The 115343-nt window shown below is 40.4% G+C and carries 103 protein-coding genes and 11 tRNA genes (1 of these 114 only partly in view); 37 read left to right on the top strand and 77 right to left on the bottom strand.

Annotation, left to right across the window (positions count from 1 at the left end):
* Positions 1 to 27: 27 nt before the first annotated feature.
* The 34 genes from flhA to uvrY all read right to left on the bottom strand — a co-directional run bounded on the left by flhA (position 28) and on the right by uvrY (position 28651).
* Positions 28 to 2127, bottom strand: a complete 2100-nt coding sequence (gene flhA, locus HWV02_RS05300; protein WP_211689869.1) for a flagellar biosynthesis protein FlhA — start codon at positions 2125 to 2127, stop codon at positions 28 to 30.
* A gap of 89 nt (positions 2128 to 2216) precedes the next feature.
* A complete protein-coding gene (flhB, locus tag HWV02_RS05295; RefSeq protein ID WP_211678821.1) occupies positions 2217 to 3347 on the bottom strand; it encodes a flagellar biosynthesis protein FlhB in 1131 nt (376 codons plus the stop codon).
* Between the two features lie 35 nt (positions 3348 to 3382).
* Entirely contained in the window at positions 3383 to 4168 is a 786-nt protein-coding gene (gene fliR / locus HWV02_RS05290; protein WP_211678820.1) for a flagellar biosynthetic protein FliR, read from the bottom strand.
* Between the two features lie 3 nt (positions 4169 to 4171).
* A complete protein-coding gene (gene fliQ, locus HWV02_RS05285) occupies positions 4172 to 4441 on the bottom strand; it encodes a flagellar biosynthesis protein FliQ (protein WP_075471620.1) in 270 nt (89 codons plus the stop codon).
* A 78-nt stretch (positions 4442 to 4519) separates the two neighbouring features.
* Positions 4520 to 5266 (bottom strand): flagellar type III secretion system pore protein FliP, encoded by a 747-nt coding sequence (gene fliP, locus HWV02_RS05280; protein ID WP_211674415.1) that lies wholly within the window; start codon positions 5264 to 5266, stop codon positions 4520 to 4522.
* Positions 5256 to 5579 carry a flagellar biosynthetic protein FliO gene (gene fliO, locus HWV02_RS05275; protein WP_211678819.1) on the bottom strand — a complete coding sequence of 108 codons (324 nt, stop codon included), beginning with the start codon at positions 5577 to 5579 and terminating at the stop codon, positions 5256 to 5258. The genes fliP and fliO overlap by 11 nt, the downstream gene beginning before the upstream one ends.
* Before the next feature lies 1 nt (position 5580).
* On the bottom strand, positions 5581 to 5964 hold the full coding sequence (fliN, locus tag HWV02_RS05270; protein ID WP_211674413.1) for a flagellar motor switch protein FliN: 384 nt from the start codon (positions 5962 to 5964) through the stop codon (positions 5581 to 5583).
* A 9-nt stretch (positions 5965 to 5973) separates the two neighbouring features.
* Positions 5974 to 7020 carry a flagellar motor switch protein FliM gene (fliM, locus tag HWV02_RS05265; protein ID WP_211689868.1) on the bottom strand — a complete coding sequence of 349 codons (1047 nt, stop codon included), beginning with the start codon at positions 7018 to 7020 and terminating at the stop codon, positions 5974 to 5976.
* 7 nt (positions 7021 to 7027) lie between these two features.
* Positions 7028 to 7537, bottom strand: coding sequence for a flagellar basal body-associated protein FliL (gene fliL, locus HWV02_RS05260; RefSeq protein ID WP_211689867.1), 510 nt, complete (start codon positions 7535 to 7537; stop codon positions 7028 to 7030).
* A gap of 54 nt (positions 7538 to 7591) precedes the next feature.
* A complete protein-coding gene (locus tag HWV02_RS05255; RefSeq protein WP_211689866.1) occupies positions 7592 to 9208 on the bottom strand; it encodes a flagellar hook-length control protein FliK in 1617 nt (538 codons plus the stop codon).
* Positions 9209 to 9278: 70 nt separating this feature from the next.
* Complete coding sequence (gene fliJ / locus HWV02_RS05250; RefSeq protein WP_211678815.1) at positions 9279 to 9725, bottom strand: flagellar export protein FliJ; 447 nt, start codon at positions 9723 to 9725, stop codon at positions 9279 to 9281.
* A gap of 18 nt (positions 9726 to 9743) precedes the next feature.
* Positions 9744 to 11081: a flagellar protein export ATPase FliI gene (gene fliI / locus HWV02_RS05245; RefSeq protein WP_211678814.1), complete on the bottom strand. Its 1338-nt coding sequence runs from the start codon at positions 11079 to 11081 to the stop codon at positions 9744 to 9746.
* Positions 11081 to 11881, bottom strand: coding sequence for a flagellar assembly protein FliH (locus tag HWV02_RS05240; protein ID WP_211678813.1), 801 nt, complete (start codon positions 11879 to 11881; stop codon positions 11081 to 11083). The genes fliI and HWV02_RS05240 overlap by 1 nt, the downstream gene beginning before the upstream one ends.
* 27 nt (positions 11882 to 11908) lie before the next feature.
* Entirely contained in the window at positions 11909 to 12952 is a 1044-nt protein-coding gene (gene fliG / locus HWV02_RS05235; protein WP_211678812.1) for a flagellar motor switch protein FliG, read from the bottom strand.
* Complete coding sequence (gene fliF / locus HWV02_RS05230; RefSeq protein ID WP_211678811.1) at positions 12945 to 14654, bottom strand: flagellar basal-body MS-ring/collar protein FliF; 1710 nt, start codon at positions 14652 to 14654, stop codon at positions 12945 to 12947. The genes fliG and fliF overlap by 8 nt, the downstream gene beginning before the upstream one ends.
* A gap of 22 nt (positions 14655 to 14676) precedes the next feature.
* Positions 14677 to 15006, bottom strand: a complete 330-nt coding sequence (gene fliE, locus HWV02_RS05225) for a flagellar hook-basal body complex protein FliE (protein ID WP_211678810.1) — start codon at positions 15004 to 15006, stop codon at positions 14677 to 14679.
* A gap of 121 nt (positions 15007 to 15127) precedes the next feature.
* Positions 15128 to 16519, bottom strand: a complete 1392-nt coding sequence (locus HWV02_RS05220) for a sigma-54 dependent transcriptional regulator (RefSeq protein ID WP_211678809.1) — start codon at positions 16517 to 16519, stop codon at positions 15128 to 15130.
* A 4-nt stretch (positions 16520 to 16523) separates the two neighbouring features.
* Positions 16524 to 17579: a PAS domain-containing sensor histidine kinase gene (locus HWV02_RS05215; RefSeq protein WP_211678808.1), complete on the bottom strand. Its 1056-nt coding sequence runs from the start codon at positions 17577 to 17579 to the stop codon at positions 16524 to 16526.
* Positions 17580 to 17746: 167 nt separating this feature from the next.
* Positions 17747 to 19216, bottom strand: coding sequence for a sigma-54 dependent transcriptional regulator (locus HWV02_RS05210; protein ID WP_211689865.1), 1470 nt, complete (start codon positions 19214 to 19216; stop codon positions 17747 to 17749).
* A 271-nt stretch (positions 19217 to 19487) separates the two neighbouring features.
* A complete protein-coding gene (gene secF, locus HWV02_RS05205) occupies positions 19488 to 20426 on the bottom strand; it encodes a protein translocase subunit SecF (protein WP_211689864.1) in 939 nt (312 codons plus the stop codon).
* Positions 20426 to 22264, bottom strand: coding sequence for a protein translocase subunit SecD (secD, locus tag HWV02_RS05200; protein ID WP_211689863.1), 1839 nt, complete (start codon positions 22262 to 22264; stop codon positions 20426 to 20428). Before secD ends, secF begins: the two co-directional genes overlap by 1 nt.
* 273 nt (positions 22265 to 22537) lie before the next feature.
* On the bottom strand, positions 22538 to 22996 hold the full coding sequence (locus tag HWV02_RS05195; protein WP_211680018.1) for a hypothetical protein: 459 nt from the start codon (positions 22994 to 22996) through the stop codon (positions 22538 to 22540).
* Positions 22997 to 23135: 139 nt separating this feature from the next.
* Positions 23136 to 23221, bottom strand: a tRNA-Leu gene (locus HWV02_RS05190).
* 137 nt (positions 23222 to 23358) lie between these two features.
* The gene (locus HWV02_RS05185; protein WP_211689862.1) at positions 23359 to 23907 is read right to left on the bottom strand and encodes a prepilin-type N-terminal cleavage/methylation domain-containing protein; all 549 of its coding nucleotides are present in this window, start codon (positions 23905 to 23907) and stop codon (positions 23359 to 23361) included.
* 312 nt (positions 23908 to 24219) lie between these two features.
* A tRNA-Leu gene (locus HWV02_RS05180) sits at positions 24220 to 24305 on the bottom strand.
* An 87-nt stretch (positions 24306 to 24392) separates the two neighbouring features.
* Positions 24393 to 24466, bottom strand: a tRNA-Cys gene (locus HWV02_RS05175).
* An 87-nt stretch (positions 24467 to 24553) separates the two neighbouring features.
* Positions 24554 to 24639 (bottom strand) — tRNA-Leu (locus HWV02_RS05170).
* An 87-nt stretch (positions 24640 to 24726) separates the two neighbouring features.
* Positions 24727 to 24800, bottom strand: a tRNA-Cys gene (locus HWV02_RS05165).
* An 88-nt stretch (positions 24801 to 24888) separates the two neighbouring features.
* Positions 24889 to 24974, bottom strand: a tRNA-Leu gene (locus tag HWV02_RS05160).
* A gap of 67 nt (positions 24975 to 25041) precedes the next feature.
* Positions 25042 to 25115 (bottom strand) — tRNA-Cys (locus HWV02_RS05155).
* A gap of 38 nt (positions 25116 to 25153) precedes the next feature.
* Positions 25154 to 25239: transfer RNA gene (locus HWV02_RS05150), tRNA-Leu, on the bottom strand.
* Positions 25240 to 25465: 226 nt separating this feature from the next.
* On the bottom strand, positions 25466 to 26044 hold the full coding sequence (pgsA, locus tag HWV02_RS05145) for a CDP-diacylglycerol--glycerol-3-phosphate 3-phosphatidyltransferase (protein WP_211678803.1): 579 nt from the start codon (positions 26042 to 26044) through the stop codon (positions 25466 to 25468).
* Between the two features lie 49 nt (positions 26045 to 26093).
* Positions 26094 to 27971, bottom strand: a complete 1878-nt coding sequence (gene uvrC / locus HWV02_RS05140; RefSeq protein ID WP_211678802.1) for an excinuclease ABC subunit UvrC — start codon at positions 27969 to 27971, stop codon at positions 26094 to 26096.
* A 35-nt stretch (positions 27972 to 28006) separates the two neighbouring features.
* Positions 28007 to 28651: a UvrY/SirA/GacA family response regulator transcription factor gene (uvrY, locus tag HWV02_RS05135; protein WP_067040185.1), complete on the bottom strand. Its 645-nt coding sequence runs from the start codon at positions 28649 to 28651 to the stop codon at positions 28007 to 28009.
* 374 nt (positions 28652 to 29025) lie between these two features.
* Between uvrY and HWV02_RS05130 the strand changes: the two genes are divergently transcribed.
* Complete coding sequence (locus tag HWV02_RS05130) at positions 29026 to 29187, top strand: oxidoreductase-like domain-containing protein (protein ID WP_211689861.1); 162 nt, start codon at positions 29026 to 29028, stop codon at positions 29185 to 29187.
* A 75-nt stretch (positions 29188 to 29262) separates the two neighbouring features.
* On the opposite strand, the gene HWV02_RS05125 is transcribed toward HWV02_RS05130, so the two are convergent.
* From HWV02_RS05125 to HWV02_RS05115, 3 genes are all read right to left on the bottom strand, one after another.
* Positions 29263 to 29353 (bottom strand) — tRNA-Ser (locus HWV02_RS05125).
* 293 nt (positions 29354 to 29646) lie between these two features.
* Positions 29647 to 29737: transfer RNA gene (locus HWV02_RS05120), tRNA-Ser, on the bottom strand.
* Positions 29738 to 30048: 311 nt separating this feature from the next.
* Positions 30049 to 30139, bottom strand: a tRNA-Ser gene (locus HWV02_RS05115).
* Positions 30140 to 30331: 192 nt separating this feature from the next.
* On the opposite strand from HWV02_RS05115, the gene HWV02_RS05110 reads away from it, so the two are divergent.
* Positions 30332 to 30994 carry a Bax inhibitor-1 family protein gene (locus HWV02_RS05110; RefSeq protein ID WP_211678800.1) on the top strand — a complete coding sequence of 221 codons (663 nt, stop codon included), beginning with the start codon at positions 30332 to 30334 and terminating at the stop codon, positions 30992 to 30994.
* Between the two features lie 181 nt (positions 30995 to 31175).
* Positions 31176 to 31505 (top strand): TusE/DsrC/DsvC family sulfur relay protein, encoded by a 330-nt coding sequence (locus HWV02_RS05105; RefSeq protein WP_211680015.1) that lies wholly within the window; start codon positions 31176 to 31178, stop codon positions 31503 to 31505.
* A gap of 155 nt (positions 31506 to 31660) precedes the next feature.
* Here the strand turns inward: HWV02_RS05105 and serS are convergent, their stop codons facing one another.
* The 6 genes from serS to lrp form a co-directional block, all read right to left on the bottom strand.
* Entirely contained in the window at positions 31661 to 32947 is a 1287-nt protein-coding gene (gene serS / locus HWV02_RS05100) for a serine--tRNA ligase (RefSeq protein ID WP_211689860.1), read from the bottom strand.
* Positions 32948 to 33092: 145 nt separating this feature from the next.
* The gene (crcB, locus tag HWV02_RS05095) at positions 33093 to 33476 is read right to left on the bottom strand and encodes a fluoride efflux transporter CrcB (protein ID WP_211674390.1); all 384 of its coding nucleotides are present in this window, start codon (positions 33474 to 33476) and stop codon (positions 33093 to 33095) included.
* Positions 33477 to 33535: 59 nt separating this feature from the next.
* Positions 33536 to 34873: a replication-associated recombination protein A gene (locus HWV02_RS05090; RefSeq protein ID WP_211689859.1), complete on the bottom strand. Its 1338-nt coding sequence runs from the start codon at positions 34871 to 34873 to the stop codon at positions 33536 to 33538.
* Positions 34873 to 35493, bottom strand: coding sequence for an outer membrane lipoprotein chaperone LolA (lolA, locus tag HWV02_RS05085; protein ID WP_211689858.1), 621 nt, complete (start codon positions 35491 to 35493; stop codon positions 34873 to 34875). The genes HWV02_RS05090 and lolA overlap by 1 nt, the downstream gene beginning before the upstream one ends.
* A gap of 3 nt (positions 35494 to 35496) precedes the next feature.
* Entirely contained in the window at positions 35497 to 38133 is a 2637-nt protein-coding gene (locus HWV02_RS05080) for a DNA translocase FtsK (RefSeq protein ID WP_211689857.1), read from the bottom strand.
* Positions 38134 to 38360: 227 nt separating this feature from the next.
* A complete protein-coding gene (lrp, locus tag HWV02_RS05075; RefSeq protein ID WP_019440948.1) occupies positions 38361 to 38855 on the bottom strand; it encodes a leucine-responsive transcriptional regulator Lrp in 495 nt (164 codons plus the stop codon).
* Between the two features lie 447 nt (positions 38856 to 39302).
* Here lrp and trxB point away from each other — a divergent pair, with 447 nt between their 5' ends.
* From trxB to infA, 4 genes are all read left to right on the top strand, one after another.
* Positions 39303 to 40259, top strand: coding sequence for a thioredoxin-disulfide reductase (gene trxB, locus HWV02_RS05070; RefSeq protein ID WP_067040162.1), 957 nt, complete (start codon positions 39303 to 39305; stop codon positions 40257 to 40259).
* Positions 40260 to 40333: 74 nt separating this feature from the next.
* On the top strand, positions 40334 to 41062 hold the full coding sequence (aat, locus tag HWV02_RS05065; RefSeq protein ID WP_211689856.1) for a leucyl/phenylalanyl-tRNA--protein transferase: 729 nt from the start codon (positions 40334 to 40336) through the stop codon (positions 41060 to 41062).
* A gap of 12 nt (positions 41063 to 41074) precedes the next feature.
* A complete protein-coding gene (locus HWV02_RS05060; RefSeq protein ID WP_211689855.1) occupies positions 41075 to 41758 on the top strand; it encodes an arginyltransferase in 684 nt (227 codons plus the stop codon).
* A 137-nt stretch (positions 41759 to 41895) separates the two neighbouring features.
* Positions 41896 to 42114, top strand: a complete 219-nt coding sequence (gene infA, locus HWV02_RS05055; protein WP_006032603.1) for a translation initiation factor IF-1 — start codon at positions 41896 to 41898, stop codon at positions 42112 to 42114.
* A 171-nt stretch (positions 42115 to 42285) separates the two neighbouring features.
* Here infA and HWV02_RS05050 read toward each other — a convergent pair whose 3' ends face one another.
* Together HWV02_RS05050 and HWV02_RS05045 are read right to left on the bottom strand one after the other, a co-directional pair.
* Positions 42286 to 42576 carry a YeaC family protein gene (locus tag HWV02_RS05050; RefSeq protein WP_211678793.1) on the bottom strand — a complete coding sequence of 97 codons (291 nt, stop codon included), beginning with the start codon at positions 42574 to 42576 and terminating at the stop codon, positions 42286 to 42288.
* Between the two features lie 213 nt (positions 42577 to 42789).
* Positions 42790 to 44217: a glyceraldehyde-3-phosphate dehydrogenase gene (locus tag HWV02_RS05045; protein ID WP_211678792.1), complete on the bottom strand. Its 1428-nt coding sequence runs from the start codon at positions 44215 to 44217 to the stop codon at positions 42790 to 42792.
* A 363-nt stretch (positions 44218 to 44580) separates the two neighbouring features.
* On the opposite strand from HWV02_RS05045, the gene HWV02_RS05040 reads away from it, so the two are divergent.
* Positions 44581 to 45453 (top strand): DUF2989 domain-containing protein, encoded by an 873-nt coding sequence (locus tag HWV02_RS05040; RefSeq protein WP_211674379.1) that lies wholly within the window; start codon positions 44581 to 44583, stop codon positions 45451 to 45453.
* 4 nt (positions 45454 to 45457) lie between these two features.
* Here HWV02_RS05040 and HWV02_RS05035 read toward each other — a convergent pair whose 3' ends face one another.
* Positions 45458 to 46777 carry a hypothetical protein gene (locus tag HWV02_RS05035; protein WP_211689854.1) on the bottom strand — a complete coding sequence of 440 codons (1320 nt, stop codon included), beginning with the start codon at positions 46775 to 46777 and terminating at the stop codon, positions 45458 to 45460.
* A gap of 495 nt (positions 46778 to 47272) precedes the next feature.
* On the opposite strand from HWV02_RS05035, the gene gap reads away from it, so the two are divergent.
* A complete protein-coding gene (gap, locus tag HWV02_RS05030) occupies positions 47273 to 48286 on the top strand; it encodes a type I glyceraldehyde-3-phosphate dehydrogenase (RefSeq protein ID WP_211678789.1) in 1014 nt (337 codons plus the stop codon).
* 83 nt (positions 48287 to 48369) lie between these two features.
* The gene (locus HWV02_RS05025) at positions 48370 to 49257 is read left to right on the top strand and encodes a D-hexose-6-phosphate mutarotase (RefSeq protein WP_211689853.1); all 888 of its coding nucleotides are present in this window, start codon (positions 48370 to 48372) and stop codon (positions 49255 to 49257) included.
* A 73-nt stretch (positions 49258 to 49330) separates the two neighbouring features.
* On the opposite strand, the gene HWV02_RS05020 is transcribed toward HWV02_RS05025, so the two are convergent.
* Together HWV02_RS05020 and HWV02_RS05015 are read right to left on the bottom strand one after the other, a co-directional pair.
* Positions 49331 to 50500: a hypothetical protein gene (locus HWV02_RS05020; RefSeq protein WP_255550598.1), complete on the bottom strand. Its 1170-nt coding sequence runs from the start codon at positions 50498 to 50500 to the stop codon at positions 49331 to 49333.
* 190 nt (positions 50501 to 50690) lie between these two features.
* Positions 50691 to 53759, bottom strand: a complete 3069-nt coding sequence (locus HWV02_RS05015; protein WP_211690530.1) for an FAD-binding and (Fe-S)-binding domain-containing protein — start codon at positions 53757 to 53759, stop codon at positions 50691 to 50693.
* A 324-nt stretch (positions 53760 to 54083) separates the two neighbouring features.
* Between HWV02_RS05015 and HWV02_RS05010 the strand changes: the two genes are divergently transcribed.
* The 3 genes from HWV02_RS05010 (at position 54084) to HWV02_RS05000 (ending at position 59345) form a co-directional block, all read left to right on the top strand.
* A complete protein-coding gene (locus HWV02_RS05010) occupies positions 54084 to 55925 on the top strand; it encodes an SUMF1/EgtB/PvdO family nonheme iron enzyme (RefSeq protein WP_211689851.1) in 1842 nt (613 codons plus the stop codon).
* A gap of 451 nt (positions 55926 to 56376) precedes the next feature.
* Complete coding sequence (locus HWV02_RS05005) at positions 56377 to 58224, top strand: SUMF1/EgtB/PvdO family nonheme iron enzyme (RefSeq protein WP_211678785.1); 1848 nt, start codon at positions 56377 to 56379, stop codon at positions 58222 to 58224.
* Between the two features lie 272 nt (positions 58225 to 58496).
* Entirely contained in the window at positions 58497 to 59345 is an 849-nt protein-coding gene (locus HWV02_RS05000; protein WP_211678784.1) for a hypothetical protein, read from the top strand.
* Between the two features lie 88 nt (positions 59346 to 59433).
* Here HWV02_RS05000 and ppsA read toward each other — a convergent pair whose 3' ends face one another.
* The gene (gene ppsA, locus HWV02_RS04995; RefSeq protein ID WP_211689850.1) at positions 59434 to 61809 is read right to left on the bottom strand and encodes a phosphoenolpyruvate synthase; all 2376 of its coding nucleotides are present in this window, start codon (positions 61807 to 61809) and stop codon (positions 59434 to 59436) included.
* A 191-nt stretch (positions 61810 to 62000) separates the two neighbouring features.
* On the opposite strand from ppsA, the gene HWV02_RS04990 reads away from it, so the two are divergent.
* Positions 62001 to 62810, top strand: coding sequence for a pyruvate, water dikinase regulatory protein (locus tag HWV02_RS04990; RefSeq protein ID WP_211674361.1), 810 nt, complete (start codon positions 62001 to 62003; stop codon positions 62808 to 62810).
* 70 nt (positions 62811 to 62880) lie between these two features.
* On the opposite strand, the gene pabC is transcribed toward HWV02_RS04990, so the two are convergent.
* From pabC to HWV02_RS04970, 4 genes are read right to left on the bottom strand one after another with little or no spacing between them, the layout of a single operon-like run.
* The gene (pabC, locus tag HWV02_RS04985) at positions 62881 to 63720 is read right to left on the bottom strand and encodes an aminodeoxychorismate lyase (RefSeq protein ID WP_211678782.1); all 840 of its coding nucleotides are present in this window, start codon (positions 63718 to 63720) and stop codon (positions 62881 to 62883) included.
* 15 nt (positions 63721 to 63735) lie between these two features.
* Positions 63736 to 64449: a hypothetical protein gene (locus tag HWV02_RS04980; RefSeq protein ID WP_211678781.1), complete on the bottom strand. Its 714-nt coding sequence runs from the start codon at positions 64447 to 64449 to the stop codon at positions 63736 to 63738.
* Positions 64450 to 64506: 57 nt separating this feature from the next.
* On the bottom strand, positions 64507 to 65310 hold the full coding sequence (locus HWV02_RS04975) for a glycerophosphoryl diester phosphodiesterase (protein ID WP_211678780.1): 804 nt from the start codon (positions 65308 to 65310) through the stop codon (positions 64507 to 64509).
* 38 nt (positions 65311 to 65348) lie between these two features.
* On the bottom strand, positions 65349 to 65801 hold the full coding sequence (locus HWV02_RS04970) for a PaaI family thioesterase (protein WP_211674356.1): 453 nt from the start codon (positions 65799 to 65801) through the stop codon (positions 65349 to 65351).
* 239 nt (positions 65802 to 66040) lie between these two features.
* On the opposite strand from HWV02_RS04970, the gene HWV02_RS04965 reads away from it, so the two are divergent.
* Entirely contained in the window at positions 66041 to 67258 is a 1218-nt protein-coding gene (locus tag HWV02_RS04965) for a pyridoxal phosphate-dependent aminotransferase (protein WP_211689849.1), read from the top strand.
* A gap of 105 nt (positions 67259 to 67363) precedes the next feature.
* Here the strand turns inward: HWV02_RS04965 and HWV02_RS04960 are convergent, their stop codons facing one another.
* The 4 genes from HWV02_RS04960 to HWV02_RS04945 all read right to left on the bottom strand — a co-directional run bounded on the left by HWV02_RS04960 (position 67364) and on the right by HWV02_RS04945 (position 70852).
* The gene (locus HWV02_RS04960; protein ID WP_211674354.1) at positions 67364 to 67780 is read right to left on the bottom strand and encodes a GFA family protein; all 417 of its coding nucleotides are present in this window, start codon (positions 67778 to 67780) and stop codon (positions 67364 to 67366) included.
* Between the two features lie 236 nt (positions 67781 to 68016).
* A complete protein-coding gene (locus tag HWV02_RS04955) occupies positions 68017 to 68805 on the bottom strand; it encodes a metal ABC transporter permease (RefSeq protein ID WP_211689848.1) in 789 nt (262 codons plus the stop codon).
* Positions 68806 to 68808: 3 nt separating this feature from the next.
* The gene (locus tag HWV02_RS04950) at positions 68809 to 69714 is read right to left on the bottom strand and encodes a metal ABC transporter solute-binding protein, Zn/Mn family (protein ID WP_211678776.1); all 906 of its coding nucleotides are present in this window, start codon (positions 69712 to 69714) and stop codon (positions 68809 to 68811) included.
* Entirely contained in the window at positions 69704 to 70852 is a 1149-nt protein-coding gene (locus HWV02_RS04945) for a DUF4179 domain-containing protein (RefSeq protein WP_370629428.1), read from the bottom strand. Before HWV02_RS04945 ends, HWV02_RS04950 begins: the two co-directional genes overlap by 11 nt.
* Positions 70853 to 71040: 188 nt before the next feature.
* Between HWV02_RS04945 and yfbR the strand changes: the two genes are divergently transcribed.
* Positions 71041 to 71619 (top strand): 5'-deoxynucleotidase, encoded by a 579-nt coding sequence (gene yfbR / locus HWV02_RS04940; protein ID WP_211678774.1) that lies wholly within the window; start codon positions 71041 to 71043, stop codon positions 71617 to 71619.
* A 97-nt stretch (positions 71620 to 71716) separates the two neighbouring features.
* Here yfbR and HWV02_RS04935 read toward each other — a convergent pair whose 3' ends face one another.
* Both HWV02_RS04935 and HWV02_RS04930 read right to left on the bottom strand, forming a co-directional pair.
* The gene (locus HWV02_RS04935; RefSeq protein WP_211678773.1) at positions 71717 to 72355 is read right to left on the bottom strand and encodes a hypothetical protein; all 639 of its coding nucleotides are present in this window, start codon (positions 72353 to 72355) and stop codon (positions 71717 to 71719) included.
* Between the two features lie 57 nt (positions 72356 to 72412).
* Positions 72413 to 73759 (bottom strand): PLP-dependent aminotransferase family protein, encoded by a 1347-nt coding sequence (locus HWV02_RS04930; protein ID WP_211678772.1) that lies wholly within the window; start codon positions 73757 to 73759, stop codon positions 72413 to 72415.
* 215 nt (positions 73760 to 73974) lie between these two features.
* Here HWV02_RS04930 and HWV02_RS04925 point away from each other — a divergent pair, with 215 nt between their 5' ends.
* Positions 73975 to 74856, top strand: a complete 882-nt coding sequence (locus HWV02_RS04925) for an NAD(P)-dependent oxidoreductase (protein WP_211689847.1) — start codon at positions 73975 to 73977, stop codon at positions 74854 to 74856.
* A 26-nt stretch (positions 74857 to 74882) separates the two neighbouring features.
* Complete coding sequence (locus HWV02_RS04920) at positions 74883 to 75665, top strand: TSUP family transporter (protein ID WP_211689846.1); 783 nt, start codon at positions 74883 to 74885, stop codon at positions 75663 to 75665.
* Positions 75666 to 75748: 83 nt separating this feature from the next.
* Here HWV02_RS04920 and HWV02_RS04915 read toward each other — a convergent pair whose 3' ends face one another.
* The 4 genes from HWV02_RS04915 to HWV02_RS04900 form a co-directional block, all read right to left on the bottom strand.
* Complete coding sequence (locus HWV02_RS04915) at positions 75749 to 76906, bottom strand: multidrug effflux MFS transporter (RefSeq protein WP_211689845.1); 1158 nt, start codon at positions 76904 to 76906, stop codon at positions 75749 to 75751.
* 75 nt (positions 76907 to 76981) lie between these two features.
* Positions 76982 to 77737, bottom strand: a complete 756-nt coding sequence (locus HWV02_RS04910; protein WP_211689844.1) for an AraC family transcriptional regulator — start codon at positions 77735 to 77737, stop codon at positions 76982 to 76984.
* Positions 77738 to 77896: 159 nt separating this feature from the next.
* A complete protein-coding gene (locus tag HWV02_RS04905) occupies positions 77897 to 79624 on the bottom strand; it encodes an MOSC domain-containing protein (RefSeq protein WP_211678768.1) in 1728 nt (575 codons plus the stop codon).
* A 113-nt stretch (positions 79625 to 79737) separates the two neighbouring features.
* Positions 79738 to 80502 carry an AraC family transcriptional regulator gene (locus HWV02_RS04900; RefSeq protein WP_211678767.1) on the bottom strand — a complete coding sequence of 255 codons (765 nt, stop codon included), beginning with the start codon at positions 80500 to 80502 and terminating at the stop codon, positions 79738 to 79740.
* Between the two features lie 222 nt (positions 80503 to 80724).
* Here HWV02_RS04900 and HWV02_RS04895 point away from each other — a divergent pair, with 222 nt between their 5' ends.
* Positions 80725 to 81489 carry a 4'-phosphopantetheinyl transferase superfamily protein gene (locus tag HWV02_RS04895; protein WP_211678766.1) on the top strand — a complete coding sequence of 255 codons (765 nt, stop codon included), beginning with the start codon at positions 80725 to 80727 and terminating at the stop codon, positions 81487 to 81489.
* Here HWV02_RS04895 and HWV02_RS04890 read toward each other — a convergent pair.
* The 4 genes from HWV02_RS04890 to pssA form a co-directional block, all read right to left on the bottom strand.
* Complete coding sequence (locus HWV02_RS04890) at positions 81465 to 82106, bottom strand: M50 family metallopeptidase (RefSeq protein WP_211689843.1); 642 nt, start codon at positions 82104 to 82106, stop codon at positions 81465 to 81467. The genes HWV02_RS04895 and HWV02_RS04890 overlap by 25 nt on opposite strands.
* A 2-nt stretch (positions 82107 to 82108) precedes the next feature.
* Positions 82109 to 82750, bottom strand: a complete 642-nt coding sequence (msrA, locus tag HWV02_RS04885) for a peptide-methionine (S)-S-oxide reductase MsrA (protein WP_211689842.1) — start codon at positions 82748 to 82750, stop codon at positions 82109 to 82111.
* 35 nt (positions 82751 to 82785) lie between these two features.
* A complete protein-coding gene (locus HWV02_RS04880) occupies positions 82786 to 83118 on the bottom strand; it encodes an HlyU family transcriptional regulator (protein WP_211678763.1) in 333 nt (110 codons plus the stop codon).
* Between the two features lie 258 nt (positions 83119 to 83376).
* Positions 83377 to 84726 (bottom strand): CDP-diacylglycerol--serine O-phosphatidyltransferase, encoded by a 1350-nt coding sequence (gene pssA / locus HWV02_RS04875; RefSeq protein ID WP_211689841.1) that lies wholly within the window; start codon positions 84724 to 84726, stop codon positions 83377 to 83379.
* A 313-nt stretch (positions 84727 to 85039) separates the two neighbouring features.
* Here pssA and HWV02_RS04870 point away from each other — a divergent pair, with 313 nt between their 5' ends.
* Both HWV02_RS04870 and pdxH read left to right on the top strand, forming a co-directional pair.
* Positions 85040 to 85303, top strand: coding sequence for a GrxA family glutaredoxin (locus HWV02_RS04870; protein ID WP_211678761.1), 264 nt, complete (start codon positions 85040 to 85042; stop codon positions 85301 to 85303).
* Between the two features lie 9 nt (positions 85304 to 85312).
* Entirely contained in the window at positions 85313 to 85966 is a 654-nt protein-coding gene (gene pdxH, locus HWV02_RS04865) for a pyridoxamine 5'-phosphate oxidase (protein ID WP_211689840.1), read from the top strand.
* A 90-nt stretch (positions 85967 to 86056) separates the two neighbouring features.
* On the opposite strand, the gene HWV02_RS04860 is transcribed toward pdxH, so the two are convergent.
* The 3 genes from HWV02_RS04860 to tyrR all read right to left on the bottom strand — a co-directional run bounded on the left by HWV02_RS04860 (position 86057) and on the right by tyrR (position 89861).
* On the bottom strand, positions 86057 to 87460 hold the full coding sequence (locus tag HWV02_RS04860) for a cobyric acid synthase (RefSeq protein WP_211689839.1): 1404 nt from the start codon (positions 87458 to 87460) through the stop codon (positions 86057 to 86059).
* A 22-nt stretch (positions 87461 to 87482) separates the two neighbouring features.
* On the bottom strand, positions 87483 to 88193 hold the full coding sequence (locus HWV02_RS04855; RefSeq protein WP_255547075.1) for a DUF3108 domain-containing protein: 711 nt from the start codon (positions 88191 to 88193) through the stop codon (positions 87483 to 87485).
* A 105-nt stretch (positions 88194 to 88298) separates the two neighbouring features.
* Complete coding sequence (gene tyrR / locus HWV02_RS04850; protein WP_211678758.1) at positions 88299 to 89861, bottom strand: transcriptional regulator TyrR; 1563 nt, start codon at positions 89859 to 89861, stop codon at positions 88299 to 88301.
* Positions 89862 to 90154: 293 nt separating this feature from the next.
* Here tyrR and sapA point away from each other — a divergent pair, with 293 nt between their 5' ends.
* Genes sapA through HWV02_RS04825 form a run of 5 tightly spaced genes read left to right on the top strand, consistent with a single transcriptional unit; the run spans position 90155 to position 95436 of the window.
* Positions 90155 to 91768 carry an ABC transporter substrate-binding protein SapA gene (gene sapA, locus HWV02_RS04845; RefSeq protein WP_211678757.1) on the top strand — a complete coding sequence of 538 codons (1614 nt, stop codon included), beginning with the start codon at positions 90155 to 90157 and terminating at the stop codon, positions 91766 to 91768.
* A gap of 3 nt (positions 91769 to 91771) precedes the next feature.
* On the top strand, positions 91772 to 92737 hold the full coding sequence (locus HWV02_RS04840) for an ABC transporter permease subunit (protein ID WP_211678756.1): 966 nt from the start codon (positions 91772 to 91774) through the stop codon (positions 92735 to 92737).
* Entirely contained in the window at positions 92724 to 93614 is an 891-nt protein-coding gene (locus tag HWV02_RS04835; RefSeq protein WP_211678755.1) for an ABC transporter permease subunit, read from the top strand. The genes HWV02_RS04840 and HWV02_RS04835 overlap by 14 nt, the downstream gene beginning before the upstream one ends.
* Positions 93614 to 94627, top strand: a complete 1014-nt coding sequence (locus HWV02_RS04830) for an oligopeptide/dipeptide ABC transporter ATP-binding protein (RefSeq protein ID WP_211678754.1) — start codon at positions 93614 to 93616, stop codon at positions 94625 to 94627. The genes HWV02_RS04835 and HWV02_RS04830 overlap by 1 nt, the downstream gene beginning before the upstream one ends.
* Positions 94612 to 95436, top strand: coding sequence for an ATP-binding cassette domain-containing protein (locus tag HWV02_RS04825; RefSeq protein ID WP_211689838.1), 825 nt, complete (start codon positions 94612 to 94614; stop codon positions 95434 to 95436). The genes HWV02_RS04830 and HWV02_RS04825 overlap by 16 nt, the downstream gene beginning before the upstream one ends.
* Positions 95437 to 95441: 5 nt before the next feature.
* Here HWV02_RS04825 and HWV02_RS04820 read toward each other — a convergent pair whose 3' ends face one another.
* The 7 genes from HWV02_RS04820 to tig form a co-directional block, all read right to left on the bottom strand.
* The gene (locus HWV02_RS04820; RefSeq protein ID WP_211678752.1) at positions 95442 to 95822 is read right to left on the bottom strand and encodes a hypothetical protein; all 381 of its coding nucleotides are present in this window, start codon (positions 95820 to 95822) and stop codon (positions 95442 to 95444) included.
* A 127-nt stretch (positions 95823 to 95949) separates the two neighbouring features.
* Complete coding sequence (locus tag HWV02_RS04815; protein WP_211689837.1) at positions 95950 to 97854, bottom strand: SurA N-terminal domain-containing protein; 1905 nt, start codon at positions 97852 to 97854, stop codon at positions 95950 to 95952.
* Positions 97855 to 97941: 87 nt separating this feature from the next.
* Positions 97942 to 98217, bottom strand: coding sequence for an HU family DNA-binding protein (locus HWV02_RS04810; protein WP_211674314.1), 276 nt, complete (start codon positions 98215 to 98217; stop codon positions 97942 to 97944).
* A 128-nt stretch (positions 98218 to 98345) separates the two neighbouring features.
* Positions 98346 to 100697, bottom strand: a complete 2352-nt coding sequence (gene lon, locus HWV02_RS04805) for an endopeptidase La (protein ID WP_211689836.1) — start codon at positions 100695 to 100697, stop codon at positions 98346 to 98348.
* 154 nt (positions 100698 to 100851) lie between these two features.
* Positions 100852 to 102126 (bottom strand): ATP-dependent protease ATP-binding subunit ClpX, encoded by a 1275-nt coding sequence (gene clpX / locus HWV02_RS04800; protein WP_211678749.1) that lies wholly within the window; start codon positions 102124 to 102126, stop codon positions 100852 to 100854.
* A gap of 81 nt (positions 102127 to 102207) precedes the next feature.
* The gene (gene clpP / locus HWV02_RS04795; RefSeq protein ID WP_045111436.1) at positions 102208 to 102831 is read right to left on the bottom strand and encodes an ATP-dependent Clp endopeptidase proteolytic subunit ClpP; all 624 of its coding nucleotides are present in this window, start codon (positions 102829 to 102831) and stop codon (positions 102208 to 102210) included.
* A gap of 95 nt (positions 102832 to 102926) precedes the next feature.
* Positions 102927 to 104237 carry a trigger factor gene (tig, locus tag HWV02_RS04790; RefSeq protein WP_211674310.1) on the bottom strand — a complete coding sequence of 437 codons (1311 nt, stop codon included), beginning with the start codon at positions 104235 to 104237 and terminating at the stop codon, positions 102927 to 102929.
* 438 nt (positions 104238 to 104675) lie between these two features.
* Here tig and HWV02_RS04785 point away from each other — a divergent pair, with 438 nt between their 5' ends.
* The 11 genes from HWV02_RS04785 to cyoE form a co-directional block, all read left to right on the top strand.
* Positions 104676 to 104948 carry a hypothetical protein gene (locus HWV02_RS04785; RefSeq protein ID WP_211674309.1) on the top strand — a complete coding sequence of 91 codons (273 nt, stop codon included), beginning with the start codon at positions 104676 to 104678 and terminating at the stop codon, positions 104946 to 104948.
* A gap of 149 nt (positions 104949 to 105097) precedes the next feature.
* On the top strand, positions 105098 to 106270 hold the full coding sequence (gene coxB / locus HWV02_RS04780) for a cytochrome c oxidase subunit II (protein ID WP_211678748.1): 1173 nt from the start codon (positions 105098 to 105100) through the stop codon (positions 106268 to 106270).
* A 16-nt stretch (positions 106271 to 106286) separates the two neighbouring features.
* Positions 106287 to 107909 carry a cytochrome c oxidase subunit I gene (gene ctaD / locus HWV02_RS04775; RefSeq protein ID WP_255547074.1) on the top strand — a complete coding sequence of 541 codons (1623 nt, stop codon included), beginning with the start codon at positions 106287 to 106289 and terminating at the stop codon, positions 107907 to 107909.
* The gene (locus HWV02_RS04770; RefSeq protein ID WP_211678747.1) at positions 107909 to 108448 is read left to right on the top strand and encodes a cytochrome c oxidase assembly protein; all 540 of its coding nucleotides are present in this window, start codon (positions 107909 to 107911) and stop codon (positions 108446 to 108448) included. The genes ctaD and HWV02_RS04770 overlap by 1 nt, the downstream gene beginning before the upstream one ends.
* 10 nt (positions 108449 to 108458) lie before the next feature.
* Positions 108459 to 109355: a cytochrome c oxidase subunit 3 gene (locus HWV02_RS04765; protein ID WP_211678746.1), complete on the top strand. Its 897-nt coding sequence runs from the start codon at positions 108459 to 108461 to the stop codon at positions 109353 to 109355.
* 416 nt (positions 109356 to 109771) lie between these two features.
* Positions 109772 to 111022 carry a DUF819 domain-containing protein gene (locus HWV02_RS04760; RefSeq protein ID WP_211674305.1) on the top strand — a complete coding sequence of 417 codons (1251 nt, stop codon included), beginning with the start codon at positions 109772 to 109774 and terminating at the stop codon, positions 111020 to 111022.
* A 145-nt stretch (positions 111023 to 111167) separates the two neighbouring features.
* Complete coding sequence (pyrC, locus tag HWV02_RS04755) at positions 111168 to 112199, top strand: dihydroorotase (RefSeq protein WP_211678745.1); 1032 nt, start codon at positions 111168 to 111170, stop codon at positions 112197 to 112199.
* Between the two features lie 218 nt (positions 112200 to 112417).
* A complete protein-coding gene (locus HWV02_RS04750) occupies positions 112418 to 113158 on the top strand; it encodes an SURF1 family protein (protein WP_211689835.1) in 741 nt (246 codons plus the stop codon).
* 2 nt (positions 113159 to 113160) lie between these two features.
* Positions 113161 to 113691 (top strand): hypothetical protein, encoded by a 531-nt coding sequence (locus tag HWV02_RS04745; protein ID WP_211689834.1) that lies wholly within the window; start codon positions 113161 to 113163, stop codon positions 113689 to 113691.
* A gap of 25 nt (positions 113692 to 113716) precedes the next feature.
* Positions 113717 to 114745: a heme A synthase gene (locus HWV02_RS04740; RefSeq protein ID WP_211689833.1), complete on the top strand. Its 1029-nt coding sequence runs from the start codon at positions 113717 to 113719 to the stop codon at positions 114743 to 114745.
* Positions 114742 to 115343 carry the 5' portion of a heme o synthase gene (gene cyoE / locus HWV02_RS04735; RefSeq protein ID WP_211678741.1) on the top strand. It continues 295 nt past the right edge of the window, so only the first 602 of its 897 coding nucleotides appear in the window; the start codon lies at positions 114742 to 114744; its stop codon lies off the right edge, out of view. The genes HWV02_RS04740 and cyoE overlap by 4 nt, the downstream gene beginning before the upstream one ends.

Below are 115343 nucleotides of genomic sequence, written 5' to 3'. Positions count from 1 at the left end.
TTCGCTACTTAAATTTTTATTTACGTGTTATTGACCAACAACACTGACAATTCGAATCTGTTTATCATCAGGTACTTCTTGATATGATAATACGCGTAATGAGGGTATTGAGTATTTCACAAATTTCGCTAATGTTGACCTTAATACCCCAGAGGTAAGTAAGATCGCCGGTTGTCCCGCTAATTCTTGATTTTGTGCCACCTCTGTTAATGAGGTTTGCATCCGTTCAGCTAAACCAGGTTCAATACCCGCACCTTCACTACCAGCAGCCTGTAAAGACTGGTGTAATATTTGCTCTAATTCAGGGGCCAGTGTCACGACAGGTAATTCACTGTCGATACCATTTATATCCTGAACAATCATGCGGCGTAAGCTTACACGGCAAGCAGAAATCAACACTTCTGGATCTTGCGTTTTAGTACCATATTCAGCCATTGTTTCAACAATGGTGCGAATATCTCGAATTGGCACGTTATCATGTAATAGCCCTTTCAACACCTTCACAACAACCCCTAACGGTAAAATTTCAGGGACTAAACTTTCGACCAATTTAGGATGTGTTTTCGCTAATACATCTAATAAATTCTGCACTTCTTCATAACCGAGTAATTGCGCAGCATTGTTCAGTAGTAACTGACTCAAGTGTGTCGCAACAACTGTAGCTGAGTCAACAGCTGTATAACCCAAGGTTTGCGCTTGATCACGCTGTTGAGGATTGATCCATAAAGCAGGCAGGCCAAAAGCGGGGTCTATGGTTGAAATACCATCAATCTTGCCATATACCTGACCCGGATTAATGGCTAACTCTTTATCATGGAAAATTTCAATTTCGCCATTTGAAACTCCCATAATATTAATACTATAACAATTTGGTGGTAATTCGAGGTTGTCACGAATATGCACTGCGGGCACCAAAAAACCTAATTCTTGAGAAAGCTTCTTACGAACACCTTTAATACGGTTTAATAACTCACCACCTTGGCTCTTATCAACCATGGGAATAAGTCGGTAGCCAACTTCCAGACCGATCGTATCTACGGGTTTAACATCCTCCCAATCAAGATCTTTCTGATCATTCAAACTCGCTTTAATATCTGCATCTTCTGGCATATTGGTTTTCTCTTCTTCACGCTTGGCTGCTGACTTCATTAGCCACCAAGCCCAAGTGCCAGTAAGCACACCAAAACCGATGAAAGCAAGATGTGGCATACCCGGTACTAGCCCCATTACCGTCATAATGGCAGCAACAACAGCCAATGCCTTTGGATTGGCCACCATTTGGCCCGTGACTTGAGTGCCGAGTTTTTCGTCTTTATTTTGACGGGTAACAATAATAGCTGCAGAAATCGATAAGAGTAGTGACGGTATCTGCGCAACCAGACCATCACCAATAGTCAATAATGTGTAAATTTCACCAGCTTCCGCAAAACTTAAATCATGTTGTGAAATACCAATGATGAGGCCACCGATAATATTAATGAATAAAATCAATAAACCAGCAACCGCATCACCTTTAACAAATTTACTAGCACCGTCCATCGAACCATAAAAATCAGCTTCTTGAGTGACTTCTTCTCGGCGCAATTTAGCTTTATCTTGGTCAATAATACCTGCGTTCAAATCGGCATCAATCGCCATCTGTTTACCCGGCATAGCATCGAGCGTAAAACGCGCACTTACTTCCGAAATACGTCCCGCACCTTTGGTCACCACGGCAAAGTTAATAATCATTAAAATCATAAACACGATGAGACCTACCGCCAAATTCCCGCCTATTACAACAGAACCAAAGGCATCGATAACTTGTCCCGCAGCATCACCGCCATTATGCCCTTCTAACAACACCACTCGTGTTGAGGCCACATTCAAGGCTAAGCGTAGTAATGTTGCAATTAACAAAACAGTCGGAAATGCAGCAAAATCAAGTGGTTTATTGACGTATACCGAAACAAGCAGAATTAATAACGATAAAGCGATATTAAAAGAAAAGAATACATCTAATAGGAATGCAGGTATCGGTAACACAACCATGCCGAGTGTAGCTAACACAATTATCGGGGTGCCGATATTTTCTAGCGCAATCGCTCTTTTACCCCATATTTTTGACAGATTTGTTGCTACTTGCATTCCGAGACCTCAAAATTTAATGCTTGATAGTATAAAGCAATAATCATACCGAAGGCAAAATCATTCAGTGCTGAAGTCCACAAATGACACTAATATTTTAGGTCATCAGGAATATCTATGGTTTTTGGTAACGGTTTAGGCCGATTACCTTTACGTTGTTTAAATTGTTCGAGCTGATAAACATAGGCAAGTATCTGTGCTACCGCGATAAATAACCCTTCAGGTATTGGATCATCAATCTCAGTAGTATGATAAATAGCACGTGTTAAAGCCGCTGATTCTAAGATTGGTACTTTGTTTTCTTTCGCCATTTCACGAATACGGAATGCCACTTGATCAACACCTTTAGCCACAACTTTAGGTGCCGCGTTACCGGTTTTTTCATATTTTAATGCCACAGAATAATGTGTTGGATTGGTAATAATCACATCAGCGTCAGGAACATCACCCATCATACGACGTTGCGATACCTCCATCTGCATTTGTCGGATCTTGCCTTTTAACTGTGGATTACCATTCACATCTTTCATTTCATCTTTAACTTCTTGCTTGGTCATCCGTAATTCTTTGGCATGTTTCCAGTATTGGTAAGGCACATCAATCGCGACAATAATAATCAAAGACGCACACAACCAAATAAAAATATCAGTCAAAAGACTCAGCGATTGGATAATCGAAATATGCAATGGCTGGAGACTAAACTCCATAATCTGTAAAAATTGCACTTTTAGCACCAACAAGGCAATCGTCACGACAACCGTAACCTTGGCAATTGATTTAATCAATTCAACCATGGCTTGCGGCCCCATCATTCTTTTAAGACCCGCTTTAGGTGACATTTTTGACGCTTTCGGACGAATAGATTCTCCACTAAAAACCATGCCCCCCATCATAATATTACCAATAATACCGGCAAAAAACCCGGCAATCATAATACCGAACAGAGGCCAAAATAACGGTTTAACACTCGCGCTAACAATTTCGAGCAAGGCATAAGGATTGAATACATCTTCACGGTCAAGTTGAAATAAACGCGTCATGTTAGTCTCAAGCGCACGGGCGAGTGCATCACCAAAAGCAAGGAAAGCGGCACCACTTGCCGTTAGAACTAAGGTCGTCGCGAGTTCTTTCGAACGTACTACCTGACCTTTCTCTCTGGCTTGGGTGAGCTTTTTCTCGGTGGCGTCTTCGGTTTGTTCTTGTCCGTCTTTTTCAGCCATGAGGAAATACCTTTATCCTAATGTGGTGAGCGGCGTTAATACGCACAAGCATTATTGAGCAGCGAACAAATCAATTCACCCGCTCTCTGCCATTGGGCATTAAAATGAAACATAAAACTTTTTAATGATAAGTAAATAATAAATAAGCCTGCGACCATACCAACCGCGAAACCTAAGCTAAATACGTTTAGTTGCGGTGCAGCTTTGGTCATCACACCAAATGAAAAGTTAATCACGAGCATAGCAACAACCGCAGACAATGACATACTCAATGCAGCAGCAATCATTACCGACATCCAGCCCGCTATTTCATAGTACTGAACTGCCATTAGACCAGACGCGGACACGGGAAGTGTCTCAAAAGATTTAACGACTGTTTCGATCATAAACAAATGACCATTCACAGATAGATAAACCAGAGTGCCTAATAAAATATAGATTTGACCAATAACAGGTGAAGTTTGACCTGATGCAGGATCGGCCATCGCAGCGAAACCTAAACTGGTTTGCATCGCAATAATTTGCCCCGCAATAACAAATGTCTGAATCAGCATGACGGTGACAAAGCCAATCGCAATACCAATCAAACTCTGTTGCAGGATAATCATAAAACTGCCCAAAGAGAACAGTTCGACATTAGGCATAGGTGGTAATACAGGCGCGACCATCACGGTAAGCGCAAGACAGTAAAATAACCGGATCATGGGTGGCGTTGTTTTCGCACCACTGACTATCATGACCATAACCATGCCTGAGAGGCGTGCAAACGGCCAAATATAACTGGCCATAAACGTCATAATATCAGCCGATAGAATCTCCACTAATTAACCTACAACTTGTGGGACTTGGAGCATCATGTTGGTAAAAAATTCCATCAAACGAGCAAAGCCCCAATGCGCACCATAAATGAGTGCCAACAGGGTCGCGATTAAACGTGGTAAGAAACTTAATGTTTGTTCATTAATTGAGGTCGCGGCCTGAAAGACTGATACTACTAAACCGACTAATAACCCAGGAACAACAACCGCACATACCAGCAGTAATACTGTCCATAATGCTTGCCGAAATATATCTACAAAGACTTCAGGTGCCATGATGCTCCCTATTGCTTACTAACAGGCTGATAAGCCGATTGATGAACTTGTATAAGGTCTTGTATATAAAGAGCCTCGTCATAAACCAAAACTAGCCGCAAGCGTGCCCATAATTAAGCTCCAACCATCGACTAACACGAACAGCATAAGCTTAAAAGGTAATGAAATAATCATCGGAGATAACATCATCATACCCATCGCCATCAAAATACTCGCCACTACCAAGTCAATAATCAAAAATGGAATGAACACCATAAATCCAATTTGAAAGGCTGTTTTTAATTCGCTGGTAACAAATGCGGGGATCAATACGCGGAAAGGGACTTCTTCTGGAGAATTAGCTTCAACTTTCGCTATCCGCATGAAGGTATCAATATCGGTCACCCGGGTTTGTGCCAACATGAATTGTTGCATTGGTAGCTTAGCCTGTTCAAAAGCTTGCATCGAGGTCAGTTCTTCGCTCAAATAAGGCTGTAGCGCATTGTCATTAATACGCTCAAATACTGGCGTCATAATGAAAAAGGACAGGAATAAAGTGATACCGACTAATACCTGATTAGAGGGGCTTTGTTGTAACCCTAATGCTTGGCGTAAAATAGACAGTACAATGATGATGCGGGTAAAAGAGGTCATCATGATAAGCGCAGCTGGTATAAAACTCAGCGCCGTCATCATGGCTAAAATTTGTAATGACACCGAATATTCCTGTGAGCCATCACTGTTTGTGATCACTTTCACCGCCGACATCACGGAGTTATCAGCCCATGCTACAGACGTGAAGAAGAGCAGGAACAACGACAGTAATACCGTAAACTTATTTTTCATTATGCTGTTTCATCATCTGGGCTAATTTAGTAGCAAATGGGTTGAGTTCTGGTTGGCTATTTTCCAGTGGTTGTTCAAGTTCTTTAAGCAGATTGATTTGTTGCCCTGTCACGCCGAGTAGTACTTGTTCTGTACCCACTTGTACGACCATGATACGTTCTTTAGGCCCTAATGGTAATGTTGCGACAACGTTTAGCTGTTGATGATTACTGCCAAATACACGCGCCTTTTTAGCCAAGAAAGCGAGCATTACGATAACCGCAATAACCACAAACAATGATAATAGCCATTGCAGCATATCGATATCGTTCATATTATTTAAGCTTTTTAATTCGTTCGGTTTGACTGATAACGTCAGTTAAACGAATACCAAATTTATCATTGACGACAACGACTTCACCGTGGGCAATCAATGTACCGTTAACCATGACATCGAGCGGTTCACCCGCAATGCGATCGAGTTCAACAACAGAGCCTTGGTTTAACTGTAATAAATTACGAATACTAATTTTACTACGACCAACTTCCATTGAAATCACAACCGGAATATCAAGAATACTATCTAGCTTTTGTTGTTGTTCCGCCGAGAATGGAACCTCATCATTGTTAAAGTCTTCTAATTCAGCGGCCTCAACAGTACTTTGTTCAGCCATCGCTGCAGCCCAATCATTCGCCATCTGATCTTGATCTGTACTCATTTAAATACCTTATTTATCGTCATTTTTATCACCTAAATTCAATAACCCACCACGTAATGCAACGTGGTCAATCTCTGATTTAGTTAAATTACTTACTTTTAACTTTTTACTAATCTTAACCGCAACGTTATCTCTATTTCGGCCAAGTTTGGCTTTATAACTCGGTAAATCCTCAATAAAAACGGTAAGGTCCTCTGGCATATCAACCGGGATGACATCCCCCGCTTTCAATTCCATTATCTGCCTTAATGAAAGCTCAGTTTCAAGCAATCTTGTACTTAACTCTACCGGAACATCTAAAATTTCTTCTTGTAATGCCGAGCTCCAACGTTCATCAGTATCCTCTTTATCACTTTGCACACCTGCATCGAGCAACTCACGAATCGGTTCGAGCATAGAATACGGCATGGTAATATGGAAATCACCGCCACCGCCATCAAGCTCGATATGGAATGAACTCACCACCACCACTTCGGTTGGGCTTACAATATTTGCCATTGCCGGGTTGACTTCAGAATCAAGATATTCAAATTCCGCATCCATGACCGGTGCCCATGCCTCGTGATAATCTTCAAAAACAATCTTTAATAGCATTTGAATAATACGGCGTTCGGTTGGGGTAAATTCACGACCTTCAATTTTGGCATGATAACGACCATCACCACCAAAAAAGTTTTCAACCAAAATAAACACTAACCGTGCTTCCATGGTGACTAACGCCGTTCCTTTTAATGGACGAAAACGGACCATGTTTAAACTGGTTGGTACGAATAATGTGTGAACATACTCACCGAACTTCAGCATCTGTACGCCATTAATGGACACTTCGGCAGTACGACGCATCATATTAAATAGGCTGATCCGCATGTGCCGTGCGAAACGTTCATTAACCAACTCCAACGTAGGCATTCGTCCACGCACAATACGGTCTTGCGATGAAAAGTCAAAATCGACAATATTGCCACTCTCTTCTACGGTGTCAAATTCATCTTCTTCAACATCATCAACACCGTGTAATAGCGCGTCAATCTCGTCTTGGCTTAATAAATCACTCACACATAACCTACTGCATTACAAAACCAGAAAACAGGATCTTTTCAACAACCCCTTTCCCAGTATATTTAATCAAAATTTCATTCACACTCGCCAATGAATCTGAACGCAATAATTCTTTGCCTTCATATGTAGCGAGCTGCTGCTCTGTTGTTGCGCTAAAAACTTGCAACAAGGTACTTTCAATTAAAGGAACATTGGTTTTAGCTAATTCTTGATTGTCACTACCGCGTACCATTAATTGAACTTTAATCTGCACTAAGCGTTCGCGCTTTAATCCTATAATATTAAAAACAAAAGGACGTGGCATGGCAACATAATATGCCGTTTCAGTTACACTTCTATCAACACTTTCAGTCATAGATTCTACGTTATCGGAGGGGGCTCTATCATCACCACTTAAAAAGAAAAACGCCGCGCCAGCCCCTACAAGCATTAATATTAAAATCACCGCAATAATAATGATTTTTTTATTACCTTTACTTTTATCGTCTATTTTCAAATCGTTGTCGTCAGCCATTATCGTCCTTAAATCGAATTTTATATTACGCTAAATAAATGCTAATCAAACTGTTTAGGCGTAAAAGTCTACCCCTTTAGCCGAGTCTTGCCAATACTGAGTAGTAACAGGGACTTCAGTCTGTGAATCTATCGTATAATTCGCTTCGTTATTGCTATTTTTTTGTCCATGTTCTTGTCTTGACTGTTGAAATGCAGATTGCTGCTGCCCACTGTCTGCTTGCACTTGCGTCTCACCTAATGTCATGCCCTGTTGCTGTAACATTTCTCGTAATCGCGGCATTTGTTGTTCAAGTAAATCACGGCTTTGGTTATTCTGCGCTTGAATTGTCACATTTATTTGATCGTTTTGCACAACCAATTTAACATTCATACTGCCTAATTCTGCTGGGTCTAAGCGGATTGTCGCTGTTTGTAATTCTTTACCTGCCATAATAGCGATTTTTTCATTTAATTCCGAAGTCGCGAGATTGTTATTAAGATTAACCCGTTTCTCTAATACTTGTTGTTCAGCGTCCGTTAATATCGGCGTCTTTACCAAGGTACGTGTGGTTTGGTCTAACGGCTCTTGCTTACGTGCTGATTCCATAATTTGCGCAAAATCTAATTGCTCAATAGGTTCAGATGATGTCATATCCAGCTGTTCTAGTGCTGAACTATTACTCTCTGTTACTGCACTGCTGATCCCTGCGGCTATGCCACTAGCTTGACCAAAAGGTGTATTTTTCGCCAACTCTATTTCGCTAACACCCGTGGCTAAGTTTGCTTTTCCAGCGCCACCTAAGAGTTCACGGTCAAGTGTCCCATCACCATTAACTAAATCACCCGTAGCGAATAAATTGCCTTTCGTAAATCGAGGGTTATTGTCAGTAAGGCCTGCGACTGTCGACGTACCGACTAACGTTGACGCTGTGATAGTATCTGTTGAGATTATTGAATCTGTTGAACCTGTTGAACCTATTGAATCTGTTGAATCTGTTGAATCTGTTGGCTCTATAGATAGCTCGCTCGTTTGCAATACTGGTTTCAGTTCATTATTACTAACATCGAGCGTACCTGCCACGCGACTATCGGGCGTGGATAAGTCAGTTATACTCACGGGACCTGGTGAGGCAATATTCGCCTCCTTTGCCTGTAAAGGCAATATATTACCGTTAGGTTTACCTTGAACATATGTCCCAGCGTCACTCGCAGTATTACTTTGTAACAGCATAGATGATTGATCAAGACGCGCCAAAAAGTCATCACTACTTTCATTTTTCAGCAAGCTGTCATCTTGGCTTATTACATTTAAGTCATCGCCAACGATTGCTTCAGCTTCATCAGCGTTATCTATCAGCCCAGCGACAAGGCCATCATCAAGACTCGCAACAGTACCTGGTTCAGCATTCGGTACAGAACTATCTACCGCACTATCTACCGCACTATCTACCGCACTACCTGCCGTTATATTCTCAGCGCTATCAATGGCTGTTTGTCCAACGATAACATCGGTTTGATTATTGCTACTAAAGAGAGAAAATAGTTTAGAAAAGCTACTTTCAGGCGTATTCAACTCTCCATCACTCGCCATATCGTCAGCTGTATCGCCTTTGACATTAAGCGCTTGCGATTTATTATTCGTCGCCTGTATATCAGTCATCGCTGTTGATTTATGTAGAGAGAAAGTCATCGTTCAAGCCTAAATATCATCAATAGAAGTTATAGCGAAACAATGCAAAATTCACGCCAGATTAATCGTATTATCGGTTATTCTTACGCTTGAAGTATTGGAAGTTAGAAAATTCATCAAGATCTTTTTGCTCGCGTCGCTGTTCGACAAGCTGTGCAGCGGCTTTGCGTTTATCTAATAATAAACCCAGCGCATCACGCTTCTTACGAATTTCCATCCAATCCGAGTGCTTGCTCTTAACTGTCTGTTGGATATTATCGAGTGCTTGTTTCTGCTCAAATTCAGCTAATTCTAGTTTTTTCATAAAGTTATGATAATGCGCATAACTACTACCTGAGATACCTTCTTCCCCACGTTCAGTGAATTGCTGTAAATATTGTTTACGGTAATCACTTAATTGCTGCATTTGACTATGGTAACGCTCAGCATCTTGTTGGATCAGCGCATAAGCTCTCGCGGCGTGTTTTTCTTGCTCTTCAAGTTGCTGATAGACCCGTTGTAGCGCTGTATTAGACATTATATTGACACTGTTTCATTATAAGGTTGCCACGCCGAGATGCGGCGCGATAGCAGCAAGCATTTCTTCACATTGTGAGAAAGGAATAACTTCTTTCATACCTTGCTGTAAAAATTGGTCCATTGCTGGTTTTAAGCGAATAGCGCGATCAATTTTTGCATCCGCACCTTGGTTATAAGCGCCAATCGAAACCAAGTCTTTGTTCTGTTGATATAGCGAGTAAGCTTGCTTGAATCCGCGAGCGGCAGCTTGATGAAAATCAGTCGTCACCATCGGCATAACACGGCTAATAGATTTTTCAATATCAATCGCAGGATAGTGCCCCGCATCTGTTAACTCTCGAGACAATACGATATGCCCATCAAGAATGGCGCGTGACGCATCTGCAATAGGGTCTTGTAAATCATCACCTTCTGTTAATACGGTAAAAAATGCGGTAATCGAACCTTGCTCGTCACTACCGTTACCGGCACGCTCTACCAGCTGTGGCAATTTTGCAAATACTGACGGTGGATAACCTTTCGTTGCCGGTGGCTCACCGACCGCTAAAGCAATTTCACGCTGTGCTTGCGCAAAACGAGTCAATGAATCCATTAACAGTAATACGTTCAACCCTTGATCACGGAAGTATTCCGCTAACGCCAATGAAGTTTCACAACCTTTTAGACGCATCAACGGCGAGGCATCTGCTGGAGCAGCAACGACAACAGAGCGTGCAAGCCCTTCTTCACCGAGGATCTCTTCAATAAATTCTTTTACTTCTCGGCCACGCTCACCGATCAAGCCAACGATTACAACATCCGCAGTTGAACCGCGAGTCATCATACCTAACAGCACACTCTTACCCACACCGGAACCAGCGAAAAGCCCCATACGCTGACCTTGACCAACGGTAAGCATCGCATTGATGGCTTTAACACCCACATCAAGTGGTCGTGAGATTTTTTTACGCGCCAGCGGATTAATACGCTTGGCAGTAAAAGACGTAGTTTGTCCGGTAATGATCTCGCCTTTACCGTCAATCGGCTTACCAACACCATCTAATACACGCCCAAGTAGTTCCATACCAACTGGAATACCTTGCGTCTCATTTAGTGGTGTCACTTTTGCGCCAGGAATAATACCTATCACTTGCTCACTGGGCATTAAAAATAATTTATCGCCATCAAAGCCGACAACCTCAGCATCCATCAGGCCATTGTCAGTTTCAACAGAGCACAAACTGCCAATCGCAGCCCGGCAACCAATCGCTTCCAGTGTTAAACCAACCACGCGAGTAAGCTTACCTGCAACGGTTGGCTTATTCGCCAGAGAGTCAGTTTTCAATTGTTGTAATCGAGTCAGTAATTCCGTCATTATGCACCCGGTTTATTGGTAATAAGGAACTGACGCATCATCTGTTTTATACGTTGTTCCATTAACAATTCAACCGAAGATACGTCGTTATTAATAACCAAGTCACCTTGTTTCATCATCGGTTCTGAAATTAATACCCAATCACGCTTTACGCACTCTTCAACAGAATAGTATTCATTGATCACCGCTAAATCATCAGGATGTAATGTTATGGTAATTTTTTGTTCAAGCACAGGTAAAGCATCCAACGCGAGCTTTAATGTCTGCAGTAATATATCGTGATTAAACGTAACTTCGGTCTTAATTAATTCTTCTGCTAAACCTGTTGCTACGCGAATTAATTCGTTTTCAACTTCACTATTTACCGCGGCAAGAGGTGTATGCATTTGCGTTTGCAATTGTTCCCAAGCCAAAGCCTTATCAACAATTTGTTGCTGGCCATCAGCTAAGCCTTGCGCTAGACCTTGCGCCAAACCGTCGGTTTCACCTTTGCTAAGACCGTCAGCTGTACCGCTCGTGAGTCCATCTTGATAACCCAATTCTTTACCTTCATTGTAACCGTCGTCATATGCAGCTTGGCGTATTGCATCAAGTTCTTCTGCCGTCATAGGCTGAGGTTCAACGTCTTCAACCTGTTCACCTGTAACAAGCTTACCTTCATACCAATCAGATTTCATACCAAGCGCATTGGTATTTAATGCGGCAGCTTGAGTCTGTTCAAAATCCGGTAAATACCAATCCTCAATTTGATGGTCACTACTATCAAGTGGTGAAAACGTTGATTTTAAAGACTCTGTCATTCCACTTTACCATTAATAATCATGCAATTATAAGAAATCATCGCCACCACCTCCGCCTAACATAATTTCACCACTATCCGCTAAGCGACGCGCGATTGATAAGATCTCTTTCTGCGCAGACTCCACTTCGCTAACACGAATTGGTCCCATAGCTTCCAGATCATCTTCCAGAATTTCAACTTGGCGTTTCGACATATTCTTAAAGATCTTATCTTTAAGCTGATCGTCGGCACCTTTAAGTGCTTTTTGTAATTGTTCTTGTGCTACTTCACGCAGTAGTGCTTGAATACCACGATCATCAACATCAATCAGATTTTCAAACACAAACATAAGGTCTTGGATCTGCTGACTAATCTCTTCATCAGACTCACGAATAGCATCCATTAATTGGCCTTCGATATTGGTATCGAGGTAATTCATAATATTTGCGGCTGCTTTCAGACCACCCATCTTCGCGGCTTGAGCGCCAGATTGACCAGCAAACTGTTTCTCCATGATCTCGTTTAATTCATGCAGAGCTGCGGGCTGTACTTCTTCTAGATTAGCAATACGCATCATTAAATCAATACGCACCTTATCTTGGAATTGCGATAAAATTTCAGCTGACTGTTCAGGTTCTAAATAAGATAATACAATAGTTTGGATCTGCGGATGCTCATTATGAATGATACTAGCTACCTGACGTGCATCCATCCATTTCAATGAATCGAGACCTTTAGCGCCACTACCCATAATAATTTGATCAACCAGATTACCGGCTTTGTCAGCACCCAGCGCGGCTGTTAATGCATTTCGAACGAAGTCTTCGCTGCCCACACCAATATTAGTGAACTTTTGAATGTCATCAATAAACGCACGGTGCACACCCGCTACTTTCACCTGAGAAAAATCTTTCATGGATGCCATTGCCATACCCAAGCGCTGCACTTGTTTCGGCTCTAACTGGCGGAAAATAATGGCAGCATCTTGTTCATTTAAACTCAACATTAAGATCGCAGAACGCTCAATACCAGTTAAGGTTGTTGCATCGAACTTTGGCGTTGTCGCTACTTGTTTATTAGAATCAGGCATCTTCTATCATCCATTCTTTAATTACTAATGCAGTTAAGTCAGGTTCGTTAGCAACCAGTGCACGAACCGCTTCTAACAAATCTTCGTCTTTGTGTAAGTTCGGTAATTGTAAATGACCTCTGCGCATTGCAAAGTCCGTATCCACATCGGTATCGGCAGTAAGCAATTGCATATCTTCGTCATTTTCAATCGCACTGATACCTAAATCTAAATCTTCTACTTTTTCTTCCGGTTCGTTGTTAATTAAGCGTTTAATCATAGGACGAATAATCGCCATGATTAATATCACAATGACGATTAAGCTAGCAGCAATACGTACGGCACGCCAGAACCATTCTTCTTCCCAAATTGGAAGTTCAGCCATCGCAGCCAATTCAGGGCGATTAAATGGGATAGCAACCACCTCAAGAGCATCACCTCGGTTAACATTAAAGCCCACGCCACCTTGTAAAACACGACGGATATTGGCGAGTTCGGCTTGACTACGAGGTTCCCTCACCAGTGTTCCATCGGCTCCTGTACTATTGATGTAATCTATCGCAACAGACACACTTAAGCGCCGAATAACACCGGTTTGTGATTTAGTGTGACTGATTGTTGTATCAAGTTCATAATTTCGCGTTGATTCTTTTTGAGATTGACCAATAGGACGAGCTGCGGCATTCTCTCCAGCTGCCTCTTCAGGTATATCCGCGTCTAGTGGAGGTTGATTGGTTAATGCCCCCGGAATACCTTGACTATCATTACCAATCGATTGACGCTCTAATAACATTTCACTGCGTATTGCAGGTAAATCGGGATTAAAACGTTTTTGTGTTTGCTCTGTCACACTAAAGTCCATTGATACATCAACTTCAGCGGTATAATTACTGACACCTAAGATAGGGATAAGTATAGAATCTATTTTATCTCGGTACTCACGTTCATGATTTTGTACAATTTCAAATTCACGTCGACCTTTTGCAGCCATCATGTCTTGACTGCCCGAGTTCAGCAAGCGGCCATTTTGATCAGTCAAGGTTACGCGGGTGGGTTCTAAGCCTTGAACAGCAGAAGCAACCAATTGCACCATAGCATCAATATTTTCTTGCGAGATTGCGTTGCTGTTACGTACCGTTAATACAACTGTTGCACTGGGCTTCTTGTCGCGCTTAGCAAACACATTTTCTTTTGGGATGGCTAATAATACTTGTGCCTTTGATACATGTTTAAATTCTGTTAATGCCCGTGATATTTGACGTTCACGACCCAATTTTAAACGTTCTCGTTCGACACGCTGGCTGACACCAAAGCCCATATCTTTCATCAAAATATCGTCACCTTCTAATTCTGCAGTGACGAGTCCTGAGCGACGTAATCGTAATTTAATGTCTTGATACTGCTCAGCAGGAACAGAGATCGTATCACCATTAATTTTATATTCTATTTTCTGTTGGTCTAAAAATTCGAGGGTTTCAATGAGTTCAACCGTTTGATACGTACCTAAAGGACGCATTTCAGGCTCTTTGCCCCAGAGTAAAATAAATACCACTAAGGTTAGCGAGATCGCTAATGCTAAGATTAGGATGATTTGACGTAAGATATCGGCATTAGTGAAAAAACCAAATGCTGAGCTTTTTTGCTCATTTTCATCTAGTTGCGCTAAATCATTACCCATATCGTCATTACTTACGATACCTGTATTTGAAGCTATGTCAGCCACAGAGTTACTCCTTTACCCGAGATTAAACAGGCATACTCATTATTTCTTTATAAGATTCGATCAATTTGTTACGAACCTGTACCGTAGCATCGAATGCTATCCCCGATTTTTGCGATGCTATCATAACATCACTTAGGGACACACTGCGATCACCTTGATCGAAACGGGTGCGTAAATCACCAGTATTTTGCTGTAATCCGTTAACACTATCCATTGCTTGCTGCAACATATCACCAAAATTGGCAGATGTTGTGGTTGGCGCTTTTACCGCGGTAGGATCTGCTTCAAATTTAGTCGCCTGTAACGACATGCTTTGCATTTCGGAGTAGAGATTATTGGCTGCGATATTCATTGATTATCCTCGTTGTCATATTTTTGACCTACCTTGAGAGGAGCAATTAACATGCCAACAAAAAAAAGACCGTAACTTCAATTGATTACGGCCTTTTTATAACGATTGTTTTTATAAATAGTTATGCAGGGATTTCGATGCCTTGCTCTCGCATTTTCGCTAATTTATAGCGCAATGTACGTGGACTGATACCCAATTTTTCTGAAACGTTTTTACGCACGCCATTACAGCCAATCAAGGTTTCCAAAATAATTTGATACTCTTGTTGACGTAATTCGTTACCTAAAGGCTCGTTGGGTTGATTAATACTGCGCACAGGGATTTCCGATTTAATATGTAGCTGTGGCACTTGAGCAATCGGCGCTATGACTTGAAAATCTGCGGCAGTAAAATCTTCTAAAATAAGATCTGCATCTTTTATTTTCCCATCAACCGCTAAAATCATAGCGCGTTGGATCACGTTGTCCAATTCACGTACATTACCCGGCCAATGATAAATCTGTAACTTCGCCTTCGCGCAGTTAAGTAATTCTAACGTTGGAATATTATTTTGTTTGCAGTGTAATTTTAATAAATGTTCCGCAATCGGTAAAATATCACCTTTACGCTCAGTTAACGGTAGCCAAGCTAATGGGAATACATTTAAGCGATAATATAAATCTTCTCTGAAATCACCATTCGAGACAGCTTGTTTCATATTACGGTTACTGGTAGCAATGACTCGTATATTAAGTTTAATGGTTTTACGGCTACCTAAGCGCTCAACTTCACGCTCTTGCAATACCCGTAATAATTTAACTTGCAACGATAAGTCCATTTCCGAGATCTCATCCAGTAAAATGGTACCGTTTTGTGCTTGCTCAAATTTTCCTGGGCATGCTTGTATCGCGCCAGTAAATGCGCCTTTTTCATAACCAAACAGTGTTGCTTCTAACATATTATCTGGGATAGCCGCACAGTTAATAGCCACAAATGGACCGTCATAACGCAGTGAATTATCATGAATATAACGTGATAGCACTTCTTTACCCGTTCCACTTGGACCTGTCACCATGACCGTTGCATCTGATTTAGCCACTTTACGCGCCAAACTTAATAGTTGCTCTGTTTTCTCATCACCGTAACAAGGTGTGCGCTTAGCTATTTTTTGTGGTGGTACATAACGACCAACCTGATTAATCAATACTTCTGGAGAGAAAGGTTTACCAATGTAGTCAACTGCACCATTACGCATTGCCGTTACCGCATCATCTACTTTGGCATAAGCCGTCATTAACAATACCGGTAAATCGGGGTGTTTTTGTTTAATATTATGCAGTAAAGTTAATCCCGTCATGCCACCCATTTGAATATCACTCACGACCATATCATAGGTTTTTTTACCTAATGCAATCAGTGCACTTTCACCGCTATCAACTTCATCGCACTCATAACCAGCCATTAATAAGGTATCAACTAAGGCTTCACGAAGACCTAAATCATCTTCAACTACAAGAATTTGAGAATGGGACATACTATTATCCACCTATTACCATTGGTTGAGGTTCTGCTACGCGATGTAGCGGTACGATTATACTAAAACGACTTCCTTCACCGACAGTTGAGTTCAACTCTAAACTGCCATGGTGCGCTTTCACCACACTTTGTACAACAGCAAGGCCAAGACCCGTGCCCTGTGATTTGGTGGTAAAGAAAGGTTCTAAGATTTTTGCTTGCATGAGCGTCGAGATCCCGGGACCATCATCAGATACCACAATTGCGACTTTGTCATCACCGGAGCGGACTGCAGAAATAGCGAGGTTAGCCCCTTGACCACAAGCGTGTAATGCATTTTGTATCAAATTGCCAATCGCACTAGAAAGTGCATTACGATTAGCTAGAATTAATAAATCGGGTTCGGGTAGTGTCACTTGCATGTTGCTACCAGTCTGCAACATCATAGCTTCGCTGCCCGCTTGCACTTGAATTAATAAGTTCTGCAGTGAAATCTCTTCAACCACTAAATCTTTGCCGGTACGTGCAAATAGCAGCATGTCATTAACTTGGTTTTCCAAATCATTAAGCCGTTCAATAAGTTTACTTTGAAAACGTTTCTTTGATGCTGGCGGGAGATTCGGGTTGGCTAGATTAGATCCATATAATAATGCCGCTGATAATGGCGTGCGGATCTGGTGTGCTAATGACGCTACCATTCGCCCCAATGACGACAACTGTTTCATATGACTGACACGCTCTTGTAAATGACGTGTATACGTTAAGTCTGTCAACATTATTAACTGACCAGGCTGCGTGCCAAGTGTCGTGATCGAAAGTTGAACTTTACAGCCATTCTTTAATGAAATTTCATGTCCGTCATCTTCTTTAGGGGTAAACGCACGTTGAATGACATCCATCCAACGTGAATCGATCAATGGTTCACCAAGTAATTGCACAGCAACTTTATTGACTTCAATGACCATACCGTTGCCATCAAGAATAACCAACCCTGACGGCAATGCTTCTACTAACTTTTCACTACGATTTTTGTGTGCTCGTAGTTCTGCTAATTCGCCGGGATAAGATTCTTGTACCATGGTAGCACTCCGCTAAAAAATTGACTCGCACCTAACGATGCATTTAGTGTGCCAATAATTAAAGGGGCGTAAACCATTGTATATATAAAGAAAAAAGCCCAACATCACGTTGAGCTTTCTCGTTTGTTTTATCAAGGATAAGTAAATCTATACTTGGTTACATTTATTTAGGCTTCTTTCTGTAATCCATACTTACGCATTTTTTCAACCAATGTCGTTCTACGCATGCCAAGTTGATCTGCAGCTCGGGCGACAACGTGCGCTTGTTGATCAAGGGCTTGTTTAATCATGTCTATTTCGAATTCGGCCAGCATCTCTTTCAGATTAACGCCGCGTTCAGGCAAACTATTTGGCATCGAGAAGAAACCATCTTCTTGTGATTCTTCTTCTATATCGGCAAAAATATCATCATTAAACATTGCAGATATTGCATCACGCTCAGCTAATTCACTCGGTAACTCTGAACTAATGCTCTGACTTTCACCATCATCGTTATAACGGTATTTAGCAGGTAACTCACCAATATCCACAATATTACCAGCCGTCATGATCAGTAAACGTTCGATCAAATTCGATAATTCACGTACATTACCCGGCCATGAATGTTGCATTAACGATTCCATTGCCCGTTGCGTAAATAAGATTGTCGCATCATGCTCTGCTTCGTGTCGGCGTAATAACTCTTGGATCAGTAATGGTATATCATCAGGGCGCTCACGCAATGCAGGGCTTTCAATTGGGAATACATTCAGACGGTAATAAAGATCTTCACGAAATTCGCCATCAAGGATCATTTTCTCTAAATTACGGTGTGTTGCAGCAATAACCCTTACATCAGCTTTAATTGCTTTACTGCCACCCACGCGTTCAAAAACTCGCTCTTGTAAAACACGTAATAATTTCACTTGCATTGGCTGCGGCATATCACCGATTTCATCAAGGAATAAAGTACCACCACTTGCGAGTTCAAAGCGTCCTTTACGTGCTGAAAACGCGCCCGTAAACGCACCTTTTTCATGACCAAATAATTCACTTTCTAATAATTCAGCCGGGATCGCACCACAGTTAACAGGAACAAATGGGCCGTGATTACGTGATGATGCATCATGGATTGAACGGGCAATAACTTCTTTACCCGTACCTGATTCACCGAGAACTAAAACATTAGCACCCTTAGTCGCAACTTGAGTAATCAAATGGCGAACACTTTGAATCGCATCACCACGCCCTACTAACTGTTTAATTAATGCTTTTGAGGCCGAGGTTGATTGACCTAACTTACTCGTAACACATTGGCGATAAGATTGACAACGCCCGAGTAAAAGTGTCAGCTGGTGATAGGAAAAAGGATGTTCGATATGACCGATTAAATTACCTTGCTTTGATGCTGTTTCCTGTGTACCAAACGTCAAAAATGGATTCATTGGGTTAGCATCAAGTAACGCAAATAGTTCCTTTTCTGAATACCTATCTGAAGACACGATAACACTATTTGCAGCAAGATCGATCTTTGCACTAATGTCGATGTGAGAGTCATAACTCTGCCACCCTTCTCCAAGAAAGGACAATATCGTTTCTAAATTTTGTCTCCGTTCAATATTTTCATCAATTACAAAAACTGACTTAGTAGTATCCATATTACTGCCTACGCTAAACTTTACTCAAACTTAAATAAACCACAGTTAACCGACTGTTAAATAGTGTCAAAAACTAACCGACGCCAATTTATTGACATAGCTATAGTACACATTCCTAAATCAAGATGAAACAACGGTAGGGGTTAATTAGAAGTTAGAGTAAAAATAGTCTGTGCTATATCACATTATCTACATATTGATCTGTTTATCATAGATAAACGCGCAGGATTAACAAACCCACGCGCTCAAATTACCTACAATAATAAATGTATTAGTCTTCGTAAGCCCCCTTTTTCAACTCAACGACCTGATAATGTCGGGCATTTAACCCCCAGAATTCAGGTAACGTAGTCGAAACAGCAATCGATGACCATGTACCGACAATTAAACCAATGAACATCGCAACAGAGAATCCATTCAAAGGTTCGCCCCCAAGTAACCACAATGCCGAGACCGTCATTAAGGTTGTTCCAGATGTTACCATTGTGCGCGATAGAGTTGCCCCAATAGCATCATTATTCACATCAGCAATTGCTAAATTAGGCTTAAGAATAAGTAACTCGCGGATACGATCCCCAATAATAATAGAATCATTTAATGAATAACCGATAATCGCCAATATCGCCGCAAATACCGTCAAGTTAAACTCGAGTTGTAATGCAGCAAACACCCCAAGTACAAATAATACATCGTGCAGCAAGGCAAATAATGCACCCGACGCTAAACGCCATTCAAAGCGATAACTTAAATACGCCATGATACACAACATCGAGACTAAGATCGCTAGGCCACCTTGTTCCGCTAACTCTTGTCCAACTTGAGATCCGACAATACTGGTGTTTAGTACTTGAATATTTGTTGATAATGGCGCGAGTACCTCTGTGATATCCGGAATACCCATGCCAGTCGCAGGTTCCGCGTAGCGTAAGATCCATCGACCCATCTCCCCCCCTTCAATAACATTAACATTTTGGTTCAATGCCGATTGTAATAAAGGCGAGATCTCACTCATTGTAATCGTTGGATCCATCTGCACTTCAGTAATAACACCACCAGTGAAGTCAACTCCCCAATTCAGTCCATTAATACTAAGAAATGCTATCGCAACAAGCATAAAAACCACTGATACAGCACTGCTGATATAACGTAATTGACTGTAGTTATTACTATTGTTTTTGTTACTATTGTTTATATTGATAGTCATCATCATTATACCTTCAAGTCATGACGAGTATCACGACCCCATAATTTATTAATTAATGCACGTGATACCAAGATGCCTGTAAACATACTGGTTAAGATACCTAAGCCCAGCGTTAAAGCGAATCCTTGCACGGGTCCCCTGCCAACCGAATACAGTACAACCGCAATAATTAAGGTGGTTATATTGGCATCAAGAATCGTAGCAAATGCACTATCAAAACCACAGTCAATGGCTTGTGCAAAACTACGTCCTTCTCGTAATTTATCTCGAATACGCTCAAACACCAGTACATTTGTATCGACGGCCATACCAACAGTAAGCACTAACCCTGCAATACCCGGTAGCGTTAATACAGCACCAGGGATCAAAGCTAATAAACCAAATAAAATAATAATATTGGCAATGAGCGCGATATTTGCAACCCAGCCTAGACGACGATACCACAGCGCCATAAATACCAAGGTTAAACCCAGCCCGAGCGCTAATGCTGAGAAGCCATTTTGAATATTATCGGCCCCCAGTGAAGGACCTATCGTTCTTTCTTCAACAATAGTCACAGGTGCAGTTAACGACCCTGCACGTAGCAACAATGCAAGCTCTTGTGCATCAGCCATATTGCCAGCACCCGTGATTCTAAATTGACTGCCTAGCTGGGCTTGAATAGTAGCAACACTAATAATGTTGCTGGTCTTTTTAGTGGAACCATCCGCGTTACGACTGTACTCACTGTAAAGCGTTGCCATCGGCTTACCAATATTATGCTTGGTAAAACTCGACATTTTTTTACCACCCGCGTTATCTAACGTAATATTAACTTCTGCAGCCCCTATTTCACCAACACTGGCTCGAGCATCAATAATATGTTCACCACCCAAAATAGCATCACGCGCAATGCGGATTGGAATACCATCGTTATTGTTAACCAGCATGCTGCCACTGCGCACGGTTTCAAGTTCGTGGAATGCTAGGCTCGCGGTTGCACCTATCACATTTTTTGCCGTCGCAGGATCTTGCACACCGGGTAATTCAATACGGATACGATGCTCACCTTGGCGCTGAACCATCGCTTCAGTAATACCTAACTCTGCGATACGACTACGCATAGTTTGCAAGTTTTGCTGCACTGTCAGGTTAATGATGTCGGTCTTTTCAGTTTGCGCAATACCCACCTCTACCAATAACCCCGAACTCTGAGTTACTTTCCATTGCGGATAGTTGTTGTGCATTAATTTCAACAATGTGACTTTTGCTTCATCGGTGGGCAAGTTCAGTTGCAAACTATTATTATGATTAATGCTAATTCGAACACCTCGAAACCCTTCCTCACGAAAATCAGTGCGTAGGTTATCTACCAATTGCTGTGCTCTGATATTGAATACCGGTTCCATATCAACATCTAGCAAGAACTGCACACCACCACGTAGATCTAAACCTAATTTGATTGGCTTCAACCCCATACTCTGTAACCAAGACGGCGCAGCAGAAACGAGTGCTAAAGTAATATCATCATCTGCTGGCAATGTGGCTTCGAGTATCGCCTTAGCACGTGTTTGAGTGCTTAAGTCTGTTAACACTATCGTGGTTTTATCCATGTCTTGATCGATACGTTTTACCGCAATATTACTTCCTTCTAGTGTCTGCTTAAGTACGTGAAGAGCGGGTTGTTGGTCTTGTTTATGGTTAATTTGCAGTGCCGGATCTTCACCATATATAGTAGGGATCGCACTTAATAGCATAATTAAGACAGTACAGATTAAAACCACATACTTCCAACCTGCATAATGGTTAAGTCGTTTACGTTGAACTTTTGAATTTGTTATTTTTGTCATTTGATAGCAGTCCATCAATGCCAAGCTTTACATAAAGACCATTTATATACTGTTTTCTGTATATAAATAGTGCGTTATATAAGTACCGTTTATAAAAATAAAGCGGTGGCATATAGGTGATTAACTCGCTTATAACTCGCTGACAATAGGACCATTAAAAACGCTATTTACAGTACGTTTGCACTATTTGCAATACCATATACGGCGCTATTTATAGAACTCTTTAGGGAATATAAGCAGATAATAAAGGCAACAAAAAAGCAGTGTGATTAATACTTACATTTTTGTCTAAACAAATGTAATAACAGCAGGATACTGACGGTGGGAATATAAAAGATTACTGTCTTTCCAGCCCGATAGTCGAGACTTAGAACACGATATCTGAGTCAACCAATGTTGATAAAAATTAATATTAACCGCATAGCCAATCACAAAAGACGGCGATGGTGGAATAGATAATTCAATCTCTATCTGATAGTCCGGTTCAGGATTATTTAACAGTAATCGACCAGCACTGGTATAACGAGAGGTTTCCGTTAAAGCAAATTCATAAGCATGAATTGGTAATGATACAGAAGGTTGTTCTGATTCAGCGAGATCTTGGTAAGCAATACCCGCTTCATTTGCATTTACAAGTAAAGAGGCTGGTGCTAATAACGGTTTTGATGATATCGCTAATTCTGTGTATGTGTCAGCCTGAGAATTAAAGCCCATAACCATAACAAACAACAGAGTAAAATAGCGCATCAACCGAAGTAGCATAGAAGATAAATAACCATAAAGGATAATTAGATATCATAATCACTCGAGTTTAAAGATACAAGGATTATTTTAAATGCCAGAAAGCAAAAAAGGCTTACCGTTAAGGTAAGCCTTTTTCTAAATTTGGTGCCCGAGGCCGGAATTGAACCGGCACGCCTATTAAGCGAGGGATTTTAAATCCCTTGTGTCTACCGATTTCACCACTCGGGCTGAGTGATAAACTGTTAAGCTGCTGCCTAACCGGATATGCGCTTACTTTACCGTATTCTAAATATGAGTCAATGAAAACCTTTGCATAGATATCATATGGTTGAAAATAAATCCAATATGCTTATTATCACAACGATTTAACAATCGGCACTGTGCACTGTTATTATATTCTTACGTGTTTCAGCCGCGTTTTCATATTCGACATAACATTTAAAATTATGATTTGTTATCTCAGAACGTTCATTTTCCCAACTCCTAGGAATAATTTTCAACGTGGTTCCTTCAACAAAAACAAACTGACTATCACTTAAGCCCATTGCAGGTTTAAAATGAGTATCTTCTTCACCTTGATAAAATGGATAGCTATCGCGGATAAACAGCTTTGAGCCATCGGCCATGAAAATATAATAATATCCCTTAGTGACACTCCAATTATTATGCCCATCACAACCAAAAGTACACTCACCTGCGGCTGGAATATTATCAACCAGCGCCTTAAGATGCGCTATCTGACTTTGCTCTTCCAATTGCGCAGCAATACTAGATAATGTAACTATCTTCCCATCGCGGTGAACGCGCATGAAGCTAGGTAACGCTACCGCGGCTAAAGCAGCCAATATGATCACGGCAACGATCAATTCTATTAATGTAAAACCCGTACTACCTTTATATCTTTTGGCTTTCACTTTTACCACCCAAGTTGACTAAACGGCAACTTAAATAACCATAAAATATTTCATAGTTTCATATAAACGATAATAGACGGTAAATGAAGGTAAGCTTGAAATAAACCAGAGTTCAGGAACAATATCAATCATCTTTCTTTTAGCCACAGCTGTAAAATCGACTGTCAGAGATACTATTTACAATATAAGATGTTATCCGATAAAGTCGGCTTTGATGAATTCAGATAATCCGAAAAATAAATAGCCAGTTTTATACAAGGTAAATTTTAGACATAAAAAAACCAGCTATAAGCTGGTTTTTTTATAAAATGTTGGTGCCCGAGGCCAGAATTGAACTGGCACGCCTATTAAGCGAGGGATTTTAAATCCCTTGTGTCTACCGATTTCACCACTCGGGCACTGAATTCTGTTGTTTATTGCTAAACATTTATAGTTTATTCGTTCACAGTGCTGAACCAATAAACTTGCTCTTACGAGCTAAATCATGGAGGCGGGTCCCGAAGTCGAATCGAGGTCCACGGATTTGCAATCCGCTGCATAGCCACTCTGCCAACCCGCCATATACTGCGATGACAAATTAATTGTTAACACAGAGTGCTAATTTTACATCTTAGCGAGATATACTATTTCTAGTATTAGTATTAATTGGTGCCCGAGGCCAGAATTGAACTGGCACGCCTATTAAGCGAGGGATTTTAAATCCCTTGTGTCTACCGATTTCACCACTCGGGCACTGAATTCTGTTGTTTATTGCTAAACATTTATAGTTTATTCGTTCACAGTGCTGAACCAATAAACTTGCTCTTACGAGCTAAATCATGGAGGCGGGTCCCGAAGTCGAATCGAGGTCCACGGATTTGCAATCCGCTGCATAGCCACTCTGCCAACCCGCCATATCCTGCCATCACAACTTTCGTTGCTAATACAGGGTGCTAATTTTACATCTTAGCGAGATATACTATTTCTAGTATTAGTATTAATTGGTGCCCGAGGCCGGAATTGAACCGGCACGCCTATTAAGCGAGGGATTTTAAATCCCTTGTGTCTACCGATTTCACCACTCGGGCACTGAATTTTTATAGTTTATCCGTTCCAGTGCAGAACCAATAAACTTGCTATTTACAAGCTAAATCATGGAGGCGGGTCCCGAAGTCGAATCGAGGTCCACGGATTTGCAATCCGCTGCATAGCCACTCTGCCAACCCGCCAAATTATATGTTTAATGTTATACCTAACAAAAAGAAATTGGTGCCCGAGGCCAGAATTGAACTGGCACGCCTATTAAGCGAGGGATTTTAAATCCCTTGTGTCTACCGATTTCACCACTCGGGCAATTTCTTTAACATTTCATCTAAGCTGCTTTATATAAACCGCTGTAGACCCTATGTGCTGACGCATTCTACAGACCTAAAAGATAGAGTCAACACCCTTTTATCTTCCGCGATCAAAACGCTTACGTTTCAACCTAAACAGTCTGTTTTTTAACTAAAAGGGGTTAAATATCACCGGAATAACGGGATAACCAAAAAATAGTCTACCTGGCCCGTAGCAGTTACGTCTAATCTTCGCTTGTTAACTCACCCCATGCTGCAGAAAAGTACTGCACCATAGAAACAACCGTTAACACCATTGCGGCATAAAACACGATATAAGCAAGGTAAACCATCCAAGGGCCTTGTTGCCAAACAAAACCGCCTAGCGCCATCATTTGAAAGCTTGTTTTCCATTTACCTGCATTACCGACAGCAACATTAGCACGTTTGCCCAAGTCCGCCATCCATTCACGTAAGCCAGAAATAGCCAACTCTCGGCCAATCATGATAAGTGTTGGGATCATTATCCACAATGCACTGTGTTCGCCGACACTCGCCGCGATACGGTCGTGATCACCCGCAACCATCACCAATGCAGTGATAACCATTATTTTATCTGCGACAGGATCAAGGAAAGCACCCAGCTTACTTGATACATCCCAACGTCGAGCTAAATAACCATCAAGGTAGTCAGTTGCACCTGCAACAAAAAAGATCCATGCAGCAATATAAAACGAATTTTCAATTGGTAAATAAAACGCGAGAACAAAAAAAGGAATTAAAATCACGCGAAACAAAGTTAAAATATTTGGTATGTTTTTCATTATTCTCATGCTTTTGAAATTGAAACATCCCTATAGTCCTATATCTTGCTTATTGATGCAATGAATCATAAATTTTTTCTGCTAAATCAATACTTATACCTGGTACTTTTGCTATTTCCTCCCTACTCGCACTACGTAACTGCTGTAACCCCCCCATAAATTTAAGTAATACTTGGCGGCGCTTCGGTCCAACACCAGCAATATTTTCTAAAGAGCTGGTACGTTTAACTTTATTACGACGAGCGCGATGGCCAGTAATCGCAAAACGATGAGATTCATCACGAATATGTTGAACAAGATGCAAAGCTGCTGAATCACTGGGTAAGTAGAACTCTATATCAGGTACATTGTCCAACGCACCCGACAAGATTAGCGTCTCTAAACCTGCTTTACGCGTCACACCTTTAGCAATACCAATGATTTCGGGCCGTTTAACAGTAAAATTATCAGCGTATTGAGTTAGCACTTGCTCCGCCTGTGTCATTTGCCCTTTACCACCATCGATAAATAGAATATCAGGTATTTTGTCGATTTCTGTAACCTTCTTAAAGCGGCGATCCAATACTTGGGCCATCGCGGCATAATCATCCCCGCCCGTGATCCCAGTGATATTAAAGTGTCGATAATCTGCTTTATTGGGTCCATCTCGATTAAATACAACGCATGAAGCAACCGTCTGTTCGCCGCCAGTATGACTAATGTCAAAACATTCCATACGTTGGATTTTGCCATCAAAGTTTAATACTTTTTCTAATTCTTTAAAACGATTAAGTACCGTGCTTTTCGTTGCTAGCTTCGTTGTTAATGCCGTTTCAGCGTTAGTAAGCGCCAACCTTAAAAACTTAGACTTGTCCCCTCGTTTAGGGCTAGTTAGCTTTATTTTACGACCCGCAAGTTGACTTAAACTTGATTCAATCAAGTCATTATCTTCCGCAAATTCCGTTAACAATATTTCCTTAGGAATCGCCTGTTCAGTCTCTTTATTCAAGTAGTACTGTAATAAAAACGCCTGAATCACTTCACTCATTTCTGTATTTGCAGGCACTTTAGGGAAATAACTACGACTGCCAAACACCTTACCCGAGCGTACGAATAACAAATGTACACAGGCGATACCATTTTTAAAGGCAAATCCGATAACGTCCATCTCACCTAAATCAGATGTCACATACTGCTGCTCTTGAATCGTTCTTAATGCTTGTATTTGATCGCGATAGCGTGCAGCCTCTTCAAATGCTAACTCTTGGCTGGCTTTCTCCATCTTAATTACTAATTCATTAATTACGTCAGTATTTTTACCCTTCAAAAATAGCGCAGCAAGTTCAACCTGTTGTTGATATTCCTCAGGATTATCCATTTTGACACAAGGGCCTAAACACCGCTTAAGTTGGAACTGTAAGCACGGACGTGAACGATTTTGATAATAGCTATCTTCACACTGACGCACAGGAAATAGCTTTTGCATTAAATGCAAACTTTCTCGTACAGCGCTGCCACTTGGATAGGGACCAAAATATTGCCCTTTACGCTTATTTTTATTACGAATAGACGTTAATTGCGGATGCTTATGATCGGTTATCAAAATGTAAGGGTAAGACTTATCATCACGTAATGAAACATTATAACGTGGCTGATAGCGTTTAATATACGTATGCTCAAGCACTAACGCTTCGGTTTCAGAATGCGTCACTGTTACATCAATACTCGTAATATGGGTGACTAATACACGCGTTTTTTCACGATCGACGGTTTTTCGAAAGTAACTGCTTAGGCGTTTATGTAGATCTTTCGCTTTACCGACATAAATAACCACATCTTTATGGTCATACATACGGTAAACACCGGGTTGGTGTGAAACTGTTTTCAAGAAATCTTGATAATTGAATTGTTCTTTTGAAGGCATAAAATAAAAGACGCCCGAAGGCATCTTTCTCAATTGAAATTAAGTAAGGTCATGCTTAATTATAGTGTATCTGCATCTAAGATACCGTGTCTTATCGCAAGGTGAGTCAGTTCTACGTCACCATTAATATTAAGCTTACTGAATAGGCGATAGCGATAAGCATTAACCGTCTTAGAGTTAAGGTGTAATTGTTCGGCAATATCGACCACTCTCTGCCCTTTCGTGATCATCATCATGATTTGTAATTCACGCTCTGACAGACTTTGGAAAGGGTTCTCATCTGCAGACGAAAATTGACTTAATGCCATCTGTTGTGCAATTTCAGGCGCAATATAACGCTGCCCACTATGTACTTTACGGATTGCACTTAACACTTCGTCAGGTGCTGCACTTTTAGTTAAATAGCCTGCACCGCCTGCTTGCATTACTTTGCTTGGAAATGGTTCTTCCGTGTGTATCGTTAATACGATAATTTTAATATCAGCATTGTTCCGTAAAATTTTGCGAGTCGCTTCTAATCCGCCAATACCTGGCATGTTCATATCCATCAAGATCACATCTGGCTGATTTTCTCGACAAAACTGAACGGCATCCTCTCCGCATGAAACTTCACCCACGACTTTAATACCACGTACATCTTCAAGAATTCGGCGAATCCCAGTACGGACTAATTCGTGATCATCGACAAGGAATACATTAATCAAAAGAATATCTCCGCATACACATAATTTCTAAAGAACATAATACATTAGATGGCCAAAAATAGGTTGTTATTTTTACGCTTAAGTTAACCATAGAAGCTAATATATTTATGCCAAATAATAATATGCCATTATATATCAATAATTTAATAACTATATTACTTTAAAGCTAAAATGCGGTTCAGTTAGCAAAATAAATATAGTTACTAAAAAAATGTGAAATATCAAGCTATGTATAAGGCCTTTATATAGATATATAAAGGCCTTATACATATTTATTATTGATAATACAGCTTATTAATTAACCACCACTGATTTGATCAATGCCATTCAAAATATGTTACATTTTGCCTAACGCTAGCGAAAAGGATAAATCAATGGAAACACCGCAACCTGAGTTAATAGAAAAACCCTACCCACCCGCAGATGATGATTGTTGTGGTGGCGGCGCTTGCTGCCCTTGTGTTTGGGATTATTACTACGAACAACGAAAACGATGGAATGCACAACGTGCCGCATTACTTGAAGAAGCTGAATAAATTAGAGAGATTAAATAATACCAGATAGCAAAAAGCCGGTACTTAAATGAATAAGTACCGGCTTCTCTATATAGATGGCGGAGGAGGAGAGATTTGAACTCTCGAGGAGCTATTAACCCCTGCTGGTTTTCAAGACCAGTGCATTCGGCCACTCTGCCACCCCTCCGCAGCAATGGAGCGTATAATAGAGATACAGCGTCCAGTTGTAAAGTAAAAAGACCAAACCTTCAAACTTCGCACAAAATAAAACCAACTCGATCAACTTTCTAGCGACAGAATAACGCAAGTGTTTAAAAAACGTCAGATTCGATATATTTATCAACAAAATAACGGTGAGAATAAACTACGCTGAAGAATAATAGCTAAATGACAACGAAGCAGTGGCGTGATGAAAGAAAAATAAGGCTTAAGATGCAAAAAAGGCGCTACCTTTTCAGGTAGCGCCTTTCTCTATATAGATGGCGGAGGAGGAGAGATTTGAACTCTCGAGGAGCTATTAACCCCTGCTGGTTTTCAAGACCAGTGCATTCGGCCACTCTGCCACCCCTCCGCAGCAATGAGCGTATAATAGAGATATGATTGAGTATTGTAAATATCTATAAGCTAAAAAAACACGCTCAACGATCTAACCGTTTACTTTTCACTCGCTTCGCGCTGTAATCCAACAAAGAGGGTGTGTGGATTGATATGAGTAAATATAAGCAAATGTTATGTTAGCGAAACGGAGCAATATACGAGTAAAACAAGAAATTCGGCTAAACGAAGCTCGTGAGGATATTAACGGTCAAAATGAGATGGATGAGGGATGCTAAAATGCAAAAAAGGCGCTATCTTTTCAGATAGCGCCTTTCTCTATATAGATGGCGGAGGAGGAGAGATTTGAACTCTCGAGGAGCTATTAACCCCTGCTGGTTTTCAAGACCAGTGCATTCGGCCACTCTGCCACCCCTCCGCAGCAATGGAGCGTATAATACAGCGTTTGACCTAAAAATAAAGTGTTTTTAAAATTTAATCACATTTTTAAGCAGAAAGGCTTGTTTTTAGCTTATTTGGCTATAAATTAACTATATTGTCATATTATGTCGGAACTTTAGGGTATACTGACAATCTAAATAGCTGTGTTAATAATTAAGGAAAAGACACCATGCAACAACGTACGATTCAGACTCAGTCGCAGGCAAGCGTACTCGCGACGAATAAGGTGCTTAAAAACACCTATATGCTATTAGCGATGACACTAGCGTTTTCAGCGTTAGTTGCTAGCGCAGTGGTTACATTAAACTTACCTTCTCCAGGTATCATCATTACCCTAATTGGTGTGTACGGATTGATGTACCTAACAGAGAAAAACCGTAACAATTCAATGGGTATTTTATTTGTATTTTTATTCACAGGTTTCTTAGGTTATACCGTTGGCCCATTAATTAACATGTACTTAGGCGCGGGTATGGGTGATGTTGTCGTATTAGCACTTGCTGGTACTGCATTTACTTTCTTTGCTCTGTCTGCATATGTGCTAACAACCAAAAAGGATATGTCTTTTCTTAGTGGCATGATGATGGCAGGTTTTGTCGTACTTATCGTGGCTATGATTGGTAACATATTTTTACAAATTCCAGCACTTAGTTTAGCAATCAGTGCTATGTTTATTCTGTTTTCATCTGGCGCTATCTTGATGCAAACAAGTTCTATCATTCACGGTGGTGAAACAAGCTATATCTCAGCGACTGTCACTATCTTTGTGTCACTATATAATATCTTTGTTAGCTTATTACAAATCTTAGGTATTATGAGTAGCGACGACTAATCTCGTTGTTAGTGTTAATAAAGTAGATCTAACGCCTTATTAGTTAAGTCCCGTTAATTCAAACTCTACTCATAGAGAATTGATTTAAGTTATACTATACATAAGAAGTTATATTTATAAATAGTGAAAAGCCTCGTTTGACGAGGCTTTTTTGTTTTCCCTCTAAGATTAGTTTATGCCTATGTTAATTATCAATGAACAAGAAATCGCAACCGACAAACTGGGTTATTTACTTAACTCTAACGATTGGAGTGAAGCACTTGCGCCAATTATTGCAGAGCAAGAAGGTATCAGCCTTAGCCCAGCTCATTGGGAAGTTGTTCATTTCGTGCGTAATTTTTACCTTGAATACAATACCTCACCTGCTATCCGCGCATTAGTAAAAGCAATGGCGAAGAAACTGGGGGCAGATAAAGGTAACAGCATCTATTTATATAAGCTGTTTCCTAAAGGCCCTGCGAAACAAGCAACCAAAATAGCGGGATTGCCTAAACCAGCGAAATGCCTTTAATCGACGCTCAAATTAGCGTTCCTGTTAACACGAGTCCCATTATATTGAATAATTAATGAAGGAATTTTGTTAAACCAGAAACCAAAAAGCCCCGCTGAGTTGTTCGCATAACTCAGCGGGGCTTTTATTTAATCGACTCTTTATTAGCGGTCAGATTAACCCATGTGCGTTAGACCGCCCATGTAGCCTTGTAATGCTTCAGGTACTTCAACACGGCCATCAGCAAGCTGGTAATTCTCTAGAATCGCGACTAACGTACGACCTACCGCTAAACCCGAACCGTTTAGTGTGTGTAGTAGCACAGGCTTCTTATTGTCTTTAAGACGTGTACGTGCTTGTAAACGGCGTGCTTGGAAATCTTCACAGTTAGATACTGAAGAAATTTCACGGTACGTTTTCTGTGCAGGAACCCATACTTCTAGGTCATATGTTTTCGTTGCGCCAAAGCCCATATCACCCGTACACAATGTCACTACACGGTATGGCAAGTTAAGCTTGATTAAGATGTTTTCAGCGTGCTGACGCATCTCTTCAAGTGCTTCGTATGATTTTTCAGGGTGTGCTAATTGCACCATCTCAACTTTATCAAACTGATGCTGACGAATTAAACCACGAGTATCACGACCATAAGAACCCGCTTCACTACGGAAACAAGGTGTATGAGCAGTCAAACGTACAGGTAGATCAGCTTCGTCAGTAATAGTATCACGTGCAGTATTCGTCACAGGCACTTCAGCAGTTGGGATCAGGCTTAGACCTTGACCTTCTTCTGTTGCAGGTTTTGTGTGGAATAGGTCTTCACCGAATTTAGGTAATTGACCAGTGCCGTATAGCGAATCAGCGTTAACAAGGTAAGGTACATATAATTCTGTATAACCGTGTTCTTCTGTGTGTGTATCAAGCATAAATTGCGCGATAGCACGGTGCATACGTGCAATTTGGCCACGCATAACAATGAAACGTGAACCGGTAATTTTAACTGCGTTTTTAAAATCAAGACCGTTAAGCGCTTCGCCTACATCAACATGATCTTTAATTTCAAAATCAAATTCTTTTGGTTGACCCCAACGCTTTAACTCCACATTGTCATCTTCATCTTTACCTAGTGGCGCAGATGGATGTGGCAGGTTTGGTAGCGATAGTGCAATATCTTCAATTTTAGTGAGTAACTCAGCGAGTTCAGCTTTAGCCGCATCAAGTTCTTCGCCTAATTTTCCCACTTCAGCTAATAGTGGTTGAATATCTTCACCACTTGCTTTTGCTTTACCAATGGATTTAGAACGTACGTTACGATCATTCTGTAATTGCTCTGTACGGATCTGTAATGCTTTACGCTGTTCTTCTAATGATTTGATTGTATCAACGTCTAGTTCAAAACCACGGCTCGCTAAACGCTGTTTAGCTTCTTCTAAGTCTGCTCGAAGAAATTTAGGATCTAACATTCTTTACCTACTCTGCTTGTTTTATTTCGACCTGAGTGCGATTTCCTTGCACTGGGCCCAAAATATCTGTTGGTATTATTAACACGTATTATTTTAACGTGTATTTACTCTTTCATCACGGTATTTATACTTAAAATACGGGTCTTTATGCTCGAAATACTAAGCGCATACCTAAATATGCAACAAAAATACACACGAATACGTTTAAAGATACATTTAGCCCTGCTTTTAACCACTCACCTTGCTGTAATAACAACAAAGAATCCATCGAAAATGTCGAAAATGTCGTCAACGCACCTAAGAAACCTAAACCTATAAGTTGGCGCCAAGGTGTTTCTGCAATGATGTTGTCATCAAGTAGGGCGAACAATACGCCCATCAATAACGAACCTAAAATATTAACAATTAGTGTACCGAAAGGAAAACCCTTGCCCAGTACCGCCGTTGCAGTCTGGGCAATAACAGTCCGTAATACCGCACCTGTTGCACCGCCAAGTGCAACAAAACCGTATAATGCTAAATTATTCATTGATAGTGCCCTGCTTTATTCATTGATAGTTCTGTGTTCATTAATTAATAGTACCGTGTTTATTTATAACGTTGTCTTGGACTATTGATATCGAGCTGATGCAAGTAATCAAGTTTTTGCTTAATTTGCTTTTCAACGCCGCGATCAACAGGATGGTATAACTTAGTACCTTGCAATGCTTCTGGCATATAACATTCACCCGGTGCATACGCGCCTACTTCATCATGAGCATAACGATAGTCATCACCATAACCAAGATCGGACATTAGCTTAGTTGGCGCATTACGTAAATGCAGGGGTACATCAAAGTCAGGTTGTTCTTGTACTAACATTTTCGCTTGTGAGAATGCAGTATAAACCGAGTTACTTTTGGCCGCGGATGCGAGATACACGATCGCTTGGGCAATCGCTCTTTCACCTTCATAAGCGCCAACACGGCTAAAACAATCCCATGCCGATACAGCAACTTGCATCGCCCTTGGATCCGCATTACCGATATCTTCTGACGCAATAGCAAGCAGACGTCGTGCTATATGCAATGGATCACAACCACCTGCCAGCATACGTGCAAACCAATATAAAGCGGCATCGGGAGATGAACCACGAATTGACTTATGCAGGGCAGACATCAAATCGTAATAAAGCTCACCTTTGCTATCAAAGCTATTCACTTTTCGACCGACAACAGACATCAGCCTTTCAAGGGTAATAAATTTTCCTTGCCCTTCGTCTTCAGCCATATCATTTAATAGCTCGAGATAATTAAGGCTCTTTCTGGCATCGCCATCAGCTAACTCACAGAGCTTTTCTTTCACACCTAACGCAAAGTTAAATTTAACATTAACAAGACCTCGCGTATCAGTCAGAGCTTGATCAACAACTTGTTGGATCTCGTCAACGGTTAATTTTTTCAGTACATACACACGCGCACGTGATAATAACGCGTTGTTTAATTCAAATGACGGGTTTTCGGTCGTTGCACCGATAAAGATAATCGTGCCATCTTCGATATGTGGTAAAAATGCATCTTGCTGGCTTTTATTAAAGCGATGTACTTCATCCACAAATAAAATGGTGCGATAGCCTTGGATGGCATTATCTTTGGCTTTTTCTATCGCTAAACGAATATCTTTAATACCCGATGTAACGGCATGTACCCGCTCTACTCTAGCATCACAGTAATGGGCAATCATCTCTGCGATCGTGGTTTTACCTGTACCAGGTGGCCCCCATAAAATCATTGAGTGAGCATGACCAGCCAGTAATGCACGATGTAAAGGTTTACCCTCACCAAGAATGTGAGTTTGACCAATATATTGCGACATTTTCTCTGGTCGCATTCTTGCTGCGAGTGGTTGAAAATCAGGACTAAAATCAAGTGACATCGTATTATTCATTAGCGTTGATCATCTATATCTGTATCTTCCGGGATAATAAAGTTAAACAACGCAGGATCCATCTTATTCATTGTCTTATGATTTGTTAACGCAAACTGGCTATGTTGACCTTGTTGCTCTTGCACCGAGAATTGTGACATTTCACCTTGCTTAAATTGTAAAGTAAATACAGCCGCAGTAGGATCATTAGGCGTGATAACAGTATAAACACCCGCCTTTTTAGTGACGCGATAATTTCCCCATGCAGCTTGCTCTGAGCCTGCAATTAACATAAAGGGTGTATTTGCAATCGCATCTTTAAGTGAGTAAATACTAACTTGTTCAACAAACGGATTGTAAAACCACAAACTTTCACCGTTCGAGACAATCAATTGCTCATCAGGTGACACAGTTTCCCAACGAAACTGATTCGGGCGCTGTAATTGCATAGAGCCTTGCGCTGTCGATAAGTTATCCCCCTCAGCAGACGTAACGGTTTGTGTAAAGTCAGCACTGAATGGTTTTAACTGAGCAAGTTGACCTTGTAGCTCTTCTTTAACACTTTGTGCGTGCGTTAGCATTGATGCAGTCATGAGTACTGCAGTTGCTACGATTTTTTTTAGTGATATTTTCTGTTTCATAAATTAATCCTTCGGAGGCGGTGGCGCCAATACTTCTCGATTACCGTTATGTCCAGGTGAACTCACAATGCCCTGCACTTCCATCTCTTCGACGATACGTGCGGCACGGTTATAACCGATTTTAAACTTACGTTGTACGCCCGATACTGAACCTCGGCGTGTTTCTGTTACATGGTATACCGCTTGATCAAATAACTCATCAACATCGGATGAACCTTCTGCGACTTCACCCGGTAGTAAAGTATCAGCCGTTGCTTCACCATTTAAAATTTCGTCAATATAATTCGGTTCACCACGTAATTTCCAATCTGCTACAACACGATGAACTTCATGATCGTCAACAAATGCACCATGAACACGAATTGGCACACTGGTACCAGCTGGCTGATACAACATATCACCCATACCTAATAGTGTCTCAGCACCAGCTTGATCAAGAATGGTACGAGAATCAATTTTACTTGATACTTGAAACGCAATACGCGTTGGAATATTCGCTTTAATTAACCCCGTGATCACATCAACAGAAGGACGCTGGGTCGCTAAGATTAAATGGATACCGGCAGCACGGGCTTTTTGGGCGATACGCGCGATTAACTCTTCAACTTTTTTACCGACAATCATCATCATATCGGCAAACTCATCCACGATAACCACAATCGCAGGCAGTTTAATCAAGGCAGGTGCGGTCTCGTCCATACTATCGCCCGGCTTCCATAATGGGTCGAGTATTGGCTGACCAGCATCAATCGCTTGTTGTATTTTACTATTAAAGCCTGCGAGGTTACGAACGCCTACCGCTGATAATAATTTATAACGACGTTCCATCTCACCCACACACCAGCGCAACGAATTAGCCGCATCTTTCATATCGGTAACAACTTCAGTTAATAGATGTGGGATACCTTCATACACCGAAAGTTCCAACATTTTAGGATCAATCATGATCATGCGGACTTCTTCTGGCGAGGCCTTATAAAGTAAACTCATAATCATCACGTTCACACCAACCGATTTACCCGAGCCCGTAGTACCCGCAACCAATAGATGTGGCATCTTAGCCAGATCAACCACCACAGAATCACCTGCAATATCATGACCCAATACCATTGAAGTTTTTGATTTAGCTTCCGTAAATGATGGACTCGACATCACATCAGAAAGAAACACGGTTTCTCTATACTTGTTCGGCAGTTCAAGACCAATAACCGATTTTCCTGGGATAACTTCGACAATACGAACACTCATTGCAGATAATGAGCGGGCTAAATCTTTCGATAATGCCGAGATCTTACTGACTTTAATACCTGGTGCTAAATTCAGTTCAAAACGCGTAATAACGGGTCCAGGGTGTACATCGACAACTTGTGCTTTAATATTAAATTCGAGTAATTTTTCTTCGACTAAGCGCGCAACATGGTCTAGTTCAGCTTGAGATATCGGATTAATTTTCTTATCAGGCTTATCTAATAACTCTAAACCCGGTAGTAAGGTTAACGGCTTTTCTTTAAATTGCAGCGGGTTCGTTGATACAACTTGGTCACCGACAATTTCAAAACCATTATCAGAGCCATTATTATTAATTTGGAATACTGGCGCTAAAGCAGGCTCATCCAGTTGCAGGTCAGTGCTTTTCTCTACGGCAATAGATTCTTCAGCGCTCTGGTTATTAAAGCTTTGCGTATGTAAGTTGTTAGATTCGATAACACCATTATTGTCAGTTTTAATATCATTATCAGCAGGATAATCGTCCTGCATATGCTCAAACTCAGCAACATCGAATGCTGAGTTTGACGGTTCTTGGCATGGTGTAAGCTCATCAACGGCTGTGAATGATATATTAACTGCATCATTATATTCATCGGTCAGTGGTTTATCCGCTTGTTCAGGTATCACTTTTTCGCTTTCAACCTGAGCATTTACAGAGGGAGTACGTGTTTTCGGTACAGAAGCTTGATATTCATCCTCAGATACCAACGCGTCTTCATTTACTTCCGTTTTCGCCGGTCGATTACTGAACTCTTTCACTTTATCGACAACAAATTGGCAGGCATTAATCACGCTCGCACCAAGCATATCAACAATTGTTAACCAGGATATCCCTGTTAACAGCGTAAAACCAATCGCAACAAAGCTCAGTAAAATAAGTGTTGAACCCAATATACCAAATAACTCACTGATCGCTTGTTCAACAACATCTCCAATTAAACCACCTGATGAAAAGTAATAAAGATCATCAAAATTAACAGATGCCAGTCCACAAACACCGATTAACAGCAATAATGCGCCAATCATGCGTAAACCAACAGTAAAAAAGTCTATTTCATCAAGTTGTCTCGGACGCCAAAAGATAAACCAAGCCAATGAGACAAATGCGAGTGGTATTGCATAAGCATAAAGACCAAAAGTGAAGAATAAAACATCGCCCATCCACGCACCGAGTGAGCCAGCGGCATTCTTTACAGGCCCTTCCCAGCTAGTTTGGGACCACGAGGGGTCTGCAGGATCAAAAGTCACTAATGCGACCATTGCATAGCAAGCGATAAAGGTAGAAAAAATGAATCCAACTTCAAAAACGCGCTGGATACCTGATAATGGGGCAAGATATTTAGATGGAATAGCTAAATTAAATTTGTTCATCTTGATTTATGACTCTTGAAGGCGACGGTTTTACGTTATCTACTATACCTAAGTTACTGCAAGATGCACAATCAGCAAACCGAATAAAGGTAACTTGGTATATGAGCTATCAACTTTAAATAAATGCTAGAAACAAAACAAGCGGCAATATGCCGCTTGTTGATTATTTATCATTTTATTTGCGTTAATCTAGGATTACGCTAAAAGATTATGTGCTATAAGTTAAATTAACGCGTTTTAATAACTAAACGGTTACTTTGTTTTACTTCTTCCATAACAACATAAGTACGAGTGTCATTAACACCCGGTAAACGTAATAGCGTTTCACCAAGTAAACGACGGTAAGCTGACATATCAGATACACGTGTTTTTAATAAATAATCGAAGTCGCCAGATACTAAATGACACTCTTGAATTTCTTCAAGCTCTTGAACCGCTTTATTGAATTGCTCAAATACATCAGCAGCACCACGGTTTAAAGTGATTTCAACAAAAACAAGCAATGAAGCATCAAGAAATTGTGGATTTAGAATTGCGGTATAACCTGTAATATAACCTTGGCGTTCTAAGCGACGCACACGCTCTAAACATGGTGTTGGACTTAATCCTACACGTTTCGACAACTCTACATTGGAAATTCGGCCGTCTTTTTGTAATTCATTAAGAATATTACGGTCGATTCGATCTAGTTCCTTCATTGGTCGAGTTTTTACTTCCATCATCATTTCCACCCTTTTACATCCCAGTAAAACTTTGTTTTTCAAATAATCCATTCATTTGAATACGCAATAGTTAGAATTAACTTAAAGTACTAGCTAAATCCTAACCAAGATTATAATAGCCTACAATAATTCAATTTACGAGGCTTATGTTATGCGTTCTCGTCTCTAGAGACACATAATATTTACAAAGACACCGCTTACATAACAATAGGCTAACATCGATGTTTTATTTCTAAGCCACCAAAATAGACGTTTCGGTGGCTTAATTAGACATTAACAGAACATTAATTCCATTGAAAGGGGGGATATGCAAAATATATAGCTGAATCGCGGTTTTCACTATTTTTGCATTATTATGCATTTTAAAATTATATTTTTACTCTACTATTTACCCCGCGCCACAAAGTTTTTACAATTGACCTCAATTATTGGTATTAAGGAATCGTAATGAGTAATACAAAACACTGCCGTCTACTTATATTAGGCTCAGGTCCAGCAGGATATACCGCAGCGGTTTATGCTGCTCGTGCAAATCTAAACCCTGTAGTAATCACCGGTATGCAGCAAGGTGGTCAACTAACCACTACGACTGAAGTTGAAAACTGGCCGGGTGATGCTGAAGGGCTAACGGGTCCTGCATTGATGGAGCGTATGAAAGCACACGCTGAGCGTTTTGAAGCTGAGATCATTTTTGATCATATCAACGATGTTGATTTATCAGTTCGCCCATTTAAATTAAAAGGCAATGATGTTGAGTACACATGCGATGCGCTCATCATTTGTACTGGCGCATCAGCGAAATACCTTGGTTTACCTTCAGAAGAAGCATTTAAAGGCCGTGGCGTATCAGCTTGTGCGACCTGTGATGGTTTCTTCTACCGCAATCAAAAAGTGGCAGTTGTTGGTGGTGGTAACACCGCCGTTGAAGAAGCGCTTTATCTATCAAATATCGCTTCTGAAGTGCATTTAATTCACCGTCGTGAAGAATTCCGCAGTGAAAAAATCTTAACCAAGCGCTTACAAGAAAAAGTAGCCAACGGTAATATTACATTGCACCTGAACAAAACACTTGATGAAGTATTAGGTGATGAGATGGGTGTAACCGGTGTCCGTATGCGTGATACACGTACTGACGAAACCAACGACCTTGATGTAATGGGTGCCTTTATCGCTATCGGTCATCAGCCAAACACGGATTTATTCACTGATCAATTAACCATGAAAGATGGCTACTTGAAAGTAAATTCAGGTACAGAAGGCTTCGCGACACAAACAACTATCCCTGGTGTGTTTGCTGCTGGTGATGTTTCTGACCACATTTACCGTCAAGCAATTACGTCAGCTGGAACAGGCTGCATGGCAGCATTAGATGCCGAACGTTTTCTTGATGGATTAGGCGATTAATCCGTTTATTCTGCTAAGGTGATACCCAAGGTATCACCTTTTTCAAACCTCCTCCTTTTTCAAGATCCCCCTATATGCCAATCTATTTACCTGAACTTACTCACGACTTAACTTATTTTCCACCAGTCAACACCGCGTTAAGCGAACCCGATGGTTTACTTGCTATGGGTGGCGATCTCAGCCCTGAGCGGCTTATAAATGCGTATCAACAAGGTATCTTTCCTTGGTTTGAAGAAGATCAGCCTATTCTTTGGTGGTCACCGAGTCAACGCATGGTATTAACCCCAGGTGCAATGCATATATCACGTAGCTTACGTAAATCTTATCGTCGCCAAAACTTTAGCCTGTCTATCAACCATGCATTTGCAGAGGTGATTGAATCTTGCGCAGAGCCTCGTGGCTATTCAGGTGAGACTTGGATAACAGATTCGATGCAAAACGCATATTTACAACTGCATGAAATGGGCTTTGCACACTCTATTGAAGTCTGGCAAGAGGAGCAATTAGTTGGCGGTTTATATGGCTTATATATTGGCGATATTTTCTGTGGGGAGTCGATGTTTCATACTATTACCGATGCCTCTAAGATCGCCTTTATCGGTCTACAGCAACACCTAGCAGATATGGGCTGTAAGCTGATCGACTGCCAATTACATAATGAACACTTGGCCTCATTAGGGGCAACAGAAATTAGTCGTGACACATTTATCAAGCAACTCAATAACCGAGACGTTACCGCGAACCAGCATCTATGGCAGCCTCAAGCGCTTGTATTAGACTTAATAGATAAGGCCAGCACATAGGAACACTATAATATGATTAAAGTAGCCTTAACGCCGCCAATGCCTTGCAGTTACCTTAGCGAGCAGCAAGAACAAATTCTTGTTGTCCAAGATGACCAATTACACAGCCAAGCAGGTTATGAAGTCTTATTACTCAATGGCTTTCGTCGCAGTGGTAATGACGTATATCGACCACACTGTCAAACATGTCAGGCTTGCCAATCAATACGTATTGATAGCCAATTATTTAAGGTAAGTAAAAGCCAAAAACGCTTACTCAAAAAAAATAAGCACATTGAAATACGGGTTAGCCATCAACCACGACCGGATTATTATCCATTGTACGAACGTTACATTAATACCTTACACAGTGATGGCGCCATGTTTCCCGCCAGCCAATCTCAATATGATGGTTTTATAACCAGTGCTTGGTTAACCCCCACCTTTCTCGAGTTTTATCTTAATGACACCCTTATCGCGGTAGCCGTCACCGATGTGATGGCTAATAGTATGAGCGCCATGTATTGCTTTTATGACCCCAATTTTCTACACAATTCCTTAGGTACCTATGCTATTTTACAGCAGCTTTTATTAGCAAAGGCGACAGGTAAGCAATGGCTATATTTAGGCTATCAAATTGATCAGTGCGGCAAGATGAATTACAAGGTTAACTTTAACCCACATGAGCGCTTGGTGGCAGGAAAGTGGCAGGACTAATCCAGCCTAAGAGTCAATAATAAAGCGTTTTAAAAATAAAACGTAAATATCTTACCTATAATATATACAGGCCAGCGTAAATCTGGCATCATCTTGCGGTCAAATATAGCTATTATAATTAAATTTTAAGAGGACTCATGGCAAAAGAAGACAGCATTGAACTACAAGGTACAGTTCTAGATACACTTCCTAACACAATGTTTCGTGTTGAATTAGAAAACGGCCACGTTGTTACTGCGCATATCTCAGGTAAAATGCGTAAAAACTACATCCGAATTCTTACTGGTGATAAAGTTACTGTTGCACTAACACCTTACGATTTATCTAAAGGTCGTATCGTCTTCCGTGCCCGTTAATCACGAGCCTCTAAAAAAACCAGCGTAAGGCTGGTTTTTTTAGGTCTACGATTTACTGTATTTCCCACAACTGCATCTATCTAATAAGGTCTTAATACCCTTCAATTTCAGACTGCCTACGACTCAATTTCGATCGTCTACAGTTGACCCCTTAATTACCCTATTTATCGATTATTCAACATCAACGCGTAAGATCTCTTCTTCCTGCGCTGCTTTTTTATCTCTGAATTGTTGCTTTAATACAGCTTTCTTAAGCATAGCAATTTCACCATCAGTACCAATTGTAAAATGCTCAGGTTCAGTATTGAAACGTGACTGATACAGCATCACAGCTTGCAGAGAGCTATCTTTTTGTGCCGATGTCAATACTACACCGTTTTCCCACTTACCGAGCTCTACCGCCGTTCTAAGCTTTTCATATACTTCCGGTGTCATGCTTTCAAGTAACTTATCAACTGACATATTTACGTCCTTTGTTAATGCTCAGGGGCGTGCCCTGCTAAATAATAAAATATACAACAACCCTACTATAAATACGCACCGATTTAAACTATAACAGCGTTGGGGATAACTCGATTCACATAATCGAACAGAGTTTGCTATAAACAAAAAAGGAAGCCAATTGGCTTCCTTCATACAACTATCTTATATAGATAACTCTAATACACTGTTTGCTTATGCAAATTCGTGCATATCGATACCAGCCATTTTTTGCATTACGCGTAAAACCTGGCAGCTATAACCAAACTCATTATCATACCAAACGTATAATACTGCGCGGTTACCTTCGGCAATAGTAGCTAATGAATCAACGATACCAGAGAAACGGCTACCAACCATATCTGTTGATACTAATTCTTTAGACGTACTGAAATCAATTTGATTGTGTAATGGCGAACTTAAAGACATTTCTTGTAAGTAGCTGTTCAAAGATTCTCTTTCAACTTCTTTATCAAGGTTTAAGTTAATGATTGCCATTGATACATTCGGCGTTGGTACACGAATAGCGTTACCAGTCAGCTTACCTTTTAACTCAGGTAGTGCTTTTGCTACTGCAGATGCAGCTCCCGTTGACGTTAATACCATGTTCATTGCAGCGCCACGGCCACGACGGTCGCCTTTGTGGAAGTTATCAATCAAGTTTTGATCATTAGTATATGAATGCACCGTTTCAACGTGACCATTAGCAATACCGTATGCATCTTGAATCGTTTTCAGTACTGGTGTGATTGCATTCGTTGTACAACTTGCCGCTGATACAATGTTATCTTCAGGTAAGATATCAGTATGGTTAACACCATAAACGATATTTTTAATCTCACCTTTACCAGGAGCTGTTAGCAGGACTTTTTCTGTACCCGGCGCTTTTAAGTGCAGACCTAAACCATCTGTATCACGCCAGATACCCGTATTATCTACTACAAGTGCATTCTTAATACCGTGCGCAGCGTAATCGATTTGATCAGGACCATTTGAATAAAGGATCTTGATGTAAGTACCGTTAGCAATGATTGCATTGTTTTCTTCATCAATATCAATCGTACCATTGAAGGGACCATGTACTGAATCACGACGTAATAAAGAAGCACGCTTCTCAATATCGCCAGGACCACCACGTACAACTATTGCACGTAAACGTAATAGATTGCTCTCACCTGTTTTATCAACAAGTAAACGCGCAAGTAAACGACCAATACGGCCAAAACCATATAGAACAACATCACGAGGTTCAGGCTGAGTATCGTTATTTAATGCAGGTGCTAATTCAGCACGTAAGAATGCGTCGATACCAGTAGAATCTTCATTATCAGCCCAATAGCGAACAGCCAAACGACCGATATCAATTTGAGAATTGCTAATTGGTAATTCACTGATCATTTGCAGTAATGGGAAAGTTTCAGTGAAGCGTAATATACGTCCTTCATGACGTTTAACCACACGGTGTGCTTTTTGGAGATCAATTGCTGTGGCATTTTGTAATGGACGACCGTAAATTAATACTTCAACGCCTTTATTACGATACAGCTTTCCTAACAACGGTAGCATAGATTCTGCGAGTTCTTGGCTCTCTTGCCAGTTCAACAAATGACTTTCAGATGGCATCTTTTTTCCCTTTTAATCACAACTACATGTAAGAAACATTAAAACAACAGCCAGTTAACCAACGGCTGGTTTTTAATCAATTAGATAAGGTAATCATACAAAAATAACCACTAATTTACCAATTAATCATGTGAATTAGGTCTTTTTTTACTTTCTTACTTTCATTCAAAACACAAAAATTTAACAATGAAATAGTAACGGCTTTACTTTTTCCGCTTGCTCACTTTATGACCGAGGTGATAACTCAGTAATTCAGCACAAACATCGATAGCTTTAATCCCTTCAGCAATTTAAAAACGGAGTTAGACACAATTACTCAATCTGTGGTAGTGTTCCAAAATCACTCGTTTTAATCTTATTTTTATGTATCGTTTATTCTCTATTGGTCGTTTAATTCCAGTTATTGCTATTGCTAGTTTATTGGCAGCCTGTGGCGAGCCGAGCGATGTAGTGACTATATGCGAAAATGATAATGCACTCTGTCAAGATCTAAATTCAGACCAATGGTGTCAAAGAGAAAGAGATAGTCTTATCACTGCCCGTTTTCACCTAAAGCAGAGTGAGACAGAACAAACACAGTATTCATTATTAACATCCCTCAATACTTATCAAGAGTGTATAAAAATTGCGGCACTAATCGAGCCAAGAACGCACCCAGAATTAAAAACCCTACGTGTTTCGGCGATGTTAAGTACTTATGATGAATTACTGGCATTAGAAAAAAAGACACTTAAGAGTAATAACCCGTATATCCTCAATTACCACTGGGTCACTCATAATAATGAAGCGGCAAAACGACGCTTTATCGCTTTATCTAAAAAACAAAGCTTTGATGATCCAGTATTGTATTTCGCCATTGCTAATATTTATGACAACAATACCGACAAAGCAACTGTTAATTTATTGAAAGGTATCCGTCTACTCGGCGATGATCACGAGATGACAACAAAGCTTATATATGGGTTAATCACCGCTTATATGCATCAAAGAAATTATGACCTCGCATATTTATGGTCACATGTGGCTATTATTTTAGAGGTTGAAAATATAAATCTAACGCTATTCACACATAACAAAATATCGCAAATTAAAAAGACACGTTTAGAAGTATTGGCAACAAGGATTGCAGAACAAATAGAAGATCAAGAGTTTACTGACGAGAGCTATCAATACATACTCTCATCAGTCAGTTTAATACCGCGATTAAAACCCGTTACGTACAGTAATAAAGGTTAACCTATTATAGCGATACAGGTTGAATTCCACGTCCTTCTAAATAAGCAGTTAATTCGTCAGGTAACTCATTATCCACTTGATAATAACAAGCACAAGCATGACGTTCGCAGCTTAATAAGATAATACTCAGTAATTCATTAAACTCATGATTCTGCCATATGCCAGCGTCACCAATCGTTAACCATTGCTGCATAATCGATAATGGCTGATTAATAACTAATCCTGTTGACTGGACCGTCGTGAAATCAATAAGCGCACGAAACGCCGCATAGTTATCTTGGCGAAGTTGATAACTGTTAATACCTTTTACAACACCACTGACCAATGCATTGTCTAATTGGCAATGCGCTAGTTCATAATCCGCCAATAACCAAGCCGTAAATGTACCTGAGTTCGCGCTATCACTCGCAAAATCAACATCGCGTAATAGCGAGACGCTGTTCTTCTCGTCATTTACAGATACTAATAACCATAAGTAAAAATCATAGCTATCACGATTAGCATCTTGCCATTCAACCGTTTGTGTTTCTTGTCGAGGCGCGGTCATACCATCATTAACATAAGCCGCTAAATATTGTGCTAAATAAGTTTGATACAGAGCGGCTGTTTCGCTCATGATTTTTAGTGTCGTTGCAAATTCGTCTTGTTCTTTCTCAACATTAAAATGACGTTGTAATTGCGCTTGTAGGGACTGTTCAACGTCTGAGTTATCAGTAACGAAAGCAGACAAGTTAGACTGCGCGCGTGCGTACAGTTGACTCAGTAATGTATCCGTTATTGGTAGCGCAGTCACAGTTGTCGGCTCCGCTACAGCGACATTAAGCGATGCTAACGTGGCAGGTGGATTAAATACCCAAGTCTCACCTAACGGTTCTTCACTGCCTTGGTCAAGAATAACCAATTGATAAACACCAACAGCAAGTGGCTGCTCGAGACTAATTTGGTAGCTCTGCATCTCCATATCATGCAAATGATAAATACCATTTAATGACCATTCAATTGGTGTAAATTCACCGGTCTCAATGACAGCTCGATTTGCTCTTATTTCCCAGATCAAATCCTCGGTCACAAACTCAATAGGCAGATGCAGATCAAATTGAATCATCGCCGATTCATCCGCTATTATCACTGGTGGTAATGCATGTAGCCAAAACTGCTTAATTTCTTCTTCTAGCTTTACGTCTAATTCGTCTGTAAAACCAAAATCAGCCAGTGCTTGAGTAATTAACCTTGCAGGTAACGCTTGTTCTTCGCCATCGGCGTTTAATTCGGTACAGCTAAGACCAATCATTTGGCCTAATTGCAGAATGTGTTGTGCTGTCATTTGACACCTTAAATAGTAAACCTAGCACCATTATACGCTATCACTATTAAGATGCGAGAATACTCCGTATAACAATAATTCAGTTAATTGGTTTTTATCTACGCTTGTCTATACTCCACTAAAGTGAATATTTGTATTATTCAAACACATGCACCTTAATTTTATCTGTCGATTTAAAAATGATACAAATAAGACACTTAGTCAGGATTTCGTCAGTTACAAATGAAACCAAAAAATATTTCAGGGAAATACCGATGCCAATATAGCGGTCTATGATATCAATTTGTGATCTAGGTTATTTATCTATTGTAATAAATAGTACAAAAATACATGCGTAATTGACATAAAACAGTTAATTTTCGTAAATTTGCAACATTTTGTGATTCAACGCATACATTTTGGTATTTATTCTTGTCTTTCTATCAAAATCTTGTAAATTTACAACCAAGCAAGATTATTAATTCAAACTTACATTTAATTTAATGGATACAAGTTATGACAATTAAAGTAGCAATCAATGGTTATGGTCGAATCGGCAGAAACGTACTTCGTGCATTCTACGAAGGTGGTAAAGAGCAAGATCTAGAAATCGTTGCAATCAACGACCTAGGTGATTCAAAAATCAATGCTCACCTAACTAAATATGATACTGCACATGGTCGTTTCCCTGGTACTGTTGATTTTGATGCTGAAGCACTAATCATCAACGGCGATCGTGTTCTAACGTTCTCAGAGCGTAACCCAAAAGATCTACCTTGGGGTGAATTAGGCGTTGATGTAGTACTTGAATGTACAGGTATCTTCACAAGTAAAGAAGCTTGTCAAGCTCACTTAGATGGTGGTGCTAAAAAAGTACTAATCTCTGCTCCTGGTAAAAATGTTGACGCAACAATCGTTTATGGTGTTAACCAAGACGAATTAACAGCTGACATGACAGTTGTTTCAAACGCTTCATGTACAACTAACTGCCTAGCGCCAATTGCTAAAATCTTAAATGATAGCGTTGGTATCGTTAGCGGTATGATGACAACTATTCATGCTTACACAAATGATCAACGTCTATCTGATGTATATCACACAGATCTATACCGTGCTCGTGCTGCTGCACAAAACATGATCCCAACTGGTACTGGCGCTGCTGCTGCTGTTGGCCTAGTAGTTCCTGAACTACAAGGCAAATTCCAAGGTATGGCGGTACGTGTACCAACAATCAACGTTTCTCTAGTTGACCTTACATTTGAAGCTGGCCGTGATACTACACCAGAAGAAATCAACCAACTTATCACAGATGCAGTAGCTGCGGATCCAATCCTAGCACGCGCACTAGCTGTTAACTTAGAGCCGCTAGTTTCTAGTGACTTCAACCACGATGCACACACATCTAACTTTGATGCGACTCAAACTAAAGTTCAAGGTAAACTTGTTAAAGTTATGTCTTGGTACGACAATGAATGGGGCTTCTCTAACCGTATGTTAGATAACGCTATTCTACTTATGAGCGCTAAATAATCAAACTTGATTAATAATTCAAAGTTAATTGAATTATAATGTAAAGGCGGCCAATAGGTCGCCTTTTCTATGTTGGGGACTTTATGTCATATCGCAATACAATCACGGATCAAATTAAGTTAACTGAGCACATTCAGTTAGTCACAAGTAACGGTCTTAAATATCTTCATGTTGCACATCCAAAAGCGGCTGCACATATCAGTTTGTTTGGTGCGCATCTACTTAGCTTCACACCGACCAATTCTGCCCCTGTAATTTGGATGAGTGATAATGCTATTTTTAATGGTGTAAAAGCCATTCGAGGTGGTGTGCCTATTTGCTGGCCTTGGTTTGGTCCAGCAAAGGACAGCCCGACAGTACAGCCTCTTGCACAAACACAAGATTTCCCCTCCCACGGTTTTGCTCGAAATAATCATTGGCAATTACTTGAGAGCCAAAGCAATGATGATGCCTGCCATATCCGTTTACAACTAACAGAAAGTCCTGAAAGCAAACGATTATGGCCACATAGCTTTAACCTTATTGCTGAGTTTATTATCAGCGATACATTAACGATAAACCTCACCACCCATAACACGGGTAATGACAGTTTTGATTATGGTGGTGCATTACACAGTTATTTCCAAATATCACAACCTGATGCAGTCTCCGTTGATGGGCTAGATAATGATGCTAAAACGACTCGCACATTGGATGGCCATATTGATATCGTTTGTAAAAACCCAAGCGCAATCATTAAACTAAATGATAAACAGCATCAACATCAGATCAAGATCAAGAGCGAAGGTAACAATGCAATGGTTGTTTGGAACCCTTGGGAAGCGGGTGCAAAAGCATTTGTGGATATGCCTGATGACGGTTATCAAACTATGTTTTGTTTAGAACCCGCAATTATAGGTAAGAATGCGGTAACCGTGACGCCAGGAGCCAGCCACACACTGACAACAATTTTAAGTGTAACATCAGCATAAATACAATCTCAAGATGAGCGGATAATACATACTCTCGTGCCCATCTTGAAATAACATGGGTATAACGACACGATTAACGTTGTGCTAACGGTGTATCAACACTCCCATCAACTAATGTTCGAGCAGCAAAAATAAGGTTATCCACTTGCTGAGAAATACTGTATTTACTCATATCCTGTCCCGTTAACAAACGACCTAACTCTGCAAGTTGATTGCGTAAATGTAGGTCATTGCGTACCTTTTCTTTGTCTCGCTGTGATAGTTTCGATGCAACCGCATCTTTTATACCACTCACCTGTGATTGAAAATCCAATGAGGTTAAGTTTTCCGTGCCTAAATAGCTATTTAACGAGCTTAAGTGGTCACGGTAATTTATCACGACCCGTTCAGCCGATGTTTCAATTCTCGACTTAACCCAAATCACTTCTTTCGCAATACTGTCTGCTTGCTTTATTTTATTGTGACTCGCCGTTAATTTTTGTTGAATGGCGGTATTATCACGTGGATCGGTTTCAATTAACCGCTCTAAACTATATAAGCTATTCAGTGCTCGATTATAGCTTTCTGGAATTATTTCCTGATCGAGTAAATTAAATTCAGACGTTGGTAAACGTAATATTTTACGTTTTATTATATCAATTTCGAGCGCCTTATAATCACGCTCTAACTTAGTTTTTTGATGCTCTAAACCTAACCCAGAACCTCGATTTTCAATGAGGCTCGCAAACTGAATAGTCAAGCCTTGTAATTTTCTAAGACGTGCACCAAAGCCATTCATATCAACATTATGAATAAATTCATCATGGTCACGGATCGTCGATAGCAATGGTGCAGTGATAAGTTTAGCCTGAAATGCTTTATTCATACTCAGAACAAATAGCGCCGATTCAGTTTCAATATCTTCACTGCCCGAATTAGAAAACCAACCACCGTTATTAGGCGTATAGTTTTCATACATTTTCAATAATTTTTCACGTTTTTTAACCGCGGTTTTAAAATTAGTTGGTGAGTAATAAGCAAGATCTTGTTTATCACCACGTTGATATAAAACCTCTACTGCATTCATCGCAGCATTTACCGCATTCATTTCTTCGAGCGCCGCTTCTGACATAACAAAACTATCGGCACTATTGGTAAAATCGGCCATAGATGCACAGCCAGAAAACATACTTGTCGCCAATAAAACACCAGAGAGTTTTAGCGATAATTTAAATTGTCGTTTGATTGGTAATGTAATAGGCATGAACATCTTCCTTTTGTTCGAGACAGACTTGAATTGCAACAACAGCATACGCTGCCAATATCAAGATATGTGTCAAAAAAAAGAGAAATGCGACAATGCGTTATAAAATGGCACTTAGCTAAATACTAAAGGTGGAGAAGGTATGAGCAGCATATTATTAACAACTAATACCACTCATACTTAGTCATGACTAATTTAAAGCACCTAATAACGCTTTAACAGGATGGTTCAGCCGTACTTCATCAATCCGTTTAACCTGGCTTCGACAAGAGTACCCCGTCGCTAAGCAACGCGAAGGATCTCGTTGTGCCAAGGCATGTTTCCAACTGTGGGTGTAAATGGATTTTGATGCGGCTACGTTCTTAGCATCATGCCCATAACTTCCAGCCATGCCACAGCAACCAGTCGCAACAGTCTCTAATGCTAAACCAAAACCATTAAATACACGTTGCCACTCTTGTTCAGCCGTTGGCTTATTGGTTTTTTCAGTACAGTGGGCGAATAGATAATAAGGCTGAGCATCATTACGCTTAACTAACTTACTCAAATTAGTTTGCACCTTATCGTTTAATAACCACTCTTGAATAAGCTGAACAGAGAAGTCTCCGCGTTTATCAGCCAGTGCTTGTTTGTATTCATCCCGATAACAAAGCACCAATGCAGGCTCTACACCGACCATTGGGATACCTAAGGCGTGTAGCGAATTTAAAAAGTCAGCGGCCGTTTGTGCTGTTTTAGCAAATTTAGCCAAGAAGCCTTTCACATGTTGCGGTTTACCATTTGGTTTGAACGGTAATATTACTGGTTTCAAGCCCAGCTTTTCAACCAGGTTCACCAGTGATGCCACTAATTCAGCTTCATAAAAACTGGTAAACGGGTCTTGTACAATTAAGACATGCTGCGCTTTATCTTCCGCGCTTAATCGCTGTAAAAATACCAAGTCAAAACTTTGCGCATAATGTCCACGTAATGACTCCGATAAGGTTGGTGTACTTAATAACGGAATATCAACCATGCCGATTGTATGTTTTACTGCGCTTTGCACCCAATCTTGCCCTAACCAAAAATTAAAGAAGTTCGGCATCTTAGCCATCATTGGGGTGTAGCTTTCTGAATATCCAACTGCAAAATCTTTAACAGGACGCATATAGCGGCTGTGGTATTGATCTATAAATCGCGACCTAAATTCAGGTACATCCACTTTTACAGGACATTGAACTGTACATGCTTTACATGCCAAGCAACCTTGCATCGCGTCCATGACTTCATGTGAAAAATCATAACGACCACGCGCTTTGTTCCAGCTGTTTTTTAAACGCATAGTAAACGTCGCAACACCATTTTTCTGTACCGCTAATTGCTGACCTAGCTTTTGCTCATTCATCTCATGACAAGACAATTGACGTAACCATTCGCGCATTAAACCAGCACGGCCTTTTGGCGAATGACGACGATCGCCAGTATGCTTAAAGGAAGGACACATAGGACTTTTGGTATCATAGTTAAAACATAAACCATTACCGTTACAATCAATGGACTTTGTGAAACTTTCACGGATTGAAATGGGTATTTGACGATCAAAAGCACCGCGCTTTTTCGCATCAACAGAAACAAGCTTTGCATCGCTATTAATTGGCGTACATATTTTACCTGGATTTAAACGATTATCAGGGTCGAACGCGGCTTTAATCTTACGTAATTCAGTAAACAATTCATCACCGAAGAATTCTGGGCCGTACTCAGAACGAAAACCTCTGCCATGTTCACCCCACATCAGCCCTCTATATTTCGCAGTTAGAGCCACTACTTTATCTGATATTTCACGTAGGGTAACTTCTTGCTGAGGATCAAGCATATCGAGTGCTGGACGTACATGTAGAACGCCCGCATCAACATGCCCAAACATACCGTAATGAAGGTTATAGCTATCTAATAAGGCTCTGAACTCAACAATATAGTCTGCAAGATTTTCAGGTGGCACGGCGGTATCTTCAGCAAACGCGAGCGGTTTAGCTTGACCTTTTGTTGCCCCGAGCAAACCAACCGCTTTTTTACGCATGCCGTATATTTTCAATACATCGCTTAACTGATCACAGACTTGATAACCAATAACACCCGCTTCGCCCGCAGCCATCAGACGGTCAAGTTCAGCCGTTAAATAGTCTATTTTTTGTTGCTGGATATCACCATCATCTTCGGCAAACTCTACAAAGTTAATACCCTGCATATCTTTATTGGGTATATCAGTGATCAGTGATTTGACTGAATGCCAAACGATGTCTTGCTTGGCTAAATTTAATACAACCGAATCAACAGTTTCTACCGACAATGCATTGGCTTTAATTAAAAATGGTGCATTACGTAGGGCAGAGTCAAAGCTGTCATATTTTACATTGACCAAACAGCGATATTTTGGAATGGGTGTTAAATTAAGTTTCGCTTCGCTAATAAATGCAAGTGATCCTTCAGAGCCACACAAGATCCGCCCTAAATCAAATTCATCCGTGCTTTTATCATAAAGATGGACTAAATCATAGCCAGTAAGAAAACGGTTTAATGGTGGAAAGGTGTCTGCAATTTTTTGCTGCTTATGCGTAATCGTATCAATAACTTGGTGGCAAACCTTACCAAAATAATTATTATTCTGAGCTTGGTCCTGCACTTGTTCAGCAGACAAGCTTGTCGTCACCAATTCGGTGCCATCCATTAATACAGCCGAAACAGACAGTACATGGTCACTGGTTTTTCCGTATTTTAATGACCCTTGGCCAGAAGCATCCGTATTAATCATGCCACCAATAGTCGCGCGATTACTGGTTGATAAATCAGGAGAGAAAAAGAAACCATAGGGCTTAAGAAATTCGTTCAGTTGATCTTTAACAACACCAGTTTGAACTTGTACCCAACCCTCTTCAACATTGATATCAATAATATTATTCATATGTCGAGACATATCAACAATAATACCGTCAGTGAGTGACTGACCATTTGTACCTGTACCTCCACCGCGTGGAGAAAAGGTAATCGTTTTGAATTCGGCCTGTAATGACAACGTCGTCATGGTAACTAAATCTTGATGATTACGAGGTAATATTACGGCTTGTGGCAATAACTGATAAATACTGTTGTCTGTCGCAACTGCCAATCGGCTTGCATACGACCTTTCGATATCACCACTAAATTTACTTTGCGCTAACGCTGCCAAAAAAGCGAGATATTCTGATTTTACTGCATCCTGATAACTTAATACGGGGATCATCATCCATTCCCTTGTGACAATTTTCAACTAAATACAGTGTAACATGAGTGAATTAATTACTCTCCCTATAGATAAAGGCTAAATTTACCTCTCTTATAACGACAGTCCATTAGGCAAGGTATTCACCTAAAATTAACGATTTTAATGCCAATATACGTTTTATATAACATAATAGTAACATCAACTATTGTTTAGCTTGTGGTTTAAACCTTGAAAAATGCCATAAACGACATTTACGACATAACTTATACGTTGATCAAATCTGAGCTTCAATAGGGGTTACTTCATTGACATCTCAGACAAAATTATTAGGAAATATTCAAAATGCGTGTTGCTTTAAGAGCCCTTGCTGTGAGTTGTATTCTAATTAGTAATGCAACCCAAGCAACTGAAAAAGAACAACAAAACAATACAGTAGTCAATCTACAGATAGCACTTAAAAGTGTTCAGTCTGAATATGACGTATTCAACGAATTACTCGCTGTGGTGAATGACGATATAGCTATAGAGAAAAGCAAATTAACAAACATAAGAATGCAAAAAAAAATGCTTTCTCGGAACACGGAAAAAGCCTTAGCCCAAATGAATGCCCAATATCAATTAATGATTGATAACCCACTACAAGATATCACTGCATCACAAAAAAACTATCGCGCCGCAATTCAGCAACAGGAAAAATATAATCTATTAATTAAAGATTCAGTTACAACCCTAGCGCAACTCAGCAAACAATTATCCGAAAAGAATATTGAACGCATGCGGCTACTAAATCAACGTGAAACAATCAGCGAAGAGATAAACATTGCACGTATTAATCGTTTGAAAAATGAGATACAAGAAACTCAATCACAGAACATTAGCCAAAGTGTTAACTGTGATCTAGAAACTTCATTCACGAAATGTATTGATCGTAGTAACCGATTGAGTAAGCAAGAGATTTCAAAGACGTATTTAAATACAATTTTTAACTCAGTAACAGAGTCCAAACTAGTCAATCAATATAAAGCTAACTCTAGCGCTCATGTAAAACTGATAAGTCATAAAATATTAACGAGCGAATTCAGCGGGCAAGGTACTTATAACTCAACCATACGGGTAACAGTACAAGGAGTATTACCAAAAAATGAAGCCTGCAAACTATTAAACATTTCAATTCGCTATTGTGCAGCTCAAGCATCGCAAATAGTACTACCCGACATAAAAAAGAAGCTTAAAGATAATAAAGACGCGTTGTATCAACTCACTATTCGCTCTAACAAATATGATGATGAAGTATTCATTGATGGCGTGAGCTATGGTTCTAGTAAGCTTTCAGTAATGCTGCCACCAGGTGCCCACCATGTCATAATAAAAAAATCGAACTACATCGATTTTGAACAACAGGTTAAATTAAAAAACAACATGATGTTAAGAGCTAAGTTAGTGAAAGCCACAGTTTTACTAAAAAATGGTCAAGCAGTACAAGACTTATTAGCTTCTGGTGAACGTGGGCCAGAATTAATTTCGGTGCCAGCTGGCAAATTAACAACATCTGTAGATAAAACAAATCACCAACCTATCAAAGCCTTCTCAGTCGGTAAGAATCCGATCACTGTCGCTGATTTTAAACGTTTTGTTAACGCCAGCAACTATATTACAACCGCAGAGTCAGGTAGTGGTTGTGTCGAATATGTTAACGGAAAAGAAACATATAATGCCAATTTAAACTGGCGCCAACCAGGTTTTTCGCAGACTGACGAGCATCCAGTTGTCTGTATTAGCTCTACAGACACCAATGCATACTTAGCTTGGTTATCAAAAGCAACAGGTCAAAAATACCGCTTACCGAATAACGGTGAATGGGAATATGTAGCGCGAGCAGGCAGTAACGACAACTACTGGTGGGGCAATAATGCAGGAAACTCAAAAGCCAATTGCGCTTATTGTGGCAGTCAATGGTCAAATAAAAGTACCGCGCCAGTACGATCATTTAAAGCCAACAAATTTGGCCTATATGATACCGTAGGTAACGTTTGGGAACGAACCAGTGGAGATAGTTTAGTGGCAAGAGGCGGCGCTTGGAACTTCACACCAAAACTTGCTCAGGTTGATGTTCGCTTAGAACTAAGACCCAATTTTCGCGCTAATTATGTTGGCTTTAGAGCGCTACGTGAAAACGAACATTAGCAGTACGACAAGCCTCAAAAGATATTGACTCAGACATAACTTAAAACGCCCGGTGTAGTGCATCGGGCGTTTTGTATTCTAAGACCCCTGCAGATAAGAATTAACTTAATTTCCCTGATGACTTAATACGGGTTCCATCATCTATTCCCTTGTGACAATTTCAACTAAATACATTGTAACATGAGTGAATTAACTCCCTTCCCATAGATAAAGGCTAAATTTATCTCTCTAATAACGTATAAGCATTAACCTAAAACCCACTATTTTAATCGTAATATATGATTTACGTAACATAATATTAAAATCAAACTATTGTTTGACTTGCGGTTTAACGCCTTAAGAAATAATATACGTAACATTTACTACATAACTTATACGTTAGTCAGTTCTGGGCGTAGATGAGGGTTCTTTTCATTGTCATCTCAGACAACATCAATAGGAAATATTAAAAATGCGTGTTGCTTTAAGAGCCCTTGCAGCGAGTTGTATTTTGATTATGAATACAGCTCAATCCACTGAAACAAGCCAACAAAATAACACTGTAGGCAATTTACAAACAGAGCTTAAAAGTATTCAATCTGAATATGACACATTTATCACATCACTCGCTGTGATCAATGACAGTATAGCTATCGAGAATACCAAATTAGCACAAGCAAGAACGCAAAGAAAAGCACTTGTTGGACAAACAGCAAAAGCCTTGACGCAAATGAATGCGCAGTATGCATTGATGATTGATAATCCAATGCAAGACATCACCACGTCACAGAATGACTACCGCTATGCAATTCAGCAGCAGCAAAAAAATAAACAATTTATTAAAGATTCTGTTGCTACCCTAGCGCAACTCAATAAACAAGTTTCAGAGAAAAATATTGAGCGTGTTAGACTACTAAATCAACGTGAAACAATCAGTGAAGAGATAAAAATTTCACGTATAAACCGCCTGAAAAATGAGATGCAACAAGCTCACTCACTCGATATTAACCAAAGCGTTAGTTGTGATCTGCAAACTTCATTCTCAAAATGTATCACTCGTAGTAATCTATTGGGTAAGCAAAAAGCCTCAAAAACGTATTTAAATACGCTATTTAATTCAGTAACAGAAGCTAAACTAGTCAGTAAACATAAGACGAACTCTAAGGCGCATGTTAAATTATTAGGTCACAAAGTTTTAACCAGTGAATTCAGTGGTCAAGGTACTTATAGCTCAACCATACAGGTGAAAATGCAAGGCGTTTTACCAAAGAATGAGGCGTGTAAGCTGTTAAATATCTCGACTCGTTACTGCGCAGAACGATCACCGAAAATAGAACAAGCAACCGCAAAAGCGGATAACAGCGATAATAAAGGTGCGTTATATGAACTCACCATCCGTTCTAACCAATATGATGATGAAGTATTCATTGATGGCGTTAGCTATGGTTCGACCAAACTTTCAGTGATGTTATCACCAGGCCCCCACCATATCGTCGTAAAAAAACCGAACTACGTGGATTTTGAACAAAATGTTAAACTAAAAAACAACCTGATGGTAAGAGCTGAACTAATTAAAGCCTCCGTGTCATTGAAAAATGGTCAGGCTGTACAAGACTTTTTGGCCTCAGGTGAACGCGGTCCAGAATTAATCGCTGTGCCAGCAGGCCAATTAACAGCATCAGCAGATAGCGGCATTGAACAAGTCAAAAAGCAAATTATCAAGGCTTTCTCAGTAGGTCAAAACCCTATCACTGTCGCTGATTTCAAGCGTTTTGTTAATGCCAGTAACTATACTACCGCGGCAGAATCAGGTAATGGTTGCATGGAGTACCTTGACGGTAAAGAAACATATAATGCCGACTTAAACTGGCGTCAACCTGGTTTCAAACAGACCGATGAGCATCCTGTTGTCTGTATCAATTCAGCCGATACTAACGCTTACTTAACTTGGTTATCAAAAGCAACAGGCCAAAAATACCGTTTACCTAATAATAGCGAATGGGAATATGTGGCACGTGCAGGCAGTAGCTACAACTACTGGTGGGGTAACGATGTGGGCAACTCAAAAGCCAATTGTGCTTATTGTGGCAGCCAATGGTCAAATATAGGCACCGCGCCAGTACAATCATTTAAAGCCAACAAATTTGGCCTATATGATACAGTAGGTAACGTTTGGGAACTAACCGGTGGAAATAATTTAGTGGCAAGAGGCGGCGCTTGGAACTTCACTCCAAAACTTGCTCTGGTTGATACTCGCTTAGAACTAAAACCCAATTTTCGTGCTAATTATGTTGGTTTTAGAGTGCTACGCGAAAACTAAAATCAACAGTACGACAAGCCTCAAAAGATATTGACTCAAATATCACTTAAAACGCCCAGTGTAGCACATCGGGCGTTTTGCATTTTAAGCCCCCCATAGAAAAAACCTAAATTAATCTCCCTTATAAACTCTCACCATTTTAGGGAATTAAAGTCATATTTTCACAATTTCGGTGCATGATTACCGCTATATAGGCCGATTTCCCTACTTATACGCTGGTACTATACTTGCTTAAGTATATACGACCCTAGATGGATATAAAGGTATGTAATATGAACTCACTATTAACCGCCCTGCTCAGCGGAGCACTCATTCTTTGCACCTTGATTAGCTTATGCTTCCTCTTACTGCAAATGCAGCAACAACAGCATAACCGCCGGCAGTTACAGCTCGATGGTTTAATTAAGCTCAATATCATACGTAAATTATTAACACGTATGCAGCAACATCGTGGGCTATCAAATGGAATTTTACACGGCGAAGTAGATCTAAAGGCGCGTTTAGACGCGGTAACAGAACAGATAAATCAATTAAATATAGAAATCATCGATATGTACCCTGATTTATTAGAAAATGAACGCTGGCAAGCCATGACTGACCATTGGCAACGTTTATCCATCGATTACTTCAACTTAAATATTAGGAATAATCTCGAGCAACACAACAAGTTAGTATTAAATTTACTCTATCTTATCAACGATATTGCGTTTGATAATAAGCTACATCAACTCAATAATGAGAATAGCGAATCAATCCAATTCTTATGGCAAGAGTTACTGTTTACTGCAGAAAGCATTGCACAAATACGCGCGCTAGGCACAGGAATTGCGGCAGCCAAAGTCTGTACACGCGCAGAGCGTATTCGACTTAACTATCTTTGCCAGTCGTTAGAACAAAGTATCAATATTCAAAACAATCCAGACTACTTATTAAAAATATCTCATTTGCTCAAAGTGATTGATAGTGAAATTATGATTAGTCGACCAACAATAAAAGCGGACCGTTTTTTTAATATTGCTACAGAGTCCATCGATATGATTTTAGTCCATTTTGACAATCAACTTAACAATGTCGAATATCAACTGCACACATCGACAGGCATAAATAAGTACGCGGCATAACCAATAAAAAAACCCCAAACCAGTGCTAATTAACACTAATTTGGGGCTTTTATCTATATTAAACTAAACAGGTTTAAACACGCTTAATTTATTTAGCGTGTTTATCCGCTAGGTATAACCAAGTACTTAATACTGTATCAGGGTTTAACGATACGCTGTCAATACCTTGTTCAACTAACCAAGCAGCGAAGTCGTCATGATCCGATGGACCTTGACCACAAATACCAACGTATTTACCTGCTTTCTTAGCCGCTTTAATTGCCATTGATAACAGTACTTTCACCGCTTCATTACGTTCATCAAACAAATGAGAGATAATACCTGAATCACGATCCAGACCCAGTGTTAGCTGTGTTAAATCGTTTGAACCAATCGAGAAACCGTCGAAGTACTGTAGGAACTTATCAGCCAGTAATGCATTTGAAGGCAGCTCGCACATCATGATAACGCGTAAACCGTTCTCACCACGTTTCAGACCGTGTTCAGCTAATAAATCGATAACTGATGCAGCTTCGCTTAATGTACGCACGAATGGGATCATGATTTCAACATTGGTTAGTCCCATGTCATTACGAACGCGTTTAATCGCTTCTGTTTCTAGTGCGAAACAATCACGGAAATCTTCAGATATATAACGTGATGCACCACGGAAACCTAACATTGGGTTTTCTTCTTCAGGCTCGTAACTCTCACCACCGACCAAGTTAGCGTATTCGTTTGACTTAAAGTCAGACATACGCACAATTACTTTTTTCGGGTAGAAAGCCGCAGCCAAGGTTGAAATACCTTCTTGCAGCTTAGCAATGTAGAATTCAACTGGTGATGCATAACCCGCGATCATTTCATTGATTTCAGCTTGCAGCTCTGGCGATTGCTTATCAAAGTTAAGCAGCGCTTTCGGGTGAATACCGATCATACGGTTAATGATGAACTCAAGACGTGCTAGACCAACACCTTCGTTTGGTAATACAGCAAAATCAAATGCACGATCAGGGTTACCCACATTCATCATTACTTTTACTGGAATTTCCGGTAAGTTAGCAATTTCTGAAGCCGTTTCACGGAAAGGTAAGATACCTTCGTAGATAAAACCTGTGTCGCCTTCAGCACAAGATACTGTTAGCTCTTGACCATTGACGATAAGGTCTGTCGCGTTACCACAACCAACAACAGCAGGGATACCCATTTCACGTGCAATAATTGCAGCGTGACAAGTACGCCCACCACGGTTTGTTACGATTGCAGAAGCACGTTTCATGATAGGTTCCCAATCTGGGTCTGTCATGTCTGTTACTAATACGTCACCTTCTTGTACTTCATCCATTTGATCAATTGATGAAATAACTTTAGCAGGACCCGCGCCAATCTTACCGCCAATCGCACGGCCTTCTGTAACCACCGCTGATTTAGCGTCTAAGTGGAAACGTACCATAACTTGCTTATCTTCACGGCTACGTACGGTTTCTGGACGTGCTTGAACGATATAAATTTTTCCATCAATCGCATCTTTAGCCCATTCGATATCCATCGCATGCCCGTAATGTTTTTCGATGATCACAGCTTGTTTCGCCAGTTCCATTACTTCTTCATCAGTAATAGAAAATTGACGTGACTTGCTTGCTTCGACATCCACAATTTGAACTTGTTTGCCATGCCCTTCGTCAGCAGAATAGATCATTTGGATCTGTTTGCTACCGATGTTACGACGTACAACCGCAGGGTTGCCTTTAGCAAGTGTTGGTTTATGAACATAAAATTCATCAGGGTTAACAGCCCCCTGTACAACCATTTCACCAAGACCGTATGAAGAAGTAATAAATACTACATCTTCAAAACCAGACTCTGTATCAATAGAGAACATCACACCAGATGATGCTTCATCACTACGCACCATGCGTTGAATACCCGCAGATAATGCCACGCCACGGTGGTCATAACCAGAATGTACGCGATAAGAGATAGCACGGTCATTAAAGAGTGATGCAAATACGTGTTTAATTGCAACAATGATGTTGTCATAACCACGTACGTTTAAGAATGTTTCTTGCTGACCAGCAAATGATGCATCAGGCATATCTTCAGCTGTTGCCGAAGAACGTACTGCAAATGATGCTTGCTCGCCTGCTTCACCAGCTAGTACTTCATAGCTTTCAGCAATAGCGGTTTCTAATTCAGGTTGGAAAGGTGTGTCAATGATCCACTGACGAATGGTAGCACCCGCTTTAGTTAGCGCTGCAATGTCATCAACGTTGAGATCGTCAAGTAGTGCATAAATTTTATCATTTACACCACTTTGCTCTAAAAACTGATTAAACGCATCAGCGGTAGTCGCGTAACCACCAGGAACTTGCACGCCTGCGCCAGCTAAGTTACTGATCATCTCACCTAGAGATGCGTTTTTGCCGCCAACTCGTTCTACGTCGTTCATTCCAAGTTTTTCGTACCCAATTACGTACTCTATCACGGCAGTTCTCCAGTATTAAATCTATCTCAAAAATGATTTTAATTGTGAACGATATTCGATATTGCTCACATATTATCAATGCAAAATAATCATCTTGCTTTCCTTAGTGTTTTTAATCATACACAGCTATTAATTTCAATGTAAGATACTAACTTAGAAAATTTCATCTGTTTATGAAAAGGATAAAGTTAATGCAAACTGTTTTTTATGTCTCTGATGGCACGGCGATCACCGCTGAAGTCTTTGGTCACGCGCTTCTAAGCCAATTTCCGATCGAATTTGATCAGCATACTTATCCCTTTATCGAAACCGAAGAAAAAGCAAAATATGTTACTCAAAAAATTAATGAACATGTTGCTAAAACAGGACAGAAGCCACTCGTGTTTCATTCGATAGTTTCATCTGAAATAAGGACAATTATCGAATCAAATGAAGGCCATTCTCACGACTTTCTAAGCACATTTGTGGCGCCGCTTTCTGAGCAATTAAATATCAAGGCAGAACCAAAATCACACCGTACACATAGCCTTAAAAATGACACTTATGATGCCCGTATTGAAGCGGTCAATTATGCCCTCGCCAACGATGATGGCATTACCTGTAAAGATTACGATGATGCAGATTTAATCTTAGTCGGTGTATCACGTAGTGGCAAAACACCAACCAGTTTATATCTGGCATTACAGTTTGGTATCAAGACTGCCAACTACCCATTTATTGCCGATGATATGGACCATTTGAAACTGCCACCAGCATTAAAACGCAATAAACATAAAATATTTGGCTTAACCATCGATGTGAAGCGTCTGCAAGATATTCGTAGTGAACGTATTGCTAACAGTACTTATGCGTCACTACGTCAATGCAAATTAGAAATTTCGGAAGTGGAATACTTATACCGTAGCGAAAAAATTCCATACATTAACAGTACGTCATTTTCGGTTGAAGAGATCGCCACCAAGATCTTAGATAAGAAAGGGCTTAAACGTCGTATTTATTAATACCTCATTTATGTTAGTCATAATGGATAACGCGAGTGAGCTAACGTTATCCATTACATTACATTGCATATTAAGCGTGTAATTCTTGTTGTAGTAAACGCCATACCGATGGATCATTCACTGCCAGATCATAACGAACAACATGAATATCGTCTTGAGCTCCCTGCTTTAAAATACGGTTGACAGGCACCACTTCCATCACTGAGTTGGTAATAAAAACTTCATCGGCACCCAGTACATCAGTAATAGTGTAATCTCCGGTTTTCAGTGTCAAACCCAGTTTATTCAATAAGTTTAAAATGTGCGTTTTCATCACACCTTCAATACCACTGCGCTTAGTACTCGGTGTATAGATTTTATCCCCAATAACCCAAAACACATTGGCTACAGATGTCTCGATAACATAACCGTCTGTCGAGCAAACCAGTCCATCAGCCATGCCATTAGCATCGAGTTCTTGCTTAATCATCACCTGGTCAAGTCTGTTTAACGTCTTCAATCCGGCTAATACTGGGTTCACCGTTTGTTGATATTGGCAAAGCATTAATTCAATACCCACACGCGCCCATTCACTGTATTGCGCAGGAATAGATCGATGCTGTAAAAACCAATTTGCGCTACTGCAATCTAACGTACCGTAACCACGACCCCCCTCGCCTCGGGTAATGGTGACTTTTAATACCCCGCCTTGTAATGCCAGTGCTTGCTGAGTGATAGCAGCGACCAGCTCATCCCATTCGGTAAACTCGATTGCGAGCACTGCACACGCCTGTTGTAAACGTGCCAAGTGTAAATCGAGTAGTAAGGCTTGCCCTGCAGCTATCTTAATGGTGGTAAAGTGCCCGTCTCCAAAGTTAAAACCACGGTCGGCAATTGCAACATCTTGACTGACAGAGCCATTAATAATCATGATTTATGTATTCCATTAGGAGCTGAGTACTGATTGTATGTTCACTCTGGCTTGCTGTTCAAATTTTTCTTTAAAATAAGTCGAATAATAAATGATTGGCTGGCGTAAAAACCGTTTTAGCAAACATTTCCGAGCACGTTTATATAACCACAATGGTACATGTTGGTACTCGCTGCGAATAGCTTTTTCATAGTGTTCATAAATAGCGTTATGTTGACCTAGTATAGTTAAATCAATATCTAAAAATAACGCCTGATCATTAAGACTTGTTCGCGCTGTATCGGTTGCTTTCGACAAGAATTTTCCTGATTGCCTTTTGATTGTACGACTTGGCTTACTTGGGTGCTGGCTTAACAACACTAACTCATACACTTTTTGTACTAACTGTATCGATACCGCAAAGTTGGTGAGTGCTGTCACCGCATACTGTGCACTTTTGAGCTCGTTGTCAGCACGTCTCACATCATAAATAATATCGTGGAACCAAATGGCGAGTGCTACCGCTAATGGATCATCAAGCTGATCTTGCACTTGATCAAACCAAGTAAAACAGCCCTCAATATGCGAGAGGTCATGATAATACCGATGCGCTTCTTGGTAATGGAGTAACAAACGCGACCAAGCTTGCTGTATTTGTACCATCGTCAAATGCGTAAAGTTATCTTGCAGTAATAATTGCCAACGCAGGGCTAAGCGTTCACTGACTGCATCGATATTGTTATCCGTCATGCTCTGCTGTCCTTTCCGTATGATATTTTCACCGATATACTTGAAGTTATCTCGCTATTAATTTCGGTAACAAGGCGGAAACTGTTGAGGAATGTCAGTGCAAATCCCCGTTACCCCCCAATTATAAAGCTGGTTCGCACGCGCCAAACAGTTAACCGTCCATACATTCACACTGTAACCTGCGACAGTCATAGCGTTGACTTGTTGTTCGGTCAAACCACTATCCTTAGGATGAATAAACTCAGCGCCTACATATTGCATCGAGGTTAGCCAATCATCCGGTAATGGCGCGTCGAACAAACACGCTAAACTTATTTCGGGCGCTCGACGTTTTATTTCGGCTAATAATAGATGATTAAAGCTGGAGATAAGTAACTGCTGCCCCCCTTGCCAGTGATGGTTAATGTCACGAATAACACCGTCTATCAATCGGTCTGTCGTGGCTTTATCAGCTCCTGACATCAATTCTAAATTCAGATTCATACCAGTTTCATTAGTGAATAAGATTAGATCCACCAGCGTCGGAATGCGTTCTCCAACAAAATCCAGCCCAAACCATGCACCCGCGTCAATATCATCCAGGTCGGTGACGATTTTATCGCATAATAACCCCCTGTGATCACTACAGCGGTCGAGGGCTTTGTCATGACAAATAACCACACTACCATCAGCGAGCATATTGGCATCGACTTCAATCCAAGGAACGTTATTGTCCTCTGCTAATTGAAAAGCGGCCAAGGTGTTTTCTGGGGCTATAGATGACGCACCACGATGCCCTATCACCATCTTTCCCGCGTTTTCACTGGCCGATGGATTAAATTGAAATGTATGCGGTGCTATTTCAGAAATACTATTTATCATAAACAAATCTCAGATGTAGTGTTTATCATAAAGAAAACCTATTTAGCTAGGCGAGTAATGACACACGTTGCGGTACAGTGCGCATAAAGCTTACCATCGGCATCACAAATATCACCTTCCGAGATAATCACGGTTTTTGATATGTTTAGTACCTTGCCTCTTGCCTTTAATGCTGTATTTTTCGGAATTGGACGTACCATTTTTACATTCAGATCAACCGTGCCATAACTCTCACCAGCAACCAATGTCGAGTGTGTCGCGCAGCCCGTTACCGAATCAAGTATCGTTGCCGCAAAACCACCGTGTACACCGCCCATTGGATTTAAATGGCGATCATCGGCTTGCACGCTAAAATGAATCTGCCCTTCACTTACATCAACACATTGCATTGGCATTGTTTGGCAAATTGAAGGATGTGGGAATATTCCTTCCGCCATTGCTTGTAGTATCTCTAATCCACTCATTTTTGCTGGGTTTAACTGCTGACTCATGCGCTTTCCTTACTTCTATCTAACATTGAATTTAACTGCTGTATTACAACAATATACTCACAAAATCACCGTAACTTGGTAACTATTGCTGACAATGTTACACCCGAACCGAGTCAATTAACAATGACGCAACAATAAATCGACCTGAACATCAAATATCACTTCCAACACTGCCTTATATACGTTACTTTTATTGAAGAAAGAAAAATAATTTACATATTTACAGCGTTGGAGCCGGGATGTACTCAATAGAAAAATCTCATAAGTTAGATAACGTGTGTTACGACATACGTGGACCAGTATTAAAAGAAGCGAATCGCTTAGAAGAAGAAGGTCATCGAGTAATCAAATTAAACATCGGGAATCCCGCCCCATTTGGTTTTGAAGCCCCAGAGGAAATCGTAAAAGACGTTATTCATAACCTGCCATCGAGCCAAGGTTATTGTGACTCAAAAGGGTTATACTCTGCGCGTAAAGCAGTGATGCAACATTATCAACAGAAAGGTCTACTGAATGTGTCTATTGACAATATTTATCTTGGTAATGGCGTTTCAGAATTAATCATGATGTCGATGCAGGCATTGCTAAACAACGGCGATGAAGTGTTAGTACCGTCACCGGATTATCCATTGTGGACAGCGGCAATTACCCTTTCGGGTGGTAAAGCAACGCACTACATTTGTGATGAAGAATCTGATTGGTACCCTGATCTGGATGATATTAAAGCCAAGATCACACCAAATACCAAAGGTATTGTGTTAATCAATCCGAACAACCCAACGGGTGCGGTATACAGCAAAGAATTCTTGCTCGAAGTGATTGAAGTGGCGCGTCAGAATAAGTTGATTATTTTTGCAGATGAAATCTATGACAAGATCTTATATGACGGTGTTGAGCATGTGCCTATGTGTACGCTGGCACAAGATATTCTGATTGTTACCTTCAATGGTTTGTCTAAAGCGTACCGTATTGCCGGTTTCCGCTCTGGTTGGTTAGTATTAAGTGGTGCGACGCATCTTGCTAAAGACTATATTGCCGGATTAGAAATGTTGGCGTCTATGCGTCTGTGTTCAAACGTACCGATGCAGCATGCGATACAAACAGCGCTAGGTGGTTATCAAAGTATTAATGAATTGATTCTACCAGGCGGTCGTTTACTGGAACAACGTGATTTAGCCTGGAGGATGTTAAATGATATTCCGGGTATCACGTGTGTAAAACCAAAAGGTGCAATGTATCTGTTCCCAAAAATTGATATGGAAATGTACAATATCAAAGACGATCAGAAATTTGCATTAGATCTGTTACAACAAGAAAAGCTATTGATTGTACAAGGCACTGGTTTTAACTGGGCTCGCCCTGATCACTTCCGCGTAGTATTTTTACCGCGAGTTGAAGAGTTAACAGTTGCGATCAACAAGCTGGCTAACTTCTTATCAACTTACCGTCAGGATTAGTTTTTAGGTATACCACTGTAGATATTAGAAAGGCGTCGTAATGACGCCTTTTTTAATAAAAAATCTAATCTCGATGCTTTTTATTGGTCATTTTAAACATGCTTGTTATATCTGTTTTGCAAAATAAGCCATAATTTCAGCTTTGGTCATTTCTTTCGTTTCGTTTGAAAAGCAATAATAGTCAGGTCGCTGATCACTAAAGTATTGCATATCCATTTCTAATCCATTCAAATCTTTAAATATGCCCACTGGCATATTGTAATCACCACTGTCATTAAATTTAAAAAATAAATGGGTTCCACAATCAGTGCAAAAACCACGAGATGCCCAAGATGATGAATTATACGTCTTCACTTTATCCAACCCTGTAATACTTACATTCGTTCCACATTGAACAGCAAAAAATGGAGCACCACCCCATCCCCTGCATGAGTCACAGTGGCAGACAGTAAATCTAGGATTAATTTCGTTTGCGGTAATTTCAACAGCACCACAAAGGCAGCTTGCTTTTGAATGTAACATTTATATATTCCCCTTAGTTTATAACCATAGATGTGTTCCATTTAATAAATCAACAAAGCACTGTATATAATAACAGTACCCTAAGGCGGTATTAATGTCGATTAAATCTATTCCTAACAACTGTAAAATCAATTATTGATCTCTAAATCGAAACGTAAACTATATTGATGTGAAACGAAAAAAGCCCGACTCCAGAGTATTCTGAGATCAGGCTTTATTTTACGTGCGACTTTATCTTATGAAGCGCGAACTTCAGTCTTCATCACTAAAGGTTGCAGCAATAAATGAAACAGTACGCCAGATACAAACAAGGTAATGACGATACTTGCACCACTGGGTAAGTCATAGTGAGCTGACATTGCGATACCAGACAAAATACCTCCAACACCAATTCCCATGCTCGCGATAAAAAACCGTATACCTTTTAACGCCGATGCACAAAGAGCTGGGATCACCAATAACGCAAATTCAAGGTAGATCCCCGTCAACTTGACCGTTATCGGCATTAATATCGCGAAGATAATGTAGAAACCACTGCCATGCATAAACTCAGGTTTCATCGTGACCAAAGTCACCATCGCAGCAGTGATGATCGCCAACGGCCAAACATCATCCCATGTTGCCCATAATAGCTGACCATTTAAGATACCTTGGATAAAGTCGGCACCGTGCGGGTCTTTACTTGCCAATAAAATAGCCAATGAAGCAGACACCACAAATAAGCTTCCAATCATAGGTTCAAGGTGCTGTTGATAGTGCTTTTCCATTAAAGCGATTAAACCACACAGTAGTAGCGATAATACCCAAGGCCCAATCATTTGCCCTAACCAAGTCTCGGGTAATACATCAAAACCACTTAACCAATACTGGCTAAATGCAGCACCTAATGCGGCAACTTGTGCGACGGCTAAATCAATAAAAATGATTTTCCGCTGTAGCACTTGTTGCCCCAATATCACATTGCCCACCAGCGCAATCAAACCACACAACACCGCGGGGGCGAGCCAAAGATAATCCGTTAGCATAGGTTAACGCTTCTCTGATTGCGCAAGCACATCAAGTAAATCATCCAATATACCATCATACAGTTCGTCAAGGCTTTGCCCTTCCGATACCGTTAGTGGTAATTGAATCACTGGCTTTTGTGTTTGCTGATGCAGCCAATTGGCCGGTCGTTGATTCTGATGAGAAGAGTAAATAATCGCATCAAACGACGCTGGGTCTAACTTCGTCAACGATTGCAAATGTGCAGTCGTCGGCGAAATACCTGGCTTAGGCTCAAGATCTGCAACCTGCTCCATCCCCAACCAATCAAACAGATAACGATAGGTCTCGTGATAACTCACTACTTGCATACCTCGCAGCGGTTCAGCTCGCAGTTTCCATTCAACTAATTTTTTTCGCCAATGTTCACGGAACTTCACACCATTGACTAGGTAACTAAATGCATTAGCGGGATCTATACTTTCCAAACGTTTGCTCACCACGCGAGAAATTCGGATCATATCGTTGGCAGCAAACTGCACATGCGGATTACCATAGGCGTGAATATCCCCCATACTGCGGTCAACATGATGATGCGTATCCAACATGCTGACAATCTCTGACGCATACAGCATACTTTGCTTATTGTTTTGCACCGCCGGATTACTGCTTCGCGCCTGTAACATCGGCAACCAACCAATTTCCAACTCAGCACCTGAACACATGGCCATATCGGCTTGGCGCATCTTTGCAATTAAAGACGGCCTCGCTTGCACATAATGTGGGTCTTGCAGTGCCGTTGTCGCAGAATAGATGGTCGCTTTTGGTGCATGTGCAGCCAATAGTGCTTTCCATTCAGGCTCGCAGACAAAGATATTCAACGCGAGAGCAGGTGCAGACAACATTACCGCACTTACCGCCAGCATTAATGTTCTTTTCTTAAAACGCATGTGCACCATGGGCTCCAAACGTCATTACATATTGTAGTGTGAATACGTTATCCGTTTCTTTAGATTGGTTTTCAACACGTGAGTATTGGGCACGAACAGTACCAAAATGAGAAGAGTTCCACGCCAGCATCGCATCAAACTCACGGTCTTTCAGAGAGGTCAAATGTACATGTTCGCCATGTGCATGCCCGTCATAGCTTTCAGCTTCACCGTAGCGCAGACCTGTCGACCAACTAGGAGTAAAACGGTATACACCCGATACGTAATACGCGGCTAGATTATCAGGTGCATTCTTTTCACCTTGGTATTTACTATCCAGAATATCGTCTAACAACATGTATTCAGCTGATAGCGTTAAATTACGATATTTATAGTTGCCATTGGGCGCCCATTTCCACACAAAGTCAGCGCCGTATAGATTTGATCCCGTCACCGCCGATGCGTGGCTGTGATCATGGCCGTGATCGGCATGTTCACCATGCTTATGCTCTTTAAAACTTTTGGTTTTACCGTTGTCATTACGTAGGTAACTTAAACCAAACTGCCAGCTGGACGACGTAGAAAAATCATCTCCTAGTTTTAATGTCGTGGTATAAACACCCACTTCGGAGCCATCTTCCACAGCAGACATCTTACTGCCACTCAATGCCTCGACCCCCAGTTTCACATACATATCCGTTGGTAGTACTAGGTTTGCACGCAAACCATCATCATAATAATGGGAACCCAAGAAAGTACGGTAAGCGATTGGACGTTCAACAAAACTGTCCGTGTGTACATGCTGGTTGTTCAAATAACCAAAGTCTGACAAGAATCGTCCCGCTCGGATATTAAGACCATAAGGCATTGCCAATGTTTCAACAAACGCCTCTTCTAAAAGAAGCTCAGTTTCATCGCCATGCACCTCTAGCACTGTCGTTAATACGCCATGAAACTTGTCATCAATATTAGCGGACATACTGATTTCAGTGTGCCCGAGTCCAAAACCCTCCCCACGTTCTGAATTATTACGCTCACCATTTTGGTAGTAACCATCAAGTACAACGCCAATTTGTGGGTTTGACAACGTATTAGCAAAAGCAGGTGATACCAAGATGCTACCAATCGCGAGGGAGACCAATTTCTTTTTCACAACTATTTTCCTTAATTGTTATAATATAACACTCATATTTTGTTATGTTATAACATAACACTTCAAATGCAAAGCGAGAAATCTAACTATTTGAAATTTTGAGAGTATGCAAAGAGGTGCTACAGTAATGAAACCGATGACTTACGTGGTTTTAGCCTGTATCGTCATTAGATACTTTTTATTTGGAGAAGAGCATGAGCCATTTTTTTGCCCACCTTGCCCGCATGAAGTTAATTTATCGTTGGCCGCTGATGCGTAATGTCACCAATGAGAATATTGCCGAACACAGTTTACAGGTTGCAATGGTTGCCCATGCACTTGCGCTGATCGGGAATACTTATTACGACAAAAACTATGATCCTGACAAAGCAGCCTCAATGGCATTGTTCCACGACACCACCGAAGTGCTTACCGGTGATTTACCCACCCCAGTGAAATATTACAATAAAGCCATTATTCGTGAATATAACAAAATTGAATTGGCCGCTGAAAAAACCTTACTCGATATGTTGCCAGCAGAATTACGCGATGCATATAAGCCACTATTATCAAGCCCTGATCTTGATCCTATTTATAAAAAGTTAGTCAAAGATGCGGATATTCTCTGTGCTTATATGAAGTGTATTGAAGAGGAAAGCTGTGGTAACCATGAATTTGCGAAAGCCAAATTACGCTGTAAAAATGCATTAGACGAACGTATAACAGATGAAATTCGGTATTTCCTTGATGTGTTCTTACCGAGTATTGGTCAACCTTTTGATGACATGGACTAAACGGTCTTACGACAAATAAGCAGCTAAGAGTGTTAGCCAGCTATTTGTCATGTGCTGAAATACCTTATGCCTAGAATAACGTGAACTGATACATTATTTAATTATTAATAATAGGCGTCCAATTGAATTCGGCGTTGTAGCTAGTGCAATCAACGAGATCCACGTCTGCATTAGCCAGATATACCTGCTTCTTCTCTGAGGTCGGATATTCAAGATAATCTGAGCAGGTCGCACTTTGGCCTGTGCCAATAACCACTTTCGCCCCCGCGTTTAAACTGCATAAGGTAAGTTTATCTAGCGGCGACCATTGATAGCATATTTGATAATCACTACGATATTCAGCTATTTGTCCACGTGGACTTTTTAATGCCCACCACTCACCAAATTTACTCGCCGGATTGGCACTATTCCAAGCACGAAACAGTAAGATTTTAGTGTTCTGTTTAGCTACATAGACTTGCCCCTGACAGAGTCTGCCTTCCTCAGGTTCACCGATAGATTGCGCTAGTAATTCAGGGTCAGATACAGCGGTGAACTTACGACTAAACTCTATAGGTAATTCCATATCACCTGCACATTCCGCTGCCGAGGTCGGCGTTACTGTTGACGGTAATAGTAATACCGGAACTTCTGCATCCGCTGGTTCTATCTCTGGTGGTGTCGGATCTTTTTTAACGAACAAGGCACAGCCAGAACAACTTAAAATAAGTATACCCGTAATCATATTTTTCAACATAAACTCTCCTTAGCCTAATGTCCTATTATGGGTCTACATCATGAACAGTTAAAATAATTAAAATAGGAAGTGTGACCCCTGCCCATCTTGGAGTAAATTAGCTAGAGATACAACACCTTGCTGAAAACGTTGTTCGTCATCTATCGCCATTAAAGATAAACGAATATGATTGCTTTTATCACTCTGTTGCGAGAAGTAACCACCACTACTCACTAGTAATTTTTGGTTTTTAGCTTCCATCACAAAATGCTCTTGTCGCCAATGTTCCGGTAATTCCACCCAAATATGGTAACTTGTCGGCTGGCTAGAGCAAGACAAAAAACCCAATTTATCTGTCACAAACTGTTGTCGTTGCGCGGCCAATAATTTTTGTTGATGCGCCATAATAAAAGCCTCACCAGAGTTAATTAATTGTGCTGCTACAGCAAAATTAAGTGGTGAGGCCAGCCAGATAGAAGTACGGATGCATGCGCCTATTTTACGAATTTCACTTTTAGGCGCTTTAATAAATGCACAACGTAACGCAGGACTAATCGCTTTCGACAGACTGGTAATATGAAAACTTTTTTCGGGTATATAGTTTGTGATTGCCGGGATCGTCATTGGGTTTAAGAAGCCATAAATATCATCTTCTAATAACCAGATATTCCCTTCTTCGATCACTTTAGCAATGGTTTCTCTACGCGCTTGCGGCATAGTCACACCTGTTGGGTTTTGGTGTGACGGTACAATGACAACCAATTTCGGCTTATCGTTAAGAATAGCGTTTTTAAGTGCAGTCGGACACATCCCTTCATTATCCATTGCAACGTCAACAACGCGGCGACCCAATAAATTAGCGATAGAGAGAATACCAGGATAAGTAAATGCTTCAACCGCAATGCAATCACCTGGATTAGTATAGGTTTGGATCAGTATTTCCAGTGCATTCTGCGCGCCACTGGCAAGTAGTATTTCGTCAGGACCAGAAACGGATAAACCAAACTCCGCCGCCCATTTAACACCCGCTTCTCGGTGAGATAAGTGCCCTGAATGTTCGATATAACCCAATAGCTCACTCGGCAATGCCGCATACGTTTGCTGAAATGCAGCCTGTAAGGGTAAAACATTATATTTTAGGCAGGGTTGTAAAATTGAGAAATTATAATCTGCATCATCGTCGGAGGCTTGGATCACTGTTTCCAATTCAGAATTACCGCAAACAAACGTGCCACGGCCAACAAAGGATTCAACCTTGTTTTTTTCAACCAATAATTTATACGCCTTGGACACAGTTGTCGGCGTGGTCTCAAGCTCGTCGGCTAACACCCGGTGCGGCGGTAGTTTAGTATTAGGTTGATATACACCAGTATTAATTCTAGTTTCAATTGTTTCGGCTATTTGTCGAAACTTAATATCACTCATTAACTTACCTCTAATGAACACAGCAAAAACATAACATTGATAAGCCCTAGTTTACCTTGCTGAAATAAAACATACAGCGCTAGAACCATTACATTTACCTATTAATACCATAATATTTGTTAATTAATTGTACAAAACAATTGACTTACCACAAGGTAATGCAATAAATTACAAATGAAAATTGACATATGTCATTATGAATTGGAGTGTGAAATATGAATTATTTAAACGTTGCTTTTGTAGGCCTTGGTGTCATGGGCTACCCAATGGCGGGTTATTTAAAACGTGCTGGATACCAAACCAAGGTATTTAATCGTACCACAGAAAAATCCATACAGTGGGTAAAAGACTACCAAGGAGAGTTGGCCTCGTCCCCTAAAGAAGCCGCAGAAAACGCAGATATCGTGTTCATTTGTGTTGGTAACGATGACGATGTACGCAGCGTGGTATACGGTGAGTCAGGCGTATTGGCCAGCCTCAAACCGGGCGCGATCTTAGTGGATCACACCACGACATCAGCTCAACTTGCCATCGAGTTAGCCGCAGCATGTACAAACCATGATATTGAATTTATGGATGCGCCCGTTTCAGGTGGACAGGCAGGTGCCGAAAATGGCGCATTAACCGTCATGTGTGGTGGTAATGCTAATACCTTTACGACAGTTCAACCTGTGCTTAACGCTTATGCAAAACAGGTAACGTTGCTGGGCGGTCACGGTCAAGGCCAACGTTGTAAAATGGTAAACCAAATATGTATTGCAGGGATTTTGCAAGGTTTAAGTGAAGCTTTAACGTTAGCAGAAAAAGCATCATTAGATGTTGCACTCGTAGTAGAGACACTTAAGCATGGCGCAGCAGGATCATGGCAGATGGAGAACCGAGCAGAAACGATGGCAAAAGATCAGTTTGATTTTGGCTTTGCGATCGATCTAATGAGAAAAGATCTTGGGATCTGTTTGGAAGAAGCTGAACGCTATCAACTGCAATTACCTTTAACAAGTCAAGTCGATAGTGATTACGAGCTATTACAGCAGCACGGACTGGGGAATATGGACACATCAGCGCTCATCAAAGCTAACGCGATAAAATCAGTCTAAGGATAGCAACGTAGGGGAATATTAAAATGGAATTTTTTGGTTCAGATATCACGGTATGGATACTGCTCGCGTTAATGGCATCGGCTTTAGCGGCAGGCTTTATTGACAGTATTGCTGGCGGAGGTGGGTTAATACTAGTGCCCTCTTTCATACTCGTAGGGCTGCCTCCGCAGGTAGCGCTGGGACAAGAAAAGATAGTGAGTACGCTAGGCACCATTGCGGCGATCCGTAACTTTGTCAAAAACAAAAAGGTCATTTGGACTGCAGTGGCATCAGGGATCCCAGCTGGATTAATTGGTGCTTACGTGGGCGCTGAAGCGATCTTATACTTTGATCCTGATACAGTCGGTAAAATAATTCTCGGTATGTTACCCATTGGTATCGTGATCTCTTTCATTCCAAAAAAAGACCATCACCAGAGTGATCAAACTATCAATGCGAAGATCATTTACTTTGGTGTGCCATTGGCTGTGCTCATCATTGGCTTTTATGACGGATTCTTTGGCCCAGGTACGGGCAGTTTCTTGATATTGGTTTTGCACTACTTGTTAAAGTTTGACTTAGTTTCGGCTTCTGCAACATCGAAATTATTCAACTTTTCGTCAAATATCGGCGCACTGATTGCATTTATGTTAGCGGGTAAATTACTTTATATGTTAGCGTTCCCTTTAGTCATGATGAACCTAATTGGTAATCACCTAGGTAGTGCATCTGCAATGAAATTGGGGCCCAATTTTGTACGTAAAACACTATCGGTATCGCTGATGTTACTGATGGCATCATTAGGCTATAAGTTTATTTTGATGTAACGACAAGGCTATCGTAGCTAGTTACAAGGCAACCGCTATGTGCGGTATGCCTTGTTCACAAGTCTCAACAAATCCCTCTAGCATTAGCCTTTCCGCCACTGGGCAGTAAGACTAAGCGTGGCCATCATAACGAACACAACCGCCATGACAAACTCGGTATTAGCGATGTGACTGACTAATAGCGTTAACAAGAACATTCCAGCCATTTGCAGCGAGCCGAAAATAGCGCCTGTTTGCCCCTTATGTTGAGGGAATAAGTACAGGGCATTGACCGCTGCGATACTGGTGGTAAGACCGGCACCAAAACAATAAACAGCGACGCTAAGTATCATTAGACTAAGGCTAGCATAAGTAATGTTAGCCAATAAACCACAACTACCAATAACCATGATGATGCTAGCTGAAAGCAGCAATTGCTTTTCGCTAAAGCGCTGTTTGAGTAGGCTGTTAAACACGAGTCGTGCGGAGATTGTGCTACCTATCAATAGTAGTGAGGTTAAACCAAACGCGTGCGGGGCAATCGAATAGTTTTCTTGTGAGATAAAGGCGCCCATCAGATAGAAAACAATAACGCCACCGTTTGAGACAATCATCAGCAACAGATAGCGTAAGAACTTACTGTTGGATGCGATCATCCAGTAGTCTTGCGCAATATTAGACAATCTTACTGCGTGCACATTCTTTTGCTGATGCGTCTCACCAAGACACAGCGTAATAACCAAAAATATTGTTATCGCTAAGGCGAACATAAACCAAAAGCTAGCTTGCCAACCAAAATGCGTTTGTAATATGCCACCGAGCGCTGGCGTTAGTCCCGGCAAGGTTAAAAATAAAATACCGAACCAAGACATTATGCCGATAAGCTGCGTCTTAGAAAAAGAGTCCTGCAAAATTGTTCGACACAATAGGTACAGAGCGCCAACACCAATACCCTGCACTAAACGGCCTAAAATAAGTACATTAATATCCTGACTACTGGTACAAATGAGTGAGCCGAGTGCGAATACTAGACTACCGATTATTGCAATAGGACGGCGTCCAAAACGTTCCGATAAGGGACCGCAACACAGCTGGCTTATCGCCACGAAAATAAAGAAAATACTGACAGTCTGCTGTACCGTGCCACTTGAGGCGTTTAGCGCGTTAGCCATGTACGGTAGACTTGGGGCATACATGTCAGCAGCAAAGAAATAACTGCTTGCCATTAATAGGCTAATTGCGAGTAGTTTAACTAAAGGCATAATAACTCTTCCTAGATTGAATATGCCTTTATTTTACTCACTCATAGACTCAGCCGCTTTAGTCTAAACGCCAGTCTATTGCGCGTAGCCGCCAAGTTGGCTCAGTATTTTTTTCTCGCGAAGGTATTTATTGAACACAGTGGAGAAAGCAGAGAGACTATTATAACCAAGTTCCAGAGCAACCTCAGTGTGTGGTATGCCTTGGCGGTTGAGTTGCAAAGCTTTCTCCATCACAATCTGCAACCTCAGGCTGCGGAACGGTTGCTCAAAGCATTTTTGAAACATCCGATTAAGCGTTCTAGTCGAGGCGCCACAACTCTCGGTAAAGTCCTCTAGCGATAATTTGATATCAGGCTTAAGGGTAAGGCTCTGGATTACAGGCAACAAGCGTCGGTCAATCTCACCAGTGGCTTTGTAGCCTTGTTCTTTGATGCTCTGCTGACTAATTTGATCTTTTAGTACCGCTAAATAGTGTGCGGGAATATCACTGACCTCGGTCAATTCGATCTCATCAATATACTCCATAAGCGGTACCACCAGCCCATTGACTGTGAGCCACCCCATATCGTGGCTAAACATCGGCAGTTCATTAGGTTCACAAAATAATACACTAAAAATAGTACTTTTTAGCACTTCTAAACGATGTTCGACACCAGCTGGTATCCAAAGCAGCTGGCCGTTGACCGCAAGGGTACTATCGTTGCGGGTAGCGATAATGCAGCAACCGGAGTGTATGTAGACAAGCTGTACTTTATCGTCGTGTTGATGAAAGCTCTTCTCGGCAGATTTAGCATAAGTTCTTAAATGATGACATAACGGCATTAGCGACATAGCTCTCAATCGATAGGCATTTTATTATATGACAGAACCCTTGATTGTTGTACTCTTTACTGAAGCAAACCCACATCAAAATAAACACCTAAAGCACTGATTATTATGAACTCACTACCAAGGTGTATCCCCTGATATTTCAGCATTTAGCAGCATTGTCTAAACATCGATAATAAGTTGTGAGCTATCTGGAACACCGCAACATAAAAGCACTTCATCTTCCCCTATTCCCTCGACGCTTAATGTGTGCCTTACTTTACCCTCTAGCACTTTCACCTTACAGCGGTGACATTGGCCACTTCGACATTGATACTGTGGTTTTAAATCGTAAAACTCAGCCAATTCCAAGAGTGATACGTCATCCTCTAAATGCCAACTTAATTGCTTTTTCGCATTTTTATAAGTAACCGTTGCAACATCTAACGTATTATCCGCATTATTCATTGCTAGAGCGGAAACGAACTCTTCAAAAAAGACTTTCTCGACTCCTTTCTCTTTTAAGCCTGAATACAGAGCTTGCTGCATTGGTTTAGGTCCACATAGATAGAAACTAAAAAATGCAGGAGGGATAGCAATTGTTTTACCGTTAAACTTAATATTTTCTGTTTTTAATATAGACATAAGTTTATCAACAGACAGCAGGCCGCATGAATGATAATCATGCCCAATCGTCTCATTTTCGGTGGGCCCTGAATAAACAAAGTGAATATGTACTCCTAGCTCTTCAACTTTTGCTAGTACATCATCTCTAAACGGATGATTATCTTTGTTTAACACACACTGAATCCAATAAATCGGTGCTCGCGTGTTTTTGTCTTTTAGAAGATGAGCCTGCAACATCGCAAGCATCGGCGTCACGCCTATCCCACCTGATATCAGCACGATAGGCATAATATCAGTGTTATCTAAATAAAAATCACCAGAGGGTGCTTTGATCTCAACTTGTACTCCTTCTTTTGCAGCATGCATCCATGAAGAGCCTAAGCCATTGTCTACTTTTTTAATTGATATACGATATTGCATTTTGTCTGGGCAATATTCAGAAAGACTCCACCGTCTCTCGATTACTTCATTTTCAACCTGTAAGCGTACAGCTAAATGCTGACCAGGGCGAAAAGCTGGAACAGCTTGTATATCTGATGGTGACAAATAAAAAGAATAAATATCATGGGTTTCTGCAACGATATTATTAATCGTAAACGACCGCCATCCTAACCAACGATATTCTTTTAACAGTGACAGCTCTTCAATAGTATGTATTTTTTTGTTAATCCAGGTTAAGCCCCAAGGTGTGAGGTCTGGCAAACTTTTTACCTCAAGCATCTGCCCTATACTCGTATCTGAACTTTGCAACATACGAGATATACCAGCGACGGTAGGATGCTGTGGATTACTCTTTATAACGGTGAATGCATCATTGGGCTCTATTGTTCCCGGTTCAATAACATTCATGTAGAAACCAATTCGTCCTGAATCAATAATATCTGATAATACGCTGACCGCTTGCCCTAAACGCCAAGACAGCTTAAAGCACGGGATTCTAGGAAACGTCACCTGTAACACCGCTTCATTTCCAATACGTACGATGTCACCAATACGTAATGTCTCCTCACAGGCATGGTTTAAGGTAATGTTTTCTCCCCAATGCGCATGCTTCCATGACGAACGTTCTATATTAAAAACTTCACACCAATAGTCATAATGATTCTCTGAATATACAAAGACATCTTCGATATGGTCTGCAGGCTTATTTCCAACGGGGCCCGTTTGATCAAAATAAACGGGATGATAGAGGGGCTCTCTAACAATTGATGTTTTTAAATCTTTTCCATTAATGTTCTCAAGTTTAGGCTTTGAGACACTTAAAGCGACGACATAATTTTCCATTAGCATTTCTTCACTATCAACTTAATTGAATCAAATATGCTAACAGGATAATAATTATCGACTATCAAACTGGGGACATTGAGTAACGATAATCAGACAATAAACCCTAACCGCTATTCAAAATACTTTCTATATTGACTTGGAGTGGTATGCATTGCCTGCTTAAAAAAGTATATAAAAGCACTCGTAGTTGAAAAATCTAACGTTAACGCACAACCTGTCACTGATTCGCCTTCTGACAACAGCTCAATGGCTTTTAATAACAGCCACCTTTTTCTCCATTCTTGATAGTGCATACCCGTTTCTTTAAAGAAAATACGGCTGATGGTTTTTTCACTTGCACCAATTTTCTTTGCCATAACGCCGAGTTTCTGGGGAGCATATTCTCCTAAAGAGTTTAACCAAGCCAACAAACGACTATCAGTTGGTAATGGCAGTGATAAATCAGTCAGTGGCGCTTGATAACTTTCATAACACAGTAACTCAATCAATGAGGGATGGAATTGGCGATTATTAGAGGCGTAAGATACTCGCTGTATTAATGCATTTAACAAAGAATTTAATCTTAGTACACGCAGATCATTGGGGACCGTATAACCAATGCTTGATTTAAAGAATAATGTAACCAAACTCTCCCCACCGCGACGCTCAATACTATGTTGTATTTTTGGCGGTAGCCAAATTGCACAATTTGGTGGTATCACCAGTTTTTGAGATTGAAGATTTACAGTGATACAACCAGAAGGAGACAGTATTAACTGGCTTTCTTGATGGGAATGCATGCCCCAGTCAAATTGATGCTCATTAGAAACAAAGCCATAAACATCATCAAATTCTTCATCACAAATATAATCATGATTACCTTTAACTATAGACATACGTAACCTATTTTTATCACTTCAATCATGACGCTGGAAAATATAATCGAAAAACTATTCATCCAAACGACCTAAAATGAAGCCTTAAGCGACAATGTCGCATTAGCTATTCCACAAAACCACCAAGTAATGACTTATTAAAGTGGTCTAACTTTTGAGAGTCTACACTGTATCTTATTATGTTATACTCCCATTAATAGTGATATAACGGTTCCATTTCTAATGCCACACACTGAATCATTCTTTAGCCCACAATTAACGTTTACCTCTAATGCCGACTTAACTACCAATATCAATTCAACAATTGAGGCTTACCTATTTAACAGTAATACCATCAGTAGCGAACAGATAACATCATTTTCTGAGCATTATTTGCATCCTCATGAATATGAAGTATTTACGAAACGTAAACAGCAGCAGGCTCAACAAGAATACCTTGCGACTCGCATTATCATTAAGGCTTATGCTAGCCAATGCTTAGGGTATAATTTTACTGAGCTTTATGTGTTATTCGACACTGAAAAAAACGACTTAAATATATACTATAATGAGGACATCGTTCCGTTAAAATGTTGTATTTCTCATTCTCATGGCCAAGTTCTTATTGCCCTAGCACCAACAACACAACCAATTAAACTCGGTGTCGATTTAGAATGGATTTCAACCAAACGTTCTCTCGAAAGAATCGCACACCACTATTATCATGCCGAAGAATTGGCAGCTTGTACTGCACAATCCTTAATGTTAAAAGCGCAGGCTTTTTATCGTATTTGGACATTAAAAGAAGCATTAGCAAAAGCAATTAAGCAACCAATAGCAGCACTACTCCGCGACAATGTATTTAACCACTGCGAACAATTACATGTGCGTTCAGGCTGTTATGGAGAGTTTGATTTAAGTATTATCAGTGACCTTGAATTCACCGATAATACTTATATAAAAATACTAACTGGAGTATTAGATCAGGATTTTCGTAACGTTAAATAAATAAAATATAAGCTGGCAAGAAACCACAGACCACCCCACATAAAGGTCGCGCCACCAATTTCATTTGCTAACATACGCGCATCAGATAATGAACCACTATGGATAATGGTATCCTGCCAAATATCTAAGGGCACATAGATCATGCTGGCACTAGCGAACACCAATAAAACTGTTTGCTTAATACCTGTGCTCGCGTACTTGAGTAACCCCAGAATCACAAGAGCAATGACAGCAGCAAAGCCGATAGTGTATAAAGTGCCACCAAAGAATACCGCAACCAATAACATGGTTATTGCCAATAAGGCTAAACTAATATCCGTTGTTTGACGGCGACTACTGGCAGCATAAAACAGCAGACCAAACAGTAGCGAACCCAAATAGCCCGCACTCAGAATAATAAACCGCGATCCACCCGCAGAGCGAACATGCCCACTTTGATAGGCAGATACGACAAACTCCACGACTTTACCGCCGGTTAACCACGTCGCAAGCGCATGGCTTAGCTCATGTAAAAAAACAACCAGTATCTTAAGTGGAGCAATTAATGCACTTTGCCACATAAAAGCGAGAACGGTAAACACGAGTATAAATAAGATTCGTCTATTTCTCGCTTTCATGATTAATTCCCTGGGTAACAGATACCAGAACCGCCTAGCCCACAATAACCTTGAGGATTCTTAGCAAGATATTGCTGATGATCTTGTTCTGCATAATAAAATGGCGCAGCTAGGTCGATCTCAGTGGTGATTAACTCTGAACTTCCCCCGCCTGTAAGCGCTTGTTGATAATGGTCAGCAGAAGCTTTAGCCTGAACTAATTGCTGCTGTGAAGTGCAGTAAATAGCAGAACGATATTGCGTACCTTGGTCAGCACCTTGGCGCATGCCTTGCGTTGGTTGATGGTTTTCCCAAAACAAAATCAAGAGTTCCGCATAACTAATGACTTCGGGGTCAAATACGACTAACACCGATTCCGTATGCCCAGTTTGACCTGAGCATACTTGTTGATAACGCGGATGTACAGTATAGCCACCTTGGTAACCAACTGCCGTCGTTACAACACCCGGTACAGACCAAAATAATCGCTCAGCGCCCCAAAAACAGCCCATCGCAAAATAGCAGACTTGATGTTGAGCTATAAAAGGCGGAACCATATTCGTTGCCGATACATAATGTAACGCATCAACAGTTATTGCAGTTGGATTATCAGGTAGTGCATCTGCTTCACTAACCATGGTCAACTTATTTTTTGCAAAAAACATTGTGAACTCCAGCGTTAATTAATCGAATAAGTAAATTACTTAAACATGTTATCGCCGACTTGGTCGATAAATAATTTACATTTTTGTAAAGTGATTTGCTCAGCTTGCGGCTTACTCATGCAAAGATCGGAACGAATAAACGAATGTTTTAAATTTTCCACTTCGTTTTCTTTTCCATCCGCATCTAGCTCTGCCGTGTCTTTTACAATCGGCTTTTCAATTAAACCCGCAACACGATATTGCCCCCCTTCTTCCTTCGGCATCACAAAGATAAGATAGCCATTGTAATGTACAGGTTCAACACTCGGCATATTGTCGACAGATTTAGCATCTGAGTCAGAAAAAAATCGTTTTAAAAATCCGAACATGAAAATAACAGCCAATTTAGTTGTTTAATAGTTAATCAGAGTATAATCAGCAAGCTAGAACAGAGCAATAGCATTTACGTAGAATGAAAAGAATTTACGTCATCCGCTGGCGGTAAAGATAACGAGACATCATTGTGAAAGTGACACGAATACCAAAATATTAGTAAATAAAAATAGTCAAAAAATAAAAAAGCTTGTTACCGAGACAGTAACAAGCTTTTTCTATCCTATTAATTTAGTTTTTTTAGAACAGCTAAATTATAGAATACGTTTAAGTAACATATCCAAGCGCGTTGTTTTAATACGGCGCATAAATTTCTGTACTGGTGCAGGATAGTCCGCCAAACTGTCTAAATCAGAAAGGTGCTTAATACGACGAGTATTTTTCAACACATGTTCTTGCTCAGCTTGTAGAGTATCTTTTAATAACTGTTTAGGATCATGAATTAAAATACCATTCTCTAAATCTAAGCCCCACGCACGTGGATTCAAGTTATTACCTGTTAATAAGTGGTACTTATAATCACAGCACAGACCTTTAAGGTGGAAACTGTTACCTTCATCTTTCCATAATCTAACATTAAGCAGACCTTGATCGATAAATGACTGACAGCTTTTCACAAACTTATACAGGTAACTTTCGTAAATATAAGGCAACGCCGAAATAACTTTAAACGGTTCTGACGGTGGAATGTAGAAATCGTTAGCCGTTTTGTCACCAATAACTAAGGTTACTTTCACATTACGTTTTAGCAGACGTTTAATGTCTTTTGATATAGATAATGGCAAGTTAAAATACGGTGTAAAAATAGTAATCTCGCTTTCTACCGCACGTAATAAATTGGTGATCGTTTGGTTTAGTTTATTACCGTGACGACCAAAACCAGAAATCGGAGTGATGCCCACTTCAGTACTGTCTGGCGTAGTATTAATGTAATGATACTGCGCACTGCGTAGCGTTTGTTTGAACTGACGAATATCTTGCTTCAAAGTTTTGCTTGACGGGATAGTATCGTCATCAAGTCGCGTCACCGCATTTTGACTTACAAAATAGTCTTCTAAATAAGAGACCATCGAGTCAGATAGCGCTGGATTATAAAGCACATGATAGCGATCGCAGCGGTATTTATCCCCTTGATGCAAGTAGATATCATTAATACTCGCACCACTGTAAAGCACGGTGTCATCAAAGATAAAGCCTTTCAGATGCAATACACCTAATACTTCTTTACCTTTCACAGGCACGCCTAAGATCGTGACTTTGTCACCGAGTCTTTTACGCATTTCTTTATAGAAGTCGGCATTACCACCATGATCTTTTTGGCCAATAAGACCGCGTTGTGCTCGATGAAAATCAACGAACACTTTAATCACTAATCTAGGATTATTTACACGAGCTTGATAAAGCGCATCAAGAATTTCTCTGCCGGCTTCATCGTCTTGGATATAAAGAGCCGAAATATAAATGCGTCTCGAAGATGAAGCAATTAAATCTAATATTTTTGCTTTAAAATCACGCGCTGAAAATAAAACATCAATATGCCCTGCCGACATTGGCAGTTGCTTTAAGTTGGTAATCGTAGACTGATAAAACTCTAATGATTTCATATGTCGTTTCAAGCTGATTTATAAAAGTTAATCGATAATTATCACTGATTCCCGCTCTGATTGCTATGTATCTCTGCAATTATTAGAACTCGGTACTCAAAATTTACATTTATTAACAGAAGTTATACGTATGTTAAACTCTTAATTAATAGCTATTGACTATCAATTATTATTAAATAAACAATTTCATTTTATTTCAGAAAAACATATTATGTACACATTAAGAGTGAATTCACTCACTAGCAACTGGTACTTGATCATAGAGTACAGATAGCGTGCTAACCAATTTTATTTACGTGGAGTATTTTATATTATGTATACAGTTATCTTTGGTCGTCCAGGTTGTCCTTTCTGCGTACGTGCAAAACAAATTGCAGAAACATTGAAAGCTGAGCATGAAGATTTTGATTTCGACTACATCGATATGCTTGCTGAAGGCATCAGCAAAGCAGACCTAGAAAAATCAGCAGGTGTACCAGTGAATACTGTTCCACAAATCTTCATAGATGAAAAGCACCTTGGTGGTTGTACTGAGTTTGAACAGTACGCTAAAGAAAATTTGGGTTTATATGCATAAGGTTTAACAATGTCTTTATTAAATAAGATTCGTTGTGCATTTACCTTAGGGCAAGGCGTATTAGTCGACTTGCCCGACCTTGATCCTAGCGTAGATCCATTTGATCAGTTCCAAAACTGGTTCAAAGCGGCGCAAGACTGCGGCATTGTCTTACCTGAATCCATGACAGTGTCTACGGTTGATGCGAATGGTTACCCTTCTTGCCGTGTTGTATTACTCAAAGAATTGAGCAAAGAAGGCTTTGTTTTCTTTACCAATTACGACAGTAGAAAAGGCCGAGAACTCGCTCAGAATCCCCATATCGCGTTAACTTTCCATTGGAATATTTTACAGCGTCAAGTGCGTATTCAAGGTGTGGTCGAAAAGATCTCAGCTGAAGATTCTAATACCTACTTCCAGTCTCGTGGACGTGGCAGCCGAATCGGTGCATGGGCATCAGAGCAAAGTGCAGTGATCACTTCACGCAAAATCCTTGAACAACAAGTTAAACAGTTCACCGATAAATTTGCAGATAAAGAAGTGCCACTTCCTGAGTTTTGGGGTGGCTACGTGGTGAAACCGACAAGTATCGAGTTTTGGCAAGGTAAAGCCGATCGCTTACATGACCGCTTTAGTTATGTGAAAGATGGGAATATCTGGCGTGTTGATCGCCTCGCGCCTTAATCAAGGTCAGCTTATTAATAAACTCTTATTAAGAGCACAGCTATATTTAAGCAGGTAACTCCGTTTACCTGCTTTATTTTTATCTACACTTTATAACCAGTTCAATTTTTCAAACATATCACCAACACGGTTTAGTTCCGCATCTAAGCTTACGGCATGCTCGTCCGCTTCACCTACCCAGCCTAAATTCGCTAAAAACTGATTGATAAAACCTTTATTATCAAACAATCCATGTAAATAACAGCCATAAACATTCCCTTTCTGCCAGCCTAAATCGGTTTCGATAAAGCTTTTACAACGCATAGTTTGGCTCACATCGCTGATCGTTGTTTTACCATGGTGAATTTCATAACCCGACAATTTAAAACCTTGCCAATCGATATTACGCTGTCGTGTCGTTTTAGTCTCGGCATGTGCAGTGATGATAGGTAACAGTCCCAAGCCTTGTTCATCACCACCTTCAATGTGGTGTGGGTCTAGAATATGTTCACCAAGTAATTGCATGCCACCACAAATACCGAGAATAGGTTGCCCACGCTGCGCCGCTTTGCAGATCTCATTGGCTAAGCCGGAACCACGTAAATGTAATAAACTCGCCGCTGTATTTTTACTACCGGGTAAGATAATGGCATCAAAGTCAGCCAATGATTGACCATCTCGTAGTGGGACTACGCTGACATTATCTTGATGGATCAAGTTATCAAACTCGTCCATATTCGCCGCATAAGGGTAAGCAATCAACGCAATATTGATATGTCCACTTTGATAAACGGCACGATGATGTAAAGTATCCTCTTCGGGTAAACGATGCGGAAAGTAGTGAATATTAGCAAGGGTCGGCACACCCGTTTTTTCTTCTAACCAAGTCATGGCATTACCCAGTAATAACGGATCACCACGAAATTTATTTAATACAAAGCCTTTAATCAGTTTTTGCTCTTCTTCTGCAAGGCACATAAAAGTACCGAGTAGATGCGCAAACGCACCGCCTTTATCAATATCAGCAACTAAATAGACATCTGCATTACAAGCCAGCGCAACGCTCATGTTCACAATATCACTGGCGCGTAAGTTGACTTCGGCCGGACTGCCCGCACCTTCAATAATGATTTGCTGGTAGTCTTTCTGTAAACCGTTAAGTGCCTTTTCAACATGCTCAAAAAGGTGAGACTTACGTTCCATCCACGGAATGTTACTTAATTCTGGAGCGGGTTTACCGTTTAAAATAAGCTGGCTTTGAGTGTCCGCACTGGGTTTTAGTAATACAGGGTTCATGCGTACATCGGGGAGGACTTTGGCAGCAATAGCTTGTAGATACTGCGCGCGGCCGATCTCTTCTCCTTGCGCTGTTACAGCGGCGTTATTACTCATATTTTGCGCTTTAAATGGCGCGACATTAATACCACGATTGGCAAACATGCGGCATAAACCCGCGACAACGAAACTTTTACCGGCGTCACTCGTGCACCCCATGATCATGATTGGTTTTGTCATTTTATCTTCTAATTATGATAGGTTACTGAAAAGTAAGATCGGTGAGTTTTAAGTACGATTTGCGTACGCCATGTTTATATACTTCAACTTGCCCAAGCTGGTAATCTAGTTTGGGAATAAACCAGTAATAAGTCGCGCGGTTTTTCTTCTTTTTAACTTCTTTGACTTTAACCGCTGTCATGTCACCAAATATAGTGTTGATCGTTTCTTTCTGTACAACTTCAAATTCAATGGTTTCTAGTTTTTTTTCAAATACCCATTCGTAGCTGAATGCTGTTTTACCTAACTTAAGATCATTTTGAACAACAATAGTCATGGCACCAACATCCATCACACCCGGCTTTGATTTAATTTCTACATGGCCATCTTCAAAATCCATTAAAATGTCACCATTATCTTCAAAGGAAGCTGATGATATGTTTCCAAAGCCCATTACCGATGTTTCATGCTCGTAACGGTCAGTGGTTAAGATGTTGTCTTTAAAGCTAAACCATGAATTATTTTTATAGCCGCCGGTACCAAATAATACACTCGCTTGTGTCGTGAGCTTATAGCTATCACCACTTAAACGTCGTAATGTACGCTCACCACTACCAAATTTTACGTCTTTGTAATACACCGCATACTTAGCTTGAAAAGGATAGACTTCAGCTTGGGCTGCAGATACGGTCATAGCGAAAGTCCCTATACTCAAAGCAATCAAGTAAAAAAATTTAGCAAATGTATCCATCATATGGACTCCCTTCACAGTAGCTCGCATACGAGGGATGCAAGCCGTCACTGTTTTGGCCTATAAGCCTTAATAATTTTAGCTTATAACGACATTTGCGGCGTAATACTATTTTTTAGTAATTTTATAATCTCGTAGTTTATTGGCAATAGCTGTATGAGAGACACCCAAGCGCTTGGCCAATTGACGTGTGCTTGGGTAAGACGGATATAGGCGCTGCAGTAACAGCTTTTCAAAACGTTTACACGCTTCATCTAATGAGCCATCAAACAAGCCTTCATCATAACTTTCATTTTTCGCTTTCGGTAAATTTAAATCACACGGGTTTAGCGTATCCCCCTCTAACAAGGTCAATGCGTGATATAACACGTTACGTAATTCACGCACATTTCCTGGCCAAGGGTAAGATTGTAATAGATCTAATACATTACGGCTTAACAGCGGTTTAGTTCGCTGTAATTCATGACTGAACACAGTGCAGAAAGAATGACATAGCGGGATAATATCTTCTTTACGTTCACGCAGTGCTGGCACCGTCATCGATAATACATTTAACCGATAATATAAATCTTGGCGGAATTTACCTTCGCTGATTAATTTAGCCAGATCGTTTTGTGTTGTGCAAAAAATACGCACATCAACACATACCTCTTGCTCGTCACCAACCCGTCGGAAACAACCTGTTTCTAACAAGCGTAAAAACTTAGTTTGCAAGTAAGGTGACATATCACCAATTTCATCAAGTAATACCGAGCCTTCATTTGCAAGTTCAAAAATACCTCGTTTGGTTTCACCATCATGAGTGACCACACCAAACAATTCAGACTCTGCAACCGCATCAGGCACCGCTGCACAGTTTAATGCTAAAAATTGATTTTGTGAGCGTCCACTTGCTTGGTGACAGGCTTTAGCAATAAGTTCTTTACCCGCCCCAGTCTCACCTAAAATCATTAACGGCGCATCTAGCATAGCTAACTTTTTCGCCGTATTGATTAGCGTATGCATTTTGTCGCTTTTGGCGAGAATGTCATCAAATGCAGCAAACTGGAAAGTACGTAAGAAATTAAACTGCTTGCCAATGCGAACAACCGATTTAAGAATAATCACCGCACCAACGAGCTCGTCTGGTGTTGCCATTGCTTTTGAACGTGCGACTTGATTAATATCACTACTAATAGTCAAGGGTAATATATCACCCAGAAAATCCTCATCCAATAACGTTAGCTTTTGCGTTTGCGCACAAACTTCATCTGATTCCAGCCATTTTAAAATAGAGAAACCCTTCACGAAATGGCTAATACAATGACCTTTCACCTGCGACTCAGATAGCCCAAGAGCAGTCAATGCGGGAGTGTTAACCAAAGACACGGTACCTTTGACATCAACGGAAAATACGATATCAGGTAAGTTAGTCATCAAGGTTTGAATTTCTTGATGCTCGAGTTCAGAAGGCAAATAACCGACTGTTTTCACATCGCATACACCACTGATACGACGAAGACTCGTCATCAATGCCTGTAAATCAGAAAATTCTAAATTAGGTGATTTAATAAATATCCGGTCGGGTTGCTGGATCTCAATCGCGGATAAATTAATATCTCGAGCTAAAAAGCAATCAAGTATCTCACGACTAATACCGACTCTATCTTCACAAACTAATTCCAAACGCATTACTGTAACCACCATAAAGTTCTATGCGCATATAATAGCATGTAAACAAGAGGCCCATCGTCAATAAAAATAGAGCCGCTAAGATTAATATAGTCCGAATACCTGATTTGAATAGATCGCTTAATAATACTGCTAAATATTACTCGTTTACGGTAAAAACTAGCTGATATAATTAAAATTTTTACATCATATTGCAATAAACTTAACTATTATGATGTAAAAGACACAGATTAACTTGGTTGAACATTACCTTAGTGATAAATTAGCGAGGTAAGTAATAGTGATAAAACAATATGCATATTCCAAACTTGATTAAATATATACTGCCATTGACCGTTATGCTCTCCTTAACGGCATGTGATAAGCAAACTAAAATTAAACAGCACGGCCTGTCTTATTGCACAGAGGGAAGTCCGTCCTCATTTAACCCTCAAACGGCGACATCAAATGTAACGCTCGATGCAACGACTAGCCAACTTTACAACCGCTTGATATATATTGATCCGAATACGCAGCAATTTAAAGCGGGGTTAGCCATTGACTGGGAAATATCTGAAGACCGTCTCTCTTATCGTTTTTTCTTGCGGAAAAATGTACGTTTTCATCACACCGATTACTTTACACCAACACGACCATTTGATGCCGATGATGTCATCTTTAGTTTCTCGCGCATTTTAGATAAAACGAATCCTTATCATGACGTTTCTGCGACAGGCTACCCTTTCTTTGAAGGCATTGAATTAGACCAACAAGTCCAAGCCCTCGTAAAGATTGATGATTACACGATTGAATTTAAACTCGTGCGACCTGACTCTTCGTTTATTGCTAATTTAGCCAGTGATTTTAGCGTGATTTTATCCGCTGAATATGCCGATACTTTGACTGCGTTAAATAAACAGGCCGATATAGACAATCTACCTATTGGTACTGGCCCATTTAAATTTAAAGAATACCGCACTGATAATTTCATTCGCTATCAAAGACATGATGATTATTGGGGGGAGAACGCCAAGATAAAACAATTGATTTTTGATATCACCCCAAATGCATCATCTCGATTAGCGAAATTACTGACTCAAGAATGCGATATCATGGCTTATCCAGCGGCCAGCCAGGTTGAAATGATCAGTGAGCATGACCGAGTCAGTATATCAGTAGAAACAGGCTTAAACGTCGCTTATTGGGCATTCAATACCGAAAAAGCACCGTTTGACAATCCAAAAATTCGCCGCGCATTAGCGCACACGATCAACCAAGAAACCCTATTACAAGCGGTGTATTACAATACTGGTGTCAATGCTAAGTCTATTTTACCTCCAGTGTCTTGGGCCTATAACCCTTACCTTAAAAACTATAAATATAACATTGCATATGCGCGTCAACTATTGACTGAAGCTGGCTATCCAAATGGTTTTAGCATGGATATTATGGCGCTGAAATCATCACAAGTTTATAATCCAGATGCAGTGAAAATGGCCGAGCTTATTCAATCTGAATTAGCACAAATCGGAATTGAGGTAAGAATTATTAAATATGAGTGGCAGCTCATGGAAAAGAAATTACAACAGAGTGACTATGATAGTTACCTATTAGGTTGGGTTGCTGATAATAATGACCCAGATAATTTCTTCCGCTTTCAATTGAGTTGTAATGCAATTAACACGGGGTCGAATTATACCCGTTGGTGTAACTCAGAATTCGATGATTTAATTAATCAAGCGGTCACTGAAACAGAATACATTGAACGCGTAACACTCTATTATCGCGCTCAAGAGATTATTCAACAAGAACTACCACTCATTCCACTGGCACATTCGTTACGTTTACATGCCTATACAAGTGGACTAAAAGGCGTTGAAACAACCGCTTTTGGTGGCATCAATTTCATTAATACAGTACGGCAGTAACTCATGTTTTTTTATATAATAAGACGTATTAACCTATTGGTCATTACGGTCGCAGCATTAACCGTCATTGGTTTCTATCTCCGAACCCGTGTAGCCGGTGATTTGGCTTTAGATGGGAATGTAATCAGTAATTATTTAGATTATTTGATGGCAATTTCACAAGGTGACTTGGGGATTACCACAGGTACGGCTCAACCCGTTTTCGATGAAATATTAACGGTATTTCCCGCAACATTAGAGCTTTGTTTTAGTGCCTTCATATTATCTATTTTAATTGGGGTACCCATTGGCACAGTGGCAGGGATGCAACGTGGTAGCTCACTCGACAGTACGATCATGGGTATTTCTCTGTTTATCTTTTCCATTCCGGTATTTTGGTTAGCATCGTTAGTCATGATGTACTTTGCCCTTAACTGGAATTGGCTACCTGTTACAGGCCGACTGAACTTACTTTATGAGATTGACTCAGTAACTGGCTTTATGCTTATTGATACACTTATTTCCGATAACCCGTATAGCCAAGATGCATTTTACGATGCGCTTAAGCACTTACTGTTACCGACAATTGTATTAGCAACGGTACCGACAACGGAAGTTATTCGCCAAATGCGTAACCACGTCAGTGATGTCATGAAGCAAAAATACATTAAAGCCGCAGCCAGTAAGGGGTTAAGTAAAACCCAAATTATCCTGCGCCATGTACTGCGTAATGCAATCCCAAATATGATCCCACACCTTGGTCTTCAATTTAGCACGGTATTAACGACAGCAATGGTCACTGAGGCCGTATTTTCATGGCCGGGTATCGGCCGCTGGCTAATTAACAGTATTTATCAGCAAGACCATGCTGCTATCCAAGGCGGAATGTTAACAGTGGCCATCTTTGTAGTCACCGCAAATGTATTAACCGAAATATTAACTGTCGTCATTCATCCAATTCGCAGGAAAGAACTTTATGCCCAACATTAATGTCTTTGCGGATGAACATATTCTTTCTCCTACGGAACAAACCTGGAAGCACTATTCATCCCAACAAATTGCGATGGCCGCGCTATGGGCTCTTGGTTTTTTATGTTTCTTAATGGTTTTTGCACCTTTGATTGCACCCCATGAACCAGACTTACGACAAGCCCATTTACTCTTACAGCCCCCCTCATGGGATGAGCAAGGTACCGTTGACTATTTCTTTGGCACCGACGATTTAGGCAGAGATGTGCTTTCACGGTTATTATATGGTTTACGCTTAACCTTTGGTAACGCTCTGCTCGTTAGCTTTATCGCCTTAATCATCGGCACAACAATTGGAATTACCGCTGCAATCAGCCGTGGTCTGCTATCTAGCACCTTGCATCATATAATGGATACAGCGTTATCGATTCCGTCGTTGTTATTAGCGATTATCTTTATTTCAATACTTGGACCAGGCTTGGATCACAGCTTATTAGCAATCTTACTGGCTTCTATCCCACAATTTATTCGCGGTGTCTATTTATCGGTTTATCAAGAACTGCAAAAAGAATACATCATTGCACTCAAACTTGACGGTGCAAATAACTACCGCATTATTCGTTATGGCGTGTTTCCAAATATCATTGAAACACTGGTTAACTTACTTACTCGAGCGATCTCGTCAGCTATAATTGATATAAGTGCATTAGGATTTTTAGGCTTAGGTGCACAACGTCCCCTTTCTGAATGGGGCACGATGTTATCGGGTGCAACCGACCTTGTATTTATCGCACCTTGGACCGTTGTATTACCTGGTTTAGCTATTTTAGTGACGATTTTCATTGTTAATGTCGTTGGCGAAAGTTTAAGACAATCTGTTATTGCGGGAATTGACTAATGGCACTACTCGACATTCGAAATCTCACCATTGAAATTGAAACACCACAGGGTACCTTAAAAGCAGTAGACCGATTTAACCTGACCCTGAGTGATGGTGAAGTGCGTGGACTAGTAGGTGAATCGGGTTCAGGAAAGAGCCTTGTTGCAAAAGCAATTATGGGGATCACTAAAGATAACTGGCGTATTCGTGCAGACCGCTTACGATTAGGTGATATCGATTTACTTAACTTAACCCCGGTACAACGTCGCCGAGTGATGGGCAAAGAAATTGGTATGATCTTTCAAGATGCAGCCGCGCATTTGGACCCATCAGAAAAAGCGGGCGATCAGCTTGCAGAGGCCATCCCGTGCGATCAGTTTACCGGCCATTTTTGGCATCGTTTTAACTGGCGTAAAAAACAAGCCATTGCCCTATTGCATAAAGTCGGTGTAAAAGATCATAAAAAGGTGATGAATAGCTACCCTTTTGAGCTCTCTGAAGGTCTCTGTCAAAAAGTGATGATAGCAATGGCAATTGCGAAAAAGCCCCGCCTGTTGATTGCTGACGAGCCGACAACAGCAATGGAGCCTAAAACGCAAAATCAAATTTTACGTTTACTCGATAAGCTAAATAAGTTGTCACACACCACCATTCTTCTCATTAGCCATGATTTAGAAACAGTGAGTTTGTTAGCAGATAATATGACTGTAATGTACTGTGGGCAGATGGTTGAAAGTGGCACGATAGATCAAGTGTTTAATCATACCCACCACCCCTATACTGCTGCATTATTACGTGCCAATCCAGATTTTAGCCAGGTGCCACATAAAGGACGGTTAAATACCTTAGCTGGGCAGGTTCCGCTCTTACACCATTTGCCAATTGGTTGCCGACTTGGACCTCGCTGCCCTAATGCCCAAAAAAACTGTGTGATAATACCACCAATGCAAAAGGTAAAAGGCCATATGTTTAGTTGCCATTTCCCATTAAATGCAGATGAATTAAAAGGTAAAAAATGTCAGAAAAAATAATCGACATCGCAGCGGAAAAGCGTGTGCAACCTTTACTGCGTGTAGAAGGTTTAGGGAAAACCTATATAAACCCAACCGGTTTTTTTAAACGCGAAGAAGTCGTTGCAGTCAATAATATTTCATTTAATTTAAACCGTTCAGAAACGCTCGCGATTATTGGTGAAACAGGTTCAGGGAAATCAACACTAGCCCGTTTACTGGCTGGTATAATACCGCCGACTAAAGGCAATATTTATATTGATGGTTGCAAGCTAGATGACAGCAATACGGACTTACGTTGTCGTTCGATAAGAATGGTATTTCAAGATCCTGAAACATCACTTAATCCCCGTACCAGTGTCGGTCAGATTCTAGATGCGCCATTGCAATTAAATACGGATATGTCTGTAAACAAACGCACAGAAAAAATCACCGAAACGCTACGTTTGGTCGGTCTACTACCAGAATATGCAACATTCTACCCTCCGATGTTATCGAGCGGCCAGAAACAACGTATTGCTCTGGCCAGAGCGCTTATTTTAAACCCGAAGATTATTATTGCTGATGATACATTATCAACGCTGGATATATCCTTGCGTTCACAAATGATCAATTTGATGCTAGAACTACAAAAAACAATTGGCATCTCTTATATTGTGATTACCCATAATATGGGCCTAGTGAAGCATATAAGTGACAAAATGATTGTTATGCATCAAGGGGAATGTATCGAACAAGGTAATACAGAGCAGCTATTCTCTCGACCTACAGCCGCATTATGTGGACAAATATTATCTAATCAATATAACATGAAGAAACACAGCTGCTAATGCCCTTATTCTTGAGTATAGCGCCTAATCTCATTCTGATTTAACTTTGCTTCCATACCCTCAAATGCCTCGGCACGTAAGAAAAACCGCCACGTCTGACGTGGCACACGCTGCTTAATCATATTCTCACTCACAATTAAATATTCGGTGCTTGCTATATTAGTTGTTACTGTCACCTTCTGACGACCAATGACAAAATCAGCGGGTACATGTCGACCATCTTTCAACATGCCAAATTCTGTAAACACTAATGACTCAGGCTTGCCATAAAAATCATCAGTCGAAACCCAATGCCCTAGGATCGGGTTGTCCTTTGGCGAATAAAACCATGCGCCAGCGAGTAACAAGAGAATAATAGTAATAAATGTAATAATGTATTTAGCCATAACTTCTTATTATAGTTAATAAATCGCTGTTATTACAGCGAAAAAAAATCCCAATGCAATATAAAATTACATTGGGATTAATTAAACTACTAAGTAATACTTTATATAGTATTACTTAGTTTTTATATCACTCTGCAGCAACAGGGTAAGATACGTCAGCGGCTTTAATCAATGTTTTTATTAACATTTCATAGTCAGCTTGCGCATTAATATTTTTTAATGTGTCACCTAAACGAGCGGCTTCTTCAGCTTTCATTTCAACATCACGCACAGATGTGAATTTAAGCAATGTGACGTCACCATTTAGTGATGTTTCAGTCGCAACACTTACTTGATCTGCAGCAGGTTTTGGCATTGAAAATAATTTGCTCAACACTTTAAAGTCCGCTTTTGTATAATCAAAACGGCTTAACCATTCAGGTGCTGTAAAGTTTGCATCAACCTTTGCCAGTTCAGCATCAACACTTTCACCCGCATCAATCTTAGCGGAGACTGTAGCCATAAAGCTTCGCGCTTTTTGTTCAGCTTTCGTTGCTTTTAAACGTTCTACAATTTCATCATTTACATCCACTAATGATTTCGTTGTTTGTGGTTTATATTCGTTAATACGAACCACAATACTTTGCTCATCAGAAATGTTAATGATTTCAGAGTTTAGCGCTTCGGCAATAAAGTCTTGATCGAATAACGTTGCTGCAACTTTTGGGTCATTCAAGGGTGCAGGAATCGCATTCTCAGAAAATAGCTCTGTTGATACAATTGTTAAACCCGTTTCTTCAGATGCAACATCCAGTGAATCAGGTACTTCAAATGCTTGTTCTGCTAATTTTTCAGCTAACTCATCAAAATGGGTCACGGCTTGCTCATTCTTCAAACGTGTTTCAATTGTTGCTTTAACGTCTGCGAATGCTTTTACTTTACCCGGTTCAACCGCTAATAGTTTAATGATATGGAAACCAAAATCACTGCGCACTAGCTCAGTCGTTACGTCACCGTCATTCTTCAGTGCAAATGCTGCCGTTTCAAATGCCGGATCCATGATATCTTTTTCTAACCAATCCAGTTCACCGCCATTTTCACCGCTAAACGTATCATCTGATGATGATTTCGCTAATTCAGCAAAATCTGCGCCAGATTGAATTTGAGCCAGTAAGCCTTTAGCTTTTACTTCAGCAGCAGCTTCATCCCCCTTGAATGCAACAAGGATATGTGCAACTTTACGTTTATCTTCTTGAGAATAAGATGATAAGTGTTCGTTATAGTAATTTTCAGCCGCATCCGCATCTAATTCAATACCTGCACTGATCTTCTTCATATCAACTAAGATATAATCAACAGACGCTTGCTGTGGGGTTTGAAAGAACGCTTTGCTGTCTTCGTAATAACTATTCACTTCAGCATCAGTGACGACTACATCATTAGCAAATTTATTTACTGGCACGATTAGTTGACTTAATTCACGCTGTTGATTTTGTAATGCAGCTAATAGTTTCACTTCACTTGGTAAACTAAATTCTGAGTTTACTAATGCATCAGTTAATTGTTGTTGTGCAAAATCAGCACGTAAACGCTCAACAAATTGTGCTGGCGTCATGCCGCTTTGACGTAATAAACTGATGTAACGTTCGTCATTAAATACGCCATCCGTTTGAAATTGTTCCATAGCAAAAATATAACTACGGATCTTTTCATCACCAATACGTAACGCTAAGTCATCTGTCATTTGCTGTAATAAATTTTGAGCAACTAACGTATTTAGTGATTGTTGACGTACTTGATTTTGAAATTCTGGTTGTTCCCAACGTGCGGCGAATGATTCCCCCTGTTGAGACTCTAAGCGAGAGCGGTCAGTTCTAACTTGATTTTCAAGTGCTTGCTTTGAAATGTCGACGCCATTCACTGTCGCAGCGGACTGAGCGCTACCACTACCTAGATAACTACTTACACCAGCAAGGGCAAACGTAACGATCACTGCGCCTAAAATAATCTTAGCACCCGGTCCTTGTGAACCTTCGCGAAACTTCTCTAACATAATTGTATTCTCTAAACTGCAATACAGTAAATAACAATAAAAACGCACCTCATAGGACGCCTTTACTCAAAAATTAAAATCAATAACTTAAGATTTCAACGCGTCTTTTAATAACTTCCCAGCTTTAAATACGGGTAGTTTAGATGCTGCGATTTGAATCTCTGCACCAGTTTGTGGATTACGACCAATTCGTGCAGCACGATCTCGTACACTAAAAGTACCAAAACCCACTAAAGTAACAGATTCATCTTTTTCTAGTGTTTCTGTTACAGATTCGATCATTGCATCAATAGCACGGCCAGCAGCAGCTTTAGAAATATCAGCTTTAGCGGCAACATAATCTATTAGTTGAGCTTTATTCACTTTCTTCCCCTAATCTTCGTTATTTATATAAATAATCGAACATAAATATGACTAACGTTATTGCGTTTATAACAAGGTTAGAGTGACTATTCAAGTCTAGATAGGCACTCTAACCTAAATCAATCACACTATTTTGATACAACTTCAAAACCGGCGGGACTATTCTCTAGCGCAAGCTCTAGCACTTCCTCAATCCAACGAACAGGATGAATCTCAAGATCGCCAATTACATTGGCAGGGATCTCTTCTAAATCACGTTCATTTTCTTTTGGAATCAAGACACGCTTAATACCACCACGATGTGCTGCAAGTAGCTTCTCTTTCAAGCCACCAATGGGTAATACTTCACCTCTTAACGTGATCTCACCTGTCATTGCAACGTTTGCACGGACAGGATTACCCGTTAAGCTAGACACAAGTGCGGTGCACATTGCAATACCCGCACTTGGACCGTCTTTTGGTGTAGCACCTTCAGGAACATGCACATGAATGTCACGCTTTTCATAAAAGTCACCATTGATGCGTAACTTATCCGCTCGAGAGCGAACAACCGTCATAGCAGCTTGGATAGACTCTTGCATAACTTCACCCAGTGAGCCGGTATAGTTCAACTTACCTTTACCTGGAACAGATGTTGTTTCGATAGTCAATAAATCACCACCGACTTCTGTCCATGCTAGACCAGTGACTTGACCAACACGACTTTCACCTTCAGATTTGCCAAAATCAAAGCGTTGTACGCCTAAATATTCAGACAAATTATCTTGATTGATCGTCACTGATTTAAGTGCTTTCTTCAGCAATATTTGCTTCACTGCTTTACGACATAGTTTTGAAATTTCACGTTCAAGTGAACGCACGCCCGCTTCGCGAGTGTAATAACGGATAATACCCATTATCGCACTATCTTCAATGGTAATTTCTTTTGCTTTTAAACCATTTCGCTCTATTTGCTTGTCCAGTAAATGCTGTTTAGCAATATTCAGCTTTTCATCTTCGGTATAACCCGATAAACGAATCACTTCCATACGGTCAAGTAGCGGACCTGGAATGTTCATCGAATTAGATGTCGCAACAAACATTACATCAGACAGATCGTAATCAACTTCTAGATAGTGATCATTAAACGTTGTATTTTGTTCAGGGTCGAGAACTTCCAATAATGCCGACGCTGGGTCACCACGCATATCCGATGCCATCTTATCAATTTCATCTAATAAGAATAATGGATTGCGCACTTCAACTTTTGCCATTTTCTGGATAAGTTTACCCGGCATAGAGCCAATATAAGTACGACGATGCCCACGAATTTCCGCTTCATCACGTACGCCACCCAGTGCCATACGAACATACTTACGTCCTGTTGCTTTCGCAATCGATTGACCTAACGAAGTTTTACCTACGCCTGGAGGACCGACAAGACAAAGAATTGGACCTTTGAGTTTATTAACTCGGCTTTGTACTGCTAGATATTCTAAAATACGTTCTTTTACTTTATCCAAACCATAATGGTCTGCATCGAGAACTTCTAATGCTTTGCCAATATCTTTTTTAACTTTTGAACGTTTCTTCCAAGGAACTGAAATCATCCAATCGATATAACTACGTACTACAGTTGCTTCTGCAGACATAGGTGACATCATTTTTAATTTATTTAATTCAGCAATGGTTTTAGCTTTAGGTTCAGCAGGCATTTGCGCTTGCTCAATTTTCTCAGCCAATTGTTCAAATTCATCAGTACCATCTTCAGACTCACCAAGCTCTTTTTGAATAGCTTTCATTTGCTCATTCAAATAATATTCGCGCTGGCTTTTTTCCATCTGCTTTTTAACACGTGTACGAATTTTCTTTTCAACGTGTAATAGGTCGATTTCAGATTCCATCTGTGCCATTAAGAATTCAAGACGTTCTGCAACGTTACTTAACTCTAATACCACTTGCTTGTCTTCTAATTTCAATGGCATGTGAGCAGCCATTGTATCAGCAAGACGCGCAGCTTCATCGATCGCGGTCACTGAAGTTAAAACTTCAGCAGGGATCTTTTTGTTTAATTTGATATAACCTTCAAACTGGCCAATTGCAGATCGAATAAGTACATCTTCTTCTTCATCAGATACTGATTCAGAGATAATATATTCAATCTCGGCTTGGAAGTAATCATCGCTATCACTCAAGCTATTTAATTTTGCTCTTTGTGTGCCTTCGACCAATACTTTAACCGTACCATCAGGCAATTTTAACATTTGTAAAATATTAGCGACTGTACCCACGCTATTCAGATCATCAACTTGGGGATCATCTTGAGCTGCATCTTTTTGTGCAACTAAAAATATTTGCTTATCTGTATCCATTGCGGCTTCAAGACAACGAATTGACTTTTCTCGGCCAATAAACAAAGGGATTACCATGTGGGGATAAACCACAACATCACGCAATGGCAATACAGGTATATCTACGCGTTCCGTACGCTCAAAACTCATCTTGTCCTCACTTATAAAACTGGACTAAGGGCTAATATTGAATATATAGGGGTTATTACTCAACAATCAATGCTAGAGGCTAAAAATATGAAAAATAATATAAAAAAAGGGGCATTGAGCCCCTTTTTAATATTAAGTGTTTAAAAATCTAACACTAATCTGCTGACACAGCCTTGTTCTCTGTATTTTCATAAATCAAAATTGGTGCTGATTCTGCATTAATTACAGATTCATCAATCACAACTTTGCTAACATCTTCAACAGAAGGTAGGTCATACATAGTATCCAGTAAAATGGCTTCTACGATTGAACGTAAGCCACGAGCACCCGTATTTCGAGACATCGCTTTTTTTGCAATTGCAATAAGTGCATCTTCACGGAACTCTAGGTCAACACCTTCTAAATCGAATAGTGCAGCATACTGTTTAGTCAGTGCATTTTTCGGTTCTGTTAAGATCTGAATTAATGCACTTTCATCAAGTTCTGTTAATGTCGCAGTCACAGGTAAACGACCGATAAATTCAGGGATAAGACCGAATTTAACCAAATCTTGTGGTTCAACTTTAGCGAAGACTTCAGATAAAGTTGCTTTCTCAGCTTCACCTTTCACTTCAGCTGTAAAACCAATACCACTATTAGTGTTAGTACGCATTTCAATAACTTTATCTAAACCAGCAAATGCACCACCACAGATGAATAAGATCTTAGATGTATCTACTTGTAAAAACTCTTGTTGAGGATGCTTACGACCACCTTGTGGTGGTACTGAAGCAACAGTCCCTTCAATCAGTTTTAACAATGCTTGCTGAACACCTTCACCCGATACGTCACGAGTAATAGATGGATTATCAGATTTACGCGAAATTTTATCAATTTCATCGATATAGACAATACCACGTTGGGCTTTTTCTACGTCATAATCGCATTTTTGCAATAATTTCTGAATAATATTTTCAACATCTTCACCAACATAACCAGCTTCAGTTAATGTTGTTGCATCAGCCATAGTAAAAGGAACATCAAGAATACGTGCTAGTGTTTCAGCCAATAATGTTTTACCACTACCAGTTGGACCAATTAACAGGATATTACTCTTACCTAGTTCTACACCATTTGATGTATCGCCATTGCGTAAACGCTTATAGTGATTGTATACCGCAACAGCTAACACTTTCTTAGCATGCCCTTGACCAATGACATAATCATCGAGCTTGCTACGAATTTTATGCGGTGTAGGTAATTCATCACCTTCACGTTTTGGTGCAATTTCTTTAATCTCTTCACGAATAATATCGTTACAAAGATCAACACATTCATCACAAATGTAGACAGATGGGCCGGCAATTAACTTACGTACTTCATGTTGGCTTTTGCCACAAAAAGAACAATAGAGTAATTTACCGTTATCCCCACTTTTTGTTTCTGTCATTCGATAACCTCATATTACAGGTAAAAGCCCAATGCCTAATCTTCATTATGGCTAAAAGACAATCGACCTGTCAAAAATTACTTAATCACGTTTTGTAATTACTGAATCAATCAGACCATAATCCATCGCTTCAGCTGACGTCATGAAATTATCACGATCCGTATCTGTAGCAAGACGATCATACTCTTGACCAGTATGTTCAGCTAATATTTCATTTAATTTACGCTTAGTTTTAATAATTTCATTCGCGTGAATTTCAATATCAGATGCTTGGCCTTGATAACCACCTAAAGGTTGGTGGATCATGATTTTAGCATTCGGTAATGCGTGACGCTTACCTTTTTCACCACCAGCAAGTAGGAAAGCGCCCATACTCGCAGCCATGCCCATACAAATCGTAGACACGTTTGGCTTAATAAATTGCATGGTGTCATAAATTGACATACCAGCGCTCACAGAACCACCTGGCGAATTAATATAAAGGAAAATATCTTTATCTGGGTTTTCTGATTCTAAGAAAAGTAACTGTGCAACAACAAGGTTCGCCATATGATCTTCGACCTGACCAGTCAAAAATATTACACGGTCTTTTAAAAGTCGAGAATAAATGTCATAAGAACGCTCACCTTTAGCTGTTTGTTCAACAACCATAGGTACTAACGCGTTTGACGGCGACTCTGTGATATTATTAAAGAATTGTGACATATTATCATCCCTAAATAAAAATGGCCCAAGTGAAATACCCCCCACTCGAGCCATTATAGCGCTTAATTACGTATTTTGTTCAATCTAATAAACAATTATGCGTTTTGAGTCGCTTTATTCATTAGCTCTTCAAACGCAACTTCTTTCTCTGTTACATTTGCTTTTTCTAAAACTAAATCAATAGCTTGGTCTTCAACAGCTACATTACGAACGTTTTCTAAAGCTTGGTCGTTGTCTTTGTAGTGTGCGATAACTTCAGCTGGGTCTTCGTATGCAGAAGCCATAGATGCGATCATGTCTTGAACACGTGCGTCATCAGCTGTGATTTCGTTTACTTTGATGAATTCACCAAGAACTAGACCGATTTTAACACGACGGCTAGCTTGCTCTGTGAATAGTTCATCAGGAAGTTCTGGTGCGTTTTGTGGTGCCATTTGGCCAAAACGTTGCATAGCTTGTTGACGTAATGTAACGATTTCTTGCTTAATTAATGCAGCAGGAATTTCGATGTCATTTGTTTCAACTAGTGCGTCAAGAACTTTAGTTTTTGTATCAGCTTTGATAGCTTGCTCAAGTTCACGGCTCATGTTTTTGCTGATTTCAGTTTTTAGAGACTCAAGCGTACCGTCTTCAACACCGAATTTACCAACGAACTCAGCGTTAATTTCTGGCAGCTCTTGTGCTTCAACAGCGTTTAGCGTGATAGCGAAACTTGCAGTTTTACCTTTTAGGTTTTCTGCATGGTATTCTTCAGGGAAAGTTACTTCAACAGTGAACTCTTCGCCTGCAGATTTACCTACGATGCCTTCCTCGAAACCAGGGATCATACGACCTTGGCCCATAGCTAGTGTAAAGTCTTCAGCTTTGCCGCCTTCGAATTCTTCACCGTCGATGCTACCGTTGAAGTTAACTTTAACTTGGTCGTTAGCTTCAGCAGCGCGATCTGCAGTAACCCACTCAGCGTGTTGCTTACGTAAAGTTTCGATCATGCCATCAACATCAGCGTCTGTTACTGAAGATACTGATTTTTCGATTTCGATTGCTTCGATACCAGAAACTTCAAACTCAGGGTAAACTTCAAGCGTTGCAGTGAAAGAGAAGTCTTCGCCTTCTTTAACTTGTGCAGGCTCTAGTGTTGGTGCGCCAGCTAAGTTTAATTTTTCAGCTACGATTGCTTCGTAGAAGTTACGTTGCATAATTTCACCAGCAACTTCTTCAGCTACAGCAGCACCAAAACGTTTTTTGATTACTTTAGCTGGTACTTTACCTGGACGGAAACCGTCGATACGTTGAGTTTTTGCTAAACCACGTAAACGGTTTTCGATTTCTTTGCTAACTGTTGCAGCTGGAACTGTGATAGTTAAACGGCGCTCTAGGCCTTGAGTCGTTTCTACAGAAACTTGCATTTAGATACCTCTAATGAATTTATTAACATTTCCAACTGGAAATTTATGACGCGATATTATAACTAGCAGCAAGAATAAAATCGAGCATTGCGACTCTAAATAACGCTTTAATATTTTTATTTGCTTATAATGTATGGATGAAAAGTCAGAATTCAAGAATAAAAATGATTTTTATGGATAAATAAGATGAAAAACAGGAAATTTATTGTTTTCAATCTTGAGTTTGGTTAATTACTCGCCATCCCTTTATCGCGTTAATCAATTCCATCACCAAGTACTCACCCCTCTCCTTACCTTAAATTAAAGCAATCGCCGCAAGGTATCAAACAGCTCGTATTTAGGTCTCAACGTTAAAGATTGAAATTTACACTATAATATCTTTTAAGCTGTTCACATTAATCTTCTTCGAATCATCAACAATAATATTTAGGGGTTGCTATGACTATTATCGAAATTGAACGTATCTTTTTAGACTTTTCGAATCAGCTAGAATTACTCAAAGAGAAATACCCTAATCCAGAAATGATTCAGCATATTGATAATCTCATGACCGATACACAAATCATCAAGCTAAAAGTGATGCGCTTAGACAGCGTTAAAGAACAAGACAAGCTGGACCTATCGTGCTCAGTCTCTAATCACATTGCTAAATTGCAGAAACAAATTACAGCGCTAAAACAATCATTTGAAGTAATCACCTTTGAGGCATAAAAAAAGATAGAAACAACATTATCTGAGAAACAAAGTCACACATTTAACATTTCTGTAACTATACTTTGGCAAATAACAGTGGATTGTTAGATGCTTAGGGCTGTAGCAGCGAATTAACACAATTCACTCATTATCTAATCTATATCGTTATGGATAATTTTGAGGGAGGTTATGTGCGCTTATTCAAACCAAAAAAAATAATAAACACATTTATGCTAGGGATAGTTTCAACACCATTATTTGCTCAGCAGTCAAATATAAATATGACTGAGGGGGTCACAGGGATAAGTAATACCGTATACAGTTTACATATGACAATTTTGTACATTTGCATAGCCATAGCCTTCATTGTGTTTGGCGTCATGTTTTGGTCCTTATATAGTCATCGAAAATCCAAAGGCGCAGTGTCTGCCTCATTCCATGAAAGTACAACAGTTGAGATAATTTGGACTGCGATCCCCATCGTTATCTTAATTGGTATGGCGATCCCATCAACACAAGCGCTAATCTTAATGGAAGATACCACTAAAGCTGATATCACCATTCAAATCACCGGTTCACAATGGAAGTGGCACTATCGTTATTTTGACCATGACCTTGAGTACTATAGCCGTTCAACCACCAGCCAAGCTGAAATCAACAACGAAATAGAGAAACAACCTCACTACCTAAATGAGGTGGATAATCCACTCGTATTACCAATCAATAAAAAGGTCCGTTTTCTAATCACGGCTGATGATGTCATTCACTCATGGTGGGTGCCTGCATTTGCAGTGAAAAAAGACGCGAACCCCGGCTTTATTAATGAGGCTTGGACCAAAATAGACACACCCGGAACTTACCGAGGCCAATGTGCCGAATTATGCGGTAAAGACCATGGCTTTATGCCAATTGTGGTCACGGCATTAGAACCTGCAGCATTTGATGATTGGTTAGCCCAAGCGCAGATCACGGCAAAGCAGCAGTTACAAGCGGAACAACAAAGTTTAACGAAAACCATGGATATGCCGACCATGATGAAGATCGGAGAAGAGGTATATAATCGGACCTGTGCCGCTTGTCACCAAGTTGCTGGACAAGGTATTCCAGGTGCATTCCCAGCATTACAGAATAGTCCTATCGCACTGGGTGATATAGATAAACATATCAATGTTGTTCTTCAAGGCGCTTCCGGTACTGCAATGGCATCATTCGCAAAACAACTAACCAAAAAAGAACTCGCGGCAGTGATCACTTACGAACGCAATGCATGGGGTAATAATACCGGTGATATTATACAACCCTCACAAATAGATGCGGCATTAAATAGTATCAATCAGTAATTCAAGGGATAGAAAAATGAGTGAGATACAATTAAAAGATAATGCTGATCAAACCATCTTGGATGTGCCAGCAATAAAAATACAAACAGATCACCATGGTGCCCCCCATGGGTATAAACGGTGGTTATTTTCAACCAATCATAAAGATATCGGTACATTATATCTGTGGTTTAGTTTGACCATGTTTTTCATCGGGGGAGCGATGGCAATGGTCATTAGGGCTGAGTTATTCCAACCCGGTTTACAATTAATTGAACCCAATTTTTTCAATCAAATGACCACGTCGCACGGTTTAATTATGGTCTTTGGGGCTGTCATGCCTGCTTTTGTAGGACTTGCTAACTGGATGCTACCGCTTATGATTGGTGCGCCAGATATGGCATTGCCACGGATGAATAACTGGAGTTTTTGGATCCTACCTTTCGCATTCTCTTTATTACTATTGTCATTATTTACCGAAGGCGGCGGGCCTAACTTTGGTTGGACTTTCTACCCTCCGCTATCGACTCAATACAGTCCTGACAGTACCGCCATGTTCGTATTCTCTGTCCACTTAATGGGGATCAGCTCAATTATGGGCGCGATTAACGTCATCGTTACCATCTTAAATATGCGCGCACCTGGAATGACATTGATGAAAATGCCCATGTTCGTATGGACTTGGCTCATTACTGCATTTTTATTAATCGCCGTCATGCCCGTTCTTGCTGGTGCGGTCACCATGATCCTAACCGATAAATACTTTGGTACCAGTTTCTTTGATGCTGCAGGTGGTGGTGATCCGGTGTTATTCCAGCATGTCTTTTGGTTCTTTGGTCATCCCGAAGTATATATCATGATTTTACCATCATTTGGTATCATCTCGGCGATTGTTCCCGCATTTGCACGTAAGCAATTATTCGGTTACCACTCTATGGTCTATGCAACCGTATCCATTGCTATTCTTAGCTTTACCGTATGGGCTCACCATATGTTTACCGTTGGTTTACCGCTGGCTGCTGAATTGTTCTTTATGTATTGTACCATGCTCATTTCTGTGCCAACTGGGGTGAAAATATTTAACTGGATAGCGACCCTCTGGCGTGGCTCCATTACCTTTGAAGTACCCATGTTATTTTCACTCGCATTTATCGTATTATTTACTATCGGTGGGTTTTCGGGATTGATGCTGGCCATTACACCTGCGGATTTTCAATACCATGATACTTACTTTGTTGTGGCCCATTTTCATTATGTGCTCGTGACTGGTGCTGTTTTTTCTATTATGGCTGCCGCTTATTATTGGCTACCAAAATGGACCGGATACATGTTTAATGAAAAGCTTGGTAAGTGGCATTTTTGGTGCTCACTAATATCCGTCAATATCCTATTTTTCCCGATGCATTTCTTAGGTCTTGCAGGTATGCCACGTAGGATCCCAGATTACGCACTGCAATTTGCCGACATAAATAAAATAGTCAGTATTGGTGGTTTCCTATTTGGCCTTTCACAAATCATCTTTGTCGCAGTTGTGATAATGGCTGTTCGTGGTGGTAAAAAAGCCCCCTCAAAACCTTGGGAAGGTGCTGAAGGATTAGAATGGACCGTGCCATCTCCAGCGCCATATCACACTTTTGATACACCACCCGAGGTGAAATAATGACAACACCTAAAATGAAAAAGCAATTACGGCTATTAATATTCAGCGTCGTTGGTATGTTCGGTTTTGGTTTTGCACTCGTCCCTCTTTATGATGTATTTTGTGACATTACAGGACTAAATGGTAAAGATTATAGCCGCTCAACGACAGTGCCGGTATCAAGTGTTGACGAGTCACGCACGGTTAAAGTTGAGTTCGTCACTTACTTAAATAAACAATTACCTTGGTCATTTAAACCTGAAATCAGGAGCGTGGTTCTACATCCAGGCGAACGCTATCAGGTTAGTTTTGTTGCCATTAACCAAAGTGACCAAGATACATTCGGCCGTGCAGTGCCTTCTATCTCCCCTGGTTATGGTGCGCAATATTTGGTAAAAACAGAATGTTTTTGTTTTCAAGAACAGATGTTAACTGCAAACGAAGAAGCAATGATGCCGCTGATCTTTTATATTGACCCTAATATACCATCCGATATATCAACGTTAACCCTCGCCTACACCCTATTTAAAAATGAACCGACAGAAGTAGCTATGCGCTAGGAGCCCTTTAATGCAAGATAATAATGAATATGCCAAAGCCCCAAAAAACTACTATGTTCCAGCAAGTAGTATTTGGCCTTTCGTCGGTGCTATCGCGCTCTTTATTATTGCCATCGGTGCGGCAACGACAGTTCAGCAAGTAGATAAAGACGGTAGTAACAGCGGGATACCTATTTTATTAATAGGCATTGGCATACTGCTGTTTATGCTCATTAGTTGGTTTAGAAATGTGATAACCGAATCAATGAACGGGCTGTACAATCAGCAGCTTGATCGTTCTTTCAGAATGGGCATGTTATGGTTTATTTTTTCAGAAGTTATGTTCTTTATCGCGCTCTTCGGGGTATTATTTTACCTGCGTAATCTATCTATACCTTGGTTAGGCGGTGAAGGAAATAATGCCATGACTCATGCTGTGATTTGGGCTGATTTCATACCTCACTGGCCATTAACAATCACACCCGACGGACGAGAAACACAAGCCATGCCTTGGTATGGTTTACCGCTAATCAACACCATTATCCTGATTAGTTCATCGGTAACGTTACACTTTGCCCACCACAGCCTGATAGCAACACAACGTACAAAGTTAGTCATTTGGCTATCCATAACCGTTGCTTTGGGGGTTACTTTCTTATTTTTTCAAGCTGAAGAATATGTACATGCTTACCACGCATTGTCATTAAAATTTGATTCTGGTGTGTATGGCAATACTTTTTATTTACTCACAGGCTTCCATGGCATGCACGTAACGCTAGGTGTCATCATGCTTACCGTCATGTTATTTCGTATTATCAACGGGCATTTTACTCCGGGTAAACATTTTGCTTTTGAAGCGTCTGCTTGGTATTGGCATTTTGTCGATGTTGTGTGGATAATTCTGTTCATTTTTGTCTATATTGTTTAATCATAAACAAGCCTGACTATCACGAATATCTAACCCTCTAAACGATACTTAAATAAGTATAGTGATGAGGGTTAGATCACAGTTAAACACTTTTCTATTTATCCCTGTTTATTTTAGGCCGCTCATATCTACCTCTTTAGGCTACTAATTCCTGTTTTGTGATCTCACTTCAATCCACGTAACCACAGCGCCAGCGTGTACCAATTTCATGCAAATAAGGCTCTTTTCATACAAATAACACTTAAGATGCATACAATTCGACCCTGCGCACCAGGCGAAATATAATTCCAATTAAATTAAAGTAAATAACTACAAACTCTTCCAGTTGCTCAATAAGCAGTGATTAATGTATATTTCAATTCGTAATTTAGTTATTCATTACGCTTTTTATATACGTTAAACTGACAAGGAAGAAGATGGAAAATTCAATCAATCTTATTACCAACGATGCTGTAGTTATGGGTTTACTCGCAGTAATTTTGGGCGCGGTGTTCGTTACTGAAAAAAGTGAACATCCTTTTTGGAAGAAGTTTTACAAGTTCGTTCCAGGCCTCTTGTTATGCTATTTCCTCCCGTCACTACTTAATACGTTTGGAATTATCGATGCAAGCTCATCGAATCTTTACTTTGTCGCTAGCCGCTATTTATTACCAGCAGCGTTAGTGCTACTGATAATATCCGCTGATTTAAAGAAGATCATGGGCCTAGGGTCTAAAGCGATTATTATGTTCTTAACGGGCACTTTCGGTATCATGATTGGTGGCCCAATCGCGATTATTATTATTGACCAAATAAATCCTGACCTTGTGAGTGGCGATGTATGGCGTGGCCTAACGACAGTTGCCGGCTCATGGATTGGCGGTGGTGCGAATCAAGCCGCGATGAAAGAAGTATTCACTGTTGATGATAATTTATTCTCAGCAATGATCACTGTCGATGTTATCTGTGCCAACATTTGGATGGCCATTTTATTAGTCATGGCAGGTAACCAAAAACGCATGGATAAATGGCTTAAAGCTGATACGAGTGCGATTGATGAACTAAAAGCAACAGTTACAAAATATGAAAAAGAAAATGCACGTCCAATAACAACCACAGATATAATGTCAATTGTTGCAGTTGGTTTTGGTTTAACAGGTCTTGCACATTACTTCAGTGATAAAATTGCACCTTGGATTCAAATTAATGCACCTGAGCTTGCAAAATACAGCTTAACATCAGGCTTCTTTTGGTTAATTGTATTGGTAACAACATTTGCACTGATTGCGTCTTGCCTACCAATGTCGCGTAAGCTTGAACATGCAGGAGCCTCAAAAGTGGGTTCTGGCTTTATTTATATCCTGGTGGCAACCATTGGTATGAATATGGATATCACAGCTATTTTTGAAAATCCTGGTTACTTCTTCATTGGTATTATCTGGTTATCAATCCATGCCATTCTAATGATTGTTGTCGCTAAAATGATCCGTGCACCCTTGTTCTTTATGGCGGTAGGTAGTCAAGCTAACGTCGGTGGCGCTGCATCAGCACCCGTTGTTGCCGCTGCATTTCATCCATCATTAGCACCAGTGGGGATCTTACTTGCTGTAATGGGTTACGCATTAGGAACGTACGGGGCTTATATTAGTGGTTTGATGATGCAATGGGCTGCTAGCTTCGGTATGTAATTACATATATATAATAGAGGCCAAGTAAGCTAAAATTAACTATAGGCTTACTTGGTTTCGTCTTTTATCATCAATTAAGACTGCGTCTTTGACTTCCCCTACATTACTCTTTAGAATCTGCGGAAATTAGCGATGGAGAAATCAAATGGAAACTTTAACAATCACCCGCCCAGATGACTGGCACCTACACCTTCGAGATGGTGATGTTTTAAAACATACTGTTGCTGACATTAGCCGTTACATGGGTCGTGCTATTATCATGCCTAACCTTGTACCGCCGGTAACTAATGCTGAGATTGCCCAAGAATACCGCCAACGTATCTTAGCTAACGTACCAGCCGATTCTTCATTTAGTCCATTAATGACTATCTATCTTACCGATCAAACAACTGCTGAAGATATCCGCGCAGCAAAAGCAACCGGAATTGTTTATGCGGCAAAGCTTTACCCAGCTGGCGCAACAACAAATTCATCATCGGGTGTAACATCAATTAAGAATGTTTACCCTGCACTACAAGCATTAGAAGATGCAGGAATGCCATTGCTATTACATGGTGAAGTAACAGATGCTGACATTGATATCTTTGACCGTGAAAAGGTTTACCTAGATACAGTATTAAAACCAGTTATTGCTGATTTTCCAAATTTAAAGATTGTACTTGAGCATATTACCACTGCGGATGCAGTTGAATTTGTAAATAATGCCAGTGACAATATTGCAGCTACTATCACAGCACACCATTTATTATTCAACCGTAATCATATGCTAGTGGGCGGTATTAAACCTCACTACTATTGTTTACCAATCTTGAAGCGTAATACGCATCAAGCAGCATTAGTTAAAGCAGCTACAAGCGGTAGTAATAAATTCTTTCTTGGTACAGATTCAGCACCACATTCCGATGACAAAAAAGAGTCAGCTTGTGGTTGTGCTGGCGCTTATACTTCACATGCTGCGATTGAGCTTTATGCAGAAGTATTTGAGCAAGAAAGTGCACTTGACAAATTAGAAGCATTCGCAAGCTTCAATGGTCCTGACTTTTATAACTTACCACGCAACGCTGACACTATTACGCTAGAAAAATCGGCATGGAAAGTACCTGAAACGTTACCTTTTGGTAACGCTAAAATGGTGCCAATCAGAACAGGCGAAACTATCGCCTGGCAAGTAAAATAACGCACGATTGAGTTGACCTTAATCTCACGTTAATCATTACAATTCTGATGACACCTCTATCCCAGCGTCCTTCGCTGGGATATTCATCTGTAAGCTGTTAATTAAATTTAACTTTATACTGTTTTCTTACCAATTTATAAAAACATATCTATCCTTAATTGTATGCTCAAAATGGGCGTTTATAACATTATCCAAGCCGTTATTTTTTAAGGTTAAATATGCAGACTTTATTTAGCACTATGCAATGCTATAAATTCTCCAAACGCTTAATCAGTTTTGTTCTGTTTAGCCTACTCGCGATTGTCGTTTGTATAAAATTAGGATTATGGCAAATCTCCCGTGCACAAGAAAAACAAGCGCTATTAGATATCAACCAACCGGCACTCACATCTCTCACTCAAATAACCGCAGACAGCCTGCATCGAAAGGTATCTTTATACGGTTATTTTGAGAATGAAGCACCGATATTATTAGATAATCAAACTTACAATAAACAGTTTGGATATCACTTGTATCTTCCCTTTCACAGCGATAAACAAATTATTCTCGTTAACCTTGGTTGGTTACCTGGTTCAGCGTCACGTTCATTGCTACCTGATATTCCACTACTGACAGGACATTATCAGTTAGACGGGACTTTAAGTGCACAGCAAGGTTCACCTTTGCTTCTCGGTGATAATATCGCACCTACAACACAAGGACCTTTGGTTATACAGCGTACCGATATACCTCAGCTACGGACTACGCTAAACATGCCACTCAATCCACTACTATTACAGCTAAATCCAGACACGCAAATCGGCTTTATCAAAACATGGACGATAACGGTCATGCCTCCCGCTAAACATACGGCTTATGCAGTCCAGTGGTTTGCTTTAGCATTAGCGTTAAGCCTATCTAGCGGTTATTGGTTAAAAAGACATCAAACTCAATATAAGAAAATGCAAGATAAGGATTAGTCATGCAGAAAAAGCCATTATTCATCATCATGGGTTTATTTATAGCGCCCATTTTAATCGCTAAATTAGTGCTAGTTAATGACTGGTACCAAGGGGCGAAAACCAATACAGGAAAACTCTTATCACCACCGCTAACCATGTCACAGCCACCACAAGCATGGTTACTGCTCTATAATCCAAGTGATAGATGCGCACAACAATGCCAACAGAGTTTATGGCAAATGCAGCAAGTACATACATTACTGGCCGCCGAAGGAACGAGAGTACAGCGCTACCTAACGAAATACCCAGTAACAGTCATACCACCAGCAAACTTATCTCGCGATCACGTTGAAATACCAGCCCTAGAAAAATTGCAATTAAGTGAGATAAACCAAAACCAATTATCCACGGATACACTATATTTAGTTGATCCGCATGGAAATATCTTTATGCGCTATCAATACCCCGCAGATAGAGCGGCGGCAATAAAAATATCAGCGGGCTTATTAAAGGATTTAAAACGCTTACTTAAAATATCTAAAATTGGATAAGTCAGCGAATATACAAGGATTGTCTATGTCAAAACTGCTCAACCTGACGATACTACTTGCCTTTCTAGTGATTGCACTAGGGGCTTATACGCGCTTAACCGACGCTGGGCTTGGTTGCCCTGATTGGCCGGGCTGTTATGGTTTTAACTCTGTCCCTGCCAACGCACAAGATATCGCATCAGCTCAATTAGCTTATCCTGATAACCCACTGCATACCGAGAAAGCATGGAACGAAATGATCCACCGCTATATTGCAGGACTATTAGGCATACTTATCCTGCTTATTTTCATCACTTGTGGCAAGCGTAAACAACAAGTTCCATTAGCGACTTTGCTAATCTTGTTAGTGCTATTTCAAGCTGCTTTAGGTATGTGGACAGTGACTATGAACTTGCAACCCATTATTGTCATGGGGCACCTATTAGGCGGGTTTAGTATTTTAGCACTGCTTGTATTACTTCGATTACGGCTATCCAATATAAAAGGGACACTCATCCAAGCTACGCAAACACTAAATAACAAGGTTATATTACCAACACAGCGGCAACGGTTGATCCGGATCCAATTATATTGCGGCATTGCCCTGCCGATATTAATCATTCAAATTGCACTCGGTGGCTGGACAAGCTCAAATTACGCCGCCATTGTCTGCACTGACTTCCCAATATGCAACGGTGACTGGCTCAGCCGTTTTAACTTTAGCGATGTATTTAGCCTGAGTCCTTTGGCCGAAACTTATCAATACGGTGTGCGCGATACGATCGCCAGAATGAATATTCATGTTACTCATCGGATTTGGGCTGGTGTGACCTTCATTTTTTTACTATTAACCGCCTATCAATTATTTAAATCACAACCTGAAAAAAAAATCCGCCTTACGGCCAAAGTACTCGTTATCGTTTTATGTTTACAAGTCAGTCTGGGGATAGCAAACGTGTTTTTTCAATTACCACTGAGCATTGCTGTGGCACATAATTTAGTCGCTGCGATCCTACTCATCACCTTAGTAACCCTACTTTGGTTAAACCAACAGCAACTGCAAGAGGTGTTATGAATACGCAATCAATCAAATTAACGCTCACACCAAACTGGCGCGCATATTATCAACTAACGAAACCCAAAGTCGTTGCCTTATTGTTATTGACCGCTTTAGTCGGGATGGTACTCGCCTTACCCGATTTACCTCCACTCAGTTTATTAGCTCCTGCATTAATCGGCATAGGGTTACTTTCTGCCGCCGCCGCAGCATACAATCATATTCTTGACCAGCGTATTGACGCCATCATGACCAGAACCCACCACCGGCCATTAGTACAAAATACCATTAGCACACCAAAAGCATTATTTTTTGCTACAAGTATGGCAATAATCGGTATGGCAACACTCTTTGTATTTGTAAATGCGTTAACCGCTTGGTTGACCTTTGCCAGCCTGATTGGTTATGCCGTCATTTATACTATGTACTTGAAGCGAGCTACACCACAAAATATCGCGATTGGCGGGCTAGCTGGTGCAACACCACCGCTGCTTGGCTGGACCGCAATGACGGGAGAAGTGACTGGGCAGGCATTATTATTGGTGATGATTATTTTCATTTGGACACCGCCACACTTTTGGGCACTGGCCATCCATAAAGAGAAAGAATACGCCAA

Source organism: Moritella sp. 28, from assembly GCF_018219435.1.
GTDB lineage: Bacteria > Pseudomonadota > Gammaproteobacteria > Enterobacterales > Moritellaceae > Moritella.
The sequence above is the reverse complement of the archived record's forward strand: the minus strand, read 5'-3'. Positions and strand labels throughout refer to the sequence as shown.

What these genes read in the sequence shown, in the direction of transcription:
- flhA (WP_211689869.1), bottom strand. Translation starts at nt 2,127, where the DNA reads ATGCAAGTAGCAACAAATCTGTCAAAAATATGGGGTAAAAGAGCGATT.
- flhB (WP_211678821.1), bottom strand. Translation starts at nt 3,347, where the DNA reads ATGGCTGAAAAAGACGGACAAGAACAAACCGAAGACGCCACCGAGAAA.
- fliQ (WP_075471620.1), bottom strand. Translation starts at nt 4,441, where the DNA reads ATGGCACCTGAAGTCTTTGTAGATATATTTCGGCAAGCATTATGGACA.
- fliP (WP_211674415.1), bottom strand. Translation starts at nt 5,266, where the DNA reads ATGAAAAATAAGTTTACGGTATTACTGTCGTTGTTCCTGCTCTTCTTC.
- fliO (WP_211678819.1), bottom strand. Translation starts at nt 5,579, where the DNA reads ATGAACGATATCGATATGCTGCAATGGCTATTATCATTGTTTGTGGTT.
- fliN (WP_211674413.1), bottom strand. Translation starts at nt 5,964, where the DNA reads ATGAGTACAGATCAAGATCAGATGGCGAATGATTGGGCTGCAGCGATG.
- fliL (WP_211689867.1), bottom strand. Translation starts at nt 7,537, where the DNA reads ATGGCTGACGACAACGATTTGAAAATAGACGATAAAAGTAAAGGTAAT.
- HWV02_RS05255 (WP_211689866.1), bottom strand. Translation starts at nt 9,208, where the DNA reads ATGACTTTCTCTCTACATAAATCAACAGCGATGACTGATATACAGGCG.
- fliJ (WP_211678815.1), bottom strand. Translation starts at nt 9,725, where the DNA reads ATGTCTAATACAGCGCTACAACGGGTCTATCAGCAACTTGAAGAGCAA.
- fliI (WP_211678814.1), bottom strand. Translation starts at nt 11,081, where the DNA reads ATGACGGAATTACTGACTCGATTACAACAATTGAAAACTGACTCTCTG.
- HWV02_RS05240 (WP_211678813.1), bottom strand. Translation starts at nt 11,881, where the DNA reads ATGACAGAGTCTTTAAAATCAACGTTTTCACCACTTGATAGTAGTGAC.
- fliG (WP_211678812.1), bottom strand. Translation starts at nt 12,952, where the DNA reads ATGCCTGATTCTAATAAACAAGTAGCGACAACGCCAAAGTTCGATGCA.
- fliE (WP_211678810.1), bottom strand. Translation starts at nt 15,006, where the DNA reads ATGAATATCGCAGCCAATAATCTCTACTCCGAAATGCAAAGCATGTCG.
- HWV02_RS05220 (WP_211678809.1), bottom strand. Translation starts at nt 16,519, where the DNA reads ATGTCCCATTCTCAAATTCTTGTAGTTGAAGATGATTTAGGTCTTCGT.
- HWV02_RS05215 (WP_211678808.1), bottom strand. Translation starts at nt 17,579, where the DNA reads ATGGTACAAGAATCTTATCCCGGCGAATTAGCAGAACTACGAGCACAC.
- HWV02_RS05210 (WP_211689865.1), bottom strand. Translation starts at nt 19,216, where the DNA reads ATGGATACTACTAAGTCAGTTTTTGTAATTGATGAAAATATTGAACGG.
- secF (WP_211689864.1), bottom strand. Translation starts at nt 20,426, where the DNA reads ATGATGATGACTATCAATATAAACAATAGTAACAAAAACAATAGTAAT.
- secD (WP_211689863.1), bottom strand. Translation starts at nt 22,264, where the DNA reads ATGGACTGCTATCAAATGACAAAAATAACAAATTCAAAAGTTCAACGT.
- HWV02_RS05195 (WP_211680018.1), bottom strand. Translation starts at nt 22,996, where the DNA reads ATGCGCTATTTTACTCTGTTGTTTGTTATGGTTATGGGCTTTAATTCT.
- pgsA (WP_211678803.1), bottom strand. Translation starts at nt 26,044, where the DNA reads ATGAAAAACATACCAAATATTTTAACTTTGTTTCGCGTGATTTTAATT.
- uvrC (WP_211678802.1), bottom strand. Translation starts at nt 27,971, where the DNA reads ATGCCTTCGGGCGTCTTTTATTTTATGCCTTCAAAAGAACAATTCAAT.
- HWV02_RS05130 (WP_211689861.1), top strand. Translation starts at nt 29,026, where the DNA reads ATGGAAACACCGCAACCTGAGTTAATAGAAAAACCCTACCCACCCGCA.
- HWV02_RS05110 (WP_211678800.1), top strand. Translation starts at nt 30,332, where the DNA reads ATGCAACAACGTACGATTCAGACTCAGTCGCAGGCAAGCGTACTCGCG.
- HWV02_RS05105 (WP_211680015.1), top strand. Translation starts at nt 31,176, where the DNA reads ATGTTAATTATCAATGAACAAGAAATCGCAACCGACAAACTGGGTTAT.
- serS (WP_211689860.1), bottom strand. Translation starts at nt 32,947, where the DNA reads ATGTTAGATCCTAAATTTCTTCGAGCAGACTTAGAAGAAGCTAAACAG.
- crcB (WP_211674390.1), bottom strand. Translation starts at nt 33,476, where the DNA reads ATGAATAATTTAGCATTATACGGTTTTGTTGCACTTGGCGGTGCAACA.
- HWV02_RS05090 (WP_211689859.1), bottom strand. Translation starts at nt 34,873, where the DNA reads ATGAATAATACGATGTCACTTGATTTTAGTCCTGATTTTCAACCACTC.
- lolA (WP_211689858.1), bottom strand. Translation starts at nt 35,493, where the DNA reads ATGAAACAGAAAATATCACTAAAAAAAATCGTAGCAACTGCAGTACTC.
- HWV02_RS05080 (WP_211689857.1), bottom strand. Translation starts at nt 38,133, where the DNA reads ATGAACAAATTTAATTTAGCTATTCCATCTAAATATCTTGCCCCATTA.
- lrp (WP_019440948.1), bottom strand. Translation starts at nt 38,855, where the DNA reads ATGATGGAAGTAAAAACTCGACCAATGAAGGAACTAGATCGAATCGAC.
- trxB (WP_067040162.1), top strand. Translation starts at nt 39,303, where the DNA reads ATGAGTAATACAAAACACTGCCGTCTACTTATATTAGGCTCAGGTCCA.
- aat (WP_211689856.1), top strand. Translation starts at nt 40,334, where the DNA reads ATGCCAATCTATTTACCTGAACTTACTCACGACTTAACTTATTTTCCA.
- HWV02_RS05060 (WP_211689855.1), top strand. Translation starts at nt 41,075, where the DNA reads ATGATTAAAGTAGCCTTAACGCCGCCAATGCCTTGCAGTTACCTTAGC.
- infA (WP_006032603.1), top strand. Translation starts at nt 41,896, where the DNA reads ATGGCAAAAGAAGACAGCATTGAACTACAAGGTACAGTTCTAGATACA.
- HWV02_RS05050 (WP_211678793.1), bottom strand. Translation starts at nt 42,576, where the DNA reads ATGTCAGTTGATAAGTTACTTGAAAGCATGACACCGGAAGTATATGAA.
- HWV02_RS05045 (WP_211678792.1), bottom strand. Translation starts at nt 44,217, where the DNA reads ATGCCATCTGAAAGTCATTTGTTGAACTGGCAAGAGAGCCAAGAACTC.
- HWV02_RS05040 (WP_211674379.1), top strand. Translation starts at nt 44,581, where the DNA reads ATGTATCGTTTATTCTCTATTGGTCGTTTAATTCCAGTTATTGCTATT.
- HWV02_RS05035 (WP_211689854.1), bottom strand. Translation starts at nt 46,777, where the DNA reads ATGACAGCACAACACATTCTGCAATTAGGCCAAATGATTGGTCTTAGC.
- gap (WP_211678789.1), top strand. Translation starts at nt 47,273, where the DNA reads ATGACAATTAAAGTAGCAATCAATGGTTATGGTCGAATCGGCAGAAAC.
- HWV02_RS05025 (WP_211689853.1), top strand. Translation starts at nt 48,370, where the DNA reads ATGTCATATCGCAATACAATCACGGATCAAATTAAGTTAACTGAGCAC.
- HWV02_RS05020 (WP_255550598.1), bottom strand. Translation starts at nt 50,500, where the DNA reads ATGCCTATTACATTACCAATCAAACGACAATTTAAATTATCGCTAAAA.
- HWV02_RS05015 (WP_211690530.1), bottom strand. Translation starts at nt 53,759, where the DNA reads ATGATCCCCGTATTAAGTTATCAGGATGCAGTAAAATCAGAATATCTC.
- HWV02_RS05010 (WP_211689851.1), top strand. Translation starts at nt 54,084, where the DNA reads ATGCGTGTTGCTTTAAGAGCCCTTGCTGTGAGTTGTATTCTAATTAGT.
- HWV02_RS05005 (WP_211678785.1), top strand. Translation starts at nt 56,377, where the DNA reads ATGCGTGTTGCTTTAAGAGCCCTTGCAGCGAGTTGTATTTTGATTATG.
- HWV02_RS05000 (WP_211678784.1), top strand. Translation starts at nt 58,497, where the DNA reads ATGAACTCACTATTAACCGCCCTGCTCAGCGGAGCACTCATTCTTTGC.
- HWV02_RS04990 (WP_211674361.1), top strand. Translation starts at nt 62,001, where the DNA reads ATGCAAACTGTTTTTTATGTCTCTGATGGCACGGCGATCACCGCTGAA.
- pabC (WP_211678782.1), bottom strand. Translation starts at nt 63,720, where the DNA reads ATGATTATTAATGGCTCTGTCAGTCAAGATGTTGCAATTGCCGACCGT.
- HWV02_RS04980 (WP_211678781.1), bottom strand. Translation starts at nt 64,449, where the DNA reads ATGACGGATAACAATATCGATGCAGTCAGTGAACGCTTAGCCCTGCGT.
- HWV02_RS04975 (WP_211678780.1), bottom strand. Translation starts at nt 65,310, where the DNA reads ATGATAAATAGTATTTCTGAAATAGCACCGCATACATTTCAATTTAAT.
- HWV02_RS04970 (WP_211674356.1), bottom strand. Translation starts at nt 65,801, where the DNA reads ATGAGTCAGCAGTTAAACCCAGCAAAAATGAGTGGATTAGAGATACTA.
- HWV02_RS04965 (WP_211689849.1), top strand. Translation starts at nt 66,041, where the DNA reads ATGTACTCAATAGAAAAATCTCATAAGTTAGATAACGTGTGTTACGAC.
- HWV02_RS04960 (WP_211674354.1), bottom strand. Translation starts at nt 67,780, where the DNA reads ATGTTACATTCAAAAGCAAGCTGCCTTTGTGGTGCTGTTGAAATTACC.
- HWV02_RS04955 (WP_211689848.1), bottom strand. Translation starts at nt 68,805, where the DNA reads ATGCTAACGGATTATCTTTGGCTCGCCCCCGCGGTGTTGTGTGGTTTG.
- HWV02_RS04950 (WP_211678776.1), bottom strand. Translation starts at nt 69,714, where the DNA reads ATGCGTTTTAAGAAAAGAACATTAATGCTGGCGGTAAGTGCGGTAATG.
- yfbR (WP_211678774.1), top strand. Translation starts at nt 71,041, where the DNA reads ATGAGCCATTTTTTTGCCCACCTTGCCCGCATGAAGTTAATTTATCGT.
- HWV02_RS04935 (WP_211678773.1), bottom strand. Translation starts at nt 72,355, where the DNA reads ATGTTGAAAAATATGATTACGGGTATACTTATTTTAAGTTGTTCTGGC.
- HWV02_RS04930 (WP_211678772.1), bottom strand. Translation starts at nt 73,759, where the DNA reads ATGAGTGATATTAAGTTTCGACAAATAGCCGAAACAATTGAAACTAGA.
- HWV02_RS04925 (WP_211689847.1), top strand. Translation starts at nt 73,975, where the DNA reads ATGAATTATTTAAACGTTGCTTTTGTAGGCCTTGGTGTCATGGGCTAC.
- HWV02_RS04920 (WP_211689846.1), top strand. Translation starts at nt 74,883, where the DNA reads ATGGAATTTTTTGGTTCAGATATCACGGTATGGATACTGCTCGCGTTA.
- HWV02_RS04915 (WP_211689845.1), bottom strand. Translation starts at nt 76,906, where the DNA reads ATGCCTTTAGTTAAACTACTCGCAATTAGCCTATTAATGGCAAGCAGT.
- HWV02_RS04910 (WP_211689844.1), bottom strand. Translation starts at nt 77,737, where the DNA reads ATGTCGCTAATGCCGTTATGTCATCATTTAAGAACTTATGCTAAATCT.
- HWV02_RS04905 (WP_211678768.1), bottom strand. Translation starts at nt 79,624, where the DNA reads ATGGAAAATTATGTCGTCGCTTTAAGTGTCTCAAAGCCTAAACTTGAG.
- HWV02_RS04900 (WP_211678767.1), bottom strand. Translation starts at nt 80,502, where the DNA reads ATGTCTATAGTTAAAGGTAATCATGATTATATTTGTGATGAAGAATTT.
- HWV02_RS04895 (WP_211678766.1), top strand. Translation starts at nt 80,725, where the DNA reads ATGCCACACACTGAATCATTCTTTAGCCCACAATTAACGTTTACCTCT.
- HWV02_RS04890 (WP_211689843.1), bottom strand. Translation starts at nt 82,106, where the DNA reads ATGAAAGCGAGAAATAGACGAATCTTATTTATACTCGTGTTTACCGTT.
- msrA (WP_211689842.1), bottom strand. Translation starts at nt 82,750, where the DNA reads ATGTTTTTTGCAAAAAATAAGTTGACCATGGTTAGTGAAGCAGATGCA.
- HWV02_RS04880 (WP_211678763.1), bottom strand. Translation starts at nt 83,118, where the DNA reads ATGTTCGGATTTTTAAAACGATTTTTTTCTGACTCAGATGCTAAATCT.
- pssA (WP_211689841.1), bottom strand. Translation starts at nt 84,726, where the DNA reads ATGAAATCATTAGAGTTTTATCAGTCTACGATTACCAACTTAAAGCAA.
- HWV02_RS04870 (WP_211678761.1), top strand. Translation starts at nt 85,040, where the DNA reads ATGTATACAGTTATCTTTGGTCGTCCAGGTTGTCCTTTCTGCGTACGT.
- pdxH (WP_211689840.1), top strand. Translation starts at nt 85,313, where the DNA reads ATGTCTTTATTAAATAAGATTCGTTGTGCATTTACCTTAGGGCAAGGC.
- HWV02_RS04860 (WP_211689839.1), bottom strand. Translation starts at nt 87,460, where the DNA reads ATGACAAAACCAATCATGATCATGGGGTGCACGAGTGACGCCGGTAAA.
- HWV02_RS04855 (WP_255547075.1), bottom strand. Translation starts at nt 88,193, where the DNA reads ATGATGGATACATTTGCTAAATTTTTTTACTTGATTGCTTTGAGTATA.
- tyrR (WP_211678758.1), bottom strand. Translation starts at nt 89,861, where the DNA reads ATGCGTTTGGAATTAGTTTGTGAAGATAGAGTCGGTATTAGTCGTGAG.
- sapA (WP_211678757.1), top strand. Translation starts at nt 90,155, where the DNA reads ATGCATATTCCAAACTTGATTAAATATATACTGCCATTGACCGTTATG.
- HWV02_RS04840 (WP_211678756.1), top strand. Translation starts at nt 91,772, where the DNA reads ATGTTTTTTTATATAATAAGACGTATTAACCTATTGGTCATTACGGTC.
- HWV02_RS04835 (WP_211678755.1), top strand. Translation starts at nt 92,724, where the DNA reads ATGCCCAACATTAATGTCTTTGCGGATGAACATATTCTTTCTCCTACG.
- HWV02_RS04830 (WP_211678754.1), top strand. Translation starts at nt 93,614, where the DNA reads ATGGCACTACTCGACATTCGAAATCTCACCATTGAAATTGAAACACCA.
- HWV02_RS04825 (WP_211689838.1), top strand. Translation starts at nt 94,612, where the DNA reads ATGTCAGAAAAAATAATCGACATCGCAGCGGAAAAGCGTGTGCAACCT.
- HWV02_RS04820 (WP_211678752.1), bottom strand. Translation starts at nt 95,822, where the DNA reads ATGGCTAAATACATTATTACATTTATTACTATTATTCTCTTGTTACTC.
- HWV02_RS04815 (WP_211689837.1), bottom strand. Translation starts at nt 97,854, where the DNA reads ATGTTAGAGAAGTTTCGCGAAGGTTCACAAGGACCGGGTGCTAAGATT.
- lon (WP_211689836.1), bottom strand. Translation starts at nt 100,697, where the DNA reads ATGAGTTTTGAGCGTACGGAACGCGTAGATATACCTGTATTGCCATTG.
- clpX (WP_211678749.1), bottom strand. Translation starts at nt 102,126, where the DNA reads ATGACAGAAACAAAAAGTGGGGATAACGGTAAATTACTCTATTGTTCT.
- clpP (WP_045111436.1), bottom strand. Translation starts at nt 102,831, where the DNA reads ATGTCACAATTCTTTAATAATATCACAGAGTCGCCGTCAAACGCGTTA.
- tig (WP_211674310.1), bottom strand. Translation starts at nt 104,237, where the DNA reads ATGCAAGTTTCTGTAGAAACGACTCAAGGCCTAGAGCGCCGTTTAACT.
- HWV02_RS04785 (WP_211674309.1), top strand. Translation starts at nt 104,676, where the DNA reads ATGACTATTATCGAAATTGAACGTATCTTTTTAGACTTTTCGAATCAG.
- coxB (WP_211678748.1), top strand. Translation starts at nt 105,098, where the DNA reads ATGGATAATTTTGAGGGAGGTTATGTGCGCTTATTCAAACCAAAAAAA.
- ctaD (WP_255547074.1), top strand. Translation starts at nt 106,287, where the DNA reads ATGAGTGAGATACAATTAAAAGATAATGCTGATCAAACCATCTTGGAT.
- HWV02_RS04770 (WP_211678747.1), top strand. Translation starts at nt 107,909, where the DNA reads ATGACAACACCTAAAATGAAAAAGCAATTACGGCTATTAATATTCAGC.
- HWV02_RS04765 (WP_211678746.1), top strand. Translation starts at nt 108,459, where the DNA reads ATGCAAGATAATAATGAATATGCCAAAGCCCCAAAAAACTACTATGTT.
- HWV02_RS04760 (WP_211674305.1), top strand. Translation starts at nt 109,772, where the DNA reads ATGGAAAATTCAATCAATCTTATTACCAACGATGCTGTAGTTATGGGT.
- pyrC (WP_211678745.1), top strand. Translation starts at nt 111,168, where the DNA reads ATGGAAACTTTAACAATCACCCGCCCAGATGACTGGCACCTACACCTT.
- HWV02_RS04750 (WP_211689835.1), top strand. Translation starts at nt 112,418, where the DNA reads ATGCAGACTTTATTTAGCACTATGCAATGCTATAAATTCTCCAAACGC.
- HWV02_RS04745 (WP_211689834.1), top strand. Translation starts at nt 113,161, where the DNA reads ATGCAGAAAAAGCCATTATTCATCATCATGGGTTTATTTATAGCGCCC.
- HWV02_RS04740 (WP_211689833.1), top strand. Translation starts at nt 113,717, where the DNA reads ATGTCAAAACTGCTCAACCTGACGATACTACTTGCCTTTCTAGTGATT.